The organism is Falsirhodobacter xinxiangensis (assembly GCF_004959935.1).
In the GTDB taxonomy this organism is placed as follows: domain Bacteria; phylum Pseudomonadota; class Alphaproteobacteria; order Rhodobacterales; family Rhodobacteraceae; genus Falsirhodobacter; species Falsirhodobacter xinxiangensis.
Window position 1 is genome coordinate 221,835 of sequence record NZ_SMYN01000001.1, and the last position, 112,272, is coordinate 334,106.

General features: G+C 64.9%; 110 protein-coding genes and 2 tRNA genes (1 of these 112 cut by a window edge). 58 read left to right on the top strand and 54 right to left on the bottom strand.

Translation table 11 applies throughout. The annotated features are described in order from the left end of the window. Positions 1 to 26 precede the first annotated feature (26 nt). The 4 genes from E2K76_RS01155 (at position 27) to E2K76_RS01170 (ending at position 3,584) form a co-directional block, all read left to right on the top strand. Positions 27 to 950 (top strand): bifunctional riboflavin kinase/FAD synthetase, encoded by a 924-nt coding sequence (locus E2K76_RS01155; protein WP_136682430.1) that lies wholly within the window; start codon positions 27 to 29, stop codon positions 948 to 950. 34 nt (positions 951 to 984) lie between these two features. After that, positions 985 to 1,428: a YcgN family cysteine cluster protein gene (locus tag E2K76_RS01160; protein WP_136682431.1), complete on the top strand. Its 444-nt coding sequence runs from the start codon at positions 985 to 987 to the stop codon at positions 1,426 to 1,428. Further along, positions 1,428 to 2,465: a threonine aldolase family protein gene (locus tag E2K76_RS01165; protein WP_136682432.1), complete on the top strand. Its 1,038-nt coding sequence runs from the start codon at positions 1,428 to 1,430 to the stop codon at positions 2,463 to 2,465. Before E2K76_RS01160 ends, E2K76_RS01165 begins: the two co-directional genes overlap by 1 nt. Positions 2,466 to 2,567: 102 nt before the next feature. Further along, complete coding sequence (locus E2K76_RS01170; RefSeq protein WP_136682433.1) at positions 2,568 to 3,584, top strand: ribose-phosphate pyrophosphokinase; 1,017 nt, start codon at positions 2,568 to 2,570, stop codon at positions 3,582 to 3,584. Here the strand turns inward: E2K76_RS01170 and E2K76_RS01175 are convergent. The 7 genes from E2K76_RS01175 to E2K76_RS01205 form a co-directional block, all read right to left on the bottom strand. Beyond that, positions 3,581 to 3,931: an H-type lectin domain-containing protein gene (locus E2K76_RS01175; protein ID WP_136682434.1), complete on the bottom strand. Its 351-nt coding sequence runs from the start codon at positions 3,929 to 3,931 to the stop codon at positions 3,581 to 3,583. The genes E2K76_RS01170 and E2K76_RS01175 overlap by 4 nt on opposite strands. Positions 3,932 to 4,022: 91 nt before the next feature. Beyond that, positions 4,023 to 4,421 carry a F0F1 ATP synthase subunit epsilon gene (locus tag E2K76_RS01180; protein ID WP_136682435.1) on the bottom strand — a complete coding sequence of 133 codons (399 nt, stop codon included), beginning with the start codon at positions 4,419 to 4,421 and terminating at the stop codon, positions 4,023 to 4,025. A gap of 9 nt (positions 4,422 to 4,430) precedes the next feature. Then, a complete protein-coding gene (gene atpD, locus E2K76_RS01185) occupies positions 4,431 to 5,855 on the bottom strand; it encodes a F0F1 ATP synthase subunit beta (protein WP_136682436.1) in 1,425 nt (474 codons plus the stop codon). 20 nt (positions 5,856 to 5,875) lie between these two features. Further along, positions 5,876 to 6,748, bottom strand: a complete 873-nt coding sequence (locus E2K76_RS01190) for a F0F1 ATP synthase subunit gamma (RefSeq protein WP_136682437.1) — start codon at positions 6,746 to 6,748, stop codon at positions 5,876 to 5,878. A 22-nt stretch (positions 6,749 to 6,770) separates the two neighbouring features. After that, on the bottom strand, positions 6,771 to 8,309 hold the full coding sequence (atpA, locus tag E2K76_RS01195; protein ID WP_136682438.1) for a F0F1 ATP synthase subunit alpha: 1,539 nt from the start codon (positions 8,307 to 8,309) through the stop codon (positions 6,771 to 6,773). Then, positions 8,309 to 8,869, bottom strand: coding sequence for a F0F1 ATP synthase subunit delta (locus tag E2K76_RS01200; protein WP_136682439.1), 561 nt, complete (start codon positions 8,867 to 8,869; stop codon positions 8,309 to 8,311). The genes atpA and E2K76_RS01200 overlap by 1 nt, the downstream gene beginning before the upstream one ends. Positions 8,870 to 9,105: 236 nt before the next feature. After that, positions 9,106 to 9,879, bottom strand: a complete 774-nt coding sequence (locus E2K76_RS01205) for a methyltransferase domain-containing protein (RefSeq protein WP_136682440.1) — start codon at positions 9,877 to 9,879, stop codon at positions 9,106 to 9,108. A 65-nt stretch (positions 9,880 to 9,944) separates the two neighbouring features. On the opposite strand from E2K76_RS01205, the gene gloB reads away from it, so the two are divergent. Beyond that, a complete protein-coding gene (gene gloB / locus E2K76_RS01210; protein WP_136682441.1) occupies positions 9,945 to 10,712 on the top strand; it encodes a hydroxyacylglutathione hydrolase in 768 nt (255 codons plus the stop codon). Positions 10,713 to 10,878: 166 nt separating this feature from the next. Beyond that, complete coding sequence (clpA, locus tag E2K76_RS01215; RefSeq protein ID WP_136682442.1) at positions 10,879 to 13,200, top strand: ATP-dependent Clp protease ATP-binding subunit ClpA; 2,322 nt, start codon at positions 10,879 to 10,881, stop codon at positions 13,198 to 13,200. Between the two features lie 27 nt (positions 13,201 to 13,227). Here clpA and E2K76_RS01220 read toward each other — a convergent pair whose 3' ends face one another. Further along, on the bottom strand, positions 13,228 to 14,175 hold the full coding sequence (locus E2K76_RS01220; RefSeq protein ID WP_136682443.1) for a DUF2125 domain-containing protein: 948 nt from the start codon (positions 14,173 to 14,175) through the stop codon (positions 13,228 to 13,230). A gap of 64 nt (positions 14,176 to 14,239) precedes the next feature. Between E2K76_RS01220 and E2K76_RS01225 the strand changes: the two genes are divergently transcribed. The 3 genes from E2K76_RS01225 to E2K76_RS01235 are packed head-to-tail and all read left to right on the top strand — an operon-like array spanning position 14,240 to position 17,542. Then, on the top strand, positions 14,240 to 14,773 hold the full coding sequence (locus tag E2K76_RS01225) for a gamma-glutamylcyclotransferase (protein ID WP_136682444.1): 534 nt from the start codon (positions 14,240 to 14,242) through the stop codon (positions 14,771 to 14,773). 52 nt (positions 14,774 to 14,825) lie between these two features. Then, the gene (locus E2K76_RS01230) at positions 14,826 to 15,962 is read left to right on the top strand and encodes a biopolymer transporter ExbB (protein WP_246032847.1); all 1,137 of its coding nucleotides are present in this window, start codon (positions 14,826 to 14,828) and stop codon (positions 15,960 to 15,962) included. Then, a complete protein-coding gene (locus tag E2K76_RS01235) occupies positions 15,962 to 17,542 on the top strand; it encodes a peptidoglycan -binding protein (RefSeq protein ID WP_136682445.1) in 1,581 nt (526 codons plus the stop codon). The genes E2K76_RS01230 and E2K76_RS01235 overlap by 1 nt, the downstream gene beginning before the upstream one ends. On the opposite strand, the gene E2K76_RS01240 is transcribed toward E2K76_RS01235, so the two are convergent. From E2K76_RS01240 to E2K76_RS01265, 6 genes are all read right to left on the bottom strand, one after another. Next, on the bottom strand, positions 17,539 to 18,276 hold the full coding sequence (locus tag E2K76_RS01240) for an extensin-like domain-containing protein (RefSeq protein ID WP_136682446.1): 738 nt from the start codon (positions 18,274 to 18,276) through the stop codon (positions 17,539 to 17,541). The genes E2K76_RS01235 and E2K76_RS01240 overlap by 4 nt on opposite strands. Continuing rightward, complete coding sequence (locus tag E2K76_RS01245) at positions 18,273 to 19,181, bottom strand: prephenate/arogenate dehydrogenase family protein (RefSeq protein ID WP_136682447.1); 909 nt, start codon at positions 19,179 to 19,181, stop codon at positions 18,273 to 18,275. Before E2K76_RS01245 ends, E2K76_RS01240 begins: the two co-directional genes overlap by 4 nt. Then, positions 19,178 to 20,263: a histidinol-phosphate transaminase gene (gene hisC, locus E2K76_RS01250; protein ID WP_136682448.1), complete on the bottom strand. Its 1,086-nt coding sequence runs from the start codon at positions 20,261 to 20,263 to the stop codon at positions 19,178 to 19,180. The genes E2K76_RS01245 and hisC overlap by 4 nt, the downstream gene beginning before the upstream one ends. Before the next feature lie 66 nt (positions 20,264 to 20,329). Continuing rightward, positions 20,330 to 20,866 carry a TIGR00645 family protein gene (locus E2K76_RS01255; RefSeq protein WP_136682449.1) on the bottom strand — a complete coding sequence of 179 codons (537 nt, stop codon included), beginning with the start codon at positions 20,864 to 20,866 and terminating at the stop codon, positions 20,330 to 20,332. A gap of 127 nt (positions 20,867 to 20,993) precedes the next feature. Further along, positions 20,994 to 21,614 carry a 30S ribosomal protein S4 gene (gene rpsD / locus E2K76_RS01260; protein ID WP_136682450.1) on the bottom strand — a complete coding sequence of 207 codons (621 nt, stop codon included), beginning with the start codon at positions 21,612 to 21,614 and terminating at the stop codon, positions 20,994 to 20,996. 113 nt (positions 21,615 to 21,727) lie between these two features. After that, a complete protein-coding gene (locus E2K76_RS01265) occupies positions 21,728 to 22,912 on the bottom strand; it encodes an MFS transporter (protein WP_136682451.1) in 1,185 nt (394 codons plus the stop codon). Positions 22,913 to 22,981: 69 nt separating this feature from the next. On the opposite strand from E2K76_RS01265, the gene E2K76_RS01270 reads away from it, so the two are divergent. Further along, positions 22,982 to 23,491 (top strand): TetR/AcrR family transcriptional regulator, encoded by a 510-nt coding sequence (locus tag E2K76_RS01270; protein ID WP_136682452.1) that lies wholly within the window; start codon positions 22,982 to 22,984, stop codon positions 23,489 to 23,491. Here the strand turns inward: E2K76_RS01270 and E2K76_RS01275 are convergent. The 6 genes from E2K76_RS01275 to E2K76_RS01300 form a co-directional block, all read right to left on the bottom strand. Then, a complete protein-coding gene (locus E2K76_RS01275; protein ID WP_136682453.1) occupies positions 23,481 to 24,554 on the bottom strand; it encodes a M24 family metallopeptidase in 1,074 nt (357 codons plus the stop codon). The genes E2K76_RS01270 and E2K76_RS01275 overlap by 11 nt on opposite strands. Continuing rightward, on the bottom strand, positions 24,551 to 25,384 hold the full coding sequence (locus tag E2K76_RS01280) for a dipeptide ABC transporter ATP-binding protein (RefSeq protein ID WP_136682454.1): 834 nt from the start codon (positions 25,382 to 25,384) through the stop codon (positions 24,551 to 24,553). Before E2K76_RS01280 ends, E2K76_RS01275 begins: the two co-directional genes overlap by 4 nt. Beyond that, entirely contained in the window at positions 25,381 to 26,229 is an 849-nt protein-coding gene (locus tag E2K76_RS01285; protein ID WP_136682455.1) for an ABC transporter ATP-binding protein, read from the bottom strand. Before E2K76_RS01285 ends, E2K76_RS01280 begins: the two co-directional genes overlap by 4 nt. A 1-nt stretch (position 26,230) precedes the next feature. Then, positions 26,231 to 27,115, bottom strand: a complete 885-nt coding sequence (locus E2K76_RS01290; protein WP_136682456.1) for an ABC transporter permease subunit — start codon at positions 27,113 to 27,115, stop codon at positions 26,231 to 26,233. 7 nt (positions 27,116 to 27,122) lie between these two features. Then, positions 27,123 to 28,130 (bottom strand): ABC transporter permease subunit, encoded by a 1,008-nt coding sequence (locus E2K76_RS01295; protein ID WP_136682457.1) that lies wholly within the window; start codon positions 28,128 to 28,130, stop codon positions 27,123 to 27,125. A 67-nt stretch (positions 28,131 to 28,197) separates the two neighbouring features. Beyond that, complete coding sequence (locus E2K76_RS01300) at positions 28,198 to 29,796, bottom strand: ABC transporter substrate-binding protein (RefSeq protein WP_136682458.1); 1,599 nt, start codon at positions 29,794 to 29,796, stop codon at positions 28,198 to 28,200. A 219-nt stretch (positions 29,797 to 30,015) separates the two neighbouring features. On the opposite strand from E2K76_RS01300, the gene E2K76_RS01305 reads away from it, so the two are divergent. Next, the gene (locus E2K76_RS01305; protein ID WP_136682459.1) at positions 30,016 to 30,432 is read left to right on the top strand and encodes a DUF1489 family protein; all 417 of its coding nucleotides are present in this window, start codon (positions 30,016 to 30,018) and stop codon (positions 30,430 to 30,432) included. Here the strand turns inward: E2K76_RS01305 and hisG are convergent. From hisG to hisS, 3 genes are read right to left on the bottom strand one after another with little or no spacing between them, the layout of a single operon-like run. Then, positions 30,429 to 31,142: an ATP phosphoribosyltransferase gene (hisG, locus tag E2K76_RS01310; protein WP_136682460.1), complete on the bottom strand. Its 714-nt coding sequence runs from the start codon at positions 31,140 to 31,142 to the stop codon at positions 30,429 to 30,431. The two genes, E2K76_RS01305 and hisG, sit on opposite strands and share 4 nt — an antisense overlap. Next, positions 31,139 to 32,218: an ATP phosphoribosyltransferase regulatory subunit gene (locus E2K76_RS01315; RefSeq protein ID WP_136682461.1), complete on the bottom strand. Its 1,080-nt coding sequence runs from the start codon at positions 32,216 to 32,218 to the stop codon at positions 31,139 to 31,141. Before E2K76_RS01315 ends, hisG begins: the two co-directional genes overlap by 4 nt. Continuing rightward, complete coding sequence (gene hisS, locus E2K76_RS01320; protein WP_136682462.1) at positions 32,215 to 33,699, bottom strand: histidine--tRNA ligase; 1,485 nt, start codon at positions 33,697 to 33,699, stop codon at positions 32,215 to 32,217. The genes E2K76_RS01315 and hisS overlap by 4 nt, the downstream gene beginning before the upstream one ends. 50 nt (positions 33,700 to 33,749) lie before the next feature. On the opposite strand from hisS, the gene E2K76_RS01325 reads away from it, so the two are divergent. After that, positions 33,750 to 33,977: a SlyX family protein gene (locus tag E2K76_RS01325; protein ID WP_246032848.1), complete on the top strand. Its 228-nt coding sequence runs from the start codon at positions 33,750 to 33,752 to the stop codon at positions 33,975 to 33,977. An 89-nt stretch (positions 33,978 to 34,066) separates the two neighbouring features. Next, complete coding sequence (locus tag E2K76_RS01330; RefSeq protein ID WP_136682463.1) at positions 34,067 to 35,128, top strand: AbrB family transcriptional regulator; 1,062 nt, start codon at positions 34,067 to 34,069, stop codon at positions 35,126 to 35,128. Between the two features lie 66 nt (positions 35,129 to 35,194). Here E2K76_RS01330 and dnaE read toward each other — a convergent pair whose 3' ends face one another. Beyond that, positions 35,195 to 38,686, bottom strand: coding sequence for a DNA polymerase III subunit alpha (gene dnaE, locus E2K76_RS01335; protein ID WP_136682464.1), 3,492 nt, complete (start codon positions 38,684 to 38,686; stop codon positions 35,195 to 35,197). A gap of 211 nt (positions 38,687 to 38,897) precedes the next feature. Here dnaE and E2K76_RS01340 point away from each other — a divergent pair, with 211 nt between their 5' ends. The 8 genes from E2K76_RS01340 (at position 38,898) to E2K76_RS01375 (ending at position 48,939) form a co-directional block, all read left to right on the top strand. After that, entirely contained in the window at positions 38,898 to 40,211 is a 1,314-nt protein-coding gene (locus E2K76_RS01340) for a xanthine dehydrogenase small subunit (RefSeq protein ID WP_136682465.1), read from the top strand. Beyond that, on the top strand, positions 40,208 to 42,559 hold the full coding sequence (gene xdhB, locus E2K76_RS01345) for a xanthine dehydrogenase molybdopterin binding subunit (protein ID WP_136682466.1): 2,352 nt from the start codon (positions 40,208 to 40,210) through the stop codon (positions 42,557 to 42,559). Before E2K76_RS01340 ends, xdhB begins: the two co-directional genes overlap by 4 nt. After that, positions 42,552 to 43,499 (top strand): xanthine dehydrogenase accessory protein XdhC, encoded by a 948-nt coding sequence (gene xdhC, locus E2K76_RS01350; protein ID WP_136682467.1) that lies wholly within the window; start codon positions 42,552 to 42,554, stop codon positions 43,497 to 43,499. Before xdhB ends, xdhC begins: the two co-directional genes overlap by 8 nt. Then, positions 43,432 to 44,958: an ABC transporter ATP-binding protein gene (locus tag E2K76_RS01355; protein ID WP_136682468.1), complete on the top strand. Its 1,527-nt coding sequence runs from the start codon at positions 43,432 to 43,434 to the stop codon at positions 44,956 to 44,958. Before xdhC ends, E2K76_RS01355 begins: the two co-directional genes overlap by 68 nt. Then, positions 44,945 to 46,024, top strand: coding sequence for an ABC transporter permease (locus E2K76_RS01360; RefSeq protein ID WP_136682469.1), 1,080 nt, complete (start codon positions 44,945 to 44,947; stop codon positions 46,022 to 46,024). The genes E2K76_RS01355 and E2K76_RS01360 overlap by 14 nt, the downstream gene beginning before the upstream one ends. Continuing rightward, positions 46,024 to 46,956, top strand: a complete 933-nt coding sequence (locus E2K76_RS01365) for an ABC transporter permease (RefSeq protein ID WP_136682470.1) — start codon at positions 46,024 to 46,026, stop codon at positions 46,954 to 46,956. The genes E2K76_RS01360 and E2K76_RS01365 overlap by 1 nt, the downstream gene beginning before the upstream one ends. A 22-nt stretch (positions 46,957 to 46,978) precedes the next feature. Beyond that, positions 46,979 to 48,055: a BMP family ABC transporter substrate-binding protein gene (locus E2K76_RS01370; protein WP_136682471.1), complete on the top strand. Its 1,077-nt coding sequence runs from the start codon at positions 46,979 to 46,981 to the stop codon at positions 48,053 to 48,055. A gap of 104 nt (positions 48,056 to 48,159) precedes the next feature. Continuing rightward, positions 48,160 to 48,939: a GH25 family lysozyme gene (locus E2K76_RS01375; RefSeq protein ID WP_136682472.1), complete on the top strand. Its 780-nt coding sequence runs from the start codon at positions 48,160 to 48,162 to the stop codon at positions 48,937 to 48,939. Between the two features lie 12 nt (positions 48,940 to 48,951). Here the strand turns inward: E2K76_RS01375 and E2K76_RS01380 are convergent, their stop codons facing one another. The 4 genes from E2K76_RS01380 to E2K76_RS01395 all read right to left on the bottom strand — a co-directional run bounded on the left by E2K76_RS01380 (position 48,952) and on the right by E2K76_RS01395 (position 53,493). Next, positions 48,952 to 51,426 carry a GcvT family protein gene (locus E2K76_RS01380; protein WP_136682473.1) on the bottom strand — a complete coding sequence of 825 codons (2,475 nt, stop codon included), beginning with the start codon at positions 51,424 to 51,426 and terminating at the stop codon, positions 48,952 to 48,954. A 93-nt stretch (positions 51,427 to 51,519) separates the two neighbouring features. Continuing rightward, a complete protein-coding gene (locus tag E2K76_RS01385; RefSeq protein ID WP_136682623.1) occupies positions 51,520 to 52,308 on the bottom strand; it encodes an iron chelate uptake ABC transporter family permease subunit in 789 nt (262 codons plus the stop codon). Beyond that, positions 52,301 to 53,023 carry a metal ABC transporter ATP-binding protein gene (locus E2K76_RS01390; protein ID WP_136682474.1) on the bottom strand — a complete coding sequence of 241 codons (723 nt, stop codon included), beginning with the start codon at positions 53,021 to 53,023 and terminating at the stop codon, positions 52,301 to 52,303. The genes E2K76_RS01385 and E2K76_RS01390 overlap by 8 nt, the downstream gene beginning before the upstream one ends. Next, positions 53,020 to 53,493 (bottom strand): Fur family transcriptional regulator, encoded by a 474-nt coding sequence (locus E2K76_RS01395; RefSeq protein WP_136682475.1) that lies wholly within the window; start codon positions 53,491 to 53,493, stop codon positions 53,020 to 53,022. The genes E2K76_RS01390 and E2K76_RS01395 overlap by 4 nt, the downstream gene beginning before the upstream one ends. A gap of 65 nt (positions 53,494 to 53,558) precedes the next feature. On the opposite strand from E2K76_RS01395, the gene E2K76_RS01400 reads away from it, so the two are divergent. After that, positions 53,559 to 54,467 carry a zinc ABC transporter substrate-binding protein gene (locus E2K76_RS01400; protein ID WP_136682476.1) on the top strand — a complete coding sequence of 303 codons (909 nt, stop codon included), beginning with the start codon at positions 53,559 to 53,561 and terminating at the stop codon, positions 54,465 to 54,467. On the opposite strand, the gene E2K76_RS01405 is transcribed toward E2K76_RS01400, so the two are convergent. After that, the gene (locus tag E2K76_RS01405) at positions 54,457 to 55,671 is read right to left on the bottom strand and encodes a urate hydroxylase PuuD (protein ID WP_136682477.1); all 1,215 of its coding nucleotides are present in this window, start codon (positions 55,669 to 55,671) and stop codon (positions 54,457 to 54,459) included. The genes E2K76_RS01400 and E2K76_RS01405 overlap by 11 nt on opposite strands. A gap of 101 nt (positions 55,672 to 55,772) precedes the next feature. Here E2K76_RS01405 and E2K76_RS01410 point away from each other — a divergent pair, with 101 nt between their 5' ends. The 3 genes from E2K76_RS01410 to E2K76_RS01420 all read left to right on the top strand — a co-directional run bounded on the left by E2K76_RS01410 (position 55,773) and on the right by E2K76_RS01420 (position 58,459). After that, entirely contained in the window at positions 55,773 to 56,696 is a 924-nt protein-coding gene (locus tag E2K76_RS01410; protein WP_136682478.1) for a LysR family transcriptional regulator, read from the top strand. Between the two features lie 69 nt (positions 56,697 to 56,765). After that, positions 56,766 to 57,671: a diacylglycerol/lipid kinase family protein gene (locus tag E2K76_RS01415; RefSeq protein ID WP_136682479.1), complete on the top strand. Its 906-nt coding sequence runs from the start codon at positions 56,766 to 56,768 to the stop codon at positions 57,669 to 57,671. Continuing rightward, positions 57,668 to 58,459, top strand: coding sequence for a metallophosphoesterase family protein (locus E2K76_RS01420; RefSeq protein ID WP_136682480.1), 792 nt, complete (start codon positions 57,668 to 57,670; stop codon positions 58,457 to 58,459). The genes E2K76_RS01415 and E2K76_RS01420 overlap by 4 nt, the downstream gene beginning before the upstream one ends. Here the strand turns inward: E2K76_RS01420 and uraH are convergent. Then, positions 58,444 to 58,791 (bottom strand): hydroxyisourate hydrolase, encoded by a 348-nt coding sequence (gene uraH / locus E2K76_RS01425; protein ID WP_136682481.1) that lies wholly within the window; start codon positions 58,789 to 58,791, stop codon positions 58,444 to 58,446. The genes E2K76_RS01420 and uraH overlap by 16 nt on opposite strands. Positions 58,792 to 58,927: 136 nt before the next feature. Here uraH and puuE point away from each other — a divergent pair, with 136 nt between their 5' ends. From puuE to E2K76_RS01445, 4 genes are read left to right on the top strand one after another with little or no spacing between them, the layout of a single operon-like run. Beyond that, positions 58,928 to 60,316: an allantoinase PuuE gene (gene puuE, locus E2K76_RS01430; protein WP_136682482.1), complete on the top strand. Its 1,389-nt coding sequence runs from the start codon at positions 58,928 to 58,930 to the stop codon at positions 60,314 to 60,316. Next, entirely contained in the window at positions 60,313 to 61,128 is an 816-nt protein-coding gene (locus tag E2K76_RS01435; protein ID WP_136682483.1) for a bifunctional allantoicase/(S)-ureidoglycine aminohydrolase, read from the top strand. The genes puuE and E2K76_RS01435 overlap by 4 nt, the downstream gene beginning before the upstream one ends. Then, entirely contained in the window at positions 61,125 to 61,595 is a 471-nt protein-coding gene (locus tag E2K76_RS01440; protein WP_136682484.1) for an ureidoglycolate lyase, read from the top strand. Before E2K76_RS01435 ends, E2K76_RS01440 begins: the two co-directional genes overlap by 4 nt. Before the next feature lie 39 nt (positions 61,596 to 61,634). Then, positions 61,635 to 63,074: a nucleobase:cation symporter-2 family protein gene (locus tag E2K76_RS01445; RefSeq protein ID WP_136682485.1), complete on the top strand. Its 1,440-nt coding sequence runs from the start codon at positions 61,635 to 61,637 to the stop codon at positions 63,072 to 63,074. Here the strand turns inward: E2K76_RS01445 and E2K76_RS01450 are convergent. Further along, complete coding sequence (locus tag E2K76_RS01450; protein WP_136682486.1) at positions 63,045 to 64,022, bottom strand: type I glyceraldehyde-3-phosphate dehydrogenase; 978 nt, start codon at positions 64,020 to 64,022, stop codon at positions 63,045 to 63,047. The two genes, E2K76_RS01445 and E2K76_RS01450, sit on opposite strands and share 30 nt — an antisense overlap. 156 nt (positions 64,023 to 64,178) lie before the next feature. Here E2K76_RS01450 and E2K76_RS01455 point away from each other — a divergent pair, with 156 nt between their 5' ends. Further along, positions 64,179 to 64,961: an IclR family transcriptional regulator gene (locus tag E2K76_RS01455; RefSeq protein ID WP_136682487.1), complete on the top strand. Its 783-nt coding sequence runs from the start codon at positions 64,179 to 64,181 to the stop codon at positions 64,959 to 64,961. Here the strand turns inward: E2K76_RS01455 and E2K76_RS01460 are convergent. Continuing rightward, the gene (locus E2K76_RS01460) at positions 64,958 to 65,698 is read right to left on the bottom strand and encodes a tellurite resistance TerB family protein (RefSeq protein WP_169053170.1); all 741 of its coding nucleotides are present in this window, start codon (positions 65,696 to 65,698) and stop codon (positions 64,958 to 64,960) included. The genes E2K76_RS01455 and E2K76_RS01460 overlap by 4 nt on opposite strands. Before the next feature lie 190 nt (positions 65,699 to 65,888). On the opposite strand from E2K76_RS01460, the gene E2K76_RS20955 reads away from it, so the two are divergent. The 8 genes from E2K76_RS20955 (at position 65,889) to E2K76_RS01495 (ending at position 71,864) form a co-directional block, all read left to right on the top strand. Then, the gene (locus E2K76_RS20955; RefSeq protein ID WP_281280678.1) at positions 65,889 to 66,020 is read left to right on the top strand and encodes a hypothetical protein; all 132 of its coding nucleotides are present in this window, start codon (positions 65,889 to 65,891) and stop codon (positions 66,018 to 66,020) included. Further along, positions 66,017 to 66,178 carry a hemin uptake protein HemP gene (gene hemP, locus E2K76_RS01465; RefSeq protein WP_136682489.1) on the top strand — a complete coding sequence of 54 codons (162 nt, stop codon included), beginning with the start codon at positions 66,017 to 66,019 and terminating at the stop codon, positions 66,176 to 66,178. The genes E2K76_RS20955 and hemP overlap by 4 nt, the downstream gene beginning before the upstream one ends. 75 nt (positions 66,179 to 66,253) lie before the next feature. Further along, positions 66,254 to 67,516 carry an imelysin family protein gene (locus E2K76_RS01470; protein WP_136682490.1) on the top strand — a complete coding sequence of 421 codons (1,263 nt, stop codon included), beginning with the start codon at positions 66,254 to 66,256 and terminating at the stop codon, positions 67,514 to 67,516. Positions 67,517 to 67,520: 4 nt separating this feature from the next. Continuing rightward, the gene (locus E2K76_RS01475) at positions 67,521 to 67,808 is read left to right on the top strand and encodes a (2Fe-2S)-binding protein (protein WP_136682491.1); all 288 of its coding nucleotides are present in this window, start codon (positions 67,521 to 67,523) and stop codon (positions 67,806 to 67,808) included. Further along, positions 67,762 to 68,247 carry a bacterioferritin gene (gene bfr / locus E2K76_RS01480; protein WP_136682492.1) on the top strand — a complete coding sequence of 162 codons (486 nt, stop codon included), beginning with the start codon at positions 67,762 to 67,764 and terminating at the stop codon, positions 68,245 to 68,247. Before E2K76_RS01475 ends, bfr begins: the two co-directional genes overlap by 47 nt. An 83-nt stretch (positions 68,248 to 68,330) precedes the next feature. Further along, positions 68,331 to 69,836 (top strand): di-heme oxidoreductase family protein, encoded by a 1,506-nt coding sequence (locus E2K76_RS01485; protein WP_136682493.1) that lies wholly within the window; start codon positions 68,331 to 68,333, stop codon positions 69,834 to 69,836. Further along, the gene (locus tag E2K76_RS01490; protein WP_136682494.1) at positions 69,836 to 70,789 is read left to right on the top strand and encodes an imelysin family protein; all 954 of its coding nucleotides are present in this window, start codon (positions 69,836 to 69,838) and stop codon (positions 70,787 to 70,789) included. Before E2K76_RS01485 ends, E2K76_RS01490 begins: the two co-directional genes overlap by 1 nt. Position 70,790: 1 nt before the next feature. Next, positions 70,791 to 71,864 carry a DUF1513 domain-containing protein gene (locus tag E2K76_RS01495; protein ID WP_136682495.1) on the top strand — a complete coding sequence of 358 codons (1,074 nt, stop codon included), beginning with the start codon at positions 70,791 to 70,793 and terminating at the stop codon, positions 71,862 to 71,864. Here E2K76_RS01495 and E2K76_RS01500 read toward each other — a convergent pair. Further along, positions 71,822 to 72,304, bottom strand: coding sequence for a gluconokinase (locus E2K76_RS01500; protein ID WP_246032849.1), 483 nt, complete (start codon positions 72,302 to 72,304; stop codon positions 71,822 to 71,824). The genes E2K76_RS01495 and E2K76_RS01500 overlap by 43 nt on opposite strands. A 31-nt stretch (positions 72,305 to 72,335) precedes the next feature. Here E2K76_RS01500 and E2K76_RS01505 point away from each other — a divergent pair, with 31 nt between their 5' ends. From E2K76_RS01505 to E2K76_RS01520, 5 genes are all read left to right on the top strand, one after another. After that, complete coding sequence (locus E2K76_RS01505) at positions 72,336 to 72,986, top strand: ABC transporter ATP-binding protein (RefSeq protein WP_136682496.1); 651 nt, start codon at positions 72,336 to 72,338, stop codon at positions 72,984 to 72,986. Next, the gene (locus E2K76_RS01510; RefSeq protein WP_136682497.1) at positions 72,983 to 75,199 is read left to right on the top strand and encodes an ABC transporter permease; all 2,217 of its coding nucleotides are present in this window, start codon (positions 72,983 to 72,985) and stop codon (positions 75,197 to 75,199) included. The genes E2K76_RS01505 and E2K76_RS01510 overlap by 4 nt, the downstream gene beginning before the upstream one ends. Further along, positions 75,189 to 76,190, top strand: a complete 1,002-nt coding sequence (locus E2K76_RS01515; RefSeq protein ID WP_136682498.1) for a lipocalin-like domain-containing protein — start codon at positions 75,189 to 75,191, stop codon at positions 76,188 to 76,190. Before E2K76_RS01510 ends, E2K76_RS01515 begins: the two co-directional genes overlap by 11 nt. Positions 76,191 to 76,278: 88 nt before the next feature. Further along, on the top strand, positions 76,279 to 76,401 hold the full coding sequence (locus E2K76_RS20960) for a hypothetical protein (protein ID WP_281280679.1): 123 nt from the start codon (positions 76,279 to 76,281) through the stop codon (positions 76,399 to 76,401). Positions 76,402 to 76,405: 4 nt separating this feature from the next. Next, on the top strand, positions 76,406 to 76,615 hold the full coding sequence (locus E2K76_RS01520; RefSeq protein WP_136682499.1) for a hypothetical protein: 210 nt from the start codon (positions 76,406 to 76,408) through the stop codon (positions 76,613 to 76,615). On the opposite strand, the gene E2K76_RS01525 is transcribed toward E2K76_RS01520, so the two are convergent. The 4 genes from E2K76_RS01525 to E2K76_RS01540 are packed head-to-tail and all read right to left on the bottom strand — an operon-like array spanning position 76,606 to position 79,626. Further along, positions 76,606 to 77,565, bottom strand: coding sequence for an aldo/keto reductase (locus E2K76_RS01525; protein ID WP_136682500.1), 960 nt, complete (start codon positions 77,563 to 77,565; stop codon positions 76,606 to 76,608). The two genes, E2K76_RS01520 and E2K76_RS01525, sit on opposite strands and share 10 nt — an antisense overlap. 53 nt (positions 77,566 to 77,618) lie before the next feature. After that, the gene (deoD, locus tag E2K76_RS01530; RefSeq protein ID WP_136682501.1) at positions 77,619 to 78,305 is read right to left on the bottom strand and encodes a purine-nucleoside phosphorylase; all 687 of its coding nucleotides are present in this window, start codon (positions 78,303 to 78,305) and stop codon (positions 77,619 to 77,621) included. Further along, the gene (locus E2K76_RS01535; RefSeq protein ID WP_136682502.1) at positions 78,302 to 78,958 is read right to left on the bottom strand and encodes a GntR family transcriptional regulator; all 657 of its coding nucleotides are present in this window, start codon (positions 78,956 to 78,958) and stop codon (positions 78,302 to 78,304) included. Before E2K76_RS01535 ends, deoD begins: the two co-directional genes overlap by 4 nt. Further along, entirely contained in the window at positions 78,952 to 79,626 is a 675-nt protein-coding gene (locus tag E2K76_RS01540) for a M48 family metallopeptidase (RefSeq protein ID WP_136682503.1), read from the bottom strand. Before E2K76_RS01540 ends, E2K76_RS01535 begins: the two co-directional genes overlap by 7 nt. Positions 79,627 to 79,777: 151 nt before the next feature. Between E2K76_RS01540 and E2K76_RS01545 the strand changes: the two genes are divergently transcribed. Then, on the top strand, positions 79,778 to 80,110 hold the full coding sequence (locus E2K76_RS01545) for a TIGR02300 family protein (protein WP_136682504.1): 333 nt from the start codon (positions 79,778 to 79,780) through the stop codon (positions 80,108 to 80,110). Positions 80,111 to 80,227: 117 nt separating this feature from the next. Beyond that, positions 80,228 to 80,303: transfer RNA gene (locus tag E2K76_RS01550), tRNA-Ala, on the top strand. A 95-nt stretch (positions 80,304 to 80,398) separates the two neighbouring features. Here the strand turns inward: E2K76_RS01550 and E2K76_RS01555 are convergent. The 4 genes from E2K76_RS01555 to E2K76_RS01570 all read right to left on the bottom strand — a co-directional run bounded on the left by E2K76_RS01555 (position 80,399) and on the right by E2K76_RS01570 (position 86,297). Next, positions 80,399 to 83,650, bottom strand: a complete 3,252-nt coding sequence (locus E2K76_RS01555) for an error-prone DNA polymerase (RefSeq protein WP_246032850.1) — start codon at positions 83,648 to 83,650, stop codon at positions 80,399 to 80,401. Continuing rightward, on the bottom strand, positions 83,647 to 84,966 hold the full coding sequence (locus tag E2K76_RS01560; RefSeq protein WP_342773617.1) for a Y-family DNA polymerase: 1,320 nt from the start codon (positions 84,964 to 84,966) through the stop codon (positions 83,647 to 83,649). Before E2K76_RS01560 ends, E2K76_RS01555 begins: the two co-directional genes overlap by 4 nt. A 180-nt stretch (positions 84,967 to 85,146) precedes the next feature. Beyond that, entirely contained in the window at positions 85,147 to 85,965 is an 819-nt protein-coding gene (locus E2K76_RS01565) for a class I SAM-dependent methyltransferase (protein ID WP_136682507.1), read from the bottom strand. Between the two features lie 59 nt (positions 85,966 to 86,024). Beyond that, positions 86,025 to 86,297 carry a DksA/TraR family C4-type zinc finger protein gene (locus E2K76_RS01570; protein WP_136682508.1) on the bottom strand — a complete coding sequence of 91 codons (273 nt, stop codon included), beginning with the start codon at positions 86,295 to 86,297 and terminating at the stop codon, positions 86,025 to 86,027. Positions 86,298 to 87,579: 1,282 nt separating this feature from the next. On the opposite strand from E2K76_RS01570, the gene E2K76_RS01575 reads away from it, so the two are divergent. Both E2K76_RS01575 and E2K76_RS01580 read left to right on the top strand, forming a co-directional pair. After that, positions 87,580 to 87,849, top strand: a complete 270-nt coding sequence (locus tag E2K76_RS01575) for a hypothetical protein (protein ID WP_136682509.1) — start codon at positions 87,580 to 87,582, stop codon at positions 87,847 to 87,849. 81 nt (positions 87,850 to 87,930) lie between these two features. Further along, complete coding sequence (locus tag E2K76_RS01580) at positions 87,931 to 88,587, top strand: recombinase family protein (RefSeq protein ID WP_136682510.1); 657 nt, start codon at positions 87,931 to 87,933, stop codon at positions 88,585 to 88,587. A gap of 244 nt (positions 88,588 to 88,831) precedes the next feature. Here E2K76_RS01580 and E2K76_RS01585 read toward each other — a convergent pair whose 3' ends face one another. Continuing rightward, positions 88,832 to 89,467 (bottom strand): DUF4136 domain-containing protein, encoded by a 636-nt coding sequence (locus E2K76_RS01585; RefSeq protein WP_136682511.1) that lies wholly within the window; start codon positions 89,465 to 89,467, stop codon positions 88,832 to 88,834. A gap of 112 nt (positions 89,468 to 89,579) precedes the next feature. Between E2K76_RS01585 and E2K76_RS01590 the strand changes: the two genes are divergently transcribed. The 7 genes from E2K76_RS01590 (at position 89,580) to E2K76_RS01620 (ending at position 96,257) form a co-directional block, all read left to right on the top strand. Beyond that, positions 89,580 to 90,014, top strand: coding sequence for a BRO-N domain-containing protein (locus E2K76_RS01590; RefSeq protein WP_220432157.1), 435 nt, complete (start codon positions 89,580 to 89,582; stop codon positions 90,012 to 90,014). A gap of 154 nt (positions 90,015 to 90,168) precedes the next feature. Next, entirely contained in the window at positions 90,169 to 90,438 is a 270-nt protein-coding gene (locus E2K76_RS01595; RefSeq protein WP_136682512.1) for a hypothetical protein, read from the top strand. A gap of 213 nt (positions 90,439 to 90,651) precedes the next feature. Beyond that, entirely contained in the window at positions 90,652 to 91,068 is a 417-nt protein-coding gene (locus E2K76_RS01600; protein ID WP_136682513.1) for a hypothetical protein, read from the top strand. Between the two features lie 22 nt (positions 91,069 to 91,090). Then, positions 91,091 to 92,053: a hypothetical protein gene (locus E2K76_RS01605; protein WP_136682514.1), complete on the top strand. Its 963-nt coding sequence runs from the start codon at positions 91,091 to 91,093 to the stop codon at positions 92,051 to 92,053. A 784-nt stretch (positions 92,054 to 92,837) separates the two neighbouring features. Further along, on the top strand, positions 92,838 to 93,359 hold the full coding sequence (gene rnhA, locus E2K76_RS01610) for a ribonuclease HI (protein ID WP_136682515.1): 522 nt from the start codon (positions 92,838 to 92,840) through the stop codon (positions 93,357 to 93,359). 74 nt (positions 93,360 to 93,433) lie between these two features. Further along, a complete protein-coding gene (locus tag E2K76_RS01615) occupies positions 93,434 to 94,063 on the top strand; it encodes a ribonuclease H family protein (protein WP_136682516.1) in 630 nt (209 codons plus the stop codon). Between the two features lie 82 nt (positions 94,064 to 94,145). Continuing rightward, positions 94,146 to 96,257 (top strand): hypothetical protein, encoded by a 2,112-nt coding sequence (locus tag E2K76_RS01620; RefSeq protein WP_136682517.1) that lies wholly within the window; start codon positions 94,146 to 94,148, stop codon positions 96,255 to 96,257. 228 nt (positions 96,258 to 96,485) lie between these two features. Here E2K76_RS01620 and E2K76_RS01625 read toward each other — a convergent pair whose 3' ends face one another. The 3 genes from E2K76_RS01625 to E2K76_RS01635 form a co-directional block, all read right to left on the bottom strand. Then, entirely contained in the window at positions 96,486 to 98,132 is a 1,647-nt protein-coding gene (locus tag E2K76_RS01625; protein WP_136682518.1) for an AAA family ATPase, read from the bottom strand. A 35-nt stretch (positions 98,133 to 98,167) separates the two neighbouring features. Beyond that, complete coding sequence (locus E2K76_RS01630) at positions 98,168 to 99,565, bottom strand: tyrosine-type recombinase/integrase (protein WP_169053171.1); 1,398 nt, start codon at positions 99,563 to 99,565, stop codon at positions 98,168 to 98,170. 161 nt (positions 99,566 to 99,726) lie between these two features. Beyond that, positions 99,727 to 99,802 (bottom strand) — tRNA-Thr (locus tag E2K76_RS01635). Positions 99,803 to 99,917: 115 nt separating this feature from the next. On the opposite strand from E2K76_RS01635, the gene E2K76_RS01640 reads away from it, so the two are divergent. Next, a complete protein-coding gene (locus tag E2K76_RS01640) occupies positions 99,918 to 100,772 on the top strand; it encodes a hypothetical protein (RefSeq protein ID WP_136682520.1) in 855 nt (284 codons plus the stop codon). Here E2K76_RS01640 and E2K76_RS01645 read toward each other — a convergent pair. Both E2K76_RS01645 and E2K76_RS01650 read right to left on the bottom strand, forming a co-directional pair. Beyond that, positions 100,769 to 101,017 (bottom strand): DUF2312 domain-containing protein, encoded by a 249-nt coding sequence (locus E2K76_RS01645; protein ID WP_136682521.1) that lies wholly within the window; start codon positions 101,015 to 101,017, stop codon positions 100,769 to 100,771. The two genes, E2K76_RS01640 and E2K76_RS01645, sit on opposite strands and share 4 nt — an antisense overlap. A 7-nt stretch (positions 101,018 to 101,024) precedes the next feature. Beyond that, on the bottom strand, positions 101,025 to 101,618 hold the full coding sequence (locus tag E2K76_RS01650; RefSeq protein WP_136682522.1) for a malonic semialdehyde reductase: 594 nt from the start codon (positions 101,616 to 101,618) through the stop codon (positions 101,025 to 101,027). A gap of 68 nt (positions 101,619 to 101,686) precedes the next feature. Between E2K76_RS01650 and E2K76_RS01655 the strand changes: the two genes are divergently transcribed. Together E2K76_RS01655 and E2K76_RS01660 are read left to right on the top strand one after the other, a co-directional pair. Further along, positions 101,687 to 101,902, top strand: coding sequence for a hypothetical protein (locus tag E2K76_RS01655; RefSeq protein WP_136682523.1), 216 nt, complete (start codon positions 101,687 to 101,689; stop codon positions 101,900 to 101,902). A gap of 133 nt (positions 101,903 to 102,035) precedes the next feature. Continuing rightward, complete coding sequence (locus E2K76_RS01660) at positions 102,036 to 102,455, top strand: TIGR01244 family sulfur transferase (RefSeq protein ID WP_136682524.1); 420 nt, start codon at positions 102,036 to 102,038, stop codon at positions 102,453 to 102,455. Here the strand turns inward: E2K76_RS01660 and E2K76_RS01665 are convergent. From E2K76_RS01665 to E2K76_RS01685, 5 genes are read right to left on the bottom strand one after another with little or no spacing between them, the layout of a single operon-like run. Next, positions 102,452 to 103,321, bottom strand: a complete 870-nt coding sequence (locus tag E2K76_RS01665) for a FliM/FliN family flagellar motor switch protein (protein ID WP_136682525.1) — start codon at positions 103,319 to 103,321, stop codon at positions 102,452 to 102,454. The two genes, E2K76_RS01660 and E2K76_RS01665, sit on opposite strands and share 4 nt — an antisense overlap. Before the next feature lie 52 nt (positions 103,322 to 103,373). Further along, positions 103,374 to 105,977, bottom strand: a complete 2,604-nt coding sequence (locus tag E2K76_RS01670; protein WP_136682526.1) for a sensor histidine kinase — start codon at positions 105,975 to 105,977, stop codon at positions 103,374 to 103,376. Beyond that, positions 105,977 to 106,207 (bottom strand): hypothetical protein, encoded by a 231-nt coding sequence (locus tag E2K76_RS01675; RefSeq protein WP_136682527.1) that lies wholly within the window; start codon positions 106,205 to 106,207, stop codon positions 105,977 to 105,979. The genes E2K76_RS01670 and E2K76_RS01675 overlap by 1 nt, the downstream gene beginning before the upstream one ends. Beyond that, complete coding sequence (locus tag E2K76_RS01680) at positions 106,204 to 106,569, bottom strand: response regulator transcription factor (protein ID WP_136682528.1); 366 nt, start codon at positions 106,567 to 106,569, stop codon at positions 106,204 to 106,206. The genes E2K76_RS01675 and E2K76_RS01680 overlap by 4 nt, the downstream gene beginning before the upstream one ends. Before the next feature lie 11 nt (positions 106,570 to 106,580). Beyond that, on the bottom strand, positions 106,581 to 107,726 hold the full coding sequence (locus tag E2K76_RS01685) for a short-chain fatty acyl-CoA regulator family protein (protein ID WP_136682529.1): 1,146 nt from the start codon (positions 107,724 to 107,726) through the stop codon (positions 106,581 to 106,583). A gap of 155 nt (positions 107,727 to 107,881) precedes the next feature. On the opposite strand from E2K76_RS01685, the gene E2K76_RS01690 reads away from it, so the two are divergent. Further along, on the top strand, positions 107,882 to 109,465 hold the full coding sequence (locus E2K76_RS01690) for a glucan biosynthesis protein (RefSeq protein ID WP_246032852.1): 1,584 nt from the start codon (positions 107,882 to 107,884) through the stop codon (positions 109,463 to 109,465). A 298-nt stretch (positions 109,466 to 109,763) separates the two neighbouring features. Here E2K76_RS01690 and E2K76_RS01695 read toward each other — a convergent pair whose 3' ends face one another. Then, positions 109,764 to 110,756, bottom strand: a complete 993-nt coding sequence (locus E2K76_RS01695; protein WP_136682531.1) for an LLM class flavin-dependent oxidoreductase — start codon at positions 110,754 to 110,756, stop codon at positions 109,764 to 109,766. A 43-nt stretch (positions 110,757 to 110,799) separates the two neighbouring features. Continuing rightward, positions 110,800 to 112,272 carry the 3' portion of a potassium transporter Kup gene (locus E2K76_RS01700; protein WP_136682532.1) on the bottom strand. Its footprint extends 387 nt past the window's final position, so the window shows 1,473 of its 1,860 coding nt (coding positions 388-1,860); its start codon lies beyond the right edge, outside the window; its stop codon occupies positions 110,800 to 110,802.

Below are 112,272 nucleotides of genomic sequence, written 5' to 3' on the forward strand. Positions count from 1 at the left end.
GGGGGCGCGGACGCGAGGCTGTGACGATGCAGATATACCGGAACTGGCAAGGGCTTGGGGCGGCGGACAAAGGCGCCTCGGTCGCGATGGGCAATTTCGACGGCGTCCATCTGGGCCACCGCGCGGTGATCGACCTTGCCCGCACGGATGCCCCACTGGGCATCGTCACGTTCGAACCGCACCCGCGCGAGTTCTTCGCCCCCGACGCCCCGCCCTTTCGCCTGATGAACCCCGAGGCGCGGGCGAATCGTCTGGCCAAGATCGGGGTCGAACGGCTTTATGAACTGCCCTTCGACGCCGCGCTGGCGGGTCTGTCGGCCGAAGACTTCGTGACCGAGGTTCTGGCGGGCGGTCTGGGCATCCGGCATCTCGTGGTCGGGGCCGATTTTCGCTTTGGCCGGGCACGGATGGGCGATGTGGCACTGTTGAAGGACATGGCCCCGCACCACGGCTTCACCGTCACCGTCGCGGGCCTGATCGCGCAAGGCGGGCAGGAGATTTCGTCCACCGCCATCCGCGCCGCGCTGGCGACCGGCGACATGCGCCGCGCGAGCGCCATGCTGGGCCACTGGCACCGGATCGAGGGCGAGGTCATCCATGGCGAGAAACGCGGGCGCGAACTCGGCTATCCAACCGCGAACATGTCGGTTGCAGGACTTCATCTGCCGAAGCTTGGCGTTTACGCCGTCAAGGTCGATGTTCTGACCGGGCCGCAAGCCGGAAGCTATATGGGCGCGGCCAGCCTTGGCGTGCGGCCGATGTTCGGGGAAAACCTTCCGAACCTTGAAACGCACCTGATGGACTTCAAGGGCGACCTTTACGGCCATCACCTGTCCATCGCCTTCGTCGAGTATCTGCGCCCCGAATTGCGCTTCGACGGGCTGCCTGCGCTGATCGCGCAGATGGACGCCGATTGCGCCAAGGCACGCGCGATCCTTTCCGCCCTTTGACAATCGGGCCGCGCGGCCCCAACTAGGCCCGATGATGCGCGAAAGATTCTGGGAAACCGTAAAGCTGAAGGACATGACGCAACCCGAATGGGAGGCGCTGTGCGACGGCTGCGGCAAATGCTGCCTGAACAAGATCGAGTTCGAGGATACGAACGAGGTCGCCTTCACCAGGCTGGCCTGCAAGCTTCTGGACGGGCAAAGCTGCCTGTGCAGCCATTACGAGACGCGGCGAGACTATGTCCCCGACTGCGTGCAGTTGACGCCGAAGACCCTGCCCCGCATCGCCTATTGGCTGCCGCAGACCTGCGCCTATCGCCGCATGTATGAAAAGAAACCCCTGCCCGCCTGGCATCACCTGCTGACCGGGGATCGCGAATCGATCCACCGGGCGGGAGCGTCGGTGCGCGGCTGGACCGTCCCGGAATTCACCGTCCCCGAGGAAGACTGGGAAGACTACATTATCGAGGAGACCCCCTGATGTTCTTCGCCTCCGACAACGCCTCGCCGGTTCCGGCCGAGGTGCTGGACGCCCTTGCCCGCGCCAATGACGGCTATCAGATGCCCTATGGCGCCGACACGGTGATGGACGGGGTCCGCGCGCGTCTGCGCGAGGTGTTCGAGGCACCGCAGGCCGCAGTCTATCTGGTGGCGACGGGAACGGCGGCGAATTCGCTGTCGCTGGGTCTGCTCTGCCCGCCTTGGGGGACCGTCTATTGCCACCGCACGGCGCATGTGCAGGTGGACGAATGCAACGCGCCCGAGTTTTTCATGGGCGGGGCGAAACTGACGCTGGTTGACGGCCCCGACGGCCGGGTCGACCCAGCCGCGCTGGAGGCGGTGCTGTCGCGCGGAATGGCAGCGTCGGTCCACAACCCGCAGCCCGCCGCGTTGACCCTGACCAACGCGACCGAACTCGGCACCGTCTACACCCCCGACCAGATCGCCGCGCTGACGGCGCAGGCGAAGGGCGCGGGCCTTGGCACCCATCTTGACGGCGCGCGGTTCGCCAACGCGCTGGTCGCCACTGGCGCGACGCCTGCCGAGATGACGTGGAAGGCCGGGATCGACATCCTTTCCTTCGGCGGCACCAAGAACGGGCTGATGGGGGTCGAGGCTGTGATCCTGTTCGACCCTGCGAAATCGGCGGAGTTCGAGCTGCGCAGGAAGCGCGGCGCGCACCTGTTCTCCAAACACCGTTACCTGTCGGCGCAGATGGAGGCCTATCTGGACGGCGATCTGTGGCTGCGGCTGGCGGGGCAGGCAAACCGCGCAGCGCGTCGTCTGGCGGACGGGATCACCGCCCTGCCCGGCGGCCGCCTGATGCACCCGGTCGAGGCAAATATCGTCTTCGCCGAATTCCCCGAGGCGGCGCATACCCGCGCCAAGGCGGCTGGCGCGTCCTTCTATGGTCTGCGCGATCTGAACGGCGGCTCGCCCCTTGGGGCGCGGCTGGTCACGTCATGGTCCACCACCGATGCCGAGGTCGATACCTTCCTCGGGCTTCTGGCTGGCTGAAAAGCCTGTGATTAATCTGTCGCAATAACAGGATCGCGCGTTTCGCCGCGCGCGATCAGGTGCTATTGGGTGCGCGACGATTCCGCTGCCAAGGATAGCCCCATGCCCGCCCTTACCGAGCCGAAGCTGATTTCCGGCAACGCCAACCTGTCGCTTGCCAAATCGATCGCGCGCCGCATGGCCGTGCATCGCGGCATGGCGGTCAGCCTGGTGGATGCCCGCGTCGAACGGTTCAACGATCAGGAAATCTTCGTCGAGGTTTACGAGAATGTCCGCGGCGAGGATATGTTCATCATCCAGCCGACCTCGAACCCGGCGAACGACAACCTGATGGAACTGCTGATCATTGCCGACGCGCTGCGCCGGTCTTCGGCAGACCGGATCACCGCCGTGATCCCCTATTTCGGCTATGCCCGTCAGGACCGCCGTTCCAAGGCCCGCACGCCGATCTCGGCCAAGCTGGTCGCGAATCTGCTGGTCGAAGCGGGCGTGGAACGCATCCTGACGCTGGACCTGCATGCGGCCCAGATCCAGGGCTTCTTCGACATCCCGGTGGACAACCTCTACGCCGCGCCGATCTTCGCGCTGGATATCGAGCATAACTTCAAAGGGCAGATGCAGGATTTGATGATCGTCTCGCCCGATGTCGGCGGCGTCGCCCGTGCACGAGAGATCGCCAAACGCATCAACGCCCCGCTGGCCATCGTGGACAAGCGCCGCGAAAAGGCCGGCGAAGTGGCCGAGATGACCGTGATCGGCGACGTGACCGGCAAGAAATGCATCATCGTGGACGACATCTGCGACACCGCCGGGACGCTCTGCAAGGCGGCGCAGGTCCTGATCGAAAATGGCGCGACCGAAGTTCACAGCTATATCACCCACGGCGTGCTGTCCGGCCCGGCAGTCGAACGTGTGACGAAATCGGTCATGAAGTCGCTGGTCATCACCGATTCCATCGAGCCAACCGAAGCCGTCAAGAACGCGCCGAACATCCGAATCGTGCCGACCGCGCCGATGTTCGCCCAAGCGATCCTGAACACGTGGAACGGCACCTCGGTCTCGTCCCTGTTCGAGACGGATACGTTGGTGCCGATCTACGAAGGCCTCTACTCGCGTTAATCGACGTCCCAATCGTCCTCGGTCCGAACGGGACCGAGGGCGGTCCAATCAGCCCTGATCCGCGCGACGCGCGTGTCGGCCCAGGTGCGGAAGACGAGGTCGAACCCTTTCCGCGACACCTTTTCCGCAGCGATATCGGCGCGCACCGCCGTCGTCTGATCCATATCCCACATCGCGATCCCCACCATGACGGTCGGCGCCTCGGCAAAGGGTGCGTCGAACTGGACGGTGTGGCGGCTTTCCCGCGGGCCGTTGCCCGTCCACATCTCGCCCCCATGGGCGAAGTCGGCAAACATGACCTTGGACCCCTGACAGATGCCCAGATTGGCGGTGGTGATATTCTTCATGGACCCGTCACATTGCAACCGGTCGAGTTTAGAGCGGTCGCGGAAATAAAAAAGGCCCCGCAATGCGGGGCCTTTCATAAAACTGGAGAGATCAGTGACCTGCGGCGTGGCGCATGGCGACGATGTCGTTCACCATCTTCTCCGCCGCTGCCTTGTCTTCGGGCAGCGCGATCTCTGCAAGGCTCTTGGCTTCGGCGATCAGGTCGTCGAAGACCGTGCCCGTCGCCTCCTCGACCGGGATGGCTTGTTCAGCCAGCACCGAAATCGCGGTCTGCGTGATCTCGGCAAAGCCGCCGGTCACGACGAAGGACTGGCTGCCCTGAGCGTTGGACACGCGCAGGATGCCGGGACGCAGGGTGGTGATGGTGGGCGCATGGCCCGCCATCGCCGTCATGTCGCCCTCGGCCGCCGGGATCTGCACCTCGGTCGCGGCGACGGAGGCAAGCCTCCGCTCCGGCGACACGAGGTCGAATTGCAGGGTGTCGGCCATGTGTCCCCCTTACGCCGCAGCCGCGAGACGCTGCGCCTTGGCGATCACTTCGTCGATGCCGCCCACCATGTAGAAGGCAGCTTCCGGCAGGTGGTCGTATTCGCCCGCAACAACCGCCTTGAACGAGGCGATGGTGTCTTCCAGCGGAACCTGTTTGCCGTCGGCGCCGGTGAAGACCTTTGCCACGTCGAAGGGTTGCGACAGGAAGCGCTGGATCTTACGCGCACGTGCAACGGTCAGTTTGTCTTCTTCCGACAATTCGTCCATCCCGAGGATGGCGATGATGTCCTGAAGCGACTTGTAGCGCTGAAGGATGCCCTGCACGTCGCGAGCAACCTGATAGTGCTCCTCGCCCAGGATCTGCGGGTCCATCAGACGCGAGGAGCTGTCCAGCGGGTCCACAGCCGGATAGATGCCCAGTTCCGAGATGGCGCGCGACAGAACCGTCCGCGCGTCAAGGTGCGCGAAGGTCGTTGCCGGTGCCGGGTCGGTAAGGTCGTCGGCCGGAACGTAGACAGCCTGGATCGAGGTGATCGAGCCCGCTTTGGTCGAGGTGATGCGTTCCTGCATCGCGCCCATGTCGGTCGCCAGCGTCGGCTGGTAGCCCACTGCGGACGGGATACGGCCCAGCAGAGCCGACACTTCGGAACCGGCTTGGGTGAAGCGGAAGATGTTGTCCACGAAGAACAGCACGTCCGAACCCGACGAGTCGCGGAACTGCTCGGCCAGCGTCAGGCCGGTCAGGGCGATCCGTGCGCGCGCTCCCGGAGGCTCGTTCATCTGGCCATAGACCAGCGCCACTTTCGATTCCGTCAGCGCGTCGGGCTTGATGACGCCGGATTCGATCATCTCGTGGTAAAGGTCGTTGCCTTCACGGGTCCGCTCGCCCACACCCGCGAACACGGAGTAACCCGAGTGCACTTTGGCGATGTTGTTGATCAGTTCCATGATCAGAACCGTCTTGCCCACGCCCGCGCCGCCGAACAGGCCGATCTTGCCGCCTTTGGCGTAAGGGGCCAGCAGGTCGATGACCTTGATGCCGGTGACGAGGATCTGCGATTCCGTCGCCTGCGCCGCAAAGTCCGGGGCGGGCTGGTGGATCGCGCGGTGCTCGGTCGCCTCGACCGGACCGGCTTCGTCGATCGGCTCGCCGATGACGTTCAGGATGCGGCCCAGCGTCGCGTCGCCGACCGGCACCGAGATCGGTGCGCCGGCATCTGCGACCGGAGCGCCACGCACCAGACCTTCGGTCGAGTCCATGGCGATGGCGCGGACGGTGTTCTCGCCCAGGTGCTGGGCAACTTCCAGAACCAGTTTCTTGCCGTTGTTTTCGGTGGTCAGGGCGTTCAGAATCGCGGGCAGCGCACCCTCGAACTGCACGTCCACGACGGCGCCGATGACCTGAGTCACCTTGCCATTTGCTGCTTGTGCCATGTCGTTTACTCCGTTCGGGATCAGAGCGCCTCGGCGCCCGAGATGATTTCGATAAGCTCTTTGGTGATCGCGGCCTGACGCGAGCGGTTATACTCGACCGTCAGCTTGTTGATCATGTCGCCCGCGTTGCGGGTCGCATTGTCCATCGCGCTCATCCGGGCGCCCTGTTCGGACGCCGCATTTTCAAGAAGGGCCGTGAAGACCTGCGTGGCCACGCCGCGCGGCAGAAGATCGGCAAGGATGCCTTCCTCGGACGGCTCGTAGTCGTAAAGGTCCGACACACCCTCGACGGATTTCTCCTCGAACACCGCCGGGATCACCTGCTGCGCGGTCGGCACCTGGCTGATGACCGAAACGAAGCGGTTGTAGAACAGCGTCGCCACGTCGAACTCGCCGGCATCGAAACGGGCCAGGATGTCCTGCGCGATACCGCGGGCGTTGACATAGCCAAGGCGCTTCACTTCGCTCAGATCGACATGGGCCACGAAATACTGGCCATAATCCCGGCGAAGCTGCTCGCGCCCCTTCTTGCCGACGGTCAGAATCTTGACCGTCTTGCCCTGCGCCAGCAGCTCCTGCGCCGCGATCCGTGCCTTGCGCACGATCGAGGAGTTGAAGCCGCCGCACAGACCGCGTTCCGAGGTCATCACGACAAGCAGATGCACCTGGTCGGCCCCCGTCCCGGACAGAAGGCGCGGCGCGCCCTCGCCCGAGGCCGAGCCTGCCAGCCCCGCCATGACCGCATTCATGCGGTCGGCATAGGGACGTGCAGCCTCGGCAGAGTCCTGCGCACGGCGAAGCTTCGCCGCAGCGACCATCTGCATCGCCTTGGTGATCTTCCGCGTGTTCTTGACGCTTCCGATCCGGTTCTTAAGGTCCTTAAGGCTGGGCATCCGTTATCTCCCTGCCCCGCCCTCAGGCGAAGTCTTTGGCAAAAGCGTCCAGCGCGGCGCGGATCTTGTCTTCCAGCTCGCCCTTCACCTTGCGGTCGTTGTTGGTGATGTCGGCCAGCAGGTCCTTGCGGTCGGTGCGCAGGAATTTCAGCAGGGCGGCTTCGAACCGGCCCACATCCTTCACAGCGACCTTGTCGAGGTAGCCTTTGGTGCCGGCGAAGATCACGATGACGATCTCGGCGTTGGTCAGCGGCGCGTATTGCGGCTGCTTCATCAACTCGGTCAGGCGCGCACCGCGGTTCAGCAGTGCTTGCGTGGACGCGTCGAGGTCCGAGCCGAACTGCGCGAAGGCAGCCATTTCGCGATACTGCGCCAGTTCCAGTTTAACCGGACCTGCGACCGACTTCATCGCATCCGTCTGCGCGGACGAGCCAACGCGCGACACCGACAGACCCGTGTTCACGGCCGGGCGGATGCCCTGATAGAACAGTTCGGTTTCCAGGAAGATCTGGCCGTCGGTGATCGAGATCACGTTGGTCGGGATGAAGGCCGACACGTCGCCGCCTTGGGTTTCGATGATCGGCAGAGCCGTCAGCGAGCCCGAGCCATAGTCGGCGTTCAGCTTCGCCGAACGCTCCAGCAGGCGCGAGTGGAGGTAGAACACGTCGCCCGGATAGGCTTCGCGTCCCGGCGGACGGCGCAGCAGCAGCGACATCTGACGGTAAGCGACGGCCTGTTTCGACAGGTCATCATAGATGATCAGGGCGTGACGGCCGTTGTCGCGGAAGAATTCCGCCATCGCGGTCGCGGCATAGGGCGCCAGGAACTGCATCGGAGCCGGGTCCGAAGCGGTTGCCGCCACGACGATGGAGTATTCCATCGCGCCGGTTTCTTCCAGCTTCTTCACCAGCTGAGCAACGGTCGAACGTTTCTGGCCGATCGCGACATAGACGCAATACAGCTTCTTCGACTCGTCGCCGCCAGCGGCTTCGTTATACGACTTCTGGTTCAGAATGGTGTCGAGCGCGATCGCGGTCTTGCCGGTCTGACGGTCGCCGATGATCAGCTCGCGCTGGCCGCGGCCAACCGGGATCATCGCGTCCACCGACTTCAGGCCGGTCGCCATCGGCTCGTGCACGCCTTTGCGCGGGATGATGCCCGGCGCCTTGACGTCGGCCACGCGACGCTCGGACGCGTCGATCGGGCCCTTGCCGTCGATCGGGTTGCCCAGCGCGTCGACCACGCGGCCCAGAAGGCCGTTGCCCGCCGGAACGTCCACGATGGAGTTCGTGCGCTTGACGACGTCGCCTTCCTTGATGTCCTGGTCCGAACCGAAGATCACGACACCGACGTTGTCGGTTTCAAGGTTCAGCGCCATGCCGCGGATGCCGCCGGGGAATTCCACCATTTCGCCGGCCTGGACGTTGTCCAGACCATAGACGCGGGCAATCCCGTCGCCGACGGAGAGCACGCGGCCCACTTCGGCGACTTCGGCTTCCTGACCAAAGTTCTTGATCTGCTCCTTAAGGATCGCAGAAATCTCGGCAGCCTGGATTGCCATTATCCGACCTCTTTCATTGCATTCTGGAGTGCTGCGAGCTTCGAGCGGATCGAGGTGTCGATCATGGTCGAGCCCAGCTTGACGACAAGACCACCGATGAGCGTTTCATCGACGGCGGTTTTCAGTTTCACTTCCTTGCCGACGCGCGATTTCAGCACTTCGGAAAGTTTGGCGGACTGCTCGGGCGACAGGGCGGTGGCCGAGGTCACTTCGGCGGTCACCTCGCCGCGATCCGCAGCGATCATCTCGCGCAGGGCGACGACAAGCTGCGGCAGCACGAAAAGACGGCGCTTCGATGCCATCAGCGACAGCGTGTTCGCCAGCACCGGCGACAGGTTCATCGCACGCGCCACGGCAGCGATCGCGGCCCCCTGATCCTCGCGCGAGTAGATCGGCGAGGCGATCACGTCGCGCAGATCGGCACTGCCCTGCAGCGCGGCATCAAGCGCGTCCAGATCGGATTCGAGTTGGGGGACCGAGTTGGCGTCTTTCGCCAGTTCGAATACGGCGGTGGCATAGCGTTGTGCGATGCCAGAGGAAATCGAGGCTGGTTCGGACACTGCAACCCTTTCGATGCTTGACCCTGATCGGGGGTATTTCGGCCGCATGGGGGCCATGCGTCACAAATCCGCGTCCGTTTAGCAGAGCAAACCCGGTGCCGCAACTGTGAAGCAGCCCGCAAAAGCGGCTGAGAGCGCCAACACCAAAGCTTTTTTGGCCTTTGACCGGACAGCGACGAATTGACCCATCCACGCACAGCTTCATCCGCGATTTCGCGCTTGCAAACCGCGCAGAATCAGGTCGTCCGCGATTCCACCAGCAGCGGGCTGGGCAAGGCCGCCGGCTGCGCCACACCCTCCAGCGCCTTCAGCGGGCGCGACACGGCGGCGCGAAGCCCCGGCTTCTTGGGCGCATAGACCTGTTTGGACACTTCGACCATCACCACCCCACCCGCGATCCAGGGTGCAAGCCGACGCCCCGCCCCTTCCCACAGCCCCGAAGTCCGCAGCCAGAAGCGTTTGTGCGACGGCGGGGCGAACAGCGCGGGAAACGCGCGTTCCGGCGTGAAGGCGTGCCGGCGAAGCTGCGCCTCCAGCTGGTTGGCGGAATAGGGGCGCCCGAAGCCGAAAGGTGTATTCTCGCTCCGCGCCCAAAGGCCCGAACGGTTCGGCACGATGAACAGCGCCCTCCCCCCCGGCCCCAGCACCCGCCAGCATTCATCCAGCACCGCCGAGGGGTTCTCGGACGTCTCCAGCCCGTGCATCAGCACCAGCTTGTCGGCCATTCCGGTCTCCAGCGGCCACTCGATCTCCTCGGCCAGAACGGACACGTTGTCCATCCCGGCGGGCCAGGGCATGACCCCCTGCGGCGCGGGCATCAGCCCGATAACGCGCCGCGCCTCGGCGAGATAGGGGCGCAGCAAGGGCACTGCGAAACCATAGCCCACGACCGTCTGCCCCTTTGCCTCGGGCCAGATGCGCACCATCCGGTCGCGCACGGCGCGCTGCGCGACCCGGCCAAGCTGGGTGCGATAGTAGAAATTGCGCAGGTCGAGCACATCTAGATGCATTGCGGGTCGGCGTCTTCCGGGCGAATGTCGAACCCTGAACTTAGGTGCGCCGGAAGGGAAAAGCCATGCCGCTTGAATTGATGACCATCCCCTGCCTGCGGGACAACTATGCCTTTCTGGTCCACGACCCGGAAACCATGCGCACCGTCTGCATCGACGTGCCGGAATCCGGGCCGATCCTTGCCGTGCTGTCGGCGCGGCGGTGGGAGTTGACGCATATCCTGCTGACGCATCACCACGGCGATCACATCGACGGCGTGCCGAAGCTTCAGGCCGCGACCGGGGCCAAGGTGGTAGGCGCCAGCGCCGACGCGCACCGGCTGCCCCCGCTCGACATCGCCGTCGCCGAGGGTGACACGGTCGAGGTCTGCGGCGAGACGGTCCGCGTGCTGGAGGTTCCCGGTCATACCGTCGGCCATATCGCCTTCCACTTCCCCACTCCCGGCTACGTCTTCACCGGCGACAGCCTGATGGCCGGGGGCTGCGGGCGGTTGTTCGAGGGAACTGCGGAACAGATGTGGGACAGCCTGCAGAAGCTGGCGGTGCTGCCGGACGACACGCTGGTCTGTTCGGGCCACGAATATACCGAAGGCAACCTGCGCTTCGCCGCGACACTTGAACCGGAAAATCCCGATCTTATTTTGCGGATCGAAACCGTCACCGCCGATCGGGCCGAAAGCCGGCCCAGCGTTCCGTCATCGCTGGCGGATGAATCGGCCACTAACCCCTTCCTTCGCGCCGATCTTCCCGCCCTGCGGGATGCCGTCGGTCTGCCCGATGCGCCCGCTGCTGCGGTTTTCGCTGAAATCAGGCAACGGAAGGACAATTTCTGAGCCGACCTGAAAAGGCCGATCACAATTTGCGACCAAGGCGCGTGAAAACCTCGCGCTTTGGAAATACCCCTTGAAGCGCGGGCATAAAGCGACAACCTTCAATGGGACGAGGCAACGGTCGGACGGCCCCGAAACCGCCCGGCCCGCAGGACAGGAGCACCACATCGTGCCATCGTTTTCCACCACTCTCGAGCAAGCCATCCACGGCGCTCTCGCGCTTGCGAATGCCCGCCGTCACGAACTCGCCACGCTGGAGCATCTGTTGCTGGCGCTGCTGGACGAACCGGACGCGGCCCGCGTCATGAAGGCCTGCTCGGTCGATCTGGATGAACTGCGCAAGACCCTCGTGGATTTCATCGACGACGACCTGTCCACGCTGGTCACCACCGTCGATGGCTCCGAAGCCGTGCCGACCGCCGCCTTCCAGCGCGTGATCCAGCGCGCGGCGATCCATGTGCAATCTTCCGGCCGGACCGAGGTGACGGGCGCGAACGTGCTGGTCGCCATCTTTGCCGAACGCGAGTCGAACGCCGCCTATTTCCTGCAGGAACAGGACATGACCCGTTACGACGCGGTCAACTTCATCGCGCATGGCGTGGCGAAGGACCCGTCCTATGGCGAGGCCCGCTCGGTGTCGGGTTCGGATGAGCCGCATCACGAAACGCCCAAGGCCGAGGCGGGCGAGGCGAAGGAATCCGCCCTGTCGAAATACTGTGTCGATCTGAACGTCAAGGCGCGCAAGGGCGACGTGGACCCGCTGATCGGGCGGGAGGCAGAGGTCGAGCGCTGCATTCAGGTCCTGTGCCGCCGCCGCAAGAACAACCCGCTTCTGGTGGGCGATCCCGGCGTGGGCAAGACCGCGATTGCCGAAGGGCTGGCGTGGAAGATCATCAACGGCCAGACGCCCGAGATCCTGGCTTCGGCCACGATCTACAGCCTCGACATGGGGGCGCTGCTGGCCGGCACCCGCTATCGCGGTGACTTCGAGGAACGCCTGAAAGCCGTCGTCAAGGAGATGGAGGATCACCCCGACGCGATCCTGTTCATCGACGAGATCCACACGGTGATCGGTGCCGGTGCAACCTCCGGCGGCGCGATGGATGCGTCCAACCTGCTGAAACCCGCGCTGTCGGGCGGCAAGCTGCGCACCATGGGCTCGACCACCTATAAGGAGTTCCGCCAGCACTTCGAAAAAGACCGCGCGCTGAGCCGCCGGTTCCAGAAAATCGACGTGAACGAGCCTTCGATCCCGGATTCGATCAAGATCCTGATGGGCCTGAAACCGCATTTCGAAGATCACCACGACCTGCGCTACACCAACGACGCGATCAAGACGGCGGTGGAGCTGGCCGCGCGGTATATCAACGACCGCAAGCTGCCGGATTCGGCCATCGACGTGATCGACGAGGCGGGCGCGGCACAGCATCTGGTGTCGGATTCCAAACGCCGCAAAACCATCGGCGTGAAGGAGATCGAGGCCGTCGTCGCGAAAATCGCCCGCATCCCGCCGAAGAACGTCTCGAAAGACGATGCCGAAGTGCTGCGCGATCTGGAGCCGACGCTGAAACGCGTGGTCTTCGGTCAGGACAAGGCGATCGAGGCGCTCGCATCGGCGATCAAGCTGGCCCGCGCGGGTCTGCGAGAGCCGGAGAAACCCATCGGCAACTATCTGTTCGCTGGGCCGACGGGTGTGGGGAAAACCGAGGTGGCAAAGCAACTTGCCGGCACCTTGGGCGTGGAACTGCTGCGTTTCGACATGTCGGAATACATGGAGAAACACGCCGTCTCGCGTCTGATCGGTGCGCCTCCGGGCTATGTCGGCTTCGATCAGGGCGGCATGCTGACGGATGGCGTGGACCAACACCCCCATTGCGTGCTGCTGCTGGACGAGATGGAGAAGGCGCACCCGGATGTCTACAACATCCTGCTGCAAGTGATGGATCACGGGAAGCTGACCGACCATAACGGCCGTCAGGTGGACTTCCGCAACGTGATCCTGATCATGACCTCCAACGCCGGTGCGTCGGAAATGCAGAAATCGGCGATCGGCTTCGGCCGCGACCGGCGCGAGGGCGAGGATACCGCCGCGATCGAGCGGACCTTCACGCCCGAGTTCCGCAACCGTCTGGATGCCGTCATCTCCTTCGCGCCTTTGGGCAAAGAGGTGATCCTGCAAGTGGTCGAGAAGTTCGTGCTTCAGCTTGAGGCGCAGCTGATGGATCGCGGCGTCCATATCGAACTGACCCCCGCCGCAGCCGCATGGCTGGGCGACAAGGGCTACGACGACAAGATGGGCGCGCGTCCGCTGGGCCGGGTGATCCAGGAAAACATCAAGAAGCCGCTGGCCGAGGAACTTCTGTTCGGCAAGCTGGTCAAAGGCGGCGTGGTGAAGGTCGCGGTGAAGGACGACAAGATCGAACTGCAGATCGAGGAGCCGTCCAGCCCCCGCATCACCAAACAGAAACCGCCGCTTCTGACGGCCGAGTAAAGGAAAGGCCCCCGCAAGGGGGCCTTTTCATTTCAGGCGCGGCGCATTCGCCAAGGGGAGCGGCCCGAACCGCACGACCCCGTCTGCCAGCGTCAGCGGCATTTCCACTGCATCGCCATTCGCCATCATGCGGAACCCGCCCTCCAGCGTCTCGGCCCGGTTTTCTGGGATCAGCCCGGCCTTGACCGCCGCATCCAGCGCGGCGGGCCAATCCTCGACCCGCAGCAGCATCTGCCCTGCGGCGAAGCCGTCGGCATCCGCCGTCACATCGCCCGACACCTGCACAGAGACATCGCCGAACCGCAGCACCGCCTGCGTCAGCGACAACGCATCCAGCGGCATCTCCACGGGCCGTTCATCCACCGGCAGGTCGGCCACCACGGGCGCAAGCGTCACGGTGCCGTTCGCGGTGAAGCTGCCGCCACGAAGATCCACACCCGGCGCGGTCAGGCCAAGGCCTGCGATTTCCAGCGCGACTTCGTGGATCGCACCTTCCGTGACGCGGCTGCCCCAGCGGAAGCTGTCCGCAAGCGCCTCGCCATCGGGAAGGGTCGCGCGGATGCTCTCGCCCGTCGCGGCGGTCCGCACGGGGGCAAGGTCCAGCCCGACCCGGACCGACCCTTTCAGTCCCGTCGCGGCGACGGCCACATCGCCCAGCGGCGTTTCCACCACCTGATCGTCCGGCAAGGCAAAGATCACATGCGTCGGGTTGTAGGACAGCGCGAAGATCTGCGCGAAGGGCGCGCGCCAGCCCCAGCCCGTCTGCGGATCGGCGATATGCGGCGCGGTCACGGTCAGATCGAAGCGGCTGGGAAAGCCCGTGACCGACAGCGCCTCGCGCTCGGCCACCAGCCCTTCGGCCTGCTGCGCCGCGAACCAATCCTCCGCGCCCTTGCGGAACATATGCGATCCGACGAACCAGTAGCCGCCGTAAGCCACAGCCGCCACCAGCACACTGCCCAGAACCACCCGCATTGCCAAACGCCTTCCCCCGTTGATAAGCCAGCCTTTACATGCGCCCGAAAGGAAGGACCAGCGGATGACGGAACGGCTCTGGGTCTTCGGCTACGGCTCGCTCATCTGGAACCCGTGCTTTCCGGTGGAACGGCAGGTGGTGGCGCGGCTGGATGGCTGGCACCGCAGCTTCTGCATGTGGTCGATCCACTATCGCGGCACCGAAGACGCGCCGGGGCTGGTGCTGGCGCTGGACGCGGCACCGGGGGAAAGCTGCGCCGGCATTGCGTTTCTGGTCACCGCCGGCGCCGAGGAAGCGGCGATGGCAGAGCTGCGCGCGCGGGAATTGGTGTCTTCGGCCTATCTGGAAACCACGGTCACGGTGCGGGGGCCGGAGGGGGTGATCGACTGCATCGCCTATGTCATCGACCCCGCGCATCCCCAATATTGCGGCGGGATGCCGTTGGCGGATCAGGCGGCGATCATCGCGCGCGCGACCGGGCTGATGGGGCCGAACCGCGACTATCTGCACAATACCGCGCTGCATCTGGACCAGCTTGGCATTCCTGACGAGGATATTCACCAACTTGCGCGGATGGTGGACGAACTCTCGCCTTGAGTGTCCGCGCCGCCCGCGCCTATTGTAAGGCGAAATTCAGGAACGGCGAGCCGTGGAAAAATCCTTCAACGCGATCCGTCCGGGCCCGCTGACCCGACCGGACAAATTCTTTACCCAACCCCTGCGGCAACTGCTGCTGATGACGCTGGTGATGGCGCTGGTTATCGGTGGCATCGTCTTTGCATGGGATCACCTTTGGCCGCTGTTTCAGGCGAAACCGTGGCTGAACGGCTTCATCGCCGCGGTCTTTGCAATCGGCGTCGGCACCTGCTTCTTCCACGTCATTCGCCTGATGCAGTCGATCACCTGGATCGAGGCCTTCGTGCAGCAGCGCGGCGTGCAGTCCGAACCGCCCGCGATGCTGGTGCCGCTGGCCGCGCTTTTGCGCTCGCGCACGAACCGCAGCCATATCTCGGCCTCCTCCTCTCGCTCGATCCTCGAATCCGTCGGCACCCGTCTGGATGAATCGCGCGAGATTGCACATTACCTTGGCAGCCTGCTGATCTTCCTCGGGCTTCTGGGCACCTTCTTTGGTCTTGCGACGACGGTTCCGGCGCTGGTCGAAACCATCCGCAGCCTGTCGCCCGCCGAAGGCACGGACGTGACGGGGCCAGAGGTGCTGACCGCGCTGATGACCGGCCTTCAGAACCAGCTTGGCGGCATGGGCACGGCGTTCTCATCCTCGCTGCTGGGTCTTGCCGGATCGCTGGTCGTCGGCCTTCTGGAGATTTTCGCCAGCCACGGCCAGAACCGCTTTCACCAAGAGCTGGAGGAGTGGCTCTCCTCGATCACCCGCATCGGAATGTCGGGCGAAGGCGACGTGGACAGCGTCGGTGCCGTTCTGGCCGAAATGGGCGAGCAGATGGCCGCGACGCAGGACCTGTTCACGCAGGCCGAAGCAAGCCGCGCCGAAAGCGACGCCCGCATCGACGCGCTGGTCGGCGCTGTTGGCTCTCTGGTCACGCGGATCGACACCGACAAGGACGCGCTGGCCCGCATCGCCGCCGCGCTGGAGGCGCAGGCCGCCAAGGACGCACCCCACGCCGATGCCGAATACCGGATGCGTCTGCGGTCGATCGACATGCAGCTTCTGCGCCTGCTGGAGGAGCTTTCCTCGGGGCGGCAGGAAAGCGTGGCGGAATTGCGCGGTGATCTGGCCGCGCTGACCCAAGCCCTGCGGAGGGCATGATGGCACTGTCGCGGCGCGGCGCAAGGGGGCGCGAATCGCAGATCTGGCCGGGCTTCGTCGATGCGATGACCGCGTTGCTTCTGGTGCTGATGTTCGTGCTGACCATCTTTTTGGTGGTGCAATCCGTGCTGCGCGACACCATCACCTCGCAGGATACGGAACTGGATCAGTTGACGGCGCAGGTCGCCTCACTGGCCGATACCTTGGGGCTGGAGCAGCGGAGGGCCGCGCAGCTTTCGACCGATCTGGGCGCGGCACAAGCCGAGGGCACCAGACAGGCGCTGCTGGCCGCGACCCTGACGACCCAGCTTGCCGCAACCCAAGGGCGAATCGCCAGTTTCGAGGAACAGGTCGCTTCGCTTCTGGCCGACCGCGATTCGGCGCGGGGCGAGGTCACGGCCCTGACCGCGACGAAGACCGAATTGGAGGCAGCACAGGCCCGCCTGATTTCCGAACAAGAGGCGCTGAACCTTGCGCTGGCCAAGGCACGGACGGAGGTGGATGCACAGGCCGAACAGGCCCGTCTTGCCGCCGCCCGACGCGAGGCGATCGAAGCGATGCTCGCCGACCTCCGCACCCGGGCCGAGCATAACGAGACGCGCGCCGCCGACGCCCAAGCCGCACTGAACGAGGCGGAGGAGGCGCGATTGGTCGATGCCGCCGCCGCCGAACAGCTGCGTGCCCGGCTGCAGAACTCGCAAGCCGAACTGACGGCGATGAGCCTTTCGCTGGAGGAGCAACGCAAACGGGCCGAGGAAACTCTGACCTTGCTTGCCGCCGCCCAGACCGAGGCCGCCCGCAACGCCCGCGGCACCACGCGCCAGGCCGACCTTCTGGCCACGGCCGAGGCCGCGCTGGCGCAGGAACGCTCCAAATCCACGGATTCCGAACGCCAGACCGCCGTGCTGAACCAACAGATCGCCGCGCTCCGCTCGCAGCTTGGTGCGCTTCAGGGCGTGCTGAATGCGCGGGCCGCCGATGCCGATGCGGCAAAGGTGCAGGTGGAAGACCTTGGCGCGCGGCTGAACGTTGCGCTGGCGCAGACTGCCGAAGAACAGCGCCGCCGGGCCGAGTTGGAGGAAGCCGAACGCCTGCGCCTTCAGGACGAGGCTGTGCAACTCGAACGCTACCGTTCCGAATTCTTCGGCCAGTTGCGCGACATTCTTGCTGACCGTCAGGGTGTGCGGATCGTGGGCGACCGCTTCGTTTTCTCGTCCGAGGTGTTGTTCAACACCGGATCGGCGGACCTGTCGCCCGAAGGCCGGGATCAGATCGCGGGTGTCGCGGCGATCCTGCGCGACGTCTCGGCGCAGATTCCCGGCAATCTGGATTGGATCTTGCGGGTGGACGGGCATACCGACGATTTGCCGCTGTCAGGCACCGGCCAGTTCCGCGACAACTGGGAATTGAGCCAGGCCCGCGCCCTGTCGGTGGTGCGGTTCATGCAGGACAGCCTCGGCTTCCCGCCCGACCGTCTGGCGGCGACGGGCTTCGGCCAGTATCGCCCCGTTGCCGAAGGCGCGACCGAAGAAGCCCGCGCGCAGAACCGGCGGATCGAATTGAAGCTGACGGAACGTTAACGACAGTAGGCGCTGCGGCGGTCGGACGGCGTGTCGAAATGCATGTGGTCCTCGTGATACCCGTCGGAACCGGGTCCAAGCGTGGTGCCGAATATCCCGCAGCCGCCCTTGTAGGCAGCAACCATCGCCCGCCCCCGCGCGCCCTTGTTCCAGTCGCCCAGCACGGTGATCGTCTGCCCGTCGCGAAAGGTGATGCCGGACACGTCCACCGCCCTGCCCTTGCCATGTTCGCTGATCTTGGCGCCCGACTGGTTGTTCCGCCCCCGGCAGGTATAGGACCCGGCAATCTGAAGCGCGCGGACCTGCCCGTCCATCGCCGGTTGCAGCACGTCATCCACCCAGGAATTGAGCGCCCGCGCGACCGAGCAATCCACCGTCGCGGGTTGCGACAGCCGCACGCCCGCGACCGCGCGGACCCGCACCGCATCCGGGATGCCGCAGCCGTTCACGCGCGAGGTGACGGGCGCGATCTGCTCTCCCTCGATCCCGCGGACGCCGCAAAGCTGGCCGCGGCGCGGGGCCACGACATCTGTGCCGGGACGCGGGCGGACGATGGCGGCAATCCGCTGCGGTGCGGGCGGGATGCGCAGGTCCAGCGGTTTAGGACGCGGGCGCAGCGACGACGCTTCCTCCTGCATCTCCGGGCGTTGTTTCGGCAGCGGCGATGTGGCGGGCGCCTCGGCCCATGCGGGGGCGCATAAAGCCAATGCCAGAAGCGCCCCGCGCAGGATCATTTCTCGCCCCGTCCGAAATCCGGGGCCGAGGTGTCCTGCCCCGCATCGATGATCCCCCGGCGGATCGCGCGGGTGCGGGTGAAATACTCGTGCAGATGCTCGCCATCGCCCAGCCGGATCGCGCGTTGCAGGGCGAACAGCTCCTCGGTGAAACGCCCGAGGATGTCCAGCGTCGCGGCCTTGTTGGTCAGGAAGATGTCGCGCCACATGGTCGGATCGCTGGCCGCGATACGGGTGAAATCGCGGAAACCGGCGGCGGAATAGCGGATGACCTCGCTGTCCGTCACGCGGCGCAGATCGTCCGCGACCCCCACCATCGTATAGGCGATCAGGTGCGGCGTGTGGCTGGTCACGGCAAGGACCAGATCGTGGTGTGGCGCATCCATCGTATCGACATTCGCGCCCATGCCACGGCACAGATCCTCCAGCCGCCGCAGCGCCGCCGGATCGCAGCCCTCGGGCGGGGTCAGCAGCCACCAGCGATTGCGAAACAGCGATGCAAACCCTGAACGCGGGCCGGAATGCTCGGTCCCGGCCAGCGGGTGACCGGGGATGAAATGGACGCCCTCGGGGATATGCGGGGCCACCGCCTCGATCACGGCCTGCTTGACCGAGCCGACATCGGTGACGGTCGCGCCGGGCTTCAGATGCGGCGCGATTTCCGCCGCCAGATCGCCCATTGCCCCCACGGGAACCGCCAGCACGATCAGATCGGCCCCCGCAACCGCCTCAGCCACGGTATCGCAGACGCGGCACAGGTCGATCTCGCGTGCAGTGGCCCGCGTCTCGGCGCTGCGGGCAAAGCCGGTCACCTCGCCCGCAAGCCCTGCCGCCTTGATCGCATGGGCCATCGACGATGCGATAAGCCCAAGACCGATCAACGCGACGCGGTCATAGATCATCAGCGCAGACCCTTGAACTGCGCGACGGCATGGGCAACCCGGCGACAGGATGCCTCGTCCCCGATGGTGATGCGCAGACAGTTGGGCAGTTTGTAGCTGGCGACACGGCGCACGATCAGGCCCTGCGATTGTAGGAACAGATCGCAGAGCTCTGCCTCCTCGGAATCGGCAAAGCGGGCGAGAATGAAGTTCGCCGTCGAAGTATCAGAAGGCACACCGATTTCCGCCAACGCCTCGGCCAGCCAGACGCGCCAGCGCGCATTCTCGGCCCGGCAGCGGGTGACGAATTCCTGATCGCGGACCGCAGCCTCGGCCACCTCCAACTGCGTGGTCGAAAGGTTGAACGGCCCGCGGATGCGGTTCAGCACATCGACGATGGCCTTCGGCCCGTAACCCCAGCCGATCCGCAGCCCGCCAAGGCCATAGATCTTGGAAAAGGTCCGCGTCATGAACACGTTCGATCGCGCCTCGACGATGCCAAGGCCGCCGTCATAGCCTTGCACATATTCGGCATAGGCCCCGTCCAGAACCAGGATCGCCTGCGGCGGCAGACCCGCGGCCAGACGCGCGATCTCGGCCTGCGAAATCATCGTGCCGGTGGGGTTGTTCGGGTTGGCAATGAAGACCAGCTTGGTGCGCGGCGAACAGCCCGCCAGCAGCGCATCCACATCCGTCGTCCGCTCGCGCTCCGCCACCTCGACCGGGGTCGCCCCGACCGCCAGCGCCGAGATGCGATACATCAGAAAGCCGTGTTCGGTAAACAGCACCTCGTCCCCCGGCCCGGCATAGGCCTGGCACAGGAAAGTGATGATCTCGTCCGAGCCGACACCGCAGATCACGCGACCCGCATCCAGCCCGTGCACCTCGGCAATGGCCTGACGCAGGCTGGCATGGTCGGTGCCGGGATAGCGGTGAAGCTGGTGGACCGACCGCAGGAACACTTCCTTTGCACGCTCGGACGGGCCGAACGGGTTTTCGTTGGACGAAAGCTTCAGCGCGTTGGTCATGCCCGCGACGTGGCTTTTCCCGCCCTCATAGAGCGCGATGTCAAGAATGCCCGGCTGCGGACGTATGGCGTCGATCATGTCTCAGGTTCCCTCGTGCCCCCGGGTTCTAGCCGCCGGGGGCAGGTCGCGCCAGCAGAAAGACGCTCAATACTTAGACTTGGACGCCAGCCAGTCCATCAGCGCCATCAGAACACCCGAAACGACGAAGGTCAGGTGGATCACCACCAGCCAGAACAGCACCGGATCGTTCATCAGCGGCGTGAAGTCCGTCTCGCCGATCTCCATGAACCGCTTCAGCAGGTGGATGGCGGAAATCGCCACGATCGAGGCGATCAGCTTCATCTTCAGCCCCGAGAAATCCACCGTCCCCATCCAGCCCGGACGGTCGACATCGGCATCGCCGATATCCAGCTTGGACACGAAGTTCTCGTATCCCGAGAACAGCACGATCAGCAGAAGGTTCGCCGCCAGCGACAGATCGATCAGCGTCAGGCAGACGAGGATGATCTCCTCGGCCGTCATCGTCAGGGTCTGGGGGGCGTAATAGGCAAGCTGGCGCAGGAAGATGATCGTCAGCATCCCAAGCGCGACGACAAGCCCCAGATACATCGGAGCCATAAGCCACCGCGACGCGAAAAGCAGCCTTTCAAACCGGGCTTCGACTTGGTTTTTTGCAGACATGGTGGATGCTCCGTGGATTCGCGCCGTCATAGCGCGATCCGTTCGCATATGCAGCATGACATTGCACCGCATAGCAAAAGGCCGCCACGGTTTCCCGCAGCGGCCCCTGAAGACGATCCGAACGGGATCAGTTCTTCGCGTAGTATTCGACGACCAGGTTCGGTTCCATCACGACGGCATAGGGCACATCGCCCAGACCCGGCGTGCGGACGAATTTCGCGGTCATCTTCGAATGGTCGACTTCGATGTAGTCTGGAACGTCACGCTCGGTCAGAGCGACGGCTTCCAGCACGATGGCCAGTTGCTTGGACGCCTGCTTGACCTCGACGACGTCGCCTTCCTTCACGCGGTAGGACGCGATGTTCACGCGCTGACCGTTGACGGTGACGTGGCCGTGGTTGACGAACTGGCGTGCGGCAAAGATCGTCGGCACGAATTTCGCGCGATAGACGATCGCGTCCAGACGACGCTCCAGCAGGCCGATCAGGTTCTCGCCGGTGTCGCCCTTGACGCGCTCGGCTTCACCATAGATGCGGCGGAATTGCTTTTCCGTCAGGTCGCCGTAGTAGCCTTTCAGCTTCTGCTTGGCGCGCAGCTGGGTGCCGAAGTCCGACAGTTTGTTCTTGCGGCGCTGGCCGTGCTGGCCGGGGCCGTATTCGCGCTTGTTCACCGGGGACTTCGGACGGCCCCAGATGTTTTCGCCCATGCGGCGGTCGATCTTGTACTTGGCAGAGGTGCGTTTCGTCACCGCTGATCTCCTTCTTGTGTCATGAAGGGCGTTGTCCTTCCCCTTGCGGGTGACAGGCATCCCCTTGCGGGGGCCACCAACACCAACACCACGGTCGCCCGTGGATCGGGGGCTTATACAGCCGGGCGCTGCGGTGTCAACACCGGCACGCGCAATGCGGCGACCGAAATCGCCGCCATTGCCACGACCGTGCAGCCATAGACCGTGACCGTCGTGACGGGGCCGAAGACCGACACCGCCCAGCCCGCCAGAACCGTCGGTCCGGCAAAGCACAGATAGCTGAGCACGAAGAACGCCGACAGAAGCCCCGCGCGGTCGCGATCCTCTGCCATCGGCATCAAAAGCCGCAGCGCCGAGGAAAAGACGCTGCCCTGCCCCAGCCCCGCCACGGCCGTTCCCACGACCAGCGGCACGGCATCGCCCGATATGATCCCCGTCAGCGATCCCGCGATGCCCAGCGTCAGCGCCGCCGCCCCGAAGGCCAGCACCCGCTGCGGCGGATGGCGGCGGGCAATGAAGCTGGACAGCGTCGCCATCGACATCAGTGCCCCGATCACGCTCCCGCCCAGAAGCGGCGATGCAATGCCCGTCGCATCCGCGATCAGCCCCGGCATCAGCGACATGTAAAGCCCGCCCAGCGCCCAGCCCGCCCCCGTGATGGGCATGATCCGCAGCAGCATTCCCCGCGCCGCCCGAGGCACCGCGACCTGCGGCAGCATGGACCGCATGGCCCCCGACCGGGGTGTGCCGGTCTCCGGCATCATCGGCAGCATGACCAGCAGCGCCGCTGCGATCCCCGCCGCCGTCAGGTATGGCAGCACCAGAGGCATCGGCGCATAGGCCGCGACCAGCCCCGCCCCCACCGCGCCGACCGTCAGCCCCGCAAAGGGCGTCACTGCGTTCAACGTCGGGCCAAGACGCGGGTTCGCATCGATGATCGCCGCCCCGCAGGTGGGCAGCGCCAGTCCCACCGCCAGCCCTTGCACAAGCCGCGCCAGCATCAGCGCCTCGAAGCTGCCCGCCGCCGTGAACAGCACCATTCCGGCAAGGTTCATCGCCAGCGCCAGCCCGATCATCGGCTTGCGCCCCAGATGGTCCGAAAGCCGCCCCGCGATCAGAAGCGCGGCCAGCAGCGTGATGACATAGCAGGCGAAGATCATCGTCACATGCACCGAGGTCAGGTGCATATGTTGCTGATAGATGCGATAGAGTGGCGTCGGCACCGCAGACGAGGCCGAAAACAGGCTGGCCGCAACGGAGCCATAGACCGTCATCGCTGACAGGGGAAAGCGTTGCATCCGCGGGCCTCTTAAAGCTAAGTATTTGCGTTAAGTAACGCGGTGGGCGATTCTGCGCAAGGGGGGCGGATGGCGAAGGAAATGCAACGGCAGGGCGGACGCAGCGCGCGGATTCAGGCCGCCGTCCACGCGGCGGTGCGCAGCCTTGGCCCCGGCGCCACCGTTCCCGCAATCGCGGATGCGGCGGGCGTGACCCCATCGACCATCTATCGCAGATGGGGCGATCTGTCGGAGCTGCTGGCGGATGTCGCGGTCGAACGGATGCGCCCCGCCGCGCCCCCTGTCGATACCGGCTCTGCCTATGGCGATCTGGAAGCCTATGCCCTGCAACTGGCGGACGAGATGACGACCGCCGTGGGCCGCCAGATGCTGCGCGATGTGCTGGGCAGCGATTGCGCACCGCAATGCCGCGATTTCACGATGGAGCAGTTGGCGATCATGCAGACCCGTGCCGATGCGCGCGGCGAGCCGTTTCCCGACATGGCGATGGATCTGGTCATCGCGCCGATCCTGATGCGCGTCGTGCACGAGATGCCGGTGGACGAGGATTTCGTCCACCGGCTGATGGTCAGGCTCTGAACGGATCGCGCGGCAGGTCCGACAGGACCTCCGGGCCGTCGGCGCGCAGGATCACGATTTCTTCCAGCCGCAGGCCAAAGCGCCCTTCGAGGTAGATGCCCGGTTCGATGGAGAAGACCATGCCCTCCTCCAGCACCACGTCCGATGTGGCGGTGATGTAGGGTTCCTCGTGGATGTCGATGCCAAGGCCATGGCCGGTGCGGTGAAGGAACCGATCGCCATAGCCCGCGGCCGCGATGACGCCGCGCGCCGCCGCATCCACGTCGCGCGCCAGAACGCCGGGCTTCGCCGTCGTCAGCGCTGCCTGAACGGCTGCATCCACGACGGCATGGATCTCGTCGAAGCCGTCCACCGTCCCGAAAGTGCCCGCGCGTGTCATGTCGCTGGGATAGCCGTCCTTGCGGCTGCCGATATCGACCAGAACGGCCGTGTTCGGCGCCAGCTTGGTCTGTCCGGTGTGGTGATGCGGAAAGGCGCCGTTGCCGCCGAAACAGATGCTGAAGAACTCGGTCCCTGCGCCTTGATCGCGGTAGTATTGCTGGACGACCTCGGCAACCTCGGCCTCGGTGATGCCTTCGCGCAGGCAGGCGAAGGCCGCGCGCATCGCGCCGTCGTTGATGACGGCGTTTTCCTTCAGGATGCGATATTCATCGGCATCCTTGCGACCGCGCAGATGGCCCAGCGTGTTCGACAGGAAGCTGCGGCGCGTGACCTGCACGTTGTCCAGCAGGAGCAGCGCGAAATCGGCGCGCATCGTCTCGTCCAGCGCGACCGTCACCGGACCCGCCGCCCCCGCCAGTGCCAGCAGGTCGCGCAGCGCGCCGACCGGGCCGTCATCGTCGCGCCACGTCACGAAGGGCAAATCGGTCAGCCCCCGCTGGCTGTCCGCATTCAGCGCGGGCATTAGGAACCCGGCCCAGCTTTGCGTCACGATCTGCATCACCGGACGTTCGTCGCCATGCGGATGCAGCCCCGACAGCCACGCCATGTTCGAGGTCGGCCCGACGGCAACCAGATCGGTCCCCGTCTCGGCCATGCGTTTGCGCAGGTTCTGCAGCCTCATGCGCCGATACCCGCGGCACGGCGGCGTTCCACGCGCGCGCGGATGCTGTCGATATTCGCCTCGGGGGTCGCGGCGAACAGGGTGCGGGTATATTGGTGCTGCGGATTGCCGAACACCTCGTCCCGCGTTCCGTATTCCACAACCTCGCCCTTATACATCACCATCACGTTGTCGGCGATGTAACGCACCACCGACAGATCGTGGCTGATGAACACATAGGTCAGGTTGAACTCCTGCTGCAGATCGGCCAGCAGGTTCAGCACCTGCGCCTGCACCGAAAGGTCCAGCGCGCTGACAGGCTCGTCCAGCACCAGAAGGCGCGGGTTCACCATCAACGCGCGGGCAATCGCCAGACGCTGCCGCTGCCCGCCCGAGAACATGTGCGGGTAACGGCCGAAATGCTCGTGCCCCAGCCCGACCTTGACCAGCATCGCCATCGCTTTTTCGCGGCGGGTGGCGGTGTTGTCCTTGGTGTTCAGCAGAAGCGGCTCCATCAGCATGTCGCCGACCTTCTGGCGCGGGTTCAGGCTGCCATAAGGGTTCTGGAACACGATCTGCACCTTGCGGCGCAGTTCGGCGGTCATGCCGAAGGTTTGCGCGGGTTTGCCGTCGATCAGCAGCTCGCCCCCCGAAGGCGGGTCGATCAGCGTGATGATCCGCGCCAGCGTGGATTTTCCGCAGCCGGATTCGCCGACGATGGCGAGGGTCTTGCCCTCCTCGACGCTGAACGAGATGCCCTTCAGCGCGCGGACGCTGCCGGCCTTCTTGAACAGCCCGCCCGAGGTGACATAGTCGCGGATGATGCCCTTGGCTTCGATTACTGCGGTCATTGCTGGCCCTCCAGCGCGGCCATGTCCACGAAATCGGACACGGTGGACAGACGATCCCCGGTGGCATTTTCGGGCAGCGCCGACAAAAGCGCCTTGGTGTAGGGGTGCGAGGGGGTCTCGAACAGCTCCAACACGCCTGCCTCCTCCATCTTGCGGCCCTTGTATTTCACGATCACACGGTCTGCCGTTTCGGCCACCACGCCCATGTCATGAGTGATCATGATCATTCCCATGCCGGTTTCTTCCTGAAGCTTCATCAGCAGGTCGAGGATCTGCTTCTGGATTGTCACATCGAGCGCGGTCGTCGGCTCGTCCGCGATCAGCAGCTTGGGCTTGCAGGCGATGGCGATGGCGATCATCACGCGCTGGCACTGCCCGCCCGACATCTGGTGGGGATAGGCGGACAGCTTCTTCTCCGGCTCGGGGATGCCGACGGCGGTGAAAAGCTCCAGGGCGCGTTTGCGGCGCTCGGAGGCGCCAAGGCCAAGATGCGCCCGCAAGGTTTCCTCAAGCTGATAGCCAACCGTGAAGCACGGGTTCAGCGAGGCGATCGGCTCCTGAAAGATCATCGAGATCTCCTTGCCGATGATCGCGCGACGCTCGGACGCGGGCATGGTCAGCAGGTCGCGCCCGTTGAAGGTCATCGCATCGGCCGTAACCTTGGCCGTCTTCGGCAGCAGGCCCATCGCCGCCAGCATCGACACGGATTTGCCCGAGCCGGACTCGCCCACGACGGCCAGAACCTCGCGTTCATGCACCTTAAGGTCCAGCCCTTTGACCGCGTGGAACATGCCGGTCGAGGTCGCGAAGCTGACGTTCAGGTTGCGGATTTCCAGAAGTGCCATGTCAGCTCCGCTTCAGTTTCGGGTCCAGCGCGTCGCGCAGACCGTCGCCAACGAGGTTGATCGCCAGCACCGTGATCAGGATCGCAAGGCCGGGGAAGGTCACGACCCACCAGGCGCGCAGGATGAACTCGCGCGCCTCGGCCAGCATGGTGCCCCATTCCGGCAGCGGCGGCTGCGCGCCCATACCAAGGAAACCAAGCGCCGCCGCGTCCAGAACCGCATTGGAGAACGACAGCGTGCCCTGCACGATCAGAGGGGCGACGCAGTTCGGCAGGATCGTCTTGAACATCAGCCGCAGCTTGCCGGCGCCGGAGACGCGCGCGGCCATGACGTATTCCTTGTTCTTTTCCGCCATCACCGCCGCGCGGGTCAGACGGGCGAAGTGCGGCTGCAAGACGATGGCGATGGCGATCATCGCATTCATCAGCCCCGGCCCAAGGATTGCCACCATCACCAGCGCCAGAAGCAGCGACGGAAAGGCAAGGATCACGTCCATGACACGCATGATGACCGCATCGACCCAGCCCCCGAAGAAGCCGGAGATGAGGCCAAGGATGATCCCCCCGAACAGCGCGATGGTCACGACGACCACGCCGATGATCAGCGATTGCTGCGCGCCGAAGATCAAGCGCGAAAGGATGTCGCGGCCCACCGCGTCGGTGCCTAGCAGGAATTGCGACGTGCCGCCCTCCTGCCACGAGGGCGGGGTCAGAAAGAAGTCGCGATACTGGTGCACGGGGCTGTGCGGGGCCAGAACCGGCGCGAAAACGGCAGTGAAGACCAGCAGCGCGAAGACGCACAGGCCGATCACCGCGCCACGGTTTTCGCTGAAATAGAACCAGAACTCGCGCAGCGGTCCGGGGGTGGTTGCAGGTTTCGTCGTCATTTGCCCCTCACGAATGCCGGATGCGCGGGTTGATCACGCCGTAAAGCAGATCGACCAGCAGGTTCACGATCATCACGACCCCCGCCATCAGCAGCAGGCCGCCCTGAACGGATGGGTAATCGCGGCGCGAGATCGAATCGATCATCCATTTGCCGATGCCCGGCCAGGAAAAGATCGTCTCGGTCAGAATCGCGCCGGCCATGACGACGCCGATCTGCAGACCGATGGTGGTGATGACCGGGATCAGCGCGTTGCGCAGCGCGTGGATGCCGACGACGCGGAAGGGCGACATGCCCTTGGCGCGGGCGGTGCGGACGTAATCCTCGGACAGCACCTCCAGCATGGCCGACCGCGACTGGCGCGCGATGACCGCCATCGGGATCGTGGCCAGCACGACGCTTGGCAGGATCAGGTGTCGCAGCGCGGATGTGAATGCCCCGCTCTGCCCCGACATAAGACTGTCGATCAGCATGAAGCCGGTGCCGTTCGGGAAGAAGTAAAGCAGATCGATCCGCCCGGAAACCGGCGTCCACCCCAGCATCCCCGAGAAGAAGATGATGAGCAGCAGACCCCACCAGAAGATCGGCATGGAATACCCGACCAGCGCGGCACCCATCGACACCTGATCGAACACGGACCCGCGCTTGATCGCCGCGAAGACGCCAAGAGGAATGCCGATGATCGTGGCAAGGATGACGGCGCAGAGGCCAAGTTCGACCGTCGCGGGGAACAACGCGAAGAACTCGCCCAGCACCGGGCGGCGCGTCGCCAGCGAGGTGCCGAAATCGCCCTGGAACAGCCCCATGACGAAATCGAGGTATTGCACCACCACGGGCCTGTCATAGCCCAACTGGGCGGTCAGCTGCGCGTGCCGTTCCGGGGTGATCCCCCGCTCGCCCGCCATAAGCAGCACCGGATCGCCCGGCAGCAGCCGAACGAAACTGAATGCGACCACCGTGATCCCGATGAAGGTCGGGATCAGATAGGCCAGCTTGCCAACAAGAAATCTGATCATCGGTTTCCGGAAAGTTGGAGGCGCGCCGGACCAAAGGCCCGACGCGCCGTAAGGTAGAACGGAACGCTTACTCGGCGATATCGACGCCGGTAAAGTTGTGCGTGCCCAGCGGGTCCATGATGTAGCCGGTCACTTTGGACGACATCGGCATGAACACGGTCGAATGCGCCAGCGTGGCCCAGGGGTTCTCGCGCTTGAAGACGACCTGCGCTTCTTCGTAAAGCTTGGTGCGCTCGGCTTGGTCCGAGGTCACCTTGGCCTGTTGCAGCAGGTCGTCGAACTCCTTGTTGCACCATTGGGCGCGGTTCGCACCGCCATCGCCCGTCGCGGCGCAGCCCAGAAGCACGGCAAGGAAGTTGTCCGGATCGCCATTGTCGCCCGTCCAGCCGAGGATCACCGCACCTTCGCGGTTCGGCTCGGTCGATTTCGCCAGATACTCGCCCCATTCATAGGAGACGATGTTCACGTTCACGCCGACGGCTGCGAAATCCGACTGGATCATCTCGGCCACGCGGCGGGCGTTCGGCATGTAGGGACGCTGCACCGGCATCGCCCAGACTTCCATGGTCAGGCCTTCGGCACCCTGTTCGGCCAGGATCGCCTTGGCACCTTCGGGGTCGTAGGGCGTATCCTCGACCGCGTCGTTATAGGACCACATGGTCGGCGGGATCGGGTTCTTGGCGACCGTGCCGGTGCCTTGGAACACGGCGTCCACGATGGCCTGCTTGTTCATCGCCATGTTCAACGCGCGGCGAACCTCGGCATTGTCGAAGGGCGCGACGGTGGTGTTGTAGGCAAGATAGGCGACGTTCAGACCCGGCTGCTCCATCACCTCAAGACTGTCATTGCCCTTCAGCGCCTCGATATCGGCGGGCGCGGGATAGGGCATGATGTGGCATTCGCCCGCTTCCAGACGCTGGCGGCGCACTGCCGGATCGGGGGTGATCGCAAAGACCAGATCGTCGATCTTCTCGCGGCCCTTCCAGTAGTCGTCATGCGCGGCGTAACGGATCACGGCATCGGGCTGGTAAGCGACGAACTTGAACGGCCCGGTCCCGATCGGGGCGGAGTTCAGCGCGGCCATGTTGCCCGAGGCTTCCAGCTGGTCGGCATATTCCTTGGACACGATCGAGGCGAAGCTCATCGCGATATTGGCAAGGAAGGGCGCTTCGGGACGGTTCAGCACGAACTTCACCGTCAGGTCGTCGACCTTCTCGATGTCCTTGATCAGCGTCGGCATTTCCATGCCGTTGTAATATTCATAGCTGATCCCCGGCAGATACTGGTTCCACGGGTGATCGGCAGACGCCTGACGCAGGAACGAAAAGATCACGTCATCGGCGTTCAGATCGCGCGTCGGGGTGAAATAGTCGGTCGTGTGGAATTTCACGCCCGGACGCAGTTTGAAGGTGTATTCCAGCCCGTCTTCCGACACCTCGAAGCTTTCGGCCAGCGAGGGGATGACGTTCGTGGTCCCGAGGTCGAATTCGACCAGACGGTTGTAAAGCGCCTTGCCCGACGCATCGAGCGTGGTGCCAGCCGTATAGGGCGCGGCATCGAACCCTTCGGGCGAGCCTTCCGAGCAATAGACCAGCGTTTTGGCATGGGCCCCGGCTGCGGCCATCACCGCAAGCGTGGACGCCGCCAGAAGATGGGCGAACTTCATGAATGAACCTCCAGTATTGGCGCGGGTGGGCCCGCTGCCGTTCTTGTGATCGGGAAGATTGCGGAATGATTTTCGCATTTCCCCCCGAATGCAAGGCGCATTACCCCCGGCAAAGGTGTCAGACAAGTCGATTTTCGGCAAAATGATGCGGCAGCGACAAGTTGACGTAGCGTAAAGCCCGCATTGCCCGGCGCGCGCGGGAAGGTTATTTCACCCGCCATGACAGTCAATCTTCTGAAACTTTGCGTCGGGGCCGAAAAGGTCGAAGACCTTGTCCATTGGCAGCGCACGCGCTGGCAGGGCGAGGCGCCGCGCCACGTCACCCGCATGTGGCCCAAACGCGAGGCCGAGCTTCTGGAGGGCGGTTCGCTTTACTGGGTTTTCAAGGGCTTGGTGCTGGCACGGCAATCCCTGACCGGGCTGGAACGCGTGGAGGGCGCGGATGGAATCGCCCGCTGCGCCCTGATCCTCGATCCGCGAATCGTTCGGACCGAGGCGCAGCCGCGCCGGGCGTTTCAGGGGTGGCGCTATCTCGACCCCAAGGACGCCCCTGCCGATCTGCCCGAGGGGCGCGACGAGGAGGAGTCCCTGCCCCCCGCGCTGGCCAAGGCGCTGGCCGAAATGGGGCTGCGCTAGGCCGGTCCGAAGGCGTCGGGGGCCGACAGGCCCAGCTTGCCCATCAGCTCCGCCATCGCAGGGGCCGCATCCCAATTCGCCGCGCGCGAGGCGAACAGCGTCGCCTGCGACTTATGCACCACCGCATCTTCCAGTATCTTCAGATGGTTGGCGCGCAGCGTCTCACCGGTCGAGGTGATGTCGGCGATCGCTTCGGCGGTCAGGTTGCGGATCGTGCCCTCGGTCGCGCCCTGGCTGTCGACAAGCTGGTAATCCGCGATGCCGTTCTCGGTCAGGTAATCGCGGACCAGCCGGTGATACTTGGTCGCGATCCGCAGCCGGAACCCATGCGTGCGGCGGAAGCTGGATGCTGCCGCATCCAGATCGTCCAGCGTGTCCACATCCACCCAGCAGGCCGGGACCGCGATGATCAGGTCCGCATGGCCGAAGCCAAGCGGCGCAAGTTCGACCACCTGCATCGCCCAATCCGCCAGCTTGTCGCGCACGAGGTCCGAGCCCGTGACGCCCAGATGGATGCGCCCCGCCGCCAACTCGCGCGGGATCTCTCCCGCCGACAGCATCACGAGTTCGATCCCGTCCACGCCCTCGACCGCGCCGGAATACTCGCGCTCCGCCCCGTCGCGGCGCATGGCGACTCCGCGCGCGCCGAACCAGTCGAAGGTCTTCTCCATCAGCCGCCCCTTGGACGGCACGCCGATCTTCAACATCACGCGGCCCTCAACTCTGCGACCATGTGCGGGCGCACGATGCCGCCCACCGCCGGAATCGACCGCCCCTGCCCCAGCACCTTCGTCAGCGCGTCATAGCGCCCACCCGACGCGACCGGCGGCAAGCCCCGGTCCGCCGCGTGAAAGCTGAAGACGAAGCCGTCGTAGTATTCCAGCGTGGCCCGGCCATGCGTCACCTCGAACGGCAGGGTGTCGGTGTCGATCCCCCGCGCCCGCAGCGCACGCAGACGGTCCGCGAATCGGTCCACCGCATCGCCGATCTGGGGCAGATCGACCTCCATGTCGCGCAAACGTTCAAGAGCCTCGGTCGCCGGGCCGGACAAGGTCAGCAGATCGTCCAGCGCCGCAGCCTCTCGTGTCGGAATCGGCGCGGTGCCGGCATCCTCGGCCAGCGCCTTCACACGGGCTGCGATCTCCTCCAGCCCACGCAAGCCGATCTGCGGACCAGACTTGGGCAGCTTGCCCGACTCGATGGCCTGAAGCAGCCGCGTGCGGGCGGGATGGGGCGGAACCTTGCCGGAAAAGCGGTCCAGCAGCAGGCGGAACCGCTTGGGACGCCAGACATGGCGCAACAGCGCCGCGCGCCGCGTTTCGGTCGTGGAAAGCCCACGGACCGCCGCGGTGAGGATACCGATATCCCCCGTCGCGGGCGTCAGGTGCAGCCCTTCCAGAAGCGTGGCGAAAAGCGCGAACACCTCGGCATCCGCCTCCTCGGGGGCGGTGCGGTCGAACACCTCGAACCCGACCTGAAGGTATTCCGAGGCGCGGGGCAGCAGGTGGTCCTGCTTGCGGAACACCTCGCCCATATAGGTGTAGCGCGCGGGGTCCGCCCCATGCGCCATATGGGTCTGCACCACCGGAACGGTGAAATCCGGGCGCAGCATCATCTCGCCGCGCAGGGGGTCCTGCGTGACATAGGCGCGGGCGCGGATATCCTCGCCATAAAGGTCCAGCAGGGTTTCGGCTGGCAGCAGAATATCGGCCTCCACCGGCTCCGCCCCTGCGGCGCGAAAGGCGGCAAACAGCCGCTCGGCCTCGGCCCGCGTTTCGGCTTTCATGAAAGCATCTTCCGAACCTCGGCCACCAGATCGGCGCGGGGGATTTCAACCTGTGCGGGGCGGGACTTCCACTCCTCAAGGCTCGCGCCCTCGGCGATCTTCGCGCCAAGGATCAGGTCCTTCAGGATGACGCTTCCCTTCGCCGCCTCGTCCCCGCCCTGGATGACAGCGACGGGAGACTGGCGTTTGTCGGCATATTTCAACTGGTTGCCGAAGTTCTTTGGATTGCCCAGATAGACTTCGGCCCGGATACCCGCGTTGCGCAGATCGGCGGCCATGGCCATGTAATCGGCCATCCGGTCACGATCCATGACGGTGACGACGACCGGACCCTGCGCCTCGGTCCCCATGCGGCCCTTGGCCCGCAGCGCGGCCAGCAGACGGTCCACACCGATGGACACGCCGGTCGCGGGCACGGATTGGCCCGTAAAGCGCTTGACCAGATCGTCATAACGTCCGCCGCCCGAAACCGAGCCGAACTGACGCTTGCGGCCCTTTTCGTCGAGGATTTCGAAGGTCAGCTCCGCCTCGAACACCGGCCCGGTATAGTAACCCAGACCGCGCACCACCGACGGATCGACCTCGATCCGGTCGGAGCCATAGCCCTGGCGGTCGAGCAGTTCCGCGATCTGCTCAAGCTCCTGCACGCCTTCGAGGCCGACGACCGAAGCGCCGACGAGTTCGCGCAGCCGGTTTGCTGTGTCGGCACCGGTCGCACGCTTGGCTGACATGAAGCCCATGACCACCTCGGCCTGCTCGGCCGACAATCCCGCGCCCTTGGTGAAATCGCCGCTCTCGTCCCGCCGCCCTTCGCCCAGCAGCGCGCGGACCCCCGCATCGCCCAGACGGTCCAGCTTGTCGATGGCGCGCAGGACGATCCCGCGTTCGTCCACGAAACGGTCGGGGTCGGAGGGGTCCAGAACGCCCGCAACCTCCATCACGCCGTTCAGAACCTTGCGGTTGTTGACCCGCACCAGATAGTCGCCACGCGGAATGCCGACCGTTTCCAGCGCATCCGACAGCATCGCGCAAATCTCGGCATCCGCCGCGACGGACGCGGTGCCAACCGTATCGGCGTCGCACTGATAGAACTGGCGGAAACGCCCCGGCCCCGGCTTTTCATTGCGCCAGACCGGACCCATCGCGTAACGGCGGTAAGGGCTGGGGAGGTCGTTGCGGAACTGCGCGGCGACCCGGGCCAGCGGTGCGGTCAGGTCGTAGCGCAGGGCCAGCCACTGCTCGTCCTCGTCCTGCCAGCCGAAGACGCCTTCATTCGGGCGGTCGACGTCGGGCAGGAACTTGCCCAGCGCCTCGACCGTCTCCACCGCCGACGTCTCCAGCGGATCGAAGCCATAGCGATGATAAACCTCGGCGATGGCATCGAGCATGGCCTTGCGTTCGGTGACGTCTGGGCCGAAATAGTCACGGAAACCCTTGGGGGCTTCAGCGCGCGGGCGGCGGGGGGACTTGTCCTTGGCCATGATCGGAGCCTTCGCTATTCTTCGCACATGGGCCTTATCGGATGGGGCGCATGGCGGCAAGCCGCGAGGGGCAGATGGACCGGACTGAGAAGCTGGAAGAACAGATCGCGCATCTGACACGCACGGTGGACGAGTTGTCCGAGATCGTCGCCCGGCAGGAACGCGAGCTTGCATTGACGACCCGGCGCGTCGGGCTCCTACTGGAGCGCGAGGCCGAACGGCAGGCGGACGAGGGTGGGACGATCCCGCTGGCCGACCAGCGCCCGCCGCACTGGTAGAGCGCCCTCGGGGGGCATCGAGCCCCCGCTCGGGCGCGGCCGCAGCGGCGGCCCTTGCGCTTTATCCGCAGCGGTGGTCTGAGAGGCCCATGCAGGCGTTTCGCAAAATCGACTGGATCTCGACCCTGACGACCCTTGCAATCGGGTTCGCAGGGGGCACCCTGGCGCATGCGCTGCATCTGCCGCTCGCCTATCTGATGGGATCGCTGCTGGCCGTGGGAATAACGGCCGCGCTGGAACTGAGACCCTTCAAACGCACCGTCTTCGTTCCGCCGACATTGAGGATGATCTTCATCCCCATCATCGGCGTCGCCATCGGCGGCAACTTCACCCCGCAGGTGCTGGCGCAGATGCCCGGCTGGTGGCCCAGCCTTCTGGCGCTGCTGCTTTACATCCCGCTGGCGCATTGGCTCGGCTATCGCTTCTATCGCCGTTTCGGGCCGCTGCCCCCCGCCACCGCCTATTTCGGCGCGGTTCCGGGCGGGCTGATCGAATCCGTCATGCTGGGCGAGGAAGCGGGCGCCGATCCCCGCCTGCTGGTTCTGCTGCAATTCCTGCGACTGATCCTCACGATCTTCCTCGTGCCGCTGGCCTTTCTGGTGCTGACCGACATCCATGTGGCCGCAGGCATGCCGATGAAGGGCGGCGGGTCGATGACGCTGGCCGATCTTGCGATTCTGACGGCGGCCGGCGTCACCGGGGTGTTGATCGCGACCCGTCTGCGCTTCCCCGCCGCGCCGATGACGGGGGCGATTGCCATGTCCGCCATCGTCCATATCGCCGGGTTCACCGATGCCACGCCCCCCGGTTGGGCGATCGCCGGAACGCAGATGGTGGTCGGAACCGTGCTCGGCGCGCGGTTTGCCGGCCTTCCCCGCGCGCATCTGTGGCTGGCCGGACGCCTTGCATTCATCAACGTGGCCATGGGGCTGGCACTCGCCTCGCTCTTCGCGTTCGTGCTGTCGCACCTGACCGCCCTGCCCGCACCGGCGATCTTCCTCGCCTTCGCCCCCGGTGGCCTGACCGAGATGAGCCTCATCGCCCTTTCGATCCAGCTCAGCGTCGTTTACGTGACCGCCCACCATGTCGCCCGCATCGTGCTGAGCGTGACGGTCGCCAAAGCCTTCGCGCACCGCATCCCGAAAGGGTGACGCCTGCCGCAAGGCAGGCCGCGGGGCTCGACGGCATCGCAGATGCCCGAGAGCGTCGCGCCCCCGCTACAGATCCTCGACCAGCACCACGCCCTGCATCGCCTTGATCGCGCCTTTGATCTGCGGCGTCACGGGGTACCGCTCGCGCAGCCGCAGGTCGATCTCGCGCCCATCGGGATCGGTCACGCAGAACACGATCTCACCCCGCCCCCGTGCGCCCGCTTCCACCCTTGCGAACAGCGCGGCGACCGACGCAGCAGCTTCGGCCCGGTCCAGATGCACCCGGAACCCCTTGCCGCCGCCCTGCGCCGCGACCGAATCGATATCCTCGACCGCCCGCGCCAGAAGCTTCAGCGTGTCGCCCTCCAGATTCGCCTCGACCGTCAGGACCACGTTCTTCCCGGGCTCCAGCAGATCGCGCGCCTGTTCCAGCGTGTCGGAAAACACCGTCACCTCGTAAAGCCCGGTCGGGTCCGAAAGCTGAACGAAGGCGAAGCGGTTGCCCTTGGCCGACTTCCGCTCCTGCCGGGAGCTGACCGAACCCGCCAGCTTCGCCACCATCGCCCCCCGCTCCGCCGCCACCGTCAGCGCCGACAGCGTCATCACGTTCTTGCGGTTGATCGCCGCCATGTAATCGTCCAGCGGGTGCCCGGACAGATAAAAACCGATGGCCTTCATCTCCTCGGCCAGCCGCTCCACCGGCAGCCAGTCGTCGCGCGATCCCATGCGCGGCTCGGGCAGGTCGTCCCCCGCCTCGCCGAACAACGACACTTGGGTCGAAGCCTTCGCATCATGGATCGCCGCCGAATAAGCGACGAGCCCGTCCAGCGCGTCGAAGACCCGCGCGCGGTTGGCGTCCAGCACATCGAACGCACCCGCCCGCACCAGCATCTCCATCGGGCGCTTGCCGACGCGCTTCAGATCCACCCGCCGCGCCAGATCGAACAGCGTCGCGAACGGACGCTCGCCGCGCCCAGCGACGATCATCTTCATCGCCTCGACGCCCACGTTCTTCAACGCGCCAAGGCCATAGACCAGCTTGCCATCCTTCACGCTGAACGTGGCAAGCGAGCGGTTGACGCAAGGCGGAACCGTCTCGATCCCCAGCTTGTCGACCTCGCGCTTATAGACCGCCAGCTTGTCGGTCAGGTCGATATCGCAGTTCATGACGCCAGCCATGAACTCGACCGGATGGTTCGCCTTCAGCCAGCCGGTCTGATAACTGACGACCGCATAGGCCGCCGCGTGCGACTTGTTGAAGCCATAGTTGGCGAATTTTTCCAGCAGGTCGAAGACTTCGCCGGCCTTCTTCGCGTCGATCTTGTGGGTGTCCGCCGCGCCCTTGATGAACTTCGGGCGTTCCTTCGCCATCTCCTCGGCGATCTTCTTGCCCATCGCACGGCGCAGCAGGTCGGCCCCGCCTAGGCTGTATCCGCCCATGACCTGCGCGATCTGCATCACCTGTTCCTGATAGACGATGATACCCTGCGTCTCGGCCAGGATGAAGTCGATGGTCGGGTGGATCGACTCCAACTCCCGCAGCCCGTTCTTCACCTCGCAATAGGTCGGAATATTCTCCATCGGGCCGGGGCGATACAGCGCCACCAGCGCGACGATGTCTTCGATGCAGGTCGGTTTCATGCGCCGCAGCGCATCCATCATCCCCGAGCTTTCGACCTGAAACACCGCGACCGTCTTTGCCGCCGCATAAAGGTCATAGGTCGCCTTGTCGTCCAGCGGGATATGGCCGATGTCGTTCTCGGCCCCCTTGGCGGGCTCATACAGCACTCGCCCATCCGCCGCCTCGTGAAGCTGCCGCCCGCCGCCGCGGATCAGGTCGATCGCGTTCTGGATCACGGTCAGCGTCTTCAGGCCAAGGAAGTCGAACTTCACCAGCCCCGCCGCCTCGACCCATTTCATGTTGAACTGCGTCGCGGGCATGTCCGAACGCGGGTCCTGATACAACGGCACCAGCGCGTCCAGCGGGCGGTCCCCGATCACCACACCTGCCGCGTGGGTCGATGCGTTCCGCAGCAGCCCCTCGACCTGCTGGCCATAGTTCAGGAGGCGCGCGACCACCTCTTCCTTCGCCGCCTCGCGCAGGCGCGGCTCGTCCGCCAGCGCCTTGGTGATCGAAACGGGCTTCACGCCTTCGACGGGGATCATCTTGGACAGACGGTCCACCTGCATGAACGACATCTGCAAGACGCGCCCCACGTCGCGCACCGCCGCCTTGGACAGCAGCGCGCCGAAGGTGATGATCTGCCCCACCTTGTCGCGGCCGTATTTGCCCTGGACGTAGCGGATGACCTCCTCGCGCCGGTCCATGCAGAAGTCGATGTCGAAGTCGGGCATGGACACCCGTTCGGGGTTCAGGAACCGCTCGAACAGAAGTGCATAACGCAATGGGTCCAGGTCTGTGATCGTCAGCGCATAGGCCACGAGGCTGCCTGCCCCCGACCCCCGACCCGGCCCCACGGGAATCTGGTGATCCTTGGCCCATTTGATGAAGTCGGCGACGATCAGGAAGTAGCCGGGAAAGCCCATCTTCTCGATGATGCCCAGCTCGAAATCCAGCCGTGCGTTATATTCCTCGACCGGCGCGGCATGGGGGATCACGGCCAGCCGCGCCTCCAGCCCCGCACGGGCCTGGCGGCGAAGCTCCTCCACCTCGTCCTCGGCAAAGCGCGGCAGGATCGGCGCGCGTTTCGCCGCCTTGAAGGCACAGCGGCGTGCGATCTCCACCGTGTTCTCCAGCGCCTCGGGCAGGTCGGCGAACAGGGCGCACATTTCGGCTTCGGTCTTGAAATAGTGCTGCGGCGTCAGGCGGCGGCGCGGCTGCTGCTGATCGACATAAGCGCCCTCGGCGATGCAGATCAGCGCGTCATGCGCCTCATACATCTCGGCCTTGGGGAAATAGACGTCGTTCGTCGCGACCAGCGGGATCGCCATGTCATAGGCCATCTCGACATGGCCGCGCTCCGACAGCGCCTCGGCGTCGGTCAGCCGCCCACCCTCGCCCGGATGACGCTGAAGTTCGACGTAAAGACGGTCCGGGAACATCGCAGCCATCCGGCGCAGCGTCGCTTCCGCCTTGCCTCGCTGCCCGTTCCTCAACTGCCGCCCCAAAGGCCCGTCCGGCCCGCCCGTCAGGCAGATCAGCCCGGCCGAATGCGTCGCCAACTCCTCCATCGTGACCTGCGGAAGCTGGCCGCCCTTGTCCACATACAGGCACGAGGACAGCTTCATCAGGTTCATATACCCCGCCTCGTCCTGCGCCAGCAGGACCACCGGCGCGGGCGGCACGGGTTTTTCCCCGATCGCCGCCGTCTCGTAGGCAAGCGAGATCTGGCAGCCGACGATGGGCTGTACCCCCGCGCCGCTGGCGGTCACGGAAAACTCCAGCGCGGCGAACATGTTGTTCGTATCGGTCACGGCAACGGCGGGAATGCTCTGGGCGGCGCACAGGCCGACCAGTTTCTTGACCGGCACCGCGCCTTCCAGCAGCGAATATTCGGTATGGACGCGAAGGTGGACAAAGCGGACGGGATTCGACATGGGTATGAGCCTATCCGACGCGCAATGCGGGCGAAAGACCGCCGCGCTTTTCGGCAGGAAAAGAAACTCCTTCAGGAAACACAGGAAACGCCGTGCTTGCCATATGGCCCGCGCAGGCGCTTGATGGTCTGATCGCAGCAATGGCGCGCCGTGCTTTACGCCGCATCGGGCAGCCGCGCCAGGCAACGAAAAGACCGCGGCGGATGACGACATGGAGATCGCGTTTCACCTTAACGGAACGCCCGTCCGGCTGGACGCCCCACCCACCCGAACGCTTCTGGACTGGCTGCGCGAGGATCGCGGCCTGTGCGGCACCAAGGAGGGCTGCAACGAAGGCGACTGCGGTGCCTGCACGGTCATGGTCACGGATGAGGGCGGGGCCAAGGCGCTGAACGCCTGCCTCCTGTTCCTGCTGCAGCTTGACGGCAAGGCGGTCCGCACCGTCGAAGGCATCGCCGCGCCGGACGGCACGCCCCACCCGGTGCAGCAGGCGATGGTCGATCACCACGGCAGCCAGTGCGGCTTCTGCACGCCGGGCTTCGTGATGTCGATGGCGGTCGCGCATTGCACGGGCCGGACGGATCATGACGACGTGCTGGCGGGGAATCTGTGCCGCTGCACCGGATATGCGCCGATCATCCGCGCCGCGCAGGCTGCCGAGGGTGCGCCCGCGCCGTGGCTGGCCGACAGCGCCAAGACGCACCCCGTATCCGTGGACGATCTTGCCGCCGCCTATGCCGCCCGCCCCGACGCCACTTTGATCGCCGGGGCCACCGATGTCGGCCTGTGGGTGACAAAGGACCTGCGCGATCTGCCGGACCCGATCTTTTTGAACCGCGTCACGGACCTTGCGCGGATCGAGATGGGCGAGAGCATCCGTATCGGCGCGGGTGTCACCATCGCCGCCCTGCGCGATGCGATGCGGGACGTGCATCCCTCCTTTGCCGAGATGCTGCGCCGCTATGCCTCGGTCCAGATCCGCAACGCCGCGACCATCGGCGGGAATATCGCCAACGGCTCGCCCATCGGCGACGGGCCGCCCGCGCTGATCGCTTTGGGCGCGACCCTGCATCTGCGCCAAGGGAACGCGCGGCGCGAGATGCCGCTGGAGGATTTCTTCCTCGATTACCGCAAACAGGACCGCCGCCCCGGAGAGTTCGTGGAGGCCGTGACCATTCCGCGTCACGCGCCCGCGCTCCGCTGCTACAAGATTTCGAAGCGGTTCGATCAGGACATCTCGGCCGTTTGCGGCTGTTTCAACGTGACCGTCGAGGGCGGCATCGTCACCGCCGCCCGCATCGCCTTCGGCGGCATGGCGGGCATTCCGAAACGCGCGACGAACGTGGAAAATGCGCTGATCGGCAAACCGCTGACCGCCGACGCCCCGTTCGAGGCCGACTTCACCCCCCTGTCCGACATGCGGGCCAGCGCCGATTACCGCCTGACCGTCGCGCGCAACCTGCTGCGCCGCTATGTCCACGACCTTGCCGGCGATCCGGTTTCGGTGCTGGAGGTCCAGCCATGATGGGCAAGGCCCTGCCGCATGACGCGGCCCCGCTGCATGTTTCGGGCGCGGCGCGCTATGTCGATGACATTCCGGTGCCAGCGGGAACGCTGCATCTGGCCTTCGGGCTGTCCACCGTGGCGCATGGGGATATCCTTTCGATGGACCTGTCGGCGGTCCGGGATGCGCCCGGCGTCGTCGCTGTGATCGACGATCTGGACCCGATGCCCGACTGCTCGCCCTCGATCGGGGACGAGCCGCTTCTGGCGGTCGGGCGGGTCCATTATGTCGGCCAACCGTTGTTCATCGTCGTGGCGGAAAGCCATCTGGCCGCCCGCAAGGCCGCCCGCCTTGGCCGCGTCGAATATGCCGAACTGCCCGCGATCCTGACCGTAGATCAGGCCATGGCCGCGAACAGCCGGTTCGAGAACGGCCCGGTCATCTGGCAGAAGGGCGAGATCCCGCCCGCGCCCCATACCGTTTCCGGCAGCATGGAGGTCGGCGGGCAGGAACATTTCTATCTTGAAGGGCAGATCGCGCTGGCCTTGCCGCAGGAAGGCGGCGACATGGTCATCCACTCCTCGACCCAGCATCCGACGGAAATCCAGCACAAGGTTGCCCACGCCCTGCACGTCCCCATGAACGCCGTGCGGGTCGAGGTGCGGCGCATGGGCGGCGGCTTTGGCGGCAAGGAATCGCAGGGCAACGCGCTGGCCATCGCCTGCGCGGTTGCAGCGCGCGCGACGGGACGGCCCTGCAAGATGCGCTATGACCGCGACGACGACATGGTCATCACCGGCAAGCGCCATGACCTGCGGATCGAATACCGCGCGGGGTTCGACGATGACGGCCGCATCACCGGGGTCGAGTTCCGCCACCTGTTCCGCTGCGGCTGGTCGCAGGACCTGTCGCTGCCCGTCGCCGACCGCGCGATGCTGCATGCCGACAACGCCTATTTTCTGCCCGCCGTGCGGATCGAAAGCCACCGTCTGCGCACCAATACGCAAAGCGCCACCGCCTATCGCGGCTTCGGCGGCCCGCAAGGCGTCATCGGGATCGAGCGGGTGATGGACCACATCGCCCACACCCTTGGCATGGACCCGTTGGAGGTCCGCCGCCGCAACTTCTATCGCGCGATGGGCCATGCGCCGGCCCCCGCGCCGCAACACCCGCAGGCCAGCACGCCCGAGCTGACCTCGCAAGCCGCCGAGGGAGTGCCGCATTCCGCCCCGAAGCCCGACCCCGGCACGGCGCAGACCACGCCCTATCACATGCCGGTCGAGGATTTCATCGGCCACGAACTGGTGGCAAAGCTGGCCGAAACCTCGGATTACCAAGAACGGCGCAAGGCCATCGCGGAGTGGAACGCGAAGAACCCGATCCTGAAGCGCGGCATCGCGCTGACGCCGGTGAAGTTCGGGATCTCCTTCACGCTGACATGGCTGAACCAGGCAGGGGCGCTGGTGCATGTGTATCAGGACGGCTCGGTCCACCTGAACCATGGCGGCACGGAAATGGGGCAAGGGCTGTTCCAGAAGGTCGCGCAGGTCGCGGCGGGCGTCTTCGGGATCGACACGGCGCAGGTGAAGATCACGGCCACCGACACGGGCAAGGTGCCGAACACATCCGCCACCGCCGCATCCTCGGGGTCGGACCTGAACGGCATGGCGGTCAAGGCCGCGTGCGAGACGCTGCGTGATCGGATGGCGGCGTTTCTGGGCGAACGGCACCAGACCACGGGCGTCGCCTTCAAGGACGGGCGCGTGACGGTGGGCGGCGCCGATTACAGCTTTGCCGAGGTTGCGGCGCTGGCCTATCAGGCCCGTGTGTCGCTGTCGGCAACCGGCTTCTATGCCACGCCCAAGATCACATGGGACCGGCTGCGCGGTCAGGGCCGCCCGTTCTTCTATTTCGCCTATGGTGCGGCGGTGACCGAGGTGGTGATCGACACCCTGACCGGGGAAAACCGCATCCTTCGCACCGACATCCTGCACGACACCGGCAGCAGCCTGAACCCCGCGCTGGACATCGGCCAGATCGAGGGCGGATATGTTCAGGGCGCGGGCTGGCTGACGACCGAGGAACTGGTCTGGGATGACAAGGGCCGTCTGCGGACCCATGCGCCCTCGACCTATAAAATCCCCGCCTGTTCCGACCGCCCGCGCGATTTCCGCGTGGCGCTGTGGGGCCGTCCGAACCCCGAGGACAGCATCGGCAGGTCCAAGGCAGTGGGCGAGCCGCCCTTCATGCTGGGAATCTCGGCGTTCATGGCGATCTCGGATGCGATTGCGTCCTGCGGTGCGCGGTATCCGGCGCTGGGCGCGCCAGCGACGCCGGAACGCATCCTGAAGGCGCTGCGCCATGTTTGACCGCAGCGAACTTGCCGCCGCCATCGCGCGGCACGGGCCAGTCATGCGCGTCGTCATCGCCGCCCATGACGGATCGTCCCCGCGCGAGGTGGGTGCGGCGATGCTGGTCTGGGACGGTGGCACCCTTGGCACCATCGGCGGCGGCGCGCTGGAATGGGAGGCGATCCGCGCAGCGCGCGCGGGCCGCACGGGGCTGACCCGACACGCGCTTGGCCCCGCGCTGGGCCAGTGCTGCGGCGGCGCGGTGACGCTTCTGACCGAACGCTATGACTCGGTGCCGGACGGCCCTGTGATCGCGCGCGGGCCGGGGGAAATGCCGCTGGCGGTGAAGCGGATGGTCGCCATCGCCCGCAATCAGGGCGTCCTGCCCCTGCCCGGGCTGGTGCAGGGCTGGATGGTCGAACCCGAGGCGCGGGCGGAACGCGAGCTTTGGATCTGGGGCGCGGGCCATGTGGGCCGGGCGCTGGTCGATGTCATCGCGCCCCTGCCCGGTTTTGCGATCACTTGGATCGACACGTCCGAGGATCGCTTTCCCGAACGCAGCTACACCACCCGCCTCTGGGCCGCCGACCCCGCGCGGCTGGTGCCCCATGCGCCGAAGGGGGCCGAGCACTTGATCCTGACCTATTCCCACGCGCTGGATCTGGAAATATGCCACCGCCTTCTGGGCCACGGCTTCGCCTTCGCCGGGCTGATCGGGTCGCAGACGAAATGGGCGCGGTTCCGAAGCCGCCTCGCCGTGCTGGGCCATGACCCGGACCGGATCACATGTCCCATAGGTGACACTGCCCTTGGAAAACACCCGCAGGCCATTGCCATTGGCGTGGCAGCACAACTATTGAGCAAAAACAAAGCCGAGACGGAGATCGCGGATGACGGGGAGCGAAATTCTGACCGTGGAGGGCCTGACCAAGGCCTATCCCGGCGTGGTGGCCAATAGCGACGTATCCTTCAAGATCCGTCCGGGCGAGGTTCACGCGCTGCTGGGCGAGAATGGCGCAGGCAAGTCCACGCTGGTCAAGATGATCTATGGCCTCGTGAAACCCGATGCGGGACGGATGAGCCTGCGCGGGCAGGACTATGCCCCGGCGGAACCTTCGGTCGCGCGGTCCTTGGGCGTCGCGATGGTGTTCCAGCATTTTTCCCTGTTCGACGCGCTGTCGGTGGCGGAAAACGTCGCGCTGGGCATGGAAAACCCGCCCAAGCTGCGCGAGTTGGCCGCCCGCATCCGCAAGGTGTCGCAGGATTACGGCCTGCCGCTGGACCCGGACCGCATGGTCGGCGATCTGTCGGCGGGCGAACGGCAGCGGGTAGAGATCGTCCGCTGTCTGCTTCAGGACCCCAAGCTCCTGATCATGGACGAGCCGACATCCGTCCTGACCCCGCAGGAGGTGGACATCCTATTCCAGACCCTGCGCCAGCTTGCACGCGAGGGGACCGCGATCCTCTATATCAGTCACAAGCTGGAGGAGATCCGCAGCCTGTGCGACGAGGCGACGATCCTTCGCCGCGGCAAGGTGGTCGCCACCTGCACCCCGCGCGAGAAGACGGCGCGGGAACTGGCCGAACTGATGGTCGGCACCATGCTGACCCCGCCGGAACGGTCGGCCAAGCCCAAGGGCGAGGTCGCACTGGAGGTGGCGGGGCTGTCGGTGGCATCCCCGATCCCCTTTGGCACGACACTGAAGAACGTCACCTTCACCGTCCGCAAGGGCGAGGTTCTGGGCATCGCGGGCGTCGCGGGCAACGGGCAGGACGAACTCCTGCTCGCGCTGAACGGCGAGTTGCGGACGTCGCCCTCGGCGGTAAAGATCGCGGGTGTGCCGGTCGGTGCCGCAGGTCCGATCCAGCGGCGCAAGGCGGGCATGGTGTCCGCGCCGGAAGAACGGCTGGGCCACGCGGCGGCGCCCGACATGAGCCTTGTCGAAAACGCGCTGCTGTCGGGGTCGGTCCGCAAGGGGCTGACGCGCAGCGGCTTTATCGACTGGGCGGGCGCGCGCCGTTTTGCCGAAGGGATCGTGCAGCAATTCGACGTGCGCACGCCGGGAACGGATGTGGCGGCACGGTCGCTTTCGGGCGGGAACCTGCAGAAATTCGTGGTGGGGCGTGAATTGTCGCAGGCCCCGACCGTCATCGTCATCAACCAGCCGACATGGGGCGTGGACGCGGCAGCCGCGGCGTCGATCCGGCAGGCGATCATCGACCGCGCAGCGGATGGGGCGGCGGTGGTCGTCATCAGCCAGGATCTGGACGAACTGCTGGAGATCGCGGACAGCTTCGCCGCGCTGAACGAAGGGCGGCTGACAGCGCCGCGCCCCACCCAAGGGCTGACGATGGACCAGATCGGCCTGATGATGGGCGGCGCACACGGAATGGAGGTCGCCCATGCTGAGGCTTGAGAAACGCGCATCGCCCTCGCGCGCATGGGGCATGGCGACGCCGGTTCTGGCGGTCGTGCTGACCATGATCGCGGGCGGCATCATGTTCGCCATCCTTGGCAAGAACCCGGTCGAAGCGATCCGCACGATCTTCTGGGACCCGCTGTTCAACCCGCAATTCGCCTCCTACAGCCGTCCGCAGCTTCTGGTGAAGGCGGGGCCGCTGATTCTGATCGCGGTCGGCCTGTCGCTGGGTTTTCGCGCGGGTATCTGGAACATCGGGGCCGAGGGGCAATACATCATCGGCGCCATCACCGGCGCGGCGGTGGGGCTGGCCTTCTATCCGATGGGGGGATGGTTCATCTTTCCGCTGATGGTTATTGCGGGCGCTTTTGGCGGTTTCCTATGGGCGATGATCCCGGCGGTGCTGCGGACGGTGTTCCGCACCAATGAGATTCTGGTCAGCCTTCTGCTGGTCTATGTCGCGCAATCGCTGCTGTCGTCCATGGCGTTGGGCGCCTTGCGCAACCCGCAAGGCGGCGGCTTTCCCGGATCGCGCAACCTGTCGCAATATCCCGCCGCCGCGAACCCCGAATTGATCGCCGGAACCGGGATGCATTGGGGCGTGGTGGCAAGCTTCATCGCGGTCACCTTCGCCTATATCCTGCTGCAACGGCACATGCTGGGCTTTTCGATCCGGCTGGCGGGGCAAGCGCCGCGGGCAGCGCGGTTCGCGGGCGTGTCGCCCACGCGGCTGGTGATCCTGTGCCTTGGCATCTCCGGGGCGCTGGCTGGCCTTGCCGGGCTGTTCGAGGTGACGGGTCCGGCGGGTCAGATAAGCATCGACTTCGCCAGCGGTTACGGTTTCACGGCGATCATCGTCGCGTTCCTTGGGCGGCTGAACCCGGTGGGCATCCTGCTGGCGGGGCTGCTGATGGCGCTGACCTATATCGGCGGGGAACTGGCGCAGTTCATGCTGGGCCTGCCCGCCGCCGCCATTCAGGCGTTTCAGGGGATGCTGCTGTTCTTCCTGCTGGCCGTCGATCTTCTGTCGAATTACCGCATCCGCATCGGGAGGGCGCAGTGATGGATCTTGGTGGTATCAACCCGGCGGTCCTGATCGCATCGCTGATGGTCGCGTCGGTTCCGATCATGCTGGCCGCGCTGGGCGAGCTGGTGGTGGAAAAGGCCGGCGTTCTGAACCTCGGGGTCGAGGGGATGATGATCATCGGCGCGGTCATGGGCTTTGCCGTGGCCGTGAACACGGGCAGCCCCCTTGCCGGGTTCCTTGGCGGTGCGGCGGGGGGCGCGATCCTCAGCCTGATCTTTGCGCTGCTGACGCAATATCTGCTGGCCAATCAGGTGGCGACGGGCCTTGCGCTGACGCTGTTCGGGCTGGGGCTGTCCAGCCTGATCGGTCAGGGCTATGTCGGCATCCGCCCGCCGCTGACGGGGGCGGTTCCGCTGGGGCCGCTGGCCGATATTCCCGTGGTGGGGCGCATCCTGTTCCGGCATGACTGGATGGTCTATGGCTCGCTGGTCATGGTCGCGGCCACATGGGCGGTGCTGAAATTCACCCGCATCGGCCTTATCCTGCGCGCGGTGGGGGAAAACCACGAGGCCGCCCATGCGCTTGGTTACAAGGTGCGGCGCATCCGGGTGCTGGCGATCTGCTTCGGCGGCGCGATGGCGGGTCTGGGCGGTGCCTACATCAGCCTGATCCGCGTGCCGCAATGGACGGACGGCATCACCTCAGGCGCGGGCTGGATCGCACTGGCCATCGTGGTGTTCGCCAGCTGGAAGCCGTGGCGCGTGTTGCTCGGCGCCTATCTTTTCGGCGGCATCACAGTGCTGCAACTGAACCTTCAGGCGGCGGGCGCGCGAATCCCGGTCGAGTATTTGTCGATGTCGCCCTACCTGATAACGATACTGGTATTGGTCATCATGTCCTCGGGACGCGGGCGGATCGCTGCGGCCGCACCTGCATCCTTGGGCAAGAATTTTCACGCCTCGCGCTGAGGCTTTCCTTGGGGAGTTACACATGAAGAAACTGCTTCTTGCCACCGCGGCCACCTTGGCCATCGCGGGTGGCGCTTCGGCGCAGGGGATGGACAAGGTCAAGGCCTGCTTCGTCTATGTCGGCCCGATCGGCGACGGCGGCTGGACCTTTCAGCACGATCAGGGCCGTCTGGCCGTGATCGAGGAATTCGGCGACCGCGTCGATGCATCGACCTATCAGGAATCGGTGCCCGAGGGTGCGGATGCCGAACGCGTGCTGACCCAGATGGCGCTGTCGGGCTGCAACATCATCTTCACCACCTCGTTCGGGTATATGGACCAGACGAACAACGTCGCGGCCAAGTTCCCGAACGTGAAGTTCGAACACGCCACCGGCTACAAGCGCGACCATGCGAACGTGTCCACCTATGACGCGCGTTTCTATGAAGGCCGCGCGGTCATGGGCACCATCGCGGGCCACATGACCGAATCCAACAAGATCGGCTATATCGGCTCCTTCCCGATCCCCGAGGTGATCCAGGGCATCAACTCCAGCTTCATCGCCGCGCGCAAGGTGAACCCGGACGTCACCATGTCGGTCGTCTGGGCGTATACCTGGTTCGACCCGGCGAAAGAGGCGGATGCAGCCAAGGCGCTGATCGAACAGGGCGTGGACGTCATCCTTCAGCACACCGATTCTACCGCCCCGCTGGCCGAGGCTGCCAAGACCGAAGGCGTGATCGGCTTCGGGCAGGCCTCTGACATGACCGAGTTCAAACCGAGCCCGCGCGTGTCGTCGATCATCGACAACTGGGCACCCTATTACATCGAACGGATCGGCGCACTGCTGGACGGCACCTATGAGCAGAAGGCCACCTGGGCCGGGATTGCCGAAGGCGAGGTCGAGATCGGCGAGATCACCGACGCCGTCCCGGCCGAGGTCAAAGCCGCTGCCGAAGCGGTGCGCGACGCCATCGTGGGCGGTCAACACCCCTTCACCGGCCCGCTGAACAAGCAGGACGGCTCGGCCTGGCTGGCCGAGGGCGAGACGCCCGAAGATGGCGATCTGGCCGGCATGAACTTCTATGTCGAAGGCATCACGGGCAGCATCCCGCAATGATCCCCGGCCCCGGCGCGTCCAATCGGCGCGCCGGGCCACAAACCGGGTGACTGGGAATCCGTTTCACGCGAAAAGGCGGATGTGATTCGCCTTTCAGGATTTCCATGACGCCCCTTCGATTGCTTGCCCTTTGCGGGCTTGTGCTGCTTGCCGCCTGTGGCGCGCGCGGCCCCCAGCCGGTCCCCGGCATTCCCCAGCCCTTCGGCGATGCCGCCCCGTGGAACTGGCGCGGACGGCATGTGCCCGCCGCCTATGCCGTGCATGGCATCGACGTGGCGCGGTATCAGTCCAGCGTGGATTGGTTCGCGGCCAGCGGGTCGGGCGTGCGTTTCGCCTTCGTCAAGGCGACCGAGGGTGGCGACTACCGCGACCCGATGTTTGCCACCCATCTGGCGGGCGCGCGCGCGGCGATTGTTCCGGTCAGCGCCTATCACTACTATTACTTCTGCCGGACGCCGGACGAACAGGCGGCTTGGTTCATCGCCAACTATCCGCGTCACCGGGGCGATCTGCCGCCGGTGCTGGACATGGAATGGACGCCGACCTCGCGCACCTGCACGCTGCGCCCGCCGCCCGAAGTGGTGCGGATGCAGGCCGCCCGCTTCTCGTCCCTGCTGGAGGCGCATTACGGCCAGCGCCCGATCATCTATTCCACCGTCGATTTCTTCCGCGAAAACGAGATGTGGCGCGTGGGCGGGCATGACTTCTGGCTGCGGTCCGTCGCGGGCCACCCGCGCGAGGTGCATCCGGGCCATGATTGGCAGTTCTGGCAATATACCGGCACCGGCCTGATCCCCGGGATCGGGGGTCAGGTGGATATCAACGCCTTCCGCGGAAACGAGCAGGAGTGGCAGACCTGGCTGCAACTCCGCCGTGTCAGGTAAGAGGGGCGTGCGCTAACCGTCGATGCGGATGCGGGCGTTCTGGGGATCGAAGGGCGAATCCTCGGTGACGACCGCATCATACAGTTCGCGGAACATCCGCACCTTCAGCTTCGTCCCGACTTCCGCAAGGTCGGGACGGACGTAACCCATCCCGATCTGCTTGCCGAAGGCCACCGAATACCCGCCCGAGGTCAGACGCCCGACCTTCACGCCATCCAGCACCAGCGCCTCTTTTCCCCACGGATCGGCATCCGCCGGCCCGTCGATCAGCAGCGTCACGCATTTGCTGCGGATGCCGGTATCCAGCATCGCCTGCTTACCCTCGAACTCCTTGGACAGATCGACGAAACGGTCGAGGCCCCCTTCCAGCGGCGTGGCATCGCGCCCCAGATCGGACCCAAAAGCGCGATAGGATTTTTCCTGCCGCAGCCAGTTCTGCGCCCGCGCGCCGACAAGCTTCAACCCGTGATGCGCACCTGCGACCATCAACTTGTCCCAGAGGTAACGCCCGAACTCGATCGGATAGTGCAGCTCGTAGCCCAGCTCGCCGGTATAGGCGACGCGGATGGCGTTGACGGGGCACATGCCCAGTTCGATCCGTTTGGCCGAAAGCCACGGGAAGCGTTTGTTCGACAGCGCCGTCGCCGGGTCGGCATCCTTGATCAACTCGCGCAGGATGTCGCGCGACTTCGGTCCGGCCAGGGCATAGACGCCCCACTGGGTCGTCACGTCATGGATCTCGACCTCGTGCCCTTCGGCCGATTTGCGCAGGTAATCGGCGTCATAGGCCGTCCATGCCCCGGCCGAGATGATGTAGTATTCGTCCTCGGCCAAACGCACGATGGTGTATTCCGTCCGCACCGTCCCCTGCGGCGTCAGCGCATAGGTCAGGTTGATGCGCCCCACCTTCGGCAGCTTGTTGCAGGTGAAGTGATCAAGGAACGCCGTCGCCCCCTTGCCCCGCACCAGATGCTTGGTGAAGGCCGAAGCGTCGATCAGCCCCGCCGTCTCGCGCAGCGCCCGCGCCTCGGATTCCGCATATTTCCACCACGCGCCGCGGCGGAAGGACCGCGAGTCATGGTCGTTGAACCCTTCGGGGGCATAGTAGTTCGGACGCTCCCACCCGTTCACCTGCCCCATCTGCGCGCCAAGCGCGATCTGGCGGTCATAGGCGGGTGCGGTGCGCAGCGGGCGGCAAGCCTCGCGTTCCTCGTCCGGGTGGTGAAGGATGAAGACGTGGTCGTAGCATTCCTCGTTCTTGCGCGCCGCATATTCGGTCGTCATCCAAGAGCCGTAGCGTTTGGGGTCGAGGCTGGCCATGTCGATCTCGGCCTCCCCCTCCACCATCATCTGCGCGAGGTAGTAGCCCGTGCCGCCCGCCGCCGTGATGCCGAACGAGAACCCTTCGCACAGCCACATGTTGCGCAGCCCCGGCGCGGGGCCGACCAGCGGGTTGCCGTCGGGGGTATAGCAGATCGGGCCGTTGAAATCGTCCTTCAGCCCCACCGTTTCCGACGACGGAATCCGGTGCAGCATCGAGGTGTATTCCTCCTCGATCCGCTCCAGATCCAGCGGGAACAGATCGGCGCGGAAGCTGTCCGGCACCTCGAATTCGAACCGCGCGGGCGCGCCCTTCTCATAGGGGCCGAGAATCCAGCCGCCGCGTTCCTCGCGCACATACCATTTGGCGTCGGCGTCGCGCAGGACGGGGTGTTCGGGATTGCCGGCGGCTCTCCAGTCCAGCAGCGCCTTGTCCGGCTCGGTCACGATGAACTGGTGTTCCACCGGAATCGCGGGGATCTTGATGCCCAGCAGACGCGCCGTGCGCTGGGCGTGGTTGCCGGTGCAGGTCACGACATGTTCGGCCCGGATCTCGAACTTTTCGTCCGAGGGGACCAGATAGCCGCCCTTTTCCACCATCCGCGAACAGGACACGATCCATTCGCTGCCCGTCCACTTATAGCCGTCCACCTGCACCTTGCGCTCGATATGCACGCCCCGTTGCCGCGCGCCCTTGGCCATGGCCTGCGTCACGTCGGCGGGGTTGATGTAACCGTCCTGCGGGTGGAACAGCGCACCCTTCAGATCGTCGGTGCGCAGAAGCGGCCAGCGCTCCTTGATCTGCGCAGGCGTCAGGAATTCGTGATACACATCCGCCGTTTCCGCCACCGAGGAATACAGCATGTATTCGTCCATCCGCGCGTCGGTCTGCGCCATCCGCAGGTTGCCCACCACCGCGAAACCGGCGTTCAGGCCCGTCTCCGACTCCAGCGATTTATAGAAATCGACCGAGTATTTGTGGATGTGGGTCGTCGCATAGCTCATGTTGAACAGCGGCAGCAGACCGGCGGCATGCCATGTCGATCCGCTGGTCAGCTCGTCGCGTTCGACCAGCATCGTGTCCCAGCCCGCTTTGGCAAGGTGATAGGCGACGCCCGCTCCGACGGCACCGCCGCCGACGACAAGGGCTTTGACATGGGTTTTCATCGGGGACTCCGGGCTATTGGCTTCCCCATTCTTGCCCGATCCTGCGCGCGGTCGGGGCCGGTCGCCCCGACATGAAACGCACGAAAAGCGACATCACGCGCGAAGTCGGCCCACGACCCCGGCAATGACGAATCCCGCCGCCGCCGCCGCCACGATGGACGGCCCCGCGGGCGTGTCGAAGGACAGTGACAGCCACAGCCCCGCCAGCGCCGCCGCCGCGCCGATGGCGGATGCCAGCAGCGCCATCGCCTCCGGCCCGCGCGCCAATGCCCGCGCCGCAGCGGCGGGCACGATCAGCATCGCCGCGATCAGAAGCGCCCCGACCACTTTGATCGACACTGCCACCACGACCGCCAGCGCCAGCGTCAGAACCATCCGCTCGCGGTTCGGGTCGATGCCGGAGGCATGGGCCAGATCCTCGTTCACCGTGGCGACCAGCAGCCGATCCCACCGCCAGACGATCAGCACGGCGACCAAAGCGCCCCCGCCCCAGATGAACGCCAGATCCGCGCGCGAGACCGCCAGAATGTCGCCGAACAGCCAGCTTTGCAGATCCACCCGCACCCCTTGCAGAAAGCTGACCGCAACAAGGCCCAGCGCCAGCGCCGAATGCGCCAGCACCCCCAGCACCGTGTCGATGGCCCAGCCCCGCCCCGACAGCGTGGACACCGTCACCGCCATCACCAGCGCCACCGCCAGCGTGCCGAAGCCCACCGGCAGGTCCATCGCCAACGCCAGCGCCACACCAAGGATCGCCGCATGGGCCGTCGCATCGCCGAAATAGGCCATGCGCCGCCAGACGACGAACGCCCCCAAAGGCCCGGTCGCCAGCGACAATCCGACTCCCGCCAGACCTGCCCGCATCAGAAAATCGTCAAGCATGGTCATGTCCGCAATCGTGGGTATGGTCGTGATCGTGCTGATAAAGCGCCAGCGCCCCTTGGGTGCCAAGGCCGAACAGCGCGCGATATTCCGGCGCGTTCGACACGACGCGCGGGGTTCCTTCGCAGCAGACATGCCCGTTCAGGCAAATCACGCGGTCGGAGGCCGACATCACCACATGCAGATCGTGGCTGACCATCAGCACCGCCGCGCCAGTGTCGCGCCGAACTTCCTCCAGCAGACGATAGAAAGCCGCCTCGCCGGGTTGGTCGAGCCCCTGGGTCGGCTCGTCCAGCAGGATCGCCTGCGGTTTCGCAAGCAGCGCCCGTGCCAGCATCGCGCGTTGCAACTGCCCACCCGACAGATCGGCAAGCTGGCGATCCGCGATGTCGGGCACGCCGACGCGGGCCAGCGCGGCATCGGCCTCGGCCCGCGAATGGCGGATCGGCAGCGACAGGAACCGGCGCACGGACAGCGGCAAGGTCCGCTCCAGCGCCAGCTTCTGCGGCACGTATCCGATGCGGGCGTTCCGCGTCACCCGCCCCGACGACACGGGCAAGATTCCCAGCAATGTCCGCAGCAAGGTCGACTTGCCCGATCCGTTCGGGCCAACGATGGTCACGATCTCTCCGGCATTCAGCGCGATGCTGACATCGGAAAGCACGTCGGCCCCGCCAAGGCGGACGGTGACATGTTCGGCGGACAGAAGGCTCATTCGGTCTTGCACGCCGGGCAAAGGCCCAGCGCCTCGATATTGCTGCGTTCGATGGTGAAACCCAGTGCTTCCGCCGATGCGCCAAGTGCGGCGCGGACACCCGCCGCATCGGCCTCGGCCACGGAATCGCACTGGCGGCAGATCAGGAAGGCGGGCGAATGCGCCTCGCCCGGATGCATGCAGGCGGTAAAGGCGTTCAGGCGGCGGATGCGGTGGGCCAGCCCGTGTTCGACCAGAAATTCAAGCGCGCGATAAGCGACGGGGGGCTGGTTGCCGAACCCCTCGGCCGCCAGCCGTTGCAGCACGTCATAAGCGCCCATCGCCTTGTGCGCCTCCAGCAGAATCTCCAGCACGCGCTTGCGCACGGGGGTCAGGCGCAGACGCTGCTCCTTCGCCAATGCCTCTGCCCGGTGCATGACATCGCCTTCGCAATGCGAATGGTCGTGATGGTGGAAAGCGAGCGGTTCCATGGGCGGCCCTTGACTTGTGATATTATCACATATACGCCCTGCCGCACCGATACGAAAGGGTTCCCATGCGTTATACCATATCGCTGCTGCTTGCCACCGCCGCCTTCCCCGCCTTTGCGGATGTGTCGGTGGTGACCGATATTCCCCCCGTGCAGTCTTTGGTGGCGACCGTCATGGGAAAGACGCCCGAAGTGCTGCTGCCGCCGGGCTCGGACGCGCATAACTTCCAGCTTCGCCCGTCGCAGGCGCGGGGTCTGGCCAATGCCGATCTGGTCGTCTGGGTCGGGCCGGAGATGACACCGTGGCTGGCCGGGACGCTGGACGGCATCGGCGGCGACGGCGCGCGGCTTGGACTGCTGAAGGCAGACGGTGTCACCCTGCGCGACTATGCCGAGGATCACGACCACGGCCATGACCATGACCATGACCATGACCACGAACATCACGGCCACAGCCATGACGGCCACGATCCCCATGCGTGGCTGGACCCGCATAACGCTTCGGTCTGGCTGGACGCCATCGCGGTGGAACTGTCGAAACTGGACCCGGACAACGCCCCGACCTATGCCGCCAATGCTGCCGCAGGCAAGGAAAGCATCGCAGCCTTGGATGCCGAAATCACAGCGCAGCTTGCCCCGATCAAGGACAAGCCCTTCATCGTCTTTCACGACGCTTATGGCTACTTTGCCGAGCATTACGGCCTGACGGTAGCGGGTGCGGTGTCGCTGGGCGATGCCTCATCGCCCTCGGCTGCGCGGCTGTCGGAAATCACCAAGGCAGCGGGCGGTGCGGTCTGCCTGTTCCCCGAGGTGCAGCACGACCCCAAGCTGGTGACGCAGATGGCGGGCGATACGGGCGTCACGGTCGGCGATGCGCTGGACCCCGAAGGATCGGCGCTGGACGCAGGGCCCGAGCTTTACGCAAACCTGATGCACGGGCTGGCCGATACGCTGACCGGCTGCCTCAGCCGCTGACCGACCGATACCACGCGACGATCGCCGCCCGCTCCTGCTCCTCCATGAAGGACAGGTTCGCGGGCGGCATGGCATGGGTCACGCCCGATTGCAGATAGATGCGCCGCGCCTCGTGCGCGATCTGGTCCGGCGTTTCCAGATGCACGCCCTTGGGCGCCCACATCAGCCCCTCCCACCCCGGCTCGGCCGCGTGACACATCGAACAGCGGCCCTGCACGATCTGCGTCACCTGATCGAAACCCGCCGCATCCGCGAAACGCTGGGCGGCAGGGGTCAGCGCCGCCTCCTGCCGCATCATCGGCACGGATGACAGCCATGCCACGATGATGAACAGGATGACCGTCGCGGCCCATGTCCAGTTCGGGTTCCCCTTCCGCGCATGTTTGGTATTGAAGTAGTGCCGGATCGTCACGCCCATCAGAAAGACCAGCGACGCGATGATCCAGTTGTATTCCGTCGCGAACACCAGCGGATAGTGGTTAGACAGCATCAGGAACAGCACCGGCAGCGTCAGGTAGTTGTTGTGGGTGGACCGCTGCTTGGCGATCTTGCCGTATTTCGGATCGGGCGCGCGGCCCGCCTTCAGGTCCGCCACCACGATCCGCTGGTTCGGCATGATGATCAGGAACACGTTGGCCGACATGATCGTCGCCGTGAACGCCCCCAGATGCAGCAAGGCGGCGCGACCCGAGAAGACCTGCGTATATCCCCAGCTCATCGCGACAAGGATCACGTAAAGCAGCAGCATCAGCCGCGTATTGTCGTCCCCGAACCGCGATTTGCAGATCGTGTCATAGGCCAGCCAGCCGAAGGCCAGCGATCCCAGCGAAATCCCGATCGCCTGCCACGGCGCCAGGTCCATCACAGCCGGATCGATCAGATAGAATTCCGAGCCCAGATAATAGACCAGCACCAGCATCGTGAAGCCCGACAGCCACGTCGCATAGCTTTCCCATTTGAACCAGGTCAGATGTTCCGGCATCGCGGCAGGGGCGACCAGATATTTGCGGATGTGATAGAAGCCGCCACCATGGACCTGCCATTCCTCGCCATGCGCGCCCACGGGCAGGTCGGGCGCCTTGCGCAATCCAAGGTCCAGCGCGATGAAATAGAAAGACGATCCGATCCACGCGATGGCGGTGATCACATGCGTCCAGCGGGCGGCGATCTCCACCCATTCCCAGATCACGGTCATGTCGTACATGGCTGGCTCCTGCTTCGCTTGCCATAGGCTATACCGCCCGTCACCTTTCTGTTAATTCTGCAAATGCCCAAGCACTTTCAAATCGCGCTGGAAAATCCCGATTGGCTTATGTGAACAACATACGGATGTTCGTCCGTGTCTATGAATTGGGCAGCATGAGCGCGGCAGCCCGCGACCAGCGCACATCGCCCGCCGTGGCATCGGCCCGAATCTCGGAACTGGAGAAGCATCTGAGCGTGCGGCTGTTCAACCGCACCACCCGCACCCTGCAACCGACCGAGAACGGCCGCATCTTCTATGACGGCGCGCGCAAGGTGCTGGAGGCGATCGACGAGGCCGAGGCGGCGGTCGTGGACGTGACGCAGAACCCGCGCGGGACGATCCATCTGGCGGCCCCATTGGGCATCGGGCGGCGGTTCATCGCGCCGCATATCCCGGCGTTCAAGGATCTGTATCCGCAGATCGACCTGCGCCTGCGCCTATCGGACCGCAACGTGGACGTGACCGCCGAAGGGCTGGATCTGGCCTTCCACCTTGGCATCCTTGAAGACAGCACGCTGAAGGTGAAGTTGGTCGCCGACTGCCCGCGCGTGCTGTGCGCGGCCCCAGCCTATATCGCGCGGCGGGGCAATCCGGCGGATGGTGCGGCGCTGGTGGACGCGCATCACGACTGTCTCAACCTGCGCTTTCCGGGCGCGAAGGAGTTTCAGTGGACGCTCCAGACCCCCGACGGCCCCCGCCGGTTCGAAATCACCGGCCCGTTCGAATCCGATGACGGCGACGTTCTGACCGGCTGGGCGCTGGACGGGCGCGGCATCGTCATGAAGCCGATCTTCGAGGTGGCCGAACATCTGCAATCGGGCGCGCTGATCCCGGTGGCGGTTGCGACGCCGCCTTTGCCGACGCAGCTTTCCTGCCTGTTCCAGCACCGCCGCCTGCGCGATCCCAAGCTGCGGCTGTTCGTCGATTTCATCACCGCCCGCTGCCGCGCGGACATGGCGGCGGCGATGCAGGTTCTTTCGTAACATTCGCACTCTATGGCGAAACCCGAAGGCGGCGACTGGCGTTGCCCCCGGCCCCAAGGAGTTTCCCCCATGCCCATCGACCCCGCCACGATCTGCGTCGTCGCCAATCCAAATTCGGGCCGCAACAGCCATGACGCGCAGGCCATCGACCGCGCGATGGAGGTGTTCGGCACGGCGACCCTGCGCCGCTGGCAGGAAGGCCACGACCTGTCCGAAACCGTGGACCGCGCGATTGCGGACGGGTTCACCACCATCGCCGCCGCCGGGGGGGATGGCACGGTGATGGGCGTGGCCAATGCGATGGTGAACACGGATGCCCATATGGCCGTGCTGCCGCTGGGCACCTTCAACTATTTCGCGCGGGGCCTGCAACTGCCGCAGGAACCGGCGCCCGCGGCACGGGCGATCCTGAACGGGCATCCGCACCGCATCTCGGTCGGGACGGTGAACGGCAAGGTCTTCCTGAACAATGCCAGCCTCGGCATCTATCCCGCGATCCTGAAGCAGCGCGAATCCGTCTACAAGAAATACGGGCGGCGGCGGATCGCGGCGCATTGGTCGGTGCTGAAGACCTTCATGAAATACCGCAAGCCGCTGACCATCCGGTTGGACGACCGCGCGATGACCACCCCGCTGATCTTCGTCGCCCGCTCTGCCTATCAGCTTGAACGGTTCGGCCTGCCGGGGTCCGAACAGATCAGCGACGACGATCTGGTGATGTTCGTCTCGCATGCCGACGGGCGAGGGGCGCTTCTGCGCACGACATGGCATCTGGTCACCCGATCGGTGAAGGAGGGGCGCGATGTCGACATCCTCCATGCCGAGGATTTCACGGTGGAGACCGCGAAACCTTCGCTTCTGGTCGCCTATGACGGGGAAAAATCTCGGATGGAGACGCCGATCCGGTTCCAGATTCTGAAAGACGCGCTGTCCATCATCGTCCCGTCAGAGGCCGACCGCGTGGAGACGCCATGAAACGCATCGTCCACCTGTCGGACCTGCATTTCGGCCGCACCTCCCCCGCCCTGCTGGAGCCGCTTCTGGCGGAAACCAACGCGCTGAAGCCGGACCTCGTCGTGATCTCGGGCGATTTCACGCAGCGCGCGCGCGTCTGGCAATATCAGGAAGCCGCCGCCTTCGTGAAACGGATCGAGGCGCCGACCCTGTCGGTGCCCGGCAATCACGACACGCCCCTGGACAATCTGTTCGTGCGGATGGTCTGGCCCTGGCATCGATACCGCAAATACATCGACCGGAACCTTGAACCCACCTGGTCGGACGAACGGCTGAAGGTCGTGGGCGTCAATACCGTCAACCGCTGGGCGCATCAGTCGGGCCGGTTCCGCAGCAAGACGCTGGCCCGTGTCTGCCGCGAATTCGAGGGTGCGGGCGACCGCGTGCGCGTCGTCGCCCTGCATCACCCGCTGGAACATCTGGAGGGCACCGACAAACGCCTGATGCGCGGCGCGGGCCGTGCGCTGAAGGCGCTGTCGGACTGCGGTGCGGATGTGGTCCTGTGCGGGCATATCCATACGACGCATGTGGGGCCGTTCACCAATGCTCCGGGGCTGTTGTTCGTGCAGGCCGGGACGGGCCTGTCAACCCGCCTGCGCCATCAGGAAAACAGCTTCAACGTGCTGGATTGCAGCCGGGCCGAGGTGCATATCCGCGCCATCTCGGCGGGGGATGACGCGAAATTCCGCACCACCGCCGAGGCGACGTTCCACCGCGACAAGGACCGCTGGGCTCAGCTGCCGCGATAGGTACTGTAGGCGAAGGGCGAGATCAGCAGCGGCACATGGTAGTGCCCCTCGGCATCCGCGATACCGAAGCGGATGGGGATCTGATCAAGGAACAGCACCTCGCCCGCCGCCTGTCCGCTGGTCCGCAGGTAATCGCCGGCAAAGAAGATCAGCTCGTAATGCCCTTCCTTCAGCGGCGACAGCATCGGCGCATCGGTGCGGCCATCGGCATTCGTCACCGCTTCGCCGATCTTGCGATGGCTGTTGCCCGAAACACGATACAATTCGATCCTGATACCGGCCGCTGGTTTGCCCAGCGCGGTATCCAGCACATGCGTTGTCAGTCGTCCCATCGATGCCTCCGTTTTCGCCATCATCGCCGCAAGAAGCATCGGATGCGAGTGCGGGCTTGCCGTAAAGCAGTTTCGCCGTTTTCTTGAAAAACAACTTCGCCGATCCCGCATAATCTGAAACGAAAGGAGACCGCCGATGAACCGCTACCCCCGCAACATGACCGGATATGGTGCCACCCCGCCGCAGGTGCGCTGGCCGGGCGATGCGCGCGTCGCGGTCAGCCTTGTGCTGAATTACGAAGAGGGTGGCGAGAACAGCATCCTGCACGGCGATGCCGCGTCCGAAGCGTTCCTGTCCGACATCGCGGGCGCAGCCCAGTGGCCGGGAGAGCGGCACTGGAACATGGAATCCATCTATGAATACGGGGCGCGCGCCGGGTTCTGGCGGCTGCACCGCATCTTTACCGAACGCGACCTGCCGGTGACGATCTACGGGGTCGCGACCGCGCTGGCCCGCAGCCCCGAACAGGTGGCCGCGATGAAGGATGCCGGGTGGGAGATCGCGTCCCACGGCCTGAAATGGGTCGAACACCGCGCCATGCCCGAGGAGGAGGAGCGCCGCCAGATCGCCGAAGCCATCCGCCTGCATGCCGAGGTGGTGGGCGAGCCGCCGCGCGGCTGGTATACGGGCCGCTGTTCGGCCAACACGGTGCGCCTGACGTCCGAGCAGGGCTTCGACTGGATCTCCGACACCTATGACGACGACCTGCCCTACTGGCTCGACAACGGCCAGCTTGTCATCCCCTATACGCTGGAGGCGAACGACATGCGGTTCGCCACCGCCCCCGGCTACATCACCGGAGAGCAGTTCTTCCAATACCTGAAGGACAGTTTCGACACGCTGACCGCCGAGGGCGGGCGCATGTTCTCGATCGGGTTGCATTGCCGGCTGATCGGGCGTCCGGGCAAGGCGGCGGGGCTGATCCGCTTCCTCGATTACGCGCAGCACCGCGGCGCGTGGTTCGCAACGCGCGGCCAGATCGCGGCGCATTGGGCGGCGAACCACCCGCCCATCCGGCGCGAACGGCCCAGCCAGATGGACCGCGACAGCTTCGTCGCGAAATTCGGCGGCATCTTCGAACATTCCCCCTGGATCGCCGAACGCGCGTGGGAGATGGAGCTTGGCCCCGCCCATGACAGCGCCGTGGGCATTCATTCCGCCCTTTGCCGCGCCTTCCGCAGCGCCAGCGCCGACGAACGACTGGCCGTGCTGAACGCCCACCCGGATCTGGCGGGCAAGCTGGCACAGGCGAAACGCCTGACCGCCGACAGTTCCGCCGAACAGGCCAGCGTCGGCCTCGACGCGCTGACGGACGAGGAGCGCGAGACGTTCCAGCGCCTGAACGCCGACTACGTCGCGCGGCACGGCTTTCCCTTCATCATCGCCGTGCGGGACAACACCAAGATGACCATCCTGCACGCCTTCACCACCCGCATCGCCAATGACCGCGACACCGAATTCGCAGCCGCCTGCAAGCAGGTGGAACGCATCGCCGAACTTCGCCTGAAGGACCTGCTGCCATGACCTATTACGCGCCCGAAGGCGGGCTGCCGCCGCAGACGCAACTGATGACAGGCCGCGCCGTCTTCACCGACGCCTATGCCTTCATTCCGCGCGGCGTGTTTTCCGACATCGTCACCAGCTTCCTGCCGGGATGGGACGGAACGCGCCTGTGGCTGATCGCCCGCCCGATGACGGGGTTCAGCGAAACCTTCAGCCAATATGTAATGGAGGTCGCCCCAGGCGGCGGGTCGGACACCCCCGAACCCGAGGCTGAGGCGCAGGGCGTGTTGTTCGTGACCGAAGGCACGCCCACCCTGACCATCGACGGCCAGCGCCACGATCTGCGCGCCGGAAGCTATGCCTATATCCCCGCCGGGTCGGCATGGACGCTGTGGAACCACGGCGCGGACCATGCCCGCTTCCACTGGGTGCGCAAGATCTGGGAATCCGGCGGAATGGCAAAACCCGAGCCGCTGATCCTGAACGAGCAGGACATCGCCCCCAGCCCGATGCCCGACACGAACGGCGCCTGGGCCACCACCCGTTTCGTCGATCCGACCGACCTGCGCCACGACATGCACGTCACCATCGTCACCTTCCAGCCCGGCGGCGTCATCCCGTTCGAGGAGACACATGTGATGGAACACGGCCTTTACGTGTTGCAAGGCAAGGCCGTCTACAAACTGAACAAGGATTGGGTCGAGGTCGAGGCAGGCGATTTCATGTGGCTGCGCGCCTATTGCCCGCAGGCGTGCTATGCTGCCGGGCCGGGGCCGTTCCGCTATCTGCTCTACAAGGACGTGAACCGCCACCCTTCGCTGAGGCTGAAATGATCCGCCCGGAGCCCCTGACCGCCGAAGCCTTCGCGCCTTTCGGCGACGTGCTGGAGGCCGCGGGCACCGCGGACAAGATCATCAATCAGGGTCTGTGCGGCCGCTTCCACGACCGCGCGCGGCTTGATTTCGGCGATGCGCGGGCGGGCATCTCGATCTTTCGGGCCGAGCCGCGCAGCCTGCCCTACCGCCTCGATCTGGTGGAACGCCACCCCGAAGGCTCGCAGGCGTTCATCCCGATGACCGAACATCCGTTTCTGGTCATCGTCGCAACCGGCGACGACCAGCCAGATACGCCCCGCGCGTTTCTGACCGCCCCGCATCAGGGCATCAACATCCATCGGGGCGTCTGGCACGGCGTTCTGACCCCGCTTCACGCCCCCGGCCTGTTCGCCGTAATCGACAGGATCGGCCCGACCCCCAACCTTCAGGAGCACTGGTTCAAGGACCCCTACACCATCGGATGACCGCCACAGAAGCGGCACCGACCCAACAGGAGAGAGAAGATGACCCATCCGGTAGATGAATTTCTGCCGCCGCCCCGGCTGTTCACGCTTGGGCTGCAACATGTTCTTGTGATGTATGCGGGGGCGGTCGCCGTTCCCCTGATCGTCGGGCGGGCGCTGAACCTGTCGCCCGCCGACGTCGCCTTTCTGATTTCCGCCGATCTGTTCGCCTGCGGCATCGTCACGCTGATCCAGTCGCTGGGGATGACCCAGTGGTTCGGCGTGCGCCTGCCGGTGATGATGGGCGTGACCTTCGCCTCGGTCGGGCCGATGGTCGCCATCGGCAGCGCCTATCCTGGAACCGAGGGGGCGCGGATGATCTTCGGCGCGATCATCGCCGCCGGGATCATTTCCATGGCGATCGCGCCGCTGGTCAGCCGGATGCTGCGGTTCTTTCCGCCGGTGGTGACGGGCACGATCATCCTCGTGATCGGCGTGACGCTGATGCGGATCGGGATCAACTGGATCTTCGGCAACCCCGTCGGCCCCACCGCCCCGCGCATCGTCGATCCCGCCCATGCCGAATGGCTGACAACGGTGGCGGCACCCGAAGGGCTGCGCCTTGCGCCCACGATCCAGAACCCGGCCTATGCCGATGCGGGGAACATCGTGATTTCAGCCGTCGTGCTGGCGTCGATCCTGCTGATCGCGCGGTTCGGGCGGGGGTTCATCGCCAATATCTCGGTCCTTCTGGGCATCGTGATCGGCGGTGTGCTGGCGACGATCGCGGGCAAGATGGCCTTCTCCAAGGTGGCCGAGGCGGATTGGTTCGCGCTGATCACCCCGTTCCACTTCGGCATGCCGATCTTCGATCCGGTGATGATCGTGACGATGGTGCTGGTGATGATCGTCGTTATGATCGAATCCACCGGGATGTTTCTGGCTTTGGGCGAGTTGACCGAACGCAAGATCACCCAGCCCGTCCTGTCGGCGGGTCTGCGGACGGATGGTCTGGGCACGCTGATCGGCGGCATCTTCAACACGTTCCCCTATACGTCCTTCAGCCAGAACGTGGGCCTTGTGGGCGTGACGGGTGTTCGCAGCCGCTTCGTCTGCGTGGCGGGCGGGATCATCCTGATCGTCTTGGGGCTGGTGCCGAAGATGGGTGCGCTGGTGGAATCGCTGCCGACTGCCGTTCTGGGCGGCGCGGGGATCGTGATGTTCGGCATGGTCGCCGCCACCGGCATCCGCATCCTGTCGAACGTGGATTTCGCGACCAACCGCAACAACCTGTTCATCGTCGCTGTCTCGCTCGGCTTCGGGATGATCCCGCTGGTCGCGCCGGACTTCAAGATGTGGATGCCGCATGGGCTGCACCCGCTGATCGAGAGCGGCATCCTGCTGGCGACGATCGCGGCGGTCGGGCTGAACGCCTTCTTCAACGGTGCGCGCGGCACCGCCGCCGAGGCATCACGCGCCGCGGCGCTCGCCGATCATTGAGGCGACATCCAGCATCCGGTTGGAAAAGCCCCATTCGTTGTCATACCAGCCAAAGACGCGGACCATCCCCTGCGCGGTGATCCGCGTCTCGGGGGTGGCCATGACGATGCTTTCGGGGCGCGCCCGCAGGTCGGAACTGACCAGCGGGCGATCGGTCCAGCCGATCACGCCGCCGGCCTTGAATGCCTCGTTCACCGCATCCGCCGTCGGCACCCGGTCCAGCATCACCGCCAGATCCACGGCCGAGACGCTGGCCACCGGCACCCGCACCGCCGATCCCTGCACCCGCCCCGCCAGATCCGGCAGGACCTGATCCAGCAGCCGCTGGGCCGAGGTCGTCGTCGGCACCATCGACAGCGCCGCCGCCCGACTGCGCGCGAAATCGGCGGCGGGGGCATCCACGGTCGGCTGGCTGCCGGTATAGCAGTGGATCGTGGTCATCGACCCCGTCACGACCCCCCATTCTCGGTCCAGCAGCCGCACCAGCGGCGCCAGCGCATTCGTCGTGCAGGACGCGTTGGAGATGATCCGCTGATCCGTGACCGCATCCTCGTTCGCGCCCAATACGACCGTCACATCCGACGCCTTCGACGGGCCAGAGATCAGAACCCGCCCCGCCCCCGCCCGCAGCCCGCGTTCCGCCACGTCGCGCCCATCGGCCCGGCCCGTGCATTCCATCACCACGTCCACGCCCGACAGGTCCAGCGCCGACAGGTCCGCCGCCCGATGCAACGGGATCGCCCGCCCGTCCACGACCAGCGCGCCGTCCCGCAATTCCACCGTTCCCTGCCACGGCCCGAACACGCTGTCGTATTGGAACAGATAGGCGCACATGTCGGGCGCCGCGATGTCGTTGATGCCGGCGATCTGGACCGGCCACGTCCCCCGCGCCCATGCCCGCAGCACCGACCGCCCGATCCGCCCGAATCCGTTGAGGAACACCCGCATATGCCTGCCTCCTGACCTTTGCATCGACAAAGCAGAATGGCAGCGCCGCTTCAATGCACACAATAAGGCGATAATGTGCCGATGCGTCATCCGCCCGCGCAGAATCGCTGGACAGGAATCGCGCCGCGCCCGCTTGATCACGAAAAGGAGAGCGGCATGAGCACGATCCCCGTCCGTCCCCGTGGCCGCCCGCGAACCACGGATGACCCATCCACCGTCGTCGCCGTCGAACGCGCCATCCGGCTGCTTCGGCTGCTGGCGGCGCATGACGGGCTAACCGTGTCCGAGGCGGCAGAGCTTGGCGGCCAGCCGCTTGCATCGACCTTTCGCGCGCTGACCACGCTGGAGGCGGAGGGCATGGTCGAATCCGAAGACATGCGGTTCCGCATCGGCGCAGGGGCGTTCCGACTTGGCAACGCCTTCCTGCGGCGCGATTCGCTGGTGGCGCGGGCCGCCGCCCCGATGGCCCGCCTGCGCGATGAATTGTCGGAAACCGTGTCGCTGGCCATCGCCTCGGGCGGCGAGGTGCTGCATCTGGCCGAAGCCGAGGGCCCGCGCCAGCTTCGCGCCAATTTCCCGCCCGGCAGCCGCGCGCCGCTGCATGCCTCGGCCTCGGGCAAGGCTTTGCTGGCTTGGGGCGCGGTGGAGCCTGGGGCGCTGGTGCGGCACACTTCGCTGACGATCACCGCCGCGGCGGCGCTGGATCGCGAATTGTCCGGCATCCGCGAACGGGGCCACGCGCTGGACGATCAGGAAAGCATGGAGGGGATGCGCAGCGTCGCCGCGCCGATCTTCGGGCATGACGGGCGGGCACATGCGGCGCTGGCGCTGTCGGCCCCGGCCTTTCGGCTCAGCCTGTCGGACGCCCAGCGCGCGGGGACCGCGCTGCGTGCGGCGGCGGATCTGCTGACCGCCGCCACCGCCGGCTCGGGGCCCTAGGCGATCGACGCCACCTTGGCGTGCAGATGTTCGACCAGACCCGGATCGAGGTTCAGCCGTGCCGCTAGCATCGCAAGATAGCCCTTCTCGGCCGGGTTTTCCTCGTCCACCACCAGCAGCGACATCGTATAGATCTCTGCCGCCTCCTCGGGGGTGCGGGCCAGTTCGGCGATGCGGCCCACATCCAGCGGCGCGTTCAGTTCCGCCTGGATCAGACGCTCGGCCTCGGCACCCAGCCCCAACTCGCCCAGTTGCGATTCGATGCGCTGAAGCTCGTCCGGGGTGACGTGGCCGTCAGCCTTGGCAGCGGCAACCATCGTCTGCACCAGCCGCGTCGCCAGATCATCGGCCGCCTCGGGGTCAGTCGGGTTGAAGGGCGTGCCCTCGGGCGCAGGAAGCGGGGTCGCTGCGGGCTCGGCACCGACCTGCGCCTTCTGGCCCGCCTGCCAATCCTGATACGCCTTGTAGGCAAGGCTGCCGACCACGGCCAGCCCGCCCATCTTCATCGCGCCGCCAGCCATCCGGACGCTGTTCTTGCCGCCCAGCAGCAGCGCAAGCAGACCGCCGCCGGCAATCGCGCCCTTGGTCATGCCCGACTGACGATCCCATGCGCCCTTGGCCTGTTCGGCCATGCCGCCCAGACCACCGCCAAGGCCGCCGCCCAGACCGCCCCCTTGCGAACGGCCCTGTCCGAAGTTCTGAATCAGGCTGTCCAGGATGTTTTTCGCGTCCTTCATCGTCCTCACTCCACTGGTTGAACCGACATCGATATGGGCCGCAGGATGCGACCGTTCCATGACGGCGGCAAGCTTCCGCTTGCGACCCTATTTCCGACCAAAAAAATCAGTCTTTACAACTCCGACTTTTTCAGTCAATTTTCCTTCATCCAAGCCAGCCCTTTCGGGCAGCCGGACCCGGAGAAAACCGATGACGCCCGAAAGAACACCCATCACCCCGGAACCCTGCCTGACCGAGATCCTTCGTCAGGCGCTGGCGGGCCTTGCCCACGGAACCACGGGTTTCACAGCACTTATCGACCGCATGGAGCGTGCAGCATGAACGCGATGACCGATCCCCTGAACCTCATCGAAACCGGCATTCCGGTGCATGACGCCACCCGCCTGACCGACGGCGGAACGCAGGCGCGCATCGTGCTGCATGGTCAGGTCTATAGCCTGCGGATCACCCGCGCGGGCAAGCTGATCCTGACGAAATAAGGCTCCCCGCCCGGTCGCGCCGGCACCCGGCGCGGCCGCAATCCCAGCCCGGCATCCCCAGCCCAGCGAGCGATCATGACGCATCATCCCCTCCGCGCTTTTCTTGCCGCATCCTTCGCAATGACGGCCATCCCGGCCTTCGCCGTGACGAGCGCCGAGGTCGTGGACACCTATGCCGACATCGCCGAGGCGGGCTATGCCGACAGCCTAACCACCGCGCATGCGCTGGACGGTGCCATCGACGCGCTGCTGGCAAGCCCGTCGCAGGATACGCTGGATGCCGCGCGCGCCGCATGGCTGGCCGCGCGCGTTCCCTATCAGCAGACCGAGGTGTTTCGGTTCGGCAACCCGATCGTGGACGATTGGGAGGGCCGCGTGAACGCATGGCCGCTGGACGAGGGGCTGATCGATTACGTCGATGCGGGCTATGGCGGGGCCGAGGATAACGACTTCGCCACGCTGAACGTCATCGCGCATCCCGCCTTCACGCTGTCGGGGGCGGATGTGGATGCAAGCGCGATCACCCCGGCCCTGATCGCCGATACGCTGCACGAGGCGGACGGGATCGAATCGAACGTCGCCTCCGGCTATCACGCCATCGAGTTTCTGCTTTGGGGTCAGGACCTGCACGGCCTTGAACCCGGCGCGGGAGAGCGTCCCTGGACCGACTACGCCACCGATGGCTGCACCAACGGCAACTGCGACCGCCGCGGCCAGTATCTGAAGGCCGCCAGCACCCTTCTGGTGTCGGATCTGGAGGAGATGGCGGCGAACTGGACCACCGGCGGCGCAGCGCGGACGGCCGTGACGCAGAACCCCGATGCCGGGCTGCGCGCGATGCTGACCGGGATGGGCAGCCTGTCCTATGGCGAACAGGCGGGCGAGCGGATGAAGCTGTGCCTGATGCTGAACGACCCCCAGGAGGAGCACGACTGCTTCTCCGACAACACCCATAACAGCCATTACCATGACGGTCTGGGCATCCGGAACGTCTATCTGGGCCGCTATACCCGCGTGGACGGGACCGAAGTTTCCGGCCCATCCCTGTCGGAACTGGTCGCAGCAAAGGCGCCCGAGGTCGACACCGAATTGAAGCTGCGGCTCGATCGCACGATGGACGCGATGACCGCGCTTCGCGATGCGGCGGAGGGCGGCATGGCTTATGACCAGATGCTTGCCGCCGACAATGCCGAGGGCGAGGCGCTGATCACCGCCGCCATCGACGGGCTGGTGTCGCAAACCGCATCCATCGAACGCGCGGTCACGGCCCTGACGCTCGACGCCATCGCCTTCGAAGGCTCCGACAGCCGTGATAACCCCAACGCCGTCTTCCAGTGAAATCATGATCGTCTGCCACTGCATGAACATCACCGACAACGACATCCGGTCCGCCGTGGACTGGATGCGACATTCGGACCCTGCCACCATCATCACGCCCGGCAAGGTTTACCGCGCGCTGGGAAAACGCGCCGATTGCGGCGGCTGCATGCCCTTGCTGCTTGACACCATGCGCAGATGCGACAGCTTTGAAGTCCCAAGCAATCTGCGCGGCCTGCGCCGCGTTACAGCCAAGGACAAAGGCAATGAAGGGCGATCCGAAGGTCATCGAATATCTCAACGCCGGACTTAGGTCCGAGCTGACGGCCGTCAGCCAATACTGGCTGCACTATCGCCTGCAAGAGGATTGGGGCTACGGCAAGATTGCCGACAAGTCGCGCGCGGAAAGCATCGAGGAGATGAACCACGCCGACAATTTCATCAAGCGCATCATCTTCCTTGAAGGTCATCCGAACCTTCAGCGCCTTGACCCGCTGCGCATCGGCCAGACCCTGCGCGAGACGCTGGAGGCTGACAAGGCCGCCGAGGAAGACGCGATCAAGCTCTATACCGAAGCGCGCGATCACTGCGAAAGCGTCAAGGATTACGTGTCCAAGAACCTGTTCGAGGAACTGCTGAAGGACGAGGAAGGCCACCTCGACTACCTTGAAACCCAGCTGTCGCTGCTGAACGATATCGGCGAGCAGAACTACGGCCTGCTGAACGCGAAGCCTGCTTCCGAGGCGGAATGACCTCTTGCCGTCGACACGGGCGGCAAGAATTTCGTTGAATAAGGCGAGCAAAGGCGCGACACCGACAACCAAGAGGTTTGTCCATGTTGCGCCTATTGCCTGTGTTCCTGTTCTTTGCGCAGCCGCTTGCGGCTTGGACGCCAAACGACGCGCATCTGCCCGCCATTCCCGGCACGGCACCCGAAGCAAAGCGGATCGCGGCCATCCTTGCCCCGCCCCGTGATTTCACCAAGGCTGAACCCTTCGAACACCTGCCCGCCGGGGCCGCCACCGTGCGCCGCAGAACGACGTCCGACGCCTTTTCCGACCCGTCCGGCAATATGCCCTTCGCGTCCGAGACGGACTTCAAACTGGGCAACGCGCTGTTTCGCAAGCTTTGGGTCGGTTCGCCCTCGTCCACGCTGGCGTCGGACGGGCTGGGCCCGCTCTATAACGCGCGCGCCTGCCAAAGCTGTCATGTCAAGGACGGGCGCGGCCATCCGCCCGAAGGGCCGCAGGACGATCGCATCTCGATCTTTCTGCGGCTGTCGATCCCCGGCGGCAGCGCGCCGGAGGAAATCGAGGATTACATCGCCACCAGCCCCGACCCGGCCTATGGCGAACAGCTTCAGGATCTCGCCCTGCCCGGCCATGCCGCGGAAGGCCGGATGGACACCGAATGGACCGAGATTCCGGTGACACTGGGCGACGGGTCCGCGGCCAGCCTGCGAAAGCCCAGCTATTCCATCGCGAACCCCGGCTACGGCTCGATGGCGCCGGACGTGATGCTGTCCCCTCGCGTTGCGCCGCAGATGATCGGTCTGGGCCTGCTGGAGGCGATCCCCGCCGCCGACATCCTTGCCCATGCGGACGAGGATGATGCGGATGGCGACGGCATCTCGGGCCGGGCGAACATCGTCGGGTCGGTGGAACATGGGATCATGCTGGGCCGCTTTGGGCTGAAGGCTGGCCAGCCGACCATCCGGCAGCAATCGGCCAGCGCCTTCGCGGGCGACATGGGCCTGTCCACCGTGCTGTTCCCCGCGCCGTGGGGCGAGTGCATGCCCGCCCAGCCCGCCTGCCGCGCCGCCCCCGACGGACAAGAGGACGGCATCCGCGACGGGCTGGAGGTGGACGCGCAAAGCCTCGACCTCGTGGCTTTCTATGCCCGCAACCTTGGCGTGCCGGAACGCCCCCGCGCCGGGAATGCGCAGGTGCTGCTGGGCAAGCGGATGTTCCACGAGGCTGGCTGCCCCGCCTGCCACATCTCCAAATTCGTCACCCACCGGCTGGACGGCCGCCCGGAACAGAGCTTCCAGTTGATCTGGCCCTATACCGACCTTTTGCTGCACGACATGGGCGACGGGTTGGCCGACAACCGCCCCGAAGCCCGCGCGACGGGGCGCGAATGGCGCACGCCACCGCTTTGGGGGATCGGGATGACCGAAACTGTCACCGGAACCGCGTCTTATCTGCATGACGGGCGCGCCCGCTCGTTGTGGGAAGCGATCCTGTGGCATGATGGCGAAGGGCGCGCGTCCCGCGATGCGGCGGCAAGCCTGGATGCCGAAGACAGGGCCGCGCTTCTGGCCTTTCTGGAGAGCCTTTGATGAAGACCCTTCTTGCGCTCGTCCTGATGGCGGCCCCAGCATTCGCCGATACCGCGACGGTCGTGAACGCGCGGATCGGGCCGGGCTACCAACGCTTTGCCGCCACCGCCGCCGAACTTGCCGATACTGCTGCCGACACCTGCGCACGCGAGGTGCTGATCCCGCTTTTCAACGACACGTTCGATGCGTGGATCGCCGTCGCCCATATCCGCATCGGCCCGGTCGAGGATGATGGACGCGGCCTTGCCATCGCCTTCTGGCCCGATACGCGCGGCACGGGCAAGCGCGTGCTGGACGAGTTGACCCAAGGGACCGCGCCGCTGGACGGGTTCGAACGCCAATCCGTCGCCGCGCGCGGTTTGTTTGCGCTGGAGCGCCTGCTTTACGACCCGGCCTATTCCTCGGCCCGCGGCTGCGAGGTGATCGGCGCCGCCGCCACGGACCTGCAACGCATGTCCGGGGCGATCCTTGAAGAATGGTATCGCTTCGCCGGGCTGATGCTGACCGCAGGCGCGCCGGGGAATCACCGTTTCCTGACGCGCGAGGAAGCGACGCAGGCCATCTATACCCAGATCATGACCGGGCTGGCCTTCAATGCCGACATGCGGCTTGGGCGGCCCATGGGATCTTTCGACCATCCCCGCCCCGAGCGGGCCGAGGCGAGGCTGTCGCAGCGCAGCCTGCGCAACCTGCGCCTCTCGCTCGCGGCGATCGAGGCGGATGCGCTGTCGCTGAAACCCGACATCCCGCGCACCTTTCAGGCGATGGAAAAGGCAAGGCGCTTTGCCGACCGCATGGACGATCCCGACTTTGCCGATGCCGCAACGCCCGAGGGGTGGCTGAAGCTGGAAATCCTGCAACAGTTGATCCACGCCGTCATCGAAGCCGCCCAGAACGAGATCGGGGGTGCGCTTGGCATCGGTGCCGGGTTCAACACCACGGACGGAGACTGAGATGGCAACGCGCAGATTGGTCCTTGCCGGATTGCTGGCCAGCGCCGTGCCGCGCGTCGGCTGGGCGGATGCCGGCAGCCCGGCATGGCTGGCCGCTGCGCGCCTGCCCGATGACAGCCACGCGCTGCACGGGATCGCGTCGGACGGGCAGATCCTGTTCCGCATCCCACTGCCCGCGCGCGGCCATGCCGCCGCCGCCCATCCGACCCGCCCCGAGGCCGTCGCATTCGCACGCAGCCCCGGCACCTATGCGCTGGTGATCGACTGCGCGACCGGAACCCTGCGCGCCCGCCTGACCCCACCCGAGGGGCGGCAGTTCAACGGCCACGGCGCCTTTTCGCAGGACGGCACGGTGCTCTGGACCTCCGAGGTGCTGGCCGAGACGTCGGAGGGGCGCGTGGGCGTATGGGACGCGCGCAGCTATCGCCGAATGGGGGAGTTTCCCTCGGGCGGGATCGGCCCGCACGAGATCCGGCGCATTCCCGGCACCGACACGCTGGTGGTCGCCAATGGCGGCATCCGCACCGATCCGCAGGACCGCAGCAAGCTGAACATCGACGCGATGCGCCCGAACCTGTGCTATCTGACAGACGGCATGGTGCAGGACGTGGTGGAACTGCCGGACTTTGCCCAGTTGTCGATCCGCCATCTTGCGCTGCGCGGCGATGCCGTCGCCTTCGCCATGCAGTGGGAGGGCGACCCCGCCGAACCCGTGCCGCTGCTGGGCATCCACCGGCGCGGCACCGCCCCGACGCTGTGCTGGCCGGCCGAGGCCGAGATGTTCGCGATGCGCAGCTATGCCGGGTCCATCGCATGGGCGGATGACGGGCGCATCGGGCTGACCTCGCCCCCCGGCGGGGTGGTGATGATCCATGCGGCGGACGGCACGCCCGTCGAACGGCACGCTCGCCCGGATGCCAGCGGCATCGCCCCGGCCCCCGGCGGGTTTGCGATCACCGATGGCGGCGGTTCGATCTGTGTGCTGCGGGATCGGCTGTCGCCGCTGACGCGCGAGGATGTGGCCTGGGACAATCACCTGGTGGCGATCGACTCCACGATCGCCCGAAGCGGCTGATCTATGTCCACCGTGATCGCGTCTTCGTCCGGCCCCGGCGGCTCCAGCGCGTCAAGCTGCGATCGCAGCAGCGCGCCCGGCATGAAATGCCCGGTCCGGCCCGCCATGCGAGCCGCCAGAACCTCGGGCGCGCCGGTCAGATGCACGAACAGGATCGGCCCCGCCTGCCGCAGCCGATCGCGGTAGCGCCGTTTAAGCGCCGAACACCCGACGATCACCGGCACCGCCCCCAGCGCCTCGGCCACTTTTTCCAGCCACGGCGCGCGGTCGGCATCGGTCAGCGGCTGCCCCGCTGCCATCTTGGCGATATTGGCAGGCGGGTGCAGGTCGTCCCCGTCCAGATACGGCACGCCCGTCCGGGCCGACAGCGCGCGCCCGACGGTGGTTTTTCCCGATCCCGACACGCCCATCAGAACCATCCGCGTCATCGCGCGTTGCATAGTGCCGCCCCCCTCGTGATAGCCTTGGTGCATGCTGACCCTGACCGACATCCGCAAAAGCTACGACACTTCCGAAGGTTCCGTAACCGTGCTGGACGGCGTCAGCCTGTCGCTGCCGCCGGGCGGGACGGTGGCCCTGACCGGGGAATCGGGCAGCGGCAAAAGCACGCTGCTGCATCTGGCCGCCGGGCTGGACGCCCCCGATGGCGGCAGTGTCGAGGTTGCGGGCCAGCCGATGGGCCGAACCGATGCCGAACGCGCAAGGATGCGGCGGGAAACGGTGGGACTGGTGTTCCAGCAGTTCAACCTGATCCCGTCTCTGGACGTGGCGGCGAATATGGCGTTTCAGGCGCGGCTGGCAGGGCGGTTCGATCCTGCGTGGCAGGCGGAACTGGCCGGGGCGCTCGGGCTTTCGGCTCTGCTGCACCGCTACCCCGAACAGCTTTCGGGCGGGCAGCAGCAACGGGTCGCCATCGGACGCGCGCTTGCCGGGCGCCCAGCGCTGATCCTTGCGGATGAACCCACCGGGAACCTTGACGAAGCCACGGGCGATCAAGTCATGGCGCTGATGCTGCGGCTGGTGGCCGATACGGGCGCGGCGCTGCTGATGGTCACACATTCGCCGCGCCTTGCCGCGATGCTGGACCGTCACGCCCATCTGCGTGCCGGGCGGCTGGCATGAACGCGCTGCTGTCCCATTGGCGGCGGCATCCGGTGCAGGCGCTGATGCTGGTGCTGGGCCTTGCGCTGGCAACCGCGCTTTGGACCGGGGTGCAGGCCATCAATGCCGAGGCGCGGGCCAGCTATGACCGCGCCGCATCGACGCTGGCGCAGGACCGCCTGCCGCGTCTTGTTGCGCCGCGCATCACGCTGGCCGATTACGTCGCCCTGCGCCGCGCCGGCTGGCAGGTGTCGCCGGTGATCGAGGGCGACTGGCAATCCCTGCGCCTTGTCGGGATCGAGCCGCTGACCATGCCCTCCGAAGGCGAAGGTTCGCCCGATTTCCTGACCGATGGGGTGATCCTGTCATCCGAGCCGGTGGACGATCCGCGCGTGCGGGCGGCGGATCTGCCCCCCGGCCTTGCGCTGACCGATATCGGCGTCGCGGCGGGGATCTTCGGGCAGGACATCTCCTATCTGGTGCTTGTGTCGGGGGCTGCGCCGCCGGGGTATTCGGTGATCCGCCCGACCGGCGCGGACCTGTCGCAACTGACCGAAAGCTTCCATCTGAACCTGACCGCCTTTGGCTGGCTGGCCTTCGGCGTCGGGCTGTTCATCGTGCATTCCGCCGTCGGCCTCGCGTTCGAGCAGCGCCGCGCGATGTTCCGCACCCTGCGCGCACTGGGCGTGTCGGCCCGTAGGCTGGCTGCGATGCTGCTGGCGGAACTGCTGATCTTTGCGCTGGTGGCCGGGGCGGCGGGGGTGGGCCTTGGCTGGCTGATCGCGGCGGCGCTGCTGCCGGATGTGGCGGCGACATTGCGTGGGCTTTATGGCGCAGACGTGGGCGGCACGCTGAACCTGCGGGCGGAATGGTGGCTGGTCGGGCTGGCCATCGCGGTGCTGGGCACGCTGGTCGCGGCGGGGCAAAGCGTCTGGCGGCTGTGGCGGATGCCGCCGCTGGCCCCGGCGCAGCCGAGGGCATGGGCGCGGGAATCGGCACGGGCGATGCGGATGCAGGCGTTGGCGGGGTTCGGTCTGTGGCTGGCGGCGGCGTTGCTGCTGCTGGTGCCGGGGCTGTGGGCGGGGTTCGGCGTGCTGGCGGGGCTGCTGCTGGGCGGGGCGCTGATCCTGCCCTTTGCGCTGGCCTTGGTGATGCGGCATTTCGGCGGTGGCGCGGTGGCGCAGTGGTTCTGGGCCGATACGCGACAACAGCTTCCGGGCCTGTCGCTGGCACTGATGGCGCTTTTGCTGGCGCTGGCGGCGAATATCGGCGTCGGCACGATGGTCGGCAGCTTTCGCACCACCTTCACCGCGTGGCTGGACCAGCGGCTCGCGGCGGATCTGTATGTGGAGGCGGCGGACGCCGAAACCTCGGCCCGGCTGCTGGACTGGCTGGGGGATCGCGCGACGGCGCTGCCGATGATCCAGACCGAGGACACTCTGGACGGCCGCCCGGTCGAGGTGGTGGGCATGGTCGATGCCGCGCTGTTCCGCCGCGCCTGGCCCTTGTTGCAGGCTGTGCCGGACGCGTGGGACCGGCTGGCGGCGGGCGAGGTCTTTGTGAACGAACAGATGGGGCTTTCCCCCGGCGACGTGACGGGCATGGGCACCGTTGCGGGCGTCTATGCCGATTACGGCAACCCGATGCCGCAGGTGATCCTGTCCATGGACCGCCACCGCGCCGCCTATCCGCTGCCGATCCTGCGTCATGCGCTGATCACCGACCTGCCTGCATCGGCGATCCGCGAAGCGTTCCCGACCGTCGCCGTGCAGAATCAGGCCGCGATCCGCGAAGCCTCGGTGCAGGTGTTCGAGCGGACCTTTGCGGTGACCGGCGCGCTGAACGTGCTGACGTTGGGGGTCGCGGCGCTGGCGATCTTTGCAAGCCTGCTGACGCTGTCGGCACTGCGCCTGCCGCAGCTTGCGCCGGTCTGGGCGGCGGGGATGACGCGCGGGCGGCTGGCGGGGCTGGAGTTTCTGCGGACGCTGGCGCTAGCGGCGCTGGTCTGGGTGCTGGCGCTGCCGATGGGGCTGGCGCTGGCTTGGGTGTTGCTGGCGGTGGTCAATGTCGAGGCTTTTGGCTGGCGGCTGCCGATGCGGCTGTTCCCCGGCGACTGGCTGCGGCTGGGCGGGCTGTCGCTGATTGCAGCGGCCTTGGCGGCGGCGCTGCCTGTGCGGCGGCTGGCGCGGGTGCGCCCAGCGGAACTGCTGAAGGTGTTTGCCCATGAACGGTAAGGTTCTTGCGCTGGTGCTGCTGGCATCCCCGGCCTTCGCACAAGGGTTCGCGGGGCTGGGCACCGATGCGGGCGGTTTCGCGATCCCGGAACGCGGACCGTTCGACTTTCCTGCCGACCATGCCGCCCACCCGGAGTTTCGCATCGAATGGTGGTATGTGACCGCCAACCTGACCGACGCGAATGGCACGGAATACGGGGCGCAATGGACACTGTTCCGCAGCGCTCTTGCCCCGTTCGAGGCGGAGGGATGGGCCAGCCCGCAGGTCTGGCTGGGCCATGCCGCGCTGACGACCGCCACCACCCACCGCGCGGCGGAAAAGCTGGCGCGGGGCGGGATCGGACAGGCGGGGGCATCGACGACCGAGGCGTGGATCGACGATTGGAGGTTGGCGGACCGGATGGTCGCGCATGGGGACGGCTTCGCCTATGATCTTGCGCTGGAGGCGACGGGGCCGCTGGTGGCTCAGGGCGACGGCGGCTATTCGGTGAAGTCGGCGGCGGGACAGGCCAGCCGCTATTACTCGCAGCCCTTCTTTCGCGCCTCGGGCAGTGTGGAGCTGGATGGCAGGACCATCCCCGTCACCGGTACGGCATGGCTGGACCGCGAATGGTCCTCGCAGCCGCTCGCAAGTGATCAGTCGGGCTGGGACTGGTTCAGCCTGTCCTTCGACGATGGCGCGCGGCTGATGGGCTTCCGCCTGCGCGGGACCGAGGATTACACCAGCGCGACATGGATCGCCCCGGAGGGGGTGCCCGACCCGCAGCCGCCGGGTGCGCTGCGGCTGACACCCCTGCGAACGGCGCAGGTCGAAGGGCGCGAGGTTCCGGTGGAATGGCGGCTGGAACTGCCGGCCAAGGGGCTGGACATCACGACGCGGGCGCTGAACGATCGGGCGTGGAACGTGCTGACCATCCCCTATTGGGAAGGGCCGATCCGCGCCTCGGGCAGCCATCCGGGGCACGGCTATCTGGAGATGACCGGCTATTGATGCGGTGGATGCATGGCAAGGTTGCGGCATTGGCGGTGGTTGCGGGGCGCGGCAGGGATTATCTCGGCCCCGCATGAAGGAGCCGACGATGTCCAAGAAACCCGACGCCGCAACCCAGTCGCTGGAATATTACCGCCGCGAGGCACCGAAGCCCGCGAACACCCCCGCCTCGTCCGTGCTGGATCAGATGTTCGGCTATTACGCCGCGTGATGCCATGCCGTTGCTGCTGATCATCGTCGCCGCCGTGTTCTTCGTGACGGCGTGGATCTGGTATCGCAGCAACACGCTGACGCCCAACTGCACATGGCGCGAGGATCGCCGCCGCGCCGGGCCGGACGAGGCGTTCTTCCACTGCCTCGTCTGCGGCGCCGAGGAGCGGCTGCCGAAAGGCAAGCAGCCGCGCCACTGCCGCCGTCAGCAGTAACGTTCCACGAAAGCCATCTGCTGGTCGCTGTAACGGTCGCCATGCGCGAATCCAGCGGGCAGGATGCGCCCGATCTCGGCCAGTTCCTCGGGCGTCAGGGGGGCGCTGTCCCAGTCGCCCAGATGATCCGCCGTGCGTGTGCCGGGAATCGGGATGATGTGATCCCCTTGCGCCAGCACCCATGCCAGCGCCGTCCCGGCAACCGTCCGCCCCCGCGCTGCGCAGAAATCGCGAAACCGCGCGATGGCCGCGAGGTTCGCGCCGAAGTTCGGCTCGATGAAACGCGGGTTGGTGGCACGGAAATCGACGCCCTGCTTGAAATCGCGCTTCAGCGGCTCGCGCCCGAACATCCCCCGCCCCAGCGGAGAGAAGGCGACGAAGGCGACGCCCAGATCGGCACAGGCCTCGATCAGACCCAGTTCCGGCTGGCGCGACCACAGCGAATATTCGTTCTGCACCGCCGTCACCGGGTGGACGGCATGGGCACGGCGCAGCGTGGACGGCGCAATCTCGGACAGGCCATAGCCGCCGATCTTCCCCTCCTCGATCAGCCGGGACATGGTGCCGGCCAGATCCTCGATGACGATTTCGGGCTGGCGGCGGTGGATATAGTAAAGATCGACATGATCGCGGTTCAGACGGCGAAGCGAGGCTTCGAGGCTTTCGCGGATATAGGCTTCGTCATTGCGGACCGTGCGCTGTGGCCCGCCGACGATCCCGCATTTGGTGGCAAGGTGGATGTCGCGGCGCCCCCATTTGCCGATGATCGTCTCGGACAGCCCCGCGCCATAGATGTTGGCGGTGTCGAAATGGGTGATTCCGGCCTCGGCCGCGGCGTCCAGACAGGCCAGCGAAGTCGCCTCGTCCGTCGCGCCGAACATGCCGCCGAAGCTCATCGCGCCGAAGCCGATCGCGCCGACCTTTCGGCCACCAAGTTTGCGCTGTTCCATGATGCTCTCCTTTTCGCTGCGGCGCAGCAGGAAAGCCCGGCGAATCGGTCCAGTCAAGCGAAAGCGGCACCGAGCGCCACTTCCACCATCCGCGCAAAGCTGCGCTCGCGATCCTCGGGCGGCAGGGATTCATCCGTCAGCAGATGGTCGGACACGGTCAGCACGGCCAAGGCACGGCAACCGTGGCGCGCGGCAAGGGCGTAAAGCTCCGCCGCTTCCATCTCGACCGCCAGAACGCCGTGGCGGCGCATCTGTTCGCCAAGGTCCGCCCGTTCGTCATAGAAGGTGTCGGAGGAGTAGATCTGCCCCACATGCGCCTCGGGGGCCAGTGCGGCGGCGGCGCGCAGCAGGCCGAAATCGGCGGTCGGCGCGAAGTGCAATTCGCGGAAGATCGTGGCCGAGGGCCAGCCCGCATGGCAGGCCGACATCGCCAGCACCAGATCGCGCACCTTGACATTCGGCTGCATCCCGCCCGCCGATCCGATGCGGATCAGCGTCTTCGCCCCCAGACGGATCAGTTCGTTGACGTAGATCGACGTGGAGGGCATCCCCATCCCCGTCCCTTGGATCGTCACCTTTTGTCCGCGCCACGACCCGGTGAAGCCCAGCATCCCGCGAATGCCGTTCACCTGCACCGCGCCGTCCAGAAACGTCTCGGCCGCCCATTTCGCGCGCAGGGGATCGCCGGGCAGCAACACGGTTTCTGCAATGTCGGCGGCGGGGTCGATGTGGTGGGTCATGTCCTCTCCCATCCGGCAAGGTGGCGCAGACCTTGGGTGACATCGGTGCGGATCGCAAGGCGCAGGCCCGGCTCGTCGCCTGCGCGCAGGGCGGCGATGATGTGGCGGTGATGCGCGGGCGGCTCGTTCCGGCGCAGGCGGCCATAGAGCGCGCGCATCGTCGGCCCCAGTTGCAGCCAGACCGTTTCCGTCAGCGCCAGCATCGCCGGCGCCTGCGCGCGCAGGTAAAGCGTGCGGTGAAATTCGAGGTTCGTGCGGATATAGGCGACGGCATCGCCCTTGGCGACCGCCTCGCCATTCGCCGCATTGATCGCGGCCAGTCGGTCGATCAGCGCGAAATGCGCGCGGGGCAAGGCGCGGGACGCCAGCTCCGGCTCCAAAAGCGCGCGGATGGCGGCCAGTTCCTCGATCCGTTCTGGCGTCAGCTCCGGCGTCGCGACCCGCCCGGACGACGACAGCGTCAGCGCCCCTTCGGCCACCAGCCGCCGCACCGCCTCGCGGGCGGGGGTCATCGACACGCCGAATTCGCGCCCCAGCCCGCGCAAGGTCAGCGCCTGACCCGGCGCCAGTTCGCCATGCATGACCTGCGTTCGCAGCGCGCGATACAGCCGTTCATGCGTGGCGGCGCCCGCCTCGGACCGGGGTGTCAGCATGTGAACTGCCATGCGTGCAGGCTGCCGCCCTCGCGCCGCAACCATGCGCGGCGGGGGGCATAGTCTGGCATCAGCTGCGCAACCACGGCCCAGAAGGCGGGCGAATGGTTCATCTCGGCCAGATGGGCGACCTCGTGCGCGGCGACGTAATCCAGCACCTCGGGCGGGGCGAGGATCAGCCGCCAGTTATACATCAGCCCGCCATCCGCCGTGCAGCTTCCCCACCGGCTGCGGGTGTCGCGCAGGGTGATGCGGGCATAGCTGCGCCCGATCCGCGCGGCATGGTGGTCCGATGCCGCCGCCAGCCGGTCGCGCGCCAGCGCCTTGAGCCATGCCTGCACCTTCGGCCCCGGATCTCCGGAGACAAGAAGCGAATCGCCGTCCACGCGAATCCGCCCCACGCCCTGCCGAATGGTCAGCGCCCGCCCCGCGACGGGCAGGACGGTGCCGAAATCCACCGCCGCCCCCGGCGCGACCCCTTCCAGCGCGCGGCGTATCCAAGCCTCCTGCCCTGCCGCGAAGGCCAGCGCATCGGCTTCGCGCGCACGCATCGGCAGCGACAGCGTCACCCGCCCGTCAAGCCGCGAAACGCGCAGGGAAAAGCGCCGCGCACGCGGCGAACGGCGCAGCGTGATCTCCACCTGTGGGGTTCCGGGCAACAGCGGCATGGGCATTCTCCTTGGCCGGTGCCAGATTAGCCTTGCATCCGACAAGGGGAACCCCCATCTGTGCGGCTTCGGAAAGCCTTTGACAGACGTGCGCCCGTGTGGCAAGCGACTGCGACTCTGCAACAGCCAGCCTCTCTTGAAGGAACAGACCATGCCCAAAGAGGAATGGGGCACGAAGCGCCTTTGCCCGACCACCGGCAAACGCTTCTACGACCTGAACCGCTCCCCGATCGTCAGCCCCTATACGGGCGAAGTCGTGGATATCGAAAGCGCGCGCCGCAAGGCCGCCGCGGCAGTGATCTCGCGCGTTGCGTCTGAAAAAGATGACGAATCGCTGGTCGAGGACATCGACGGCGACGATCTGCTGGAAAACAGCACGACCGAAGACAACGATCTGGACGACGATCTGCTGGAAGACGACAGCGACGACAACGTCTCGTTGGACGAACTGGCCGACGTTGCCGGCGACGAAGACGAGGGCTGAGGCCCTGCGAAAAGTTTTGGCGGGGCGCGCAATTTTTCCACTTGCACCTCGCCGGGACAAACCATAGAAGGCCCAAGCGAGACGGGAACGGCAACGATAACGGATCGCGAACCCGGTGGGGTCATAGCTCAGTTGGGAGAGCGCTTGAATGGCATTCAAGAGGTCGGCGGTTCGATCCCGCCTGGCTCCACCAAATAAAATAAAGACTTGAACGACAAAAGCCCCGCCTCGTGCGGGGCTTCGTCGTATTGGATTTGGCATTTCGCCCCCCCCCGGACCCCGTGACGATCAGTGAAAGTCACGGCTGGGAAACAGCCGACCCGCCTGATGCCGCGGGTGGGTTGCGGGGGTGCGGATGCTGCCCCCTGCCGGGCGGCGGGTTTCGTCCCGGCGGCCATCGCCGGGGTCGATCTCGCCCCGCCCCAACCCGATCAGCAGATGCGAGCGATCTTCGATCCGGTCGGCAATGATGTGGATCACCGGGCCGTCGCGTTCGATCCGGCCCGTGACACAAACCAGCCGCCCCGCGATCACCTCGCGCCGAAAGCGTTCATAGACCCTGTTCCAGACGACGATATTGGCGCAGCCCGTCTCGTCTTCCAGCGTCAGGAAGATGACGCCCGATGCGGTGCCGGGGCGCTGGCGGGTGATGACCAGCCCGGCGACCGTAACGCGCCCCCGGTCCAGCGCGGCATGTTTCGTCAGTCCCGGCATGTGCTGGCGCAAAAGCTGCATCGGATGGGCGCGCAGGGACAGGCGGGTCGTCAGGTAATCCTCGATCATCTCCTCGCCCAGACCCATGCGGGGCAGATGCACGGCAGGTTCGGCCCCGCCTTCGCCATCTGCCCCGAACAGCGGCAAGGGGCGGCTTTGCAGCGCCTTGGCCTGCCAGAGCGCCTCGCGCCGGGTCAGGGACAGGCAGGCGAAGGCATCGGCCTCGGCCAGCCGCTCCAGCGCGTCGGCCGGCACGCCCGCACGGCGCCACAGGCTTTCCACGTCGGGATAGCCATTGCCGCGGGCAAGGCCGATCCAGATGCCATGCTCCTCCTTTACGCCTTTGATCTGCCGGAACCCAAGCCGCAGCGCGCCCTGTTCCAGCGTGCAATCCCATTGCGAATGGTTGACCGACACGCCCCTCACCTCGACCCCGTGATCGCGGGCGTCGCGCACAAGCTGGGCCGGGGCATAGAATCCCATCGGCTGGCTGTTCAAAAGCGCGCAGGTGAAGGCCGCCTGATGGTGGCATTTCAACCATGCCGAGATGAAGACCAACCGCGCGAAACTGGCGGCATGGCTTTGCGGGAAACCGTAGGAGCTGAACCCCTCGATCTGGGCAAAGCAGCGTTCGGCGAATTCTGGATCGTGCTTGTTGGCGATCATGCCGCCGATGAACTTGTCCTTCAGCTGACCGATGGTGCCCATCTTCTTGAACGTGGCCAGGGCGCGGCGCATCTGGTCGGCTTCGGACGGGGAAAAGCCCGCGCCGTGGATGGCGATCTGCATCGCCTGTTCTTGAAACAGCGGCACGCCATAGGTGCGCTTCAGGATCGGGTCCAGAACGGGACCGAGCGAGACCCTCGACTCGATATTCTGGCGCCGCTTGATGAACGGATGCACCATGCCGCCCTGAATGGGGCCGGGGCGGACGATGGCGACCTCGCACACCAGATCGTAAAGGTCGCGTGGCCGCATCTTGGGCAGGAAGTTCATCTGCGCGCGACTTTCGACCTGAAACACGCCCACCGCATCGGCGCGGCACAGCATGTCATAGGTCGGCTCGTCCTTGGGTGGCATCGACAGGTCCGCCTCCACCCCATCGTGATCCTTCAGCAGTTTGAACGCCTTGCGGATGCAGGTCAGCATCCCAAGACCCAGCACATCCACCTTCAGGATGCCCAGCGCGTCGATGTCGTCCTTGTCCCATTCGATGATGGTGCGATCCTCCATCGCGGCATTCTCGATCGGGCACAGCTCGTCCAACCGGCCCTGAGTGATGACGAAGCCGCCGACATGCTGGGACAGATGGCGCGGAAAGCCGATGATCTGCGCGATCAGCGCAAGGGTCAGCCGAACGCGGCGATCTTCCAGCGACAGGCCCGCATTCTTCACCCGTTCGTCGTCCGGCGCGGCGGAGGACCAGCCCCAGATCTGCCCCGACAGCCGCGCGACCACGTCCTGCGACAGCCCCATGACCTTGCCCACCTCGCGGATCGCGGCGCGGGACCGGAAGTGGATGACCGTCGCCGTCAGGCCCGCGCGTTTGCGGCCATAGGTGTCATAGATGTGCTGGATCACCTCCTCGCGCCGTTCGTGTTCGAAATCGACGTCGATATCGGGGGGTTCGTCGCGCTCTTCGGAAATGAACCGCTCGAAGATCAGGTCGATGTCCTCGGGAGAGACTTCGGTGATGTGCAGCGCCCAGCAGATCAGCGAATTGGCTGCCGATCCGCGCCCCTGGCACAAGATCCCCTTGCTGCGGGCGAAATCCACGATGTCCGCGACGGTCAGGAAATAGGGGGCGTATTTCACCTTGGCGACCATGTCCAACTCGCGCCGAAGCTGGGCGGTGCGCGCGGGCGGCACCGCACCGTCATAGCGCCGCGCCAGCCCTTCGGCGGCCAGCCTCTCCAGCCGCTGCTGGGCGGGTTCGTCCTTGTTCTCGTGCGGGTATTGGTATTCCAGCTCCTTCAGATCGAAGGTGCAGCGTTCGGCGATCTCGATGCTGCGGGCGATGGCGTCGGGCGGGAAAAGGCGGGCCATTTCCTCGGCCGATTTCAGACGGCGTTCGGCGTTGGGCAGACGCGCGCGCCCGATATTGTCGATAGTCACGCCAAGGCGCATGCAGGTCAGCACGTCGGCCAATGGCCGGCGATGCGCGCGGTGCATCAGAACGTCGCCCACCGCGACCAGGGGGATGCCCAGCGTGACGGCCCGCGCCGACAGCCGCGCGATCCGCGGCGCGTCCCGCCCGTCGTAACGCGGCGCGGCCCCAAGATAGACCTGCCCCGGAAACGCGCGGATCACCTTGGCCGAAGGATCGCCCAGCGCAATCAGGATCATCCCCTCGCCCCATTTCAGCACGCTGCCCAGCGTCAGGCGGCACTCGCCCTTGGCGGACCGGCGCTTGCCTTCGGACAGCATCCGCGACAGGCGCTGCCAAGCCGCCTTGTCGGTTGGCAGGGCCAGCCATTCCGCGCCGCATTCCAGCACAAGACGGCTGCCGACGATCAGGCGGGGCAGATGTTCGAACACCGGCAAAGTTTCCTCGCCGGTCGAATGGGTCAGCACCTGACGGCTGGAATGATCCATCAGCCGGCGCGATCGGATGACGAGGACGCCGCCCTCCACCGCCTCCTCCTGCACGCGGGTCAGCTCCTTCAAAGCCTTCCATGCGCGCACCACCCCGGCCACGGAATTGCGATCGGTGATGGCCACGGCCTCCAGCCCCAGTTCTGCGGCGCGCAGCACCATCTCCTCGGGGTGGGAGGCCCCGGTCAGGAAGGTGAAATTGGTGGTCGTGCACAGTTCGGCATATCTCATGCGAAGGCTCCCTGGGCGAACCATCTGGGGGCCTCGGGGGTATGGAACAGCCACAGGCGCGGGCCTTGGCAGGTCTGCACACGCCAGTAATCGCGCAAGCCCGATGCCCATGCCGGATCATCCTCCCACCAATCCGGCGAGATGCGTTCGGGGCCGATGGCGCGCTGGACGTCATAGCGTTGCCCGCGCCAGTGGAAACTGCCCGGCGGCGCGCCCGTCAGCGGTTCGGGGCGAAAGATCACGGCGGGCAGGCGCGGCATGGGACCGGGCCGCGCCTCGGCGGCGGGGACAAGGCGAAAGCTGCGCTCGGGGATGAGGCTGTCCGTCGGCTCGACCCGCAGGATGTTCTCGAACCCCAACCGATTGCCAAGGCACGAGATGAGGTCCGAGATGGCATCCTCCGTCTTGGGCTTGCCGCCGACCTGCCGGGCCAGCAGCGGCTCGGCAACGGTGGCGACAAGCCGCAGCGCATCGATGCCGAAGCCGGCATCCACCGTCTCCAGCTTGGGCGCGAACAGGCGGGCGATGCGGGTGGGATCGCGCAGGGGCTGGGCAAGGCCGACCTCGACCTCCACCGTTTCGCGATCCACGCGGCGCATTTCAAGCCGCAGACGGCGTGCACCCATCGCATGACGCGCCAGCGTCGCGCAAAGCCGGTCCAGCAGTCGCGACAGCCCCGCCATCACGTCCGAATGCAGCCCGATCGGGTCCGGCAGCGCCATGCGGACGGCAAAATGCGGGGCGGCGGGCGGGGCGGCAACAGGTTCGGGCTGTCGTCCCAGCATCTGATCCAGCCGCAGGACAAGCTCTGCCCCAAAACGCCGGGCCAGCGGCGCGCGCGGCAAAGGCAGAAGATCGCCCACCTTCCGCAAGCCAAGACGGATCAGCGCCTCGGCCATGCCCGGATCGATCCGCAGGGCGGCAACGGGCAGATCGGCCAATGCACCCCCATGACGCGCCAGCGCATGAGCCGCGCCGCGCGTATCGGCAATGGCGCTGCGGGCCGTGAACCCCGCCCGTTCCAGCCGCGCGCGCAGATCGGCCTGCAAGGCCCCCTCTCCGCCGAACAGATGCGCGATTCCGGTCACATCGGCCATCAACCCGTCCGGCCCGTCCGGCGCGACATGGGGGGAATAGCGGATGGCCCAGCGGCGCAACGCCTCTTGCACGGGGGCGGTGTTTCCGGCGGGGCGCGTCAGAAGATCGGGGCAGATCGCGCGGGCATCGGCCAGCGGCATGCCGCGGGACAACCCCGCCCGCTCGGCCTCGGGGTTCAGGCAATGCAGCAGGTCGGTGTTCCCCGACCGAAGGACCATCGCAAACGCACCCTCGATCGGGCAGGTCCGCAAGGCCGCATCGCTGGCCAGTCGCGGAAACCATATCGAAAGCAGCCGGCGCGCCATTCCAATCCAAAACCCGAATTTACATGTTCACTTTTTGTTCTAATAATGCCTTGCCAATGCAGAGTCGAGTCCCGACCAGCCGCGCCATGGACGTCACTTCTGGATTACCACCTCCAGATAGGCCCCTCGCGCCACCAGCGTGCCGTCGGTCGCACGGTTGAACCTTTCGGCCAGCGCGATCATATCCGCCTCCAGCGCGCGCTGCCCGTCGCCATCCAGCGCAGCGAAGGCCTTGTGCATCGGGCCATACCAGCTTCTGAACACCTCAAGCCAATGGCTGGCAGAAAGGTAGCGGAAGGAAAATTCCCGCTCCGTCGCGCGAATATCCGCGCCGGGGAACAGATCGGCCAGCCGCGCCTCGGTGCCCCAAAGCGACGGCGGCTTTACCCCGGCAGGGGGCGGGATGTATTTGCCGATGGTCTTGAACAACTGCCCCACGAACCCTTCGGGCGTCCAGTTCGCCAGCCCGATCCTGCCGCCCGGACCGCAGACGCGGAACATCTCGCGCGCGGCCGTTTCCTGATCGGGCGTGAACATCACGCCGAAGGTGGACAGCACGACGTCGAATTCGCCCGCCTCGAAGGGAAGCGCCTCGGCATCGGCCTCGCGGAAGACGACCGATACGCCCTCCGCCTCGGCCCGCGCGCGGCCCATCTCCAAAAGCGCCGGGACATAATCGGTCGATGTGACCTTGCCCCATCGGCGCGCGGCGGCAAGCGTGGCATTGCCGTTTCCGGCAGCGACATCCAGCACCCGCTCTCCGGCCCGAAGATCGACGGCTTCGCAAAGCATCTCGCCCACGATCTGCAAGGTGGTGCCGATAACGGCATAGTTTCCGGAAGACCACGCGCCCTGCTGCTTCGCCTTCAGCGCCGCAAGATCGACCGTTGGATTTGTGTCTGAATTGGTCATTCGAACCTCCCCCGGAACGCACGACTCGGGGGATTATAGCACGGTTTGCGCCGCGTGGCTCAGCGAAGCTGGCTGTCCTTTGACCCACGGCGATTGATGCCGCCGCGCGGGTCCTCGGGGCGGGCATCCCTGCCCCGCTGGCAATCGATGCACAGCTTCACGCCCGGAATGGCGATGCGCCGAGCCTCGGGGATCGGCTCCTCGCATTCGGCGCAAAACGCGAAGCTTTCGCCCGTGGGGCGCCGCAACGCCTTCAGGCGCGAAAGTTCATCCGCGATGGATGCGTCGATTTGTTCGTTCACGGCGCCATCCCGCGCCCATCCGCCTGCCATGGAAAGATCCTCCTGCACAGGAATATGGTCAGGCACGTCGCGCGTTCAATCCGCAGGCTGCTTGCGTGGAAAATGGTGCCCCCAGACGGACGCAGACTTAGCAATCAAACCGCTATAATTGCAGCAATATCAAGCCATTGAGAGTCCGCCCCTCAGGCCAAGTGTCCCCAAACTATTACCGCAAGTGTCCCCGCGCAAGGGGGCCTTAGGGTATCGCCAGCGGGCCACACGTCACGGACTTTCTGAACCTTAGGGGGATTGATTCCAGTTTCTCGCCGCGCCCTCAGTGGCCGAAGATCAGTAACGCTAGGTGCCAGTATGTCCCCTTATCCCAGCCTCGGCGCAGCTACAGACCCGACGACCGGGCACGTTGTTCGGTGGCGCCAAACCAACGATTCCATCTTCGTGGCAGTCCCCGACGCCTACCGATACCTTGGCTTACACACCCACGCGCTACCGTCAGGGTCATCTCTATATGCCCGCGTCGGCAATAGGTTCCTCGACACCAAAGAGCATTACCGCGCAACGTGGGACAACGGCATCAGAGAGCGCGTAGTCTCCATTCCTCTGCCGCACCTTGAACGCCTCTTGTTGCCCCTCCCGCCTCCCCCGTCAGGTGACCTACTGGCTTCCGTCGAACGCCTCCGCTCACTTGTCCTTCAATCGGTGGAAGCAAGCCACAGCCGCGATGCCTTCCCCGTCATACTGTATCGGTGCCTTCGTATGGACGAGAGACGGCGAGACAAGGCGGGCCTTTGGTCCCAACAAGCGCGCAACTACAGTTACCTCAACGCGGCCACAGGCGGAGACTTCAGGGTCATCCTAGATGTCGTCGAGAAGGTGGACACCGAGACAGACCCTCAGGTGCGCTTTTATGGAGCCGCTAAGGCTGCCTTTGACACGGGCGCTATGTTGCTGGTCTCGGACGTCGGGAAGCTGCCGCACGGGGTGGCGGAGAGGTTACCACGAGAGGTGAACCTGAAGGTGGCCGATATGTCCGCCGCCAATCAAGAACAGACCCGCTTGGCCGTAGCGTCTCTACGTCCGCCTGAGGTGTTGTCCCCACGGTCGGAATATTCCGGCATACAAGTGCGAGACGGGGAGATCATACTAGAGGATTGCGCGATACCCCCCCTCCCGGTCCTCGGTGAACGCGTGGAGGCTCAGGGTAATTAACGGCCCCAAGAAAAATACTTCCACGGATGATTTAGTCCCGTAAGTGGATGTATTTAAAAGAAATAACTGTTGACTGCCTGCCAAAGAATGACTCATGGATGCATAGGTGCAGAACGCACCGGGCACTTTGGGGACGACCATGAACAACTCTATCGACATCAATATCTTTGGGCTTCGCATTTACATCGACATCCACCTGCGGATGACCACGATCTACATTTTCGGCTTCGAGTTCTTCTGGGAATATGATGGCCGTAAGGACCATTCATTCACTACCGAACGCTCTGGCGTTGGCGAACTTATGGTCTGGCTTCCTTATGGCAGGGTCGTCCTGCACAACTTCCATAAATCGGGCGGCACGTTCTCTGGCTACTAATCGTTACACCCACAACTATCATTGACATTTGCAACAAGGCGATGTTAGCCCTGTCCCAGACCATCGGGGCAGGGTTTTTCAATGAAGAAGTATGTCATCTACAAGCGCGTCAGCACCGAGGAGCAAGCCCGCTCCGAACTCGGCCTCAAGGCCCAAGAGCGCGACATTCGGCTGTTCCTAAAGAACTACTCCGAGACCCCCTTTGAGGTCATCGCTGAGTTCACCGAAAGCGAGACCGGCAAGAACAACGATAGGCCCATCCTTGCTGAAGCCCTTGCCCTCGTCCGCAAGACCGGCGCGGAACTCCTCGTCTCGAAGCTGGACCGCCTGAGCCGCAAGGTGTCCTTTATCGCCACCCTTATGGATGACCCGAAGGCCAAGTTCCGGGTTGCCTCCATGCCCCACGCGGACAAGTTCCAACTGCACATCTATGCCGCCCTAGCCGAACAAGAGCGCGAGTTCATCTCCGCACGGACGAAAGCGGCCCTTGCAGAGGCCAAGGCCAAAGGGGCGAAGCTAGGGGGCATCCGGCCAAACACCGAAAGGCGCAACGCAGCGGTGCAAGCGGGGGCCAAGGACAGGGCCGACAAGGTGGCCGCGTTCGTGCTGCCTATGCGGGCACAAGGGGCAAGCCTTAGGGAGATTGCTGAGGCGTTGGATAAGGGGGGCGTAAAGACTGCCCGAGGGGGCACTTGGCAAGCGTCACAGGTAAAGCGGGTCTTGGAACGTCTGGGTTAGGGCGAATAGCCCACACCTCAGCCATAACCTACCGCGAATAGCCCCCACCCTTGCCTATATAGGTCAGCAATATTGACCTTGCTTGCCTTTGAAGGGGTGATCTGTTGGCGCGCGCGTTCGTTGTAGTTGCCCGCCCAAAGGTCCACCACAGGCGGGCAACTTCAGAACCCCTTAGCGTTTGCTGTCAAGTTTCCGTCTACGGGCAGAACGGATACTTACTGACGGTGAAACACCGGCGTCTCATCTAGCACTCCCAATCTACTATCTCCGTCACTGTTCCAATCTTTCCAGCAGGAAACTCTGAGAGGATAGCTTCAATCATTACCGGAGCGACGAGTGCGATGTTACCGCAATCGCCTTGACTGGTGGCCTTCGCTTCGAAAACCGTTTGCCGGGTATTATTATCCTGAATTAAGAGCATGGTGCCGCGTGTGAAAATCGTATCAACACGTGTGCCGCTGGAATACCCAGTAACGCCGTAGGTAGGCGTATAGGTTGTTGTCGCGCTATAATAATTTCCCACCACCGTTCCAGAAGTGGTGGCACCGCTATATCCCGTGACCCCGTATTGTGGGATCGAATAAGACGATGCTACACGCTCGCCACCGTCAATCAAGAAGCCAAGGCCCGCAGTGAGACGCGCCTGTTTACGGGACGCAACGACCGTATATCCCTTTTCCGTTAACGATGTCGCCAGTTTCGATGCGACCGTTTGCCATTCCAGACTTTTTCCGTCTTCGGGCACCAGTGGCACGATCTGGACCGTTTTTGGCTGTAGATCAGCAGGTATCTTGGAATATGCGCTAACATTCGTATCGAGGGTTGTGCAGCTACAAAGGGTCAAGGTAGCCACAACGGCGAGTATTTTGCACAGTTGCATGATGTAACTTCTGGATGAATGGAAAGACCACGGAGAGGACTTATTAATTCTCTGTCAAGGCTTCGGCGTAATTCCTATCCTAGTTCAGAACAGGTGAAACTTTCGTGCCACGGTGCGGCACACCGCCGCGCCCACCGAGGGTGTCGCTATCGAGACCTTCGAGTTCAACGGGCTGGGCCTCCGGGCGGTTCGCCTTGAAGGGGAACCTTGGTTTGTCGCTAAGGATGTCTGCGACATGCTGGGATATACCTCAGCCGGGGCTACCGCTATGGCTGTCAAGTCCCTCCTGCCGGACGAGCGCGCCACACTGTTCAAATCAAACCTCAGAACCTCTGATGTTAGCGGTTTCCCCAATCGAGGTATGAGTATCGTATCGGAAAGTGGTGTGTATCGCCTCGTGATGCGCGCCCAGACCCACCGAGAAGAAGCTATCGCGTTCCAAGATTGGGTGACCCGCGTTGTCCTCCCGACCATCCGCAAGACGGGCGGCTACATCATGGGCGAGGAGAAGCTGGGCGCTTCATGCTTTCGGCACGTTGCCGATTAACCCCACCCCTAGATGACAGCACATTACATCACTCTCGGCACCATTAAGGCCGCACCGCAACGGCATCCCCGAAGCGCCCTATGGCAGCTTGCCCGATTAACCCCGCCCCTAGCCGTAAGCAATTCGCCGCGACCCATCTCAGGGACCATTCAACATGCCCACTCGCCAGACACCGCAACCCGCCCCATTCACCTATGCCGACGCCCGCGCCGATGCCGCTTGGGCAATGGTTCGAGACCGCCAGAACACCGGCCTTACACTCGACCTTATCGCCCTTTCCGTGCCCGTGTCGCTCCGCACTCTCGGCACCATGAACCGCCGCTTCGCTGCCATGCAGGAAGCCGGAACGGAGATCACGGGGCGGTGGAGGTTCGACCGCACAGATGCCCGCTCAGTCCCCGCAGGAACCCTCCTCGAAGACTAAAGGCCACCCTTTCAAGAAACCCCACGGCCCCCGGCTGTGAACCCTCAAGAGACCTCATGGAAAACCTAAAGATCGCCCTTAAAGAATACATGGACCCGCCGCTGGCCGTTATCACCATCGCCACCCACGCGACCCGCGCCCCCCAGTCAACGCGGCGGCCCTGTCGGTGCAGCTACCTTCACCCATCACCTCTCACCGGACGGTGGCCTGAAAATGACGCGCGCGGCCATCAGTGGGTTCCTTCGCGGACATGCCGAACGGGAGGCCCTGCTAACCTCTTTGCGCGCACTCCAAGCATATCTGCGCGCAACTCCCGAATGTCATCGCGTTGGGGTGATCGTGTGCGTCAACTCGCTGGCCTTCATGGATAGCTTGGAAGCGACCCGCGCGCATCTCGACGCGGAGAAGGCGGGTGAGGCCCCGGTCCAACTCCGCAATAGGGCGCTGTGGAAGTCCCTGTTCGCCCTGATGCAGGAAGCATCCGCCAACTTTGTCAATGTCCCTAGCCGGGGCGAAGCGTCCACCCCCACGATGAGGAAAGCCTACGCGCTTGCCGTCACCGAGGCAGAACGGCGCGGCGCTATCGCACAATCTCTCAGCCCCCTCCACTCGCAGCCCGACGCTGCCTGAAACCAATTCAAGGAAACCGAACATGGAATACACAACCGGCCAAGGCATCACCGATAACGGCGGTGGCGAAGTAACCATTCGCAATGGCGTAGGCGAGAGCCGCCGTGATAGTTCGTCTGTCGTGACCTCCGCAGATGCTTTCGCCCGTGACGGACTCATGGGCACCGCGAAGTCCCCTTCTGGCGGCCACGTTATCGGGCGGGAAGTCCACACCAGTGACACCATCCAAGTCGCAGGGCAGCGTTGCACCATCGCCCTCGCCCTCTCGATGGGTCTCATCCGGCGTGACGCGGCCACGGGAGACTACATCGACGCGTCTGCCCCGTCCGGTCTCGGCATCCCCTACGCGCACCCAAAGGTTGACCCCCAGATGCAGCAAGCGGGGGCCGGTGTCGGCCTCGCTTCTGGGGGCACCGCTGAGGAGGCGCTGGGAGGGGCCTTCCAAGCCGATGCCGACACGGAAGGGGCACTGGCCGAAGTCCTCAAGAGGACGACTCAGGGGGGCGCTGTGGTGGCCCTAGAGTCCATCATCCGGGAGGGCGAGTTGAACATGCTTGCGCTGGACCAACTGGCCTCGCAATCGGGCCTTGAGCCTGCCGAGATGGCTGCCCTCGTGAACAACGCTCGGGATGGGATGGAGGATGCCGTCTATCAGCATCTCGAACAATCCTTCCCGGTTCACGACCGCGACATGTTCACCCAATACATCCACAGCAGCCCCGACACGAAAGCGCAGTTTCAGGCCAGTGTCCGCGACCTCATGCACACGAGTTCCGTGGCAGGGTTTGCCAAGCTGGCCCAAGGGTTCACCGAGAGGCTGGACGTTATCGACCCCGACGCGGTGGCCGACGCGCTGGACCTCGAAGGTATCACCTATAAGCGCACCCGTGAGGGCATCCTCTTGGACCTGTCGAAGCAGGGCTTGGGACAGATGATGTATCGGCAGGCAGTGCAGGCCGGTCTCATCAAGCCCCAGCGCGCCTAGGCACCACTCGGCCACGCACCGTTCGCGGCCCTCGGGGGAAACCTCGGGGGCCTTTTGCATTTCACCGGAGAGTCGCGGCGATGCCGGAATATTCAGACGTAAAAAATGGGGGTGCTGTCGCCTGTCCGGGATGCGCCGCGACGTTTACCCCAGCGCGTAGCAACCAACGATACTGCACCCCGAAGTGCCAGAAAGCCACCACTCGGAACACCGCAAGGGGGCTGCGAAATGTGACCAACAGCAGCGCCGAACGCACACGCGCGCGGTCTCATAACGCCCGCGCTAGGGAACTCGCTGAGGCGCTTTATAGCCTGCCGCCCTTTGAACGGCTCGGCTTCATGCGCGACTTGATCGAGGCGGCACGGACCCATGACGCCCACCTCCGGGGCATCCTGACAGACCCTCGCCTCTTATCGGCACCACCAGAGAAGGCGCATCTTTTCTTTCGCAGATGCCCCGCCTCATACCGGACTATCTCACAAGCCGCCGACGCCTACTGCCGACGCTTCTGGGGATACGGTGCCCCGGACGTGGTTCATTCTCGCTGTCCTGAGCCGCCTACCGGAGAAGTCATTCAGGCATCGGCGGCGGCATAATCCGCCCTCCACATCTATAAGAGGGGACCAAAAGTTGGCCTTTAGGGGGCAACTCAAGGTGCATCTCCATCTTGGCCATGCCGAGGAGACCCAGCCTCTTAGAGGCACCTTCAGTTGCATCTATAGGGCATGACGCCTTCAGGGTCTCAGCGCACAAGCGCCACCCCCACATCACCCCAAGGAAAAACATGAACACCGAAACACCAGCCGCTCAGGCGGCCCGAACGCGCATCGTCATTTATACCGATGGGTCTGCCTCAGGTAACCCCGGCCCCGGTGGCTGGGCTGCCATCCTTCTCCGCCTCGACGCAGAGAATAACGTCATCAAGAAGGTGCCACTCTCAGGCCCCGGCAAGTCTATCACAACGAATATCAAGATGGAGATGACCGCCCCCGCTGAAGCCCTCAAAGCGCTGGGGTCTCCCACCGACGAACACATCACCATCTACTCGGACCTTCAGATGATCTCGAAGGGAATGAACGAATGGCTGCTTAGATGGAAAGCACGAGGCTGGCTCAATGCCTCTAAGAAGCCTGTCGAAAACGCCGATCTCTGGCAGAACATCGAAGCCGCTGCCGCAGGGCGCAACATCTCATGGGAATGGGTGCGCGCTCATGCAGGCCATGAGTTTAACGAAGAAGCAGACACCTTGGCGAAAGAGGCAGCACAACTGGCGGCCCGCCGGGGCGTCACCTTCGCGGATACCTGACCCCGCCCCAGCGCCACACCTTTCAGAGAAACCCTCATAGGCTGCCCTTGCGCGGCCTGAATGGATGCACCCACATGCAAGACACCAGCACCACCCAGAAACCCACGGCCCTCCTCTCGTTCATCAGGGGGGCCGAGACTTCGCGCGGCTACGACGACAACTCACCGGACACTGCAATCACTGCAATCAACGTGTCAGAACACACCGAAGCGAGCGCCACGCGCATCGCCATTTACACCGATGGGTCTGCCTTAGGTAACCCCGGTCCCGGTGGTTGGGCTGCCCTCCTTCTCCGCCTCGACGCAGACGATAAAGTCATCAAAAAGGTCGCGATCTCTGGCTCCGGCAAATTCATCACGACCAACATCAAGATGGAAATGACCGCTGTAGCCGAAGCCCTCAAAGCGCTGGGACCGCCGACCGCTGAGCGCGTCGCCGTCTATGCAGACCTTGAGATGATCTCCAAGGGCGTGAACGAATGGCTGCCTGGATGGAAAGCCCGAGGCTGGCGTAACTCCGCGAAGAAGCCCGTCGAGAACACTGATTTGTGGAAGGACATCGAGGCCGCCGCCGCAGGATGGAATGTCTCGTGGCGCTGGGTGCGCTCTCATGTCGGGCATCAATTCAACGAGGAAGCGGATGCCTTGGCGAAGCAAGCGGCGGCGCTCGCTGCCAGTAGTGGCGTCACCTTCGCGGATACCTGACGCCGCTTCCCCGACTCCCCTGTGCCGCTCCCTGTCCCAACATCAGCGCGTTCGACGACACACATCTTGAAGGAATCAAAGAATGGCTAGAATGCCCGTAAACACCGACCTTGGCGCTATGCCCCAAGTTCAGGCAATCGCCCGCCCTCTCGGCATCGCGGCCCCCGTGGCCCAAGTCGCAGAGTCCCCTCTGCTGTCCCTTGCGAACTCCCTTTCGGCCATCCGACCGGAAATCCAAGGGTTCATCCAAGGGGCGCAGGACGACTACCGCGCCGCCGAGGAAACGCGCGCCTACGATACCATCCAAGGCATGACCTACGACCAAGCCCGTGGGGCTGTCTCGAAGGGCACCATGCGCAAGACCGAAAGCCCTTGGTATCGGGCAGCCTTCCAGAAGCAATTCGGGATGGCCCACGCGGCGAACCGTAAGCGGGAGATCATCACCGCCTACAACAACGAGTTCGACAAGGAAGGCGGCAACCTCGACGAGTTCTTGGCGGGCTATGCCCAGCAGGACTACGAGGCATACGGCGAGAGCGAGTTCATCGCTTCCGGCGTCCGCGAAGGCATGGCCGGGGTGTTCAACGACATCCGCAACCAACACGCGGAATACCGGGACACCCAGCTTCAGGCCCGCTCGGTTGACCAGTTCTACACCCTCGCAGGCGCGGCGGTGGACAATGCGGTCACCTCCGGGGCCGACATCGGGGCAACCCTGACGCGGCTTTACACGGACCACGAGAGCGCCTTGGGGATGACCCCCGGCCAACTCGACGCGGAAGCCCTGAAGCTGGCCGACAGGTATGCCGATGAGGGGAACCTCGCGGCTGTTGAGGCTATCCTCGCGGCTGACCCTGTGGGCCGTGGGTCTTTCGCCTCTCGCTCCGGTTATGTCGCCGATGTTGCCCGTATGAGGGAAACCGTAAAGGCGAACCAAGGGAAGGCCGACCGGGCGGGCAACGTCATGTCCGTGGTCGAACTCCGAAACAGGGCCGCTAACGGCACACTCGATGAACGAGACGTTCAACAGATGGACACCTTCGTTGGCGCGCATTCCATGACGGCAGCGGAGAAGGAGAGCCTGCTGTATCAAAACGCCAATGTCCAAGAGGCGCGGGTCGGACGGGCCTTCGAAGCTAACCTGCGATCAAACGCGATGGACACCGCTACCGCTTTGGTAACTAGCGGCGCGGCGCACACTGTTGCCTCTCAGACCGTCATCAACCCCCACACAGGCGGGGCGGTTACTCTCGACGCGGAGGAGATGGTGCAGGCAGTTGTCGATGAACAACTAACCGCGATGGCGGCGCAATCAGCAACTCCGCAGGTAATGGCTTCGCAGCTAGCTTCATGGGGTGTGGGCGCGACCTATGAGCCTTGGGAAAAAGTCATGTCGGATGGCTATCTGTCTCTTGGCCCTGCGCGTATTCGAGCGGGCGAGAATGGCAATATTACGATCCCAGCACCCGCCCAGACAGCCTTTCAGCTTTGGAAGGCCATGGCGCACGAACCCCGCCTCAGAGACCGTCACGTCAAAGATGCAACGGCCGCCGCGATCTACAGAGATGCGGAGGTGTTGGAAAAGACAGGCGGGCACACGACCGAGGAAGCCCTAAGCGCGGCGGCGGGCATCGACCGGAAAAACTCACGCAGCAACCTCGCGACGCAGCTTGACAGAAACAAGTTTCACGAGGCCGTGAGGCGGGCCTCTGGTAGTCTCGACTGGCTAGGGGGGCGGCAGGAATATAACAACGCCGGTTTCGTCTCATATGCAATCGAAGAACACGCGCGAATCTTAATGGACTTGGGGCTTCCAATGGAAAACACGATACGTGAGGCAGCCGAGGCGTTTTCTGACTCGCATTCAGAAGTTATGGGTGTCGTCTACAACAATCGAGACGTCTTTGTGCCTACCGACTTCGACAAAATAGCGTCTGCAACAGTTCAAGCCTTTGCTGAGTCGAACGACCTAGATGCGGACGATCTGACACTTATTCCTGCACCGGGAACCCAGAACTACTGGACGATAGTCGACGAGCTCCTGCAACCTGTAGCGAACTCTCTGCCCATCCATATATCTCGACTTCAGATTGACCCGAACGCATTTTCCATGGGGGATGCAAATGAGGAGATAGAGGCATGGCAGACTATCCCGGATAGTCGGAATGACGACGAGCGCCCTGTCGCGCAGTGAAGATCGACGCTCAGTTCCCCCTATGGCTGACGCCAGAGACCATGCGGCAGCCCTGCGCTCGGACTGCGACTAAATTCACCTAGACCTACGGAATTTCTTCAGCCTGTTTCCGCTGCAAAAAACCTTCGTCATCCACAACATCCTCGCGTCTGTTGGCGAAGGACTCCCCAAATACTCCAACCTCTAAATGAAAAGTGTGCGGCCCTGCGAAATGCGGGGTCGCAAACTCTACATTCCTTTCCTACCGGGGTCCGCAATCCAATCAATTACGATGTTCATGAATTTCCAAACATCTGTTCCATCTGGGACCAATGGCTCTCGGTTTGTGGAATGCTCAAGCCTATTTAAAGCGGAGACAGCCCAATCAGTCTTTTTTCCTTCGATTCCCTTTTTAGGCAGCCAACTTTCGAGTTCCCCGCCGCGAACTGGAAAAACACCCCACCGATTGAGTCCATCAAAGAATTCATTTGCCGCATCCTTATCGCCATCAGGAAGGAATTCCACACCACCGTTTGCCTTCATATCCTTGCCGATCACATCGAAAGCCTTACAGAGGGCCGACCTCTGCTGACCCAGCCCCAGATGAAGAGCGTGCGGCACATTCGCGCTTTGCAGCCAACCTGCAAAAACTCCGCCACCATCCTTTAGTATGTCAATATCAGTTATAGCAGCCGCAGGAACGCCAAACTTTCGAAGCGGGCCAATTATATCCCGTATCGTTTGTTTATTTTGAGCATTGATAAAGAGTATAGAAGGTGCATCCTGTCTACCATCGGCTATCAAACGATAAATTTCCTGATAGAAGGCGCGGTCGTTGTCTGACTCAGAAACTACGACACCGTCGTAAAACAGCGCGCTCAGCACATTCGAACTTCGAATTAAAGGACGCTGAAAAAATGCTCTCAGGTCATTTGACTCTATTAGGATTCCTCGGGATTTTTTATTTCGATACTCCATCCTAACGACGCGCACATTTTGTCCTGACTCGATACACCCCATCAAAAAGTCAGAACTGTGGGTAGAAACCATTAAATTGGCATCTCCTGTTTTAGTGTAGTCGCCTAGAACACGCCCTAACCTTCGTGCTAACGGAGGATGTAAGAATGCCTCAGGTTCATCAATTAGAATAGTGTGGTAGTGCGCTGACATGATTGAGCAGATAATACCTATGAATGCTTGCACGCCGTCGCTAGCGTGCTCGACCAGAAGCGCACTTTTGATCTGATCACGGAATTCCTTTCGTAGCGACTGCTCGTCCGCAGGTAACTCCTCCACGGTTATTCGAAGCCGAAATTGACCTAGTGATGTAGCGTCAACAATAAGATTAACGCCTAGGCAGTCTCTAACAACTTTTTGAACCTCCCTCCTAGCTCCGTCATTTGAGAAGAGGAACGAAAGCATATTAGTTGGCGGCTTATCAATGTCTCCTGCGTCCCGCGCCACTATAAGAGAAAATCTTGAGCGCCCATCGAGCAGCGAAACGCCCAAACTCAAAACTTCTTTGTTGAAATATTCAGCAGAACCATCGCCGTCTGCTACGTTATACAAAGAGTCTCTGTGGACGTTCCGAGTTTGAAGCAATCCGGATGAGTCAAAGTTACCCAATCGGATGTGATCATCAGGCAAAAATTCATCTTGGGGAACTTCGATAGTATACTGCGCCAGAGCCCTTTCTATCTCCGTGCGGGTCACATCGGCATGAACCAACGCAGCGACGAGCGTGTTTGTCTGTTCATAAAAATATTGGCTCTTCATCTCACGGAGTGCGAGACTTTTGCCAGAGTTGTTTGGCCCGACAAAAATAGTTATTCCCGAGGCATCAACTTGCACATCTTCGGTCTCAGTAAAACGCAAAAGGTAAGAGGTAACTGCCAATCAACACCTCCAAATTTGATAGCTATGTATCAACGTCACATCCCTAACGCCACGTCAGCGCGGCCAGCGTAGCAGAAAAGCATCGATTTTTTCAATGCGGCACGTAGCCCGCTCGTAGTTTGCCTAAGTCTTTGGGGGTCAGACCCATAAACCCGATCTCCAATTCCACCGAGCGTATGGCCCAAAAGCAGGTTTTGCGTCTTCTCCTCGACCCCCGCATCCGCCAGCCAATCCTTCATGTTGTGCCGTAGCGAGTGAACAGTGTGGCGTTTGTCATCGGTGAACTTGCGGAGGTGCTTCATTAAGATCGCAGAGGCGGCATCCGGCCCTCGGTGCTTGGCGTAACGGGGGAACACCGCGTGCTCCTCTCGAGGCAACTCAAGGGCCTCCTTCGCGGCTGCCAGAGCATCCCCGCATAGTGGCACCGACCGGATGGACACTTGAGTCTTCAAGCGCCTGTCCTCGTTCCACTGAACGCGAATATGCGGAAACTCCCCATCGGTGACGACATCCCCCACATGCAGGCCGGTAACCTCTCCAAGGCGGCAACCCGTCCCCGTCAGGATACGCCAGATCAATGCCCCGTCCGGGTTCGTGCTGGTGGCCGTAAGGTGGGCGCGCATCTTCTCAATGACATCCAGCGGCAAGGGGCGGCGCTTCTCTACCTCAGCTTCTATCGGGCCACCTGAACGAGCCTCCGAAGGTGCCACCCCCGCGAATGGATTGATCGCCCTTCCCTCAAGGCGGAACTCTTTCAGCGCCATGCCCACGACTGTCCGAAGTAATCCAAGTTCCCGCTTGGCCGTTGCAGGGGTCAGGGTCTTACCCTTCCCGCCATTCTTCGGAGATGCGAGGAGGTGGTCTCTCAGCGCCCTTCCGTCTGCCCATGTGAACTTGGTCAGGGGCAGCCCAGCACGGTCCCCCAGCGCCTCCACAGCGCGCCTGTAGACCCGCTCAAGCCTCACGGCCCCTTCCCTATGCTCAGGCTGATCGCCACCCTTGAGGCGTTCCTTCAGGTAAAACTCCTTGGCATCGTAAAGGGTGGGTTCAGGGGGAGCCGCAGAGGGCACGACAAGGGCGCGGATGGTCATGGCATCCTCAGGGGACAGACCAACAACCTCGTCGTCCTCAGGGTCTCGCCGGTAGCGTGAGGCAATGCTGTCAGCTAGCAGCGCCCTGACCTCGTCATCGGCTACACCCGACACACCGCCCTTGAGCAGTGCGGCAGCCCTGACCTCAGCCGCGCGCCATTGTGCGAGTTCCGACAACGCGGAGGATGAACCAATCGCCGCCAGCGTCTCCGCCTTGGCTATCTCGCGCTCAATCTTGGCATGGGCATTCGCGTGTTCATTCACCAACGCGGCCCCTTCTCTGGCCTTCAGGGAGACGAGCCACCAATCCCTACCGACTACCTCCTTGAGCGAGTCGGGCACCCGTCTGCGGTAGCGAAAGCGGCCATCTCCACGGGCCTGAAGGTGCGGTAATTTCATCGCCAGAAACATCCATGTGTCCCCATTTGTGAACCCAAAAGTGGACCCGAAGGGACGAATATGGCCTGATATACTTGGAAAATAAGGGCTGATGCAAGCTAAGGTGGTGCCCCCAGACGGACTCGAACCGCCGACCCGCTGATTACAAATCAGCCGCTCTACCAGCTGAGCTATAGAGGCATTACGGCGGATTTACCGCGCAGTTCGGGGCAAGACAAGCCCAATGCACAGGAAAGCGGTTCACCGGGACGCCCATGCGCGGTATAGAACGGAAAAGACCGGGAAATACCTATAGATGCAGATAGTCTACCATCTTGGCGCCCATTGCACGGATGAGGAACGTCTCCTTCGCTGCCTGCTGAAGAACCGCGAGGCGTTGGGGGACGCGGGGGTCATGGTGCCCGGACCGGCCCGCTATCGCAACCTGATCCGCGATACCGCGACGGCGCTGCGGCGCATGCCGGCCACCGACGCAACGCAGGAGGAGGTGCTGGACCAGATCATGGATGCCGGCACGGCCGAACGGCTGATCCTGTCGTGGGAGAATTTCCTGTCCTTTCCGCAATGGGTGGTGCGGGGGCGGCTCTATCCGGCGGCGGGCGAGCGGGTGCGAAGCTTCACCAACATCTTCCCGTCCTTCGGGGCGGAGCTGCATATCGCGATCCGCAACCCCGCGACGTTCCTGCCGGCCCTGTTCCAGCGCCAGCGCGGCAAATCGGCCGAGGATTTCCTTGGCGGGATCGATCCAATGGGCCTTCGGTGGTCAGAGGTGATCGCGGATCTTCTCGCGCAGGATATGCCGGTGACGGTCTGGTGCGACGAAGATACGCCGTTGATCTGGCCCGAGGTTCTGCGCGCGGTGGCAGGCGTCGATATCCCGCTGGAGGGCGAAGACGAGCTGCTGGCGACGATCATGGACGAAAAGGGCATCGGGCGGCTTCGGGCACATATGGTGCAGCCCCTGCCGGTCGAAGAGCGGCGGAACGTGACCGCCGCGCTTCTGGAGGAACATGCAAAGCCCGAGATGGTCGATATGCAGATCGAAATGCCGGGATGGACCCCCGAACTGGTCGATGCGATGACAGACGCCTATGAGGAGGACATCCTGCGCATCATGGCCATGCCGGGGGTGCGGTTCCTGTCGGCCTAGCTCATCCCGAGGGCGGTCTTGTACATGTCCATGATCGCCTCTTCCTCGGCGATGTCGTCGGGCTTGCGCTTGCGCAGGGCGATGACCTTCTTCATCACCTTGGTGTCATAGCCGCGGCCCTTGGCTTCGGCCATCAGCTCCTTCTGCTGTTCGTTCACGTCCTTCTTCTCGGCCTCAAGCTGTTCGAACCGTTCGATGAACTGGCGCAGCTCGTCCGCGGTGACGTTGTAATCGATGTCGCTCATGTGATCCTCAGACGATGCTGGCGGTGAATTCGGGGGCGTGACGGGGGCGCTGCGGGCGAAGGGCTTCGGCATTGCCGTGGCCGAGGTTGACGAGCATGTTCACCTCCCACGACGGGTGATCCGTCAGGAAGGCATCGGCCACCTTCTGCTTGTCGAACCCGCTCATCGGGCCGGTGTCGAGGCCGAGGGCGCGCGCGGCAAGGATGAAATACCCGGCCTGAAGCGAGCCGTTGCGCTGCGCGCTTTCAAGTGCGGCGGCACGGTTGCCGTCGAACATCGACGCGGCATCGAAACCCGGCGCGGCGGCGTCCAGATGTTTCCAGAAATCGAGGTCGTAGCACAGGATCGCGACCGCCGGAGCAGCCATCGTCTTTTCCAGGTTGCCGCGCGACAGGGCGGGGGCGAGCCTCGCCTTCTCCTCGTCCGAGCGGACGAAGATCACGCGGATGGGTTGCTGGTTGAAAGCGGTCGGGCCGGTCGAGGCAAGCTCCACCACCTTCAGCAGCAGATCGTCGGAAACCGGCGCATCCTGCCAGCCGTTATGGGTCCGCGCCTTGCGGAACAGAAGGTCCAGCCCCTCAGGGGGAAGCACGTCGGTCATCGTCTCACTCCTTGCCAGCGGTCACCGGCTCGGTTACGCCCTCGGGGCAGAAATTGGAAGGGGCTGGCATGGAGTGGTTGATCGTTCTGGGGGCGATCCTGTCGCTGGCAGGTGTTGCCGGGCTGGTCTGGTGCATCGTGCTTGCCCTGCGCATCCGGCGCGCGAACGCCCCCGAGGAAGTGGTGCGCGGCAAACTGCAACGCATCGTCATGGTGAACCTGATCGCGCTGGGCGTGTCATCGCTGGGGCTGATGCTGGTGGTGGCGGGCATCCTTCTGGGCTGACGGGGGCGCTCCCGCCACTCGTTGATGCCTTTGGCATCTTCTCGACGTTGGGCCGGGCGCCGGGGCTGCGCCCCGGCGCGGTTGCTCCTGCGGCGCGGCGGCGCTACTATGCTTCGAAATTGAAGGAGGCATCATGGAAATCCGCGCGCTGACAGATACTTACGCCGTTTCCCCGCAGATCGAATCCGGCGATCTGGCCGCGATCCGTGCAGCAGGCTACACCACCGTGATCGACAACCGTCCCGACGGCGAAATCCCGGTGGAGCTTCAGACCGACACGATCCGCGAAGCGGCGCAGGCGGCAGGGCTGACCTTCGTTGCCAACCCCGTGATCGGCGGGCAGCTGACGCAGGACAACGTGGACGCCCAGCGCGCCGCGATCGAGGCCGCGGAAGGTCCGGTGCTGGCCTATTGCGCGTCGGGCAACCGCAGTTCGGTCGTATGGGCGCTGGCACATGCGGGGCAGCTTCCGGTGGACGATCTGATCGGCCTGCCAGCGCGCCACGGTTATCAGCTTGAACACCTGCGCCCGACCCTGGAGCGTCTGGCCTAACCCACCGCGCGCAGCGGCACGACGTTGACCGGCTCCTGCGCCGCAAGGCGCAGCGCCCGCATCCCCCGGTTCTGGCCCAGCTTCCCCTCGGCAAGACGCCGCCCCTGCCCTTCCAGCAATATCCGGTCCAAAGCCGCGAGGGGCAGCGGCATCGTATCGCCCTCGGCCCAGTTCAGCACGGCCGACAGCGGCACGGTCACACGATACAGCACCGCATCCATCACCGCATCGACCGCCATCACCTGTTCGGCCAGACGTTCTGTGAACCCCTCATCCTCCGGCTCGGCCAGAACGGGCACGTCGCCACGTCCTTCGGCGGGCAGGGCCAGCACCACCTCGCCCCTGCGGATGCCGTCACCCAAGGACACCTGCGCGACCATCAGGCGATAACCGAAATCTTCCAGCAGCAGGTCCAGCGGGCGCGGATCGGGCAAGAAGGAATGATAGCGATAGCCCCCCGCCCAGACGAGGTCGTGATCGCTGGCCAGCCCCTCCTCCAACCCGGTCAGCGCCAGATCGACGACGCCCGACACCATCGCGGCATCGGTGCGGGTGGGGCGGCGCGTCGGGACGGGGCGGTCGGTGACTTTGCCGATGGTCTGCACCTCGGTCATCGCGGCCAGCACCTCGGGCGACAGCGCGACGAGGCCCATGCCACCCGGCCCTTCCAGCATCCCCAGAAGCGCACGGTCAGGCAGGCTTTCCAACAATTCGCCCAAGGACACGCGCGATACGGAAAGCCCGATGATCGACAAGGCCAACGACAGGCCATCCCGCGCGGCGCGGGCCAGCGCCATGCGCCAGATACGGTCCCCGCCCGATTCCGCCGCCGGTTTGGCAAGGGAGAGTTTACGCCTGATCGTCACGGTTGCCCCCTTTCGTCACGCCATCCGTCGCACAGGAAAGCTAACGAAGGGTTTACAGCGGCAGCCAGACCCGGAAGGCCGCACCGCCCTGCCCCGGCAGGTAGGCGATGGTGCCGCCAAGATTGGCCATGACCTCGCGGCAGATGGCAAGGCCAAGGCCGGTGCCGGCTTGACCGCTTTCGTCCAGCCGCGCGAACTTTTCAAAGATGGTCGCCTGCGCGGGCCGCGGGATTCCACGCCCGTTGTCGATGAAATCCACCGTCACGCCCGCATCCTGCGCCCGGACGACGATGCGAAGCTGCGGTTCTGCGGCATCGCAATATTTCCGCGCATTCGCGATCAGGTTGATGAAAACCTGCGCCAGCCGGTCAGGATCGGTCCGCAGGACCAGCGCCTCGGCCCCGCTGTCGCGAAACACGGTCAGATCGTGCCGGGGGCGCACATGTTCGGCGGCCGCCAGCGCCCGGTCCAGCACCGCCCGCAACCGCACGTCCGAGATGTGAAGCTGCACCTGCCCGCTTTCCAGCACAGACAGGTCCAGAAGATCGTCCAGCAGCCGCGTCAGGCGGATCGCTTCGGCATGGATGATGCCCGCCTGCCGCCGCGCATCCTCGGGCGCGACATCGCCCATCAGGATTTCAGAGAACGCCAGAATCGAGGTCATCGGCGTGCGCAGCTCGTGGCTGATCTGGCCAAGGAAGGCGTCCTTCTGCTCGGCCAGCCGGGTCAGCTTGGCGTTGGCATCGCGAAGGGCGGCGGCGGTTCGGGTCAATTCCTGCCGCTGGCTTTCCAGGCGCGCGGAATATTCCATGATCTGCGCCGCCTCGTCCGCGACCGCCATCAGGTCGGCAACCGTGACCGCCGCACGGCCCGCGACCTGAAAGATCATCGCATGCGCCGTCGCCGCGCCGACCGCGCCCGCCAGCCGCCGCTCCAGCCGCTCCAGAAATGCCGGGGTCGGGTCGGGCAGATAGCCCGCGCGGCCCTGCGCCCGCGCTTCGGTCAGGAAAAGGGTCAGCGCCGTCTCCTCGCCCAGAATGCGCTGGGCCATGACCAGCAGGTCCTCGGCCTCTGGCGCGCCGCCGGACCAGCCGCTCGGCCCCGGCGCGGTGTCGAACACGCCGACGAAAGCCGCGCCCTGAAGCCGTTCCATCGGCGAAGGGAAGCTGAGAATCGACCCCACGCAGAACCCCGCGATGTTCAGCAGCAGCGACCAGAACAGCGCATGCAGCAGCGGGTCCATCCCTTCGGTCCCGAACAGCGCATGCGGGCGCAGCCAGTCGATGCCGAACCCGTCGGGAGAGATCGCACCGAAGGACGGCAGGAACAGCGTATAGATCCAGACCGCCGTCCCCAGCGCCAACCCCATCGCCGCCCCGATCCGCGTCGCCCCGCGCCAGAACAGCCCGCCCACCAGCGCGGGCAGCACCTGCGCCACCCCGACAAAGGAAATCAGCCCGATCGACGCCAGCGCCGCCCCGCCCCCCGACAGCCGGAAATAGGCGTAGCCCAGTGCCAAGACCCCCGCGATCGACAGCCGCCGCGACAGCAGGACCACCCGGCGCACATCGCCCGATACGGCGGGCCGCATCAGCCCCAGCCAGATCGGCATCACGATATGGTTCGACAGCATCGTGGCCAGTGCGATGGCCGCCACGATCACCATGGATGTTGCGCTGGAAAACCCGCCCAGAAACGCCAGCATCGCCAGATCGCCGCGCCCCGCCTCCAGCGGAATGGTCAGCACGAACAGGTCTGGGTTGCCGTCCGGCAGCATCTCCAGCCCCACGACGGCGATGGGGATAACGAAGACGCTCATCCCCAGCAGGTAAAGCGGAAAGGCCCAGCCTGCGGTGGCAAGATGCTTTTCGTCGGAGTTTTCCACCACAAGCACCTGAAACATGCGTGGCAGGCAGATCACCGCCGCAGCCGAGGCGAAGGTCAGCCCCGCCCAGCGCGCAGGCTCCAACGCCCATTCGGGGCGGTCGGCGGCCTGTATCCGCCCGAGGATATCCGCCGGCCCGCCCGCGATCCCCCAGACGACGAACACCCCCACGGCCAACGCCGCGACCAGCTTCACCACCGCCTCCACCGCAATGGCGGTCACGACGCCGGTGTGGCGTTCGTTGGCGTCAAGGTTGCGGGTGCCGAACAGCACGGTGAACAGCGCAAGGCCGATGGCGACCCACAGCGCGGTCCCCTCGCGATCCTCGCTGGCAAAGACGCCGAAGCTCAGCACCACCGATTGCAGTTGCAGCGCGATGTAAGGCGTCGCCGCCACGACCGAAATCAGCGTGACCGCCACCCCCAGCAGGTTCGATTTGCCATAGCGCGACGAGATCAGGTCCGCGATGGAGGTCACCCGCTGCTGCCGCCCGATCCTCACCAGTTTGCGCAGCAGCCCCCACCAGCCGACGAAGACCAGCGTCGGCCCCATATAGATCGTCATGAACTCCAGCCCCGACGCCGCCGCCGATCCCACCGCGCCATAGAACGTCCATGCGGTGCAATAGATCGACAGCGACAGGGTATAGACCAGCGGCGAACGCAGCCAGCGCACCTTTCCCGCCGCCGCCCGCCGCTCTGCGATGAAGGCCACGAGGAACAAGAAGATGACATAGCTGACGCAGGACAGGACCAGCAGGTTGAAGGGCATTATTCCTCCGGCCCGCTTTCATCCGCCAGCCACAGACGCAGCACCGCCGCAACCGCCACCAGCCCCAGCCAGACCGCCAGCATGTAAAGCCCGTTCAGCCCCGTCCCGCGCGAGGGCCACAAGAGCGGCATCAGGAACAGAACCGCCCCGGCGAACGGCAATATCCGCGCCGCATCGCGCAGCCGCCGGCGCCGATATGGCCCGCGCGCAAGGAACAGCGGACGCTTCACTGCGGCACCAGCAGGCGCACCTGTTCAAGGATTTCCGCGTTGGAGAACGGTTTGGTCATGAACCGGCTGACGCCCGCCTTTTCCGCCGCCTCGCGGTCGCGGTGCTGTCCACGCGCGGTCAGCATCAGGACCGGAAGATCCGCCATGTCCGGATCGGCGCGCATACGGGTCAGGATGTCGAACCCGGACTGCCCCGGCAGCATCGCATCCAGGATCACGATGTCGGGCGCAACGCAGCGCACGGCCTCCAGCGCGCCGGCCCCTTCGGGATAGATGGTGACGTGCCACCCGTCGCGCGACAGGATGAAGCGGATCGCCTCGGCGATGTTCGGCTCGTCCTCGATCAGAAGCACATGTCCCATGACGCCCCCCCTCATTCCCGCAGTATCGACGGCTCGCGCCGGGCGATGCAAGGATCGCGCGGGCAGATGCGGCAGGTGGTGCCGACGGCCAGCGCCGGGCCGTCATCGGTGGACGGCTCGATCAGCATCGCCGCCTCGCGCACCTCTGGCCCCGACAACCCCTCGGGCCAGCGGCTTTCGGCAAAGGCGCGGATGCGGAAGCGCCGTTCGGGCATGGCGACCTGGGCCTCGACCGGGCGGCCATGGGCCAGCGCGGCATAAAGCGGCCAGAGCGGACAGGCGGCCCCGAAGCGCGGCAGGTCGAACCCCTCGGCGGGTTTTCGGAATGTCAGCGTGCCCGACGCGTCGCAGATCACCAGCCCCGCCGTCGATCCGGGCCGCAGCGCGTCCCTGAACGCGGCGATCAGCCCCTCGCCCGCGCGCAAACGCCCCAGCCAGCGCAGCGACAGATCGCGGCCTGCCTCGCTCATGCCCGCAAGCTCGGCCCCGGTTGCGCCTTCGACGTGCCAGCCGCGACCCGCCAGCCACGCCTCCATCTCCTCCTGCGGCGAGGCTGCGACGGGGTCGGCGGCGGCGGGGCCGTCCAGATGCGCGGCCAGCGCCTTGGCCCCATCGGCCAGCCTTTCGCTGTCGCCATGCAGGTTGGCCATGAACCGGCCCTGCCATTCGGGCGTCAGATCATCGGTTTCCGCCAGAATCGCCGCCGTGGCCCGGACCGAGGCGACCGCCGACAGCACCTCGTGCAGGCTGTGGCTCAGATGCGGGTCGTGGGTCATCCGGTCATTCAGCGCCGTCACCGCGCGGTCCAGCGCTCCAAGCCTGATATGTTGCGCCGCGACCAGCCCCGCCCAGCCGGGAAAGCGGCCTGCGAAATCCTCCAGCCGGTCGATCTCGGGCGTGGCCATGCCGGATGCGGCGGCGGCGCGCAGATCGTCCAGCACGCGCCCACCCGCGCCTTCGCCCAAGACCCGCGCATCGGTGTCCAGCACCTCGGCCAGCCGCGCCAGCACGTCCGTCGCGACCCGCCGCCGATTATGCTCGATCAGGTTGAGATAGCTGCCCGAGATGCCGACCGCCCGCGCAAGGTCGGATTGCCGCAGGCCCATGGCCAGCCGCCTTTCGCGCACCCGCGTTCCCGTCAGCGCCGTGATCGCCATGGTCTCCCCCCACCGGGCCATTTGAAGCCGCATTTCGGGGCGGGGTAAAGTGCTTCGGTGGCAACATCATGCCGGATGCGACACGTCGGCGCTTGATTTGCGCATGCAGCAAGGACACTTCATCAGGCAAAGAATCCGCACCCATGAGGCCTCACTTGTCCAGAAAACTCCGCCTGTTGGCGGCAACAGCCATGACGTTGCTGGCGACGCCGACATTCGCCCAGACCGCCGCCCCCACCCAAGCGGTCGAGGCCGAACCCTTCGGCCCAGCCGCCGCGTTCAGCTTCGACGCGCTGGCCGAAAAGGCGGCAGAGCTGGCCCGCGCGCCCTATGCCGCAACCCCCGCCACCTATGACAAGGTGCTGGAGGATGTGACCTATACCGAACATTGGAAGATCATGTTCAAACAGGCCAAAAGCCTGATGGTGAACGACTCTCCGGTGCAGTTCTTCCACCTTGGCACCTATTTCCGCCAACCGGTGAAGATTTACGACGTGCAGGACGGACAGGCGCGCGAAGTCGTCTATCACCGCGACTATTTCGACATGCCCGAAGACAGCCCCGCCATGGCGATGGGCGACGACGCGGGCTTTGCCGGGTTCCGCGTGATGCGCCCCGACTTCAAGACCGACTGGATCAGCTTCCTTGGCGGCTCGTATTTCCGCACCGATGGCGCGTTGCACCAATACGGCCAGTCGGCCCGCGCGCTGGCGCTGGATACCGGGCTGGCAACGCCAGAGGAGTTCCCGCGCTTCACCGAATTCTACATCGAACATCCCAAGGAGGGCAGCGAGAGCCTGATCGTCAACGCCCTTCTGGACAGCCCTAGCGTTTCGGGCGCGTATCGCATCGCGATGACGAACGAGGATGGCAAGGGTCAGGTCATGGACGTCCAGTCGCGTCTGTTCTTCCGCGACGGCGTGGAACGTCTGGGCGTCGCGCCGCTGACCTCGATGTTCTGGTATTCCGAAAGCAACCGTTTCGCTTCTGCCGACTGGCGTCCCGAGGTGCATGACACCGACGGCCTGATGATGATCTCGGGCACGGGGGAACAGATCTGGCGTCCGCTGAACAACCCCGACCGCGTCATGGCCTCCAGCTTCGCCGACCAGAACCCGCAGGGCTTCGGGTTGATGCAGCGCGACCGCAACTTCGAAAACTATCAGGATGACGGCGTGCAGTTCCACAAGCGCCCGTCCGTCTGGATCGAGCCGACCTCGGACTGGGGCAACGGCGCGGTGCAGCTGGTCGAACTGCCGACCAATGACGAGGTGTTCGACAACATCGTCGCCTTCTGGAACCCCGAGCAGAAGCCCGAGGCCGGCACCGAGATGCGCTTCGATTACCGCATGCACTGGGGCGTCGATGCGCCGGTCGAAATGCCGCTGGCCCGCACCACGGCCACCCGCATCGGCGAAGGCGGCCACCCGGGCAACCCACGCCCGCTGGATCAGCACAAGCTGCTGGTCGAGTTCACCGGCGAGCCGCTGGAAGGCCTGGGTCTGGACGAAGGCGTCGAGGCCCACATCACCCTGCCCAAAGGCGCGGAACTGGTCGAGGAATACACGACCCCCGTCCAAGGCAAGGACGACACCTGGCGCGTGCAGTTCGACATCAAGACGACCCTGCCCACCGCCGACCTGCGCGTCTATCTGTCGGATGCGGACGGAACCCCGCTGACGGAAACGTGGATGGGCCAGATCCATCCGCAGCAGATCGCCTATTGGCGGCAGCACTGACGCAGCGCCCGGAAGCATGCGTGCTTCCGGGCCATCCACCGTCCGTCATGGCGCGAAGCTGGAAATCCGCCTTTGGCTCCGCCATCCGGTCAGGATCAACTGCGACGCCGTCTTCGGACCGAACTTCCAGATCATATGGTTTGCCCAGATGGGCGGTTTCGAAATCCACGCCGCTTGATCGGCCGTGCAGAAAGATGATCCGGGCCATGCGGGTCTGCTCCCGCATCTCCCCCGATGGTGTCGGAGTTTTTGTGACAGCCGGCGGCACCCCGCCTTGGGGCGCGCCGGTCTTGGCAACCTAGGCTGGCACGGCCTCGGCCAGAACTTCGGCCGCGATGGCGAAACTGCGCTTGCGGGCCTGATGGTCGTGGATCATCCCGGTGATCATCAGCTCGTCCGGGCGATAGCGGTCCAGCAGCGCGCCGATCTCGCGGCGGACCGTGGCGGGCGATCCGGTGGCAGAGACGGACAGCGCCTCCTCGGCTCCGGCAAGGAAGGGGGCGGCGACCACCTCCTCGATGTTCTTCACCGGGCGCGGCAAGCGGCCCGGACGGCCCGAGCGCAGGTTGGCAAACGCCTGCTGCTGCGAGGTGCGCAGGAACCTTGCCTCGTCATCCGTATCGGCGGCAAAGACGTTGGCCGCCAGCATGAAGTAAGGCGCATCGAGGAATTGCGACGGGCGGAAGGTGGAGCGGTAGGTCTCGATCGCCGCCTCCAGCGCCGCGGGCGCGAAATGCGAGGCGAAGCTGTAGGGCAGGCCCAGATAGGCCGCAAGCTGCGCGCCGAACAGGCTGGAGCCAAGAATCCAGACCGGAACCTTGGTCCCCACCCCCGGCACGGCCTGGATGCGCGCATCCAGCGCGGGGTCCTGAAAATACTCGATCAGTTCCACAACATCCTGCGGGAAGGTGTCCGACGCTTCCATATGGCGGCGCAGGGCGCGGGCGGTGCCCATGTCGGTGCCCGGCGCGCGGCCAAGCCCAAGGTCGATGCGTCCCGGATAGAGCGTTGCCAGCGTGCCGAACTGTTCCGCGATCACCAGCGGCGCGTGGTTCGGCAGCATGATGCCCCCTGCGCCCACGCGGATGCGGCTGGTCCCACCCGCCACATGCCCGATCACGACCGAAGTGGCCGCCGACGCGATCCCCGGCATGTTGTGATGTTCGGCCAGCCAATAGCGGTGATAGCCCAGCGCCTCGGCATGGCGGGCAAGGTCCAGCGTATTGGCCAAGGCCTGGGCGGTCGTCTCGCCCTCGGGAACGGGCGACAGGTCGAGCAACGAATATTTCATGGGGAACCCCTTTCCCGCCCGATATATGCGTCCGATCGTTCGGTTAAAGGGTCATCTGCTGACCAAGTGCGATCACCCGGTTCGACGGCATCTTGTAGAAGTCCGTCGCATCCGACGCGGATTTCGTCATTGCGATGAACAGACGCTCGCGCCAGCCCCCGCTTGGCGCCCGGAAAGAGCGGCGGTTGACGAAGAAGGACGTGCTCATGATGTCGAACTTCTCGCCCTCTTTGCGCGCCAGCATCAGCGCCTTGGGCACGTTCGGCGTTTCCATGTAACCGAAGCGGATGCCGATTTTCACGAACCGATCCGACAGCCGTTCGATCTGCACCCGGTTCTGATCGCGCACCCAAGGCGTGTCGGCCACGCGCACCGTCACGATGAAATTCTGCTGATGCAGGACGTGGTTGTGCTTCAGGTTGTGCATCAAGGCAGGCGGCGCGACATCGGGATCCGAGGTCAGGAACACCGCCGTTCCGGGCGCCTCCAGCGGGTGGGATTTCTCCAGCATCCCGATCAGGCTGGTCAGCCGCAGCGATCCGGTCCGGGCCTTTTCCATCACATGGGCCGTGCCGCGCACCCAGACCCACATCAGCAGGCAGACGATCGCCGCGATCAGGATCGGGACATAGCCGCCGTCATGGATCTTGGCGGCGTTGGCGGTCAGGAACAAAAGCTCCACGATCAGGATCGGGACCATGACCCCGATGACCGCCGCCAGCGGCCATTTCCAGCCCAGCCGGAACAGCACGATCGACAGGATCGAGGTGATGACCATGTCGCCCGTCACCGCGATCCCATAGGCGCTGGCAAGGTTGGACGAGCTGCCGAAGACCAGCACCAGCACCATCACCCCTGCCGCCAGCACCATGTTGACCTTGGGCACATAGATCTGCCCGACCTGCGTTTCCGAGGTGTGCTGAATCTCCAACCGGGGCAGCAGACCCATCTGCACTGCCTGCTGCACCATGGAGAACGCCCCCGAGATCACGGCTTGCGAGGCGATGACCGTGGCGCAGGTGGCCAGCACGACCAAGGGCGCCAACGCCCAGGGCGGGGCCATCAGAAAGAACGGGTTCGCCGCCATTTCGGGATGGGCCAGCACCGCCGCACCCTGCCCCAGATAGGACAGCGCCAGCGCCGGGAAGACGAAACAGACCCATGCGATGCGGATCGGACGGCGGCCGAAATGGCCCATATCGGCATAAAGCGCCTCGCCCCCGGTCACGGCCAGAAACACCAGCCCCATGACCGACAGGGCGCCCGTCCCGTTTTCCCACAGATACAGCAGCGCGTGCCACGGATTGAGCGCGGTCAGGATCGCCGGATCGTCGCCGATATGTAGCAGCCCGTTGATCGCCATTACCCCGAACCAGACCATCATGATCGGCCCGAAGAAGATCGACACCCGCCCCGTGCCCTTGTTCTGCACGAAGAACAGCCCCGCGATGATCGCCAGCGTCAGCGGGATGACATAGCGCGAGAAGTCGGGCGAGATCAGCGCCATCCCCTCGAC

Coding starts and splice junctions, on each gene's coding strand:
- E2K76_RS01155 (WP_136682430.1), top strand. CDS start 27: ATGCAGATATACCGGAACTGGCAAGGGCTTGGGGCGGCGGACAAAGGC.
- E2K76_RS01160 (WP_136682431.1), top strand. CDS start 985: ATGCGCGAAAGATTCTGGGAAACCGTAAAGCTGAAGGACATGACGCAA.
- E2K76_RS01165 (WP_136682432.1), top strand. CDS start 1,428: ATGTTCTTCGCCTCCGACAACGCCTCGCCGGTTCCGGCCGAGGTGCTG.
- E2K76_RS01170 (WP_136682433.1), top strand. CDS start 2,568: ATGCCCGCCCTTACCGAGCCGAAGCTGATTTCCGGCAACGCCAACCTG.
- E2K76_RS01175 (WP_136682434.1), bottom strand. CDS start 3,931: ATGAAGAATATCACCACCGCCAATCTGGGCATCTGTCAGGGGTCCAAG.
- E2K76_RS01180 (WP_136682435.1), bottom strand. CDS start 4,421: ATGGCCGACACCCTGCAATTCGACCTCGTGTCGCCGGAGCGGAGGCTT.
- atpD (WP_136682436.1), bottom strand. CDS start 5,855: ATGGCACAAGCAGCAAATGGCAAGGTGACTCAGGTCATCGGCGCCGTC.
- E2K76_RS01190 (WP_136682437.1), bottom strand. CDS start 6,748: ATGCCCAGCCTTAAGGACCTTAAGAACCGGATCGGAAGCGTCAAGAAC.
- atpA (WP_136682438.1), bottom strand. CDS start 8,309: ATGGCAATCCAGGCTGCCGAGATTTCTGCGATCCTTAAGGAGCAGATC.
- E2K76_RS01205 (WP_136682440.1), bottom strand. CDS start 9,879: ATGCATCTAGATGTGCTCGACCTGCGCAATTTCTACTATCGCACCCAG.
- gloB (WP_136682441.1), top strand. CDS start 9,945: ATGCCGCTTGAATTGATGACCATCCCCTGCCTGCGGGACAACTATGCC.
- E2K76_RS01220 (WP_136682443.1), bottom strand. CDS start 14,175: ATGCGGGTGGTTCTGGGCAGTGTGCTGGTGGCGGCTGTGGCTTACGGC.
- E2K76_RS01225 (WP_136682444.1), top strand. CDS start 14,240: ATGACGGAACGGCTCTGGGTCTTCGGCTACGGCTCGCTCATCTGGAAC.
- E2K76_RS01235 (WP_136682445.1), top strand. CDS start 15,962: ATGGCACTGTCGCGGCGCGGCGCAAGGGGGCGCGAATCGCAGATCTGG.
- E2K76_RS01240 (WP_136682446.1), bottom strand. CDS start 18,276: ATGATCCTGCGCGGGGCGCTTCTGGCATTGGCTTTATGCGCCCCCGCA.
- hisC (WP_136682448.1), bottom strand. CDS start 20,263: ATGATCGACGCCATACGTCCGCAGCCGGGCATTCTTGACATCGCGCTC.
- E2K76_RS01255 (WP_136682449.1), bottom strand. CDS start 20,866: ATGTCTGCAAAAAACCAAGTCGAAGCCCGGTTTGAAAGGCTGCTTTTC.
- E2K76_RS01265 (WP_136682451.1), bottom strand. CDS start 22,912: ATGCAACGCTTTCCCCTGTCAGCGATGACGGTCTATGGCTCCGTTGCG.
- E2K76_RS01270 (WP_136682452.1), top strand. CDS start 22,982: ATGGCGAAGGAAATGCAACGGCAGGGCGGACGCAGCGCGCGGATTCAG.
- E2K76_RS01275 (WP_136682453.1), bottom strand. CDS start 24,554: ATGAGGCTGCAGAACCTGCGCAAACGCATGGCCGAGACGGGGACCGAT.
- E2K76_RS01280 (WP_136682454.1), bottom strand. CDS start 25,384: ATGACCGCAGTAATCGAAGCCAAGGGCATCATCCGCGACTATGTCACC.
- E2K76_RS01285 (WP_136682455.1), bottom strand. CDS start 26,229: ATGGCACTTCTGGAAATCCGCAACCTGAACGTCAGCTTCGCGACCTCG.
- E2K76_RS01290 (WP_136682456.1), bottom strand. CDS start 27,115: ATGACGACGAAACCTGCAACCACCCCCGGACCGCTGCGCGAGTTCTGG.
- E2K76_RS01295 (WP_136682457.1), bottom strand. CDS start 28,130: ATGATCAGATTTCTTGTTGGCAAGCTGGCCTATCTGATCCCGACCTTC.
- E2K76_RS01300 (WP_136682458.1), bottom strand. CDS start 29,796: ATGAAGTTCGCCCATCTTCTGGCGGCGTCCACGCTTGCGGTGATGGCC.
- E2K76_RS01305 (WP_136682459.1), top strand. CDS start 30,016: ATGACAGTCAATCTTCTGAAACTTTGCGTCGGGGCCGAAAAGGTCGAA.
- E2K76_RS01315 (WP_136682461.1), bottom strand. CDS start 32,218: ATGAAAGCCGAAACGCGGGCCGAGGCCGAGCGGCTGTTTGCCGCCTTT.
- hisS (WP_136682462.1), bottom strand. CDS start 33,699: ATGGCCAAGGACAAGTCCCCCCGCCGCCCGCGCGCTGAAGCCCCCAAG.
- E2K76_RS01325 (WP_246032848.1), top strand. CDS start 33,750: ATGGCGGCAAGCCGCGAGGGGCAGATGGACCGGACTGAGAAGCTGGAA.
- E2K76_RS01330 (WP_136682463.1), top strand. CDS start 34,067: ATGCAGGCGTTTCGCAAAATCGACTGGATCTCGACCCTGACGACCCTT.
- dnaE (WP_136682464.1), bottom strand. CDS start 38,686: ATGTCGAATCCCGTCCGCTTTGTCCACCTTCGCGTCCATACCGAATAT.
- E2K76_RS01340 (WP_136682465.1), top strand. CDS start 38,898: ATGGAGATCGCGTTTCACCTTAACGGAACGCCCGTCCGGCTGGACGCC.
- xdhB (WP_136682466.1), top strand. CDS start 40,208: ATGATGGGCAAGGCCCTGCCGCATGACGCGGCCCCGCTGCATGTTTCG.
- xdhC (WP_136682467.1), top strand. CDS start 42,552: ATGTTTGACCGCAGCGAACTTGCCGCCGCCATCGCGCGGCACGGGCCA.
- E2K76_RS01355 (WP_136682468.1), top strand. CDS start 43,432: ATGACGGGGAGCGAAATTCTGACCGTGGAGGGCCTGACCAAGGCCTAT.
- E2K76_RS01360 (WP_136682469.1), top strand. CDS start 44,945: ATGCTGAGGCTTGAGAAACGCGCATCGCCCTCGCGCGCATGGGGCATG.
- E2K76_RS01365 (WP_136682470.1), top strand. CDS start 46,024: ATGGATCTTGGTGGTATCAACCCGGCGGTCCTGATCGCATCGCTGATG.
- E2K76_RS01370 (WP_136682471.1), top strand. CDS start 46,979: ATGAAGAAACTGCTTCTTGCCACCGCGGCCACCTTGGCCATCGCGGGT.
- E2K76_RS01375 (WP_136682472.1), top strand. CDS start 48,160: ATGACGCCCCTTCGATTGCTTGCCCTTTGCGGGCTTGTGCTGCTTGCC.
- E2K76_RS01380 (WP_136682473.1), bottom strand. CDS start 51,426: ATGAAAACCCATGTCAAAGCCCTTGTCGTCGGCGGCGGTGCCGTCGGA.
- E2K76_RS01385 (WP_136682623.1), bottom strand. CDS start 52,308: ATGCTTGACGATTTTCTGATGCGGGCAGGTCTGGCGGGAGTCGGATTG.
- E2K76_RS01390 (WP_136682474.1), bottom strand. CDS start 53,023: ATGAGCCTTCTGTCCGCCGAACATGTCACCGTCCGCCTTGGCGGGGCC.
- E2K76_RS01395 (WP_136682475.1), bottom strand. CDS start 53,493: ATGGAACCGCTCGCTTTCCACCATCACGACCATTCGCATTGCGAAGGC.
- E2K76_RS01400 (WP_136682476.1), top strand. CDS start 53,559: ATGCGTTATACCATATCGCTGCTGCTTGCCACCGCCGCCTTCCCCGCC.
- E2K76_RS01405 (WP_136682477.1), bottom strand. CDS start 55,671: ATGTACGACATGACCGTGATCTGGGAATGGGTGGAGATCGCCGCCCGC.
- E2K76_RS01415 (WP_136682479.1), top strand. CDS start 56,766: ATGCCCATCGACCCCGCCACGATCTGCGTCGTCGCCAATCCAAATTCG.
- E2K76_RS01420 (WP_136682480.1), top strand. CDS start 57,668: ATGAAACGCATCGTCCACCTGTCGGACCTGCATTTCGGCCGCACCTCC.
- uraH (WP_136682481.1), bottom strand. CDS start 58,791: ATGGGACGACTGACAACGCATGTGCTGGATACCGCGCTGGGCAAACCA.
- puuE (WP_136682482.1), top strand. CDS start 58,928: ATGAACCGCTACCCCCGCAACATGACCGGATATGGTGCCACCCCGCCG.
- E2K76_RS01435 (WP_136682483.1), top strand. CDS start 60,313: ATGACCTATTACGCGCCCGAAGGCGGGCTGCCGCCGCAGACGCAACTG.
- E2K76_RS01440 (WP_136682484.1), top strand. CDS start 61,125: ATGATCCGCCCGGAGCCCCTGACCGCCGAAGCCTTCGCGCCTTTCGGC.
- E2K76_RS01445 (WP_136682485.1), top strand. CDS start 61,635: ATGACCCATCCGGTAGATGAATTTCTGCCGCCGCCCCGGCTGTTCACG.
- E2K76_RS01450 (WP_136682486.1), bottom strand. CDS start 64,022: ATGCGGGTGTTCCTCAACGGATTCGGGCGGATCGGGCGGTCGGTGCTG.
- E2K76_RS01455 (WP_136682487.1), top strand. CDS start 64,179: ATGAGCACGATCCCCGTCCGTCCCCGTGGCCGCCCGCGAACCACGGAT.
- E2K76_RS01460 (WP_169053170.1), bottom strand. CDS start 65,698: ATGAAGGACGCGAAAAACATCCTGGACAGCCTGATTCAGAACTTCGGA.
- E2K76_RS20955 (WP_281280678.1), top strand. CDS start 65,889: ATGACGCCCGAAAGAACACCCATCACCCCGGAACCCTGCCTGACCGAG.
- hemP (WP_136682489.1), top strand. CDS start 66,017: ATGAACGCGATGACCGATCCCCTGAACCTCATCGAAACCGGCATTCCG.
- E2K76_RS01470 (WP_136682490.1), top strand. CDS start 66,254: ATGACGCATCATCCCCTCCGCGCTTTTCTTGCCGCATCCTTCGCAATG.
- E2K76_RS01475 (WP_136682491.1), top strand. CDS start 67,521: ATGATCGTCTGCCACTGCATGAACATCACCGACAACGACATCCGGTCC.
- bfr (WP_136682492.1), top strand. CDS start 67,762: ATGAAGGGCGATCCGAAGGTCATCGAATATCTCAACGCCGGACTTAGG.
- E2K76_RS01485 (WP_136682493.1), top strand. CDS start 68,331: ATGTTGCGCCTATTGCCTGTGTTCCTGTTCTTTGCGCAGCCGCTTGCG.
- E2K76_RS01490 (WP_136682494.1), top strand. CDS start 69,836: ATGAAGACCCTTCTTGCGCTCGTCCTGATGGCGGCCCCAGCATTCGCC.
- E2K76_RS01495 (WP_136682495.1), top strand. CDS start 70,791: ATGGCAACGCGCAGATTGGTCCTTGCCGGATTGCTGGCCAGCGCCGTG.
- E2K76_RS01500 (WP_246032849.1), bottom strand. CDS start 72,304: ATGCAACGCGCGATGACGCGGATGGTTCTGATGGGCGTGTCGGGATCG.
- E2K76_RS01505 (WP_136682496.1), top strand. CDS start 72,336: ATGCTGACCCTGACCGACATCCGCAAAAGCTACGACACTTCCGAAGGT.
- E2K76_RS01510 (WP_136682497.1), top strand. CDS start 72,983: ATGAACGCGCTGCTGTCCCATTGGCGGCGGCATCCGGTGCAGGCGCTG.
- E2K76_RS01515 (WP_136682498.1), top strand. CDS start 75,189: ATGAACGGTAAGGTTCTTGCGCTGGTGCTGCTGGCATCCCCGGCCTTC.
- E2K76_RS20960 (WP_281280679.1), top strand. CDS start 76,279: ATGTCCAAGAAACCCGACGCCGCAACCCAGTCGCTGGAATATTACCGC.
- E2K76_RS01520 (WP_136682499.1), top strand. CDS start 76,406: ATGCCGTTGCTGCTGATCATCGTCGCCGCCGTGTTCTTCGTGACGGCG.
- E2K76_RS01525 (WP_136682500.1), bottom strand. CDS start 77,565: ATGGAACAGCGCAAACTTGGTGGCCGAAAGGTCGGCGCGATCGGCTTC.
- deoD (WP_136682501.1), bottom strand. CDS start 78,305: ATGACCCACCACATCGACCCCGCCGCCGACATTGCAGAAACCGTGTTG.
- E2K76_RS01535 (WP_136682502.1), bottom strand. CDS start 78,958: ATGCTGACACCCCGGTCCGAGGCGGGCGCCGCCACGCATGAACGGCTG.
- E2K76_RS01540 (WP_136682503.1), bottom strand. CDS start 79,626: ATGCCGCTGTTGCCCGGAACCCCACAGGTGGAGATCACGCTGCGCCGT.
- E2K76_RS01545 (WP_136682504.1), top strand. CDS start 79,778: ATGCCCAAAGAGGAATGGGGCACGAAGCGCCTTTGCCCGACCACCGGC.
- E2K76_RS01555 (WP_246032850.1), bottom strand. CDS start 83,650: ATGAGATATGCCGAACTGTGCACGACCACCAATTTCACCTTCCTGACC.
- E2K76_RS01560 (WP_342773617.1), bottom strand. CDS start 84,966: ATGGTCCTTCGGTCGGGGAACACCGACCTGCTGCATTGCCTGAACCCC.
- E2K76_RS01565 (WP_136682507.1), bottom strand. CDS start 85,965: ATGACCAATTCAGACACAAATCCAACGGTCGATCTTGCGGCGCTGAAG.
- E2K76_RS01570 (WP_136682508.1), bottom strand. CDS start 86,297: ATGGCAGGCGGATGGGCGCGGGATGGCGCCGTGAACGAACAAATCGAC.
- E2K76_RS01580 (WP_136682510.1), top strand. CDS start 87,931: ATGAAGAAGTATGTCATCTACAAGCGCGTCAGCACCGAGGAGCAAGCC.
- E2K76_RS01585 (WP_136682511.1), bottom strand. CDS start 89,467: ATGCAACTGTGCAAAATACTCGCCGTTGTGGCTACCTTGACCCTTTGT.
- E2K76_RS01595 (WP_136682512.1), top strand. CDS start 90,169: ATGCCCACTCGCCAGACACCGCAACCCGCCCCATTCACCTATGCCGAC.
- E2K76_RS01600 (WP_136682513.1), top strand. CDS start 90,652: ATGACGCGCGCGGCCATCAGTGGGTTCCTTCGCGGACATGCCGAACGG.
- E2K76_RS01605 (WP_136682514.1), top strand. CDS start 91,091: ATGGAATACACAACCGGCCAAGGCATCACCGATAACGGCGGTGGCGAA.
- rnhA (WP_136682515.1), top strand. CDS start 92,838: ATGAACACCGAAACACCAGCCGCTCAGGCGGCCCGAACGCGCATCGTC.
- E2K76_RS01615 (WP_136682516.1), top strand. CDS start 93,434: ATGCAAGACACCAGCACCACCCAGAAACCCACGGCCCTCCTCTCGTTC.
- E2K76_RS01620 (WP_136682517.1), top strand. CDS start 94,146: ATGGCTAGAATGCCCGTAAACACCGACCTTGGCGCTATGCCCCAAGTT.
- E2K76_RS01640 (WP_136682520.1), top strand. CDS start 99,918: ATGCAGATAGTCTACCATCTTGGCGCCCATTGCACGGATGAGGAACGT.
- E2K76_RS01645 (WP_136682521.1), bottom strand. CDS start 101,017: ATGAGCGACATCGATTACAACGTCACCGCGGACGAGCTGCGCCAGTTC.
- E2K76_RS01650 (WP_136682522.1), bottom strand. CDS start 101,618: ATGACCGACGTGCTTCCCCCTGAGGGGCTGGACCTTCTGTTCCGCAAG.
- E2K76_RS01655 (WP_136682523.1), top strand. CDS start 101,687: ATGGAGTGGTTGATCGTTCTGGGGGCGATCCTGTCGCTGGCAGGTGTT.
- E2K76_RS01660 (WP_136682524.1), top strand. CDS start 102,036: ATGGAAATCCGCGCGCTGACAGATACTTACGCCGTTTCCCCGCAGATC.
- E2K76_RS01670 (WP_136682526.1), bottom strand. CDS start 105,977: ATGCCCTTCAACCTGCTGGTCCTGTCCTGCGTCAGCTATGTCATCTTC.
- E2K76_RS01680 (WP_136682528.1), bottom strand. CDS start 106,569: ATGGGACATGTGCTTCTGATCGAGGACGAGCCGAACATCGCCGAGGCG.
- E2K76_RS01685 (WP_136682529.1), bottom strand. CDS start 107,726: ATGGCGATCACGGCGCTGACGGGAACGCGGGTGCGCGAAAGGCGGCTG.
- E2K76_RS01695 (WP_136682531.1), bottom strand. CDS start 110,756: ATGAAATATTCGTTGCTCGACCTGTCGCCCGTTCCCGAGGGCGAGACG.